Below are 115,343 nucleotides of genomic sequence, written 5' to 3'. Positions count from 1 at the left end.
TTGGATCACCGGGTTTTGGACGGTCTTGTGTGCGGCCGCTTCTTGAAGAGAGTCAAGCAAAAGATTGAAAGTTACGGCACGGACATCGGACTTTATTAAAAAGGAGCGATGAAATCATGCATTTTGATTTAACCGAAGAACAGGCCTTGATCAAAAAAATGATGCGCGATTTTTCGGAGGGTGAGGTTGCACCGGGCGCGGATGAACGGGATCGTACGAAGCAATTTCCGAAGGATGTCTTCGATAAATTAACGAAGGTAGGCGTCATGGGTCTTCCTTTTCCCGAACAGTATGGCGGCGGGGGAGCGGATACCATTAGCTTTGCTATCGCTGTAGAAGAATTAAGCCGGGTCTGCGCATCTACGGGTATTACCTATTCCGCTCATATTTCATTAGGCGGAGCACCAATCCATTTATTCGGAACGCACGAGCAAAAGAAAAAATACTTAACTCCTCTTTGTACAGGGGAATACATGGGCGCGTTTGGACTGACGGAACCGAATGCAGGCTCCGACGCAGGCGGAACCCAAACGACAGCGAAGTTGAATGGGAGCCAGTGGATCATTTCCGGTTCCAAATGCTTCATTACCAACGCAAGCTTTGCCAAAAACCTGTCGCTCACGGCCGTCACCGATCGCACCAAAGGGACGGATGGAATCAGTGCGTTTATCGTGTCTACAGATGCGCCAGGATTTACGGTCATTAACAATTACGAAAAAATGGGGCTGCACGCTTCAAATACAACGGAATTAATTTTACAAGATGTAACCGTTCCCAAAGAAAATCTTCTAGGGAAAGAAGGACATGGATACAAGCAATTTTTAGCTACGCTTGACGGAGGCCGAATTGGTATCGGAGCGATGGCGGTTGGAATTGCCCAAGGGGCTTACGAAAAATCACTCCAATATGCTAAAGAAAGAAAACAGTTTGGACAAAGCTTATCCTCCTTTCAAGCCATCCAATTCAAGCTGGCCGACATGGCCATGAATATTGAACTGGCACGCACTATGGTGTATAAAGCGGCATGGCTTAAGGATAAAGGCAGGAAGTTCAAGAAGGAAGCGGCAATGGCCAAATTATTTGCTTCGGAAATATGCATGAAGGCGTGCGATCAAGCCGTTCAGATCCATGGCGGTTATGGATATATGAAAGAATACCAGGTTGAGCGGTTCTTCCGGGACGCCAAGCTGCTTGAGATCGGGGAAGGAACTTCGGAAGTGCAACGAATGGTCATTGCACGCCAGATCGGTTGTTAAAGGGGATCGTGACTATGTTCAAAAAGATTCTAATCGCCAACCGAGGCGAAATTGCAGCTCGAGTGATCCGCACTTGCAAAACGCTGGGCATTGCCACCGTCAGCATCTACTCGAAAGTGGATAAAGAAGCCCCTCACGTCAAAATGGCGGATGAGGCCTACGAAGTCGGAAATCCCAAAGTAACAGACAGCTATTTAAAAATTGACAAAATTTTAGAAATCGCCCTTCTTTCAAAAGCGGATGCGATACACCCCGGCTACGGACTTCTTTCGGAAAATGCGGAATTTGCACGCCGTTGCGAGGAAGCCGGTATCGTATTTATCGGTCCATCAGCAGATGTCATTGCCCGTATGGGCAGTAAAATTGAAGCCCGAAACAGCATGGAACAGGCAGGCGTGCCTGTTGTCCCCGGCATTTCCTGCCCGTTAGCGGATGCGGAAGAAGCGGCACAGGCAGCCAGCCGTATCGGCTATCCGGTTATGCTGAAAGCCTCGGCCGGCGGTGGCGGCATCGGCATGCAAATCGTAAATAACGAATCGGAGATGAAGCAAGCATTTGAAGGGAACCAGAAGCGTGCTGCTAATTTCTTCGGAGATGGGGCCATGTATCTAGAGAAGGTCGTGGAAAATCCTCGGCATATCGAAATTCAGATTTTGGCTGACGCCCAGGGGAATACCGTCTACTTATGGGAGCGGGAATGTTCCATTCAACGGCGTCATCAAAAAGTCGTAGAGGAAGCTCCTTCTGCCTTTTTGGATGAACTCATGCGAGAAAAAATGGGAGAAGCGGCGGTTAGGGCGGCTAAATCGATTGGATACCGGAATGCCGGAACGATCGAATTTTTAGTCGACGAGCACAAAAATTTCTATTTCCTTGAAATGAATACTCGTCTGCAGGTGGAGCATACGATTACAGAAGAGATTACCGGCTTGGACTTGGTTGCAGAGCAGCTGCGAATTGCGGCAGGACATTCTTTGAACTTTGGTCAATCTGATGTGAAACGCGAAGGCCATGCGATTGAAGTACGGATTTATGCGGAAGATCCGAAGACGTTCTTCCCATCTCCAGGAGTAATTACAAAGTTTTCTATACCTGAAGGAGAAGGAATCCGCCATGAGCTGGCTGTACACGATGGTTCTGTGGTCACGCCCTTCTATGATCCGATGATTGCGAAGCTGATCGTCAAAGAGAAGGATCGCAATGAAGCGATTGATCGGCTTCAACAGGCGCTGGCCGAGTATCAGGTTGAAGGTATCAAGACAAACATCCCAATGCTGCAAGAAGTCCTCGCGCATCCGGCATTTCGTTCAGGCAATACAACAACAGGCTTTGTTGCGAAATATGTACTGAAGCAGACATGACTTGATTGGATAAGGCCTCGGCGAGTTACCGAAAGGCTATTCGTAAAAAAGGAGGTTATTCAGATGAGCAAAATCGTGGCGGTTATGGCGGGGAATGTATATAAGATTCTTGTCAAGCCTGGGGATCAAGTCGAGGCAGGACAAAATGTGGTTGTGTTGGAATCGATGAAAATGGAGATTTCCATTACATCTGGCACCGGAGGGACGGTAAACAAGGTCAACGTGAGCGAAGGCGACTTTGTTGATGAGGGAGAGCTGTTGATCGAGTTGGATTAAACGGATGCTGGGGGTTGGGGGAGATGAACTGGCCGGCGAGTGTGACGATCAAAGAGGTAGGTCCAAGGGACGGATTGCAAAATGAGAAGGTGTTCGTTGCAACAGAAGATAAAATCGCTTGGATCAACCAATTGTCCGGTACCGGAATGAAATCCTTAGAAATCACTTCATTTGTGAATCCGAAGTGGATTCCAGCGCTGGCAGATGCCGCTGAAGTTGCAAAAGGAATTAAGCGTATGCCTGGCATTACGTATTCGGCGCTCGTTCCGAATCGGCAGGGTCTAGAGCGAGCACTTGAAGCCAACGTGGATGAAGCGGCCGTCTTTATGTCTGCCAGCGAGACCCATAATCAAAGGAATATAAACAAGTCAATAAACGTTACTTTTCCCATTCTGCGAGAAGTTGTGCAAGCTGCTCTTTCCGCAGGAAAGTCAGTCCGCGGTTATGTATCAACGGTCTTTGGCTGTCCTTATGAAGGTCCTGTTTCTATCGACGAGGTCATCCGAGTATCGGATACGTTGTTCGAAATGGGGATAAGCGAGTTATCTCTAGGGGATACAATCGGCATTGCAAATCCAAAGCAGGTACAAGACGTATTGGATATGCTTCTAAAGCGTTTTGATGCCAAGAAACTGGCTCTGCACTTTCACGATACACGTGGAACGGCACTGGCTAATATTCTGGTGTCCATGGACATGGGGATCACAACATTCGATGCCTCTGTCGGAGGACTGGGAGGGTGCCCGTATGCCCCTGGAGCCTCCGGCAATGTCGCTTCGGATGATTTGCTTTTCATGCTGGATGCGATGGGGATTCAGACGGGGGTAAATCAGGAAAAGCTGCTCTCCGCGGCGCGCTTCATTCAGGAGAAGATCGGAAGAACGTTGCCGAGCCGGAATCTACAGGTCGACAGCTCGAACGAATAAGCAGGTGCATGATTTGGTTCAGGGAAGGAGGAGCGATCATGGAAAAAGCCGTATTAGTTTCTAACAGGGGAAATGGAATTGTGCTCATCACGTTGAACCGGCCGGAAGCCGCCAATTCGTTATCAATCAAGATGCTCGAACAATTGCGTGATGCGGCAGCGGCATGTAAATTGGATCGGACTGTTCGCTGTATCGTAATCACGGGCGCTGGCGAGAAAGCATTTTGCGCAGGGGCCGATTTAAAAGAACGCGCAGGCATGGACATGAACCAGGTACGCAAAACAGTTTCTTTGATTCGCGAGACCATCAATGAGGTAGAAGCCTTGCCCCAGCCTGTCATTGCCGCTATGAACGGAGCCGCTGTTGGCGGGGGAATGGAAGTGGCGTTGGCCTGTGACATTCGGATTGCCTCTACAACCGCCACATTCGCCCTTGCGGAGACTTCGCTCGGGATTATTCCCGGCGCTGGAGGAACGCAACGGCTGCCGAGGCTGATCGGGAAGGGGCGCGCGAAGGAACTCATTTTCACGGCAAGAAAAATCGATGCCGAAGAAGCAAGGAACATCGGGCTGGTAGAGGCTGTGACTCTGCCTGAATTCCTGCTCGATAAGGCCTTAGAAATGGCGGGCCGTATTGTTCGAAATGCTCCAATCGCTGTGACCCAGGCCAAATTTGCCATCGATAAGGGATTGGAAGTGGGGCTGAACACCGGGCTGGCGATTGAGCAGCATGCATATGAAGCGACGATTCCGACAAAGGATCGCTTGGAAGGACTGCAGGCGTTCAAAGAGAAACGTCCTCCCATATTTAAGGGCGAGTAACAAGCATGTCGCAGATAAGGAGGAATAGGGGATGTCCATCGAATTCAATCCGGAGGAGCTGCAGGAACGTGTTTCACGAATTCTCAAAGGAGGGGATCCGTCTTATCATCAAAAGAATGCAGATAAAGGAAAGCGATTTGTGCGCGACCGGTTGAAGCTATTGTTTGATCCGGGTTTCGAGCTGGAGGATGCATTGTTCGCTAACTGCGCTGCAGAAGATCTTCCGGCGGATGGCGTCGTTACGGCGATTGGAAAGATGAACGGGAGAACCGTGTGTGTAATGGCCAATGATTCTACCGTAAAAGCCGGTTCTTGGGGATCGCGTACGGTAGAGAAGATCATTCGAATCCAAGAGACGGCGGAGAAAATGAGAGTTCCGTTGATTTATCTCGTGGATTCAGCCGGTGCCCGTATTACAGATCAGGTCGAGATGTTTCCCGGCAGGCGCGGAGCTGGCCGTATTTTTTACAATCAAGTCAAATTGTCGGGCAAAATCCCTCAAATCTGCCTGCTGTTCGGCCCTTCGGCTGCGGGCGGAGCCTACATTCCGGCATTTTGCGATATCGTGATTATGGTAGATGGAAATGCATCGATGTATCTCGGATCCCCGCGAATGGCGGAGATGGTGATTGGAGAAAAGGTTACGCTAGAAGAGATGGGCGGAGCTCATATGCACTGCTCGATTTCAGGGTGCGGGGATGTACTGGCAAAAACCGAAGAAGAAGCCATTTTGATGGCGCGGCGATATCTTTCTTATTTTCCCTCCCATTTTTCTGAACAACCGCCGGTCGCAGAACCAGTGGCACCACCATTCTTTGAGAAATCATTGGAAGAGCTCATCCCGACCAATCAGAATGCCCCGTTCAATATGTATGACCTGATTGATCGGATTATCGACGAGAGATCATTCTTTGAGATAAAGAAGCTGTTTGCCGGAGAGCTCATTACAGGATTGGCCCGAATGAACGGAAAACCAGTCGGGATTATTGCCAATCAGCCGCGGGTGAAGGGAGGCGTGCTGTTCCTCGATTCAGCGGATAAGGCAGCCAGATTTATTACCCTTTGCGATGCATTTCATATCCCGCTTCTATTTCTTGCCGACGTCCCCGGTTTTATGATCGGCACGAAGGTGGAGCGAGCAGGAATTATCCGCCATGGGGCGAAAATGATATCAGCTATGTCCGAAGCAACCGTGCCTAAAATTTCGGTAATCGTTCGCAAAGCGTACGGAGCAGGCCTTTATGCGATGGCTGGTCCAGCATTTGAACCGGATTGTTGTCTTGCATTGCCTACGGCCCAAATTGCGGTGATGGGGCCAGAGGCCGCAGTTAATGCCGTATATGCCAATAAAATTGCGGGGCTTCCTGAAAACGAGCGAGCTGCCTTTATCGAACAAAAGCGTGAGGAATATAAGCAGGACATTGATATTTACCGGCTAGCCTCGGAAATGATTATTGACGGAATTATTCCTGCCAATTTGCTGCGTACCGAGTTAGTCAAGCGTTTCGATGCTTATTCATCAAAGGCTGTCGTCTTCTCAGAGCGCAAGCATCCGGTATATCCGGTTTAAACCATCGACATTTTCGAACAGCACCAAGCGTTTAGCGGCGCGAGGTGCTGTTTTTGGCGTGTCAAGCATATCATGATCTTGAGCCAAGGGATGAATGGTTTGGATACCACTTTGCCTGTAGGGGAAGGAGGAAGATCCGGATCAGATGGATATTAAACAGCTTCATTATTTTGCAGAAGTAGCCAAGCATAAAAATTTTACAAAAGCTTCGCAGGTTTTGTTTGTTTCTCAGCCATCTATCAGTAAGATGATCAAAAGTCTCGAGGATGAGTTGGGTGTTACTTTGCTTGACCGTTCCGACAGGGAGATTGTACTCACCGATACAGGAAGGCTGGTTAACGAGAAGGCTTTGAAAATTTTACAGATGCTAGAGGATCTATCTTCTTCTGTAAATGAACTGGTTCACGTGCAAAGAGGAAAAGTGACAATGGGGATCATGCCTACAATCAGCGCATTGCTTTTCCCAAAAATCATTGCCGGATTCAAGAAGAGATATCCAAAAATTGAGATTCAAATGGTAGAATACAGCGCGAAACAAGTAATGATACAGATGGAGCAAGGAAATATCGATTTTGGGGTCACGGTGCTGCCGGTGAACACACGTTTGTATCGAACGGTTTCCTTGTTAACGGAAGAACTGGTAGTCATCGTGAGCAGTCATCACTGGCTGGCCGGGAGAAAATCCGTCAGCTTGACTGAATTGCAGAATGAGCCGTTCATACTGTTCACCAAGGAATTTGCCCTTCATGACGTAGTAGAGCAAGCATGCTTGCAGGCTGGGTTCGAACCCAAGGTCGCTCATTTGACCTCTCTATGGGATTTCTGTTGCGAGATGGTAGCTTCGCAACTTGGAATATCATTGATTCCTCGGTCGATGGCGAACCGTTTGCACCATCTTGCCATTCATGCCGTTACCGTCTCTCAACCGGAAATTGCTTGGGAGTTGGCTCTCATTTATCCTCGGGATAAATATATTTCATATGCATCCCGCGCGTTTATTTCCTATCTCAAGGCCAATCCCCCGAATCATCCAGGATTATGAACATTGGCTGGTTCCATTTATGAATGGGAACTCTCGGAAAATGGAATTGGCGAACAACAGATGACTGCAGGGATTGGATGAAGCGGAGTCCAAAACCTATCATCAGGTTTTAGACTCATTATTAGAAACTTCAACCATTCGTCATTGAATTACGGAAAATATAAAAGCGAAAGGGGGCATTTATTTACCTTTGCAATTTTTTATGCCAAGAAGCGCATTCGCCGGACAATAGCGGGTTGTGCCTGTAATGATTGGAACCAATCCAATTAATCCCCACCATCTTCTGTAATAAAGTCCTGCAAAGATGATTGCAGCTCCAACCGAAATTCGAATCGCTTGTTCCGTTTTACCAACATTACAGTTCAAGTTTTTTCACCTCCGTAAGTTAAGTCAATTTGCTTAAACACATATTAGAGTTACCACATAATTATGGTTTGAAATAGGGTGCATTCTCATGCGTGGAATAGATTGGCTAAACTAGGTTCAAACACACTCTCCTAATGAGCTGTAAGGGGAGTTTTTTTATTTGATTCTTTCTTAAAGGATAAATATGGTATTTATGTGTTATATATACACTATCATGTTTGATAAGAAAACCCATATTTGGGATGTATTATGCTAAATACTCGAAATAGACTCAAAAAAATTTTATTCCTGTCATAAAAGTTATGAAATTTCGTATTCTTTCTATTTATAAATATAAAAAATCCATACCAAATTACCGATAAAAAAATTAATGTAGTACATTAGTACTACAAATTCACATAAAAAGGGGATCACTGTATGAAGAAAAAATCAAACCATTTGAAAGGAAGGAAAGTACTCGTAAGTTTGTTAGTAAGCTTACAAGTATTCGCTTTTGCGAGTATTTCCTCCGCTGCACCAACCGAACCCAATGATATTGATATGGGGATCGCAGGCCTGAACTATAATCGCAATGAGGTTTTGGCTGTACAAGGGGATCAAATCAGTAGTTTTGTTCCCAAAGAAGGCATTCAATCCAATGGCAAATTTATCGTGGTTGAACGGGACAAAAAATCACTTACAACGTCACCCGTAGATATTTCCATCGTTGATTCAATCACGAATCGCACTTATCCAGGCGCAATACAGCTTGCAAATAAGGACTTTGCGGATAATCAGCCTAGTCTGGTTATGGCTGCGAGAAAACCATTAGATATTAGCATCGATCTGCCTGGTTTGAAGAACGAGAATACAATTTCTGTTCAAAATCCAAATTACGGCACTGTATCTAGTGCCATTGATCAGCTCGTATCGACTTGGGGCGAGAAGTATTCCGGCACGCATACACTGCCTGCAAGATTGCAATACGCTGAATCCATGGTTTACAGCCAAAATCAAATTTCCAGCGCCCTGAATGTGAACGCTAAAGTGCTGAACGGTACGCTCGGAATCGACTTTAACGCGGTTGCAAACGGTGAGAAAAAAGTAATGGTTGCTGCTTACAAGCAAATCTTTTATACCGTAAGTGCAGGACTGCCCAACAATCCATCAGACTTGTTCGATGACAGTGTGACATTTGCTGAGTTAGCTCGCAAAGGGGTAAGCAATGAAGCACCACCGCTGATGGTATCTAACGTGGCTTACGGCAGAACCATTTACGTAAAATTGGAAACAACTTCTAAGAGCAATGACGTACAAACGGCATTTAAATTGTTGCTCAATAATCCTAGCATACAAGCTAGCGGACAGTACAAAGATATTTATGAAAACAGCTCGTTTACTGCCGTTGTTCTAGGCGGTGACGCACAAACCCATAACCAAGTCGTTACGAAAGACTTCAATGTTATCCAAAGTGTAATCAAGGACAATGCACAATTCAGCAGCAAGAACCCAGCTTACCCGATTTCATATACAAGTGTCTTCTTGAAAGACAATTCCATTGCTGCAGTTCACAACAATACCGAGTATATCGAGACGAAAACGACGGAATATTCGAAGGGTAAAATTAAGCTTGATCATAGTGGTGCATATGTAGCTCAGTTTGAAGTATATTGGGATGAGTTTTCATATGATGCAGATGGACAAGAAATCGTGACTCGTAAAAGTTGGGATGGAAATTGGCGCGATAGAACTGCTCATTTCTCAACAGAAATCCCACTTCCTCCTAATGCTAAGAACATAAGAATTTTTGCGAGAGAATGCACAGGTCTTGCTTGGGAATGGTGGAGAACAGTTGTTGATGAATATAACGTTCCGTTAGCAAGCGATATTAATGTTTCGATTTGGGGAACAACGTTATATCCGAAATCATCCATTACTCACTAATTATATATGAATGTATGAACATCTCCTCATTTACTTGGGGAGATGTTTTTTGCTTTTGCATGTTTTTGCTGCTTACTCATTTATGATAGGATTTGCACTAATTACATCGGTAGTGAAGAGATATTCGGGGGTTATACAAAAATTATTTGTACTATTTGTATACTATGATTAACTTGATTTCATGATTAGATTCAATTGATGGTATGGGAATGTCCTTATTTTGAACTATGGAAGTCAACCGATATATGTCATCTTTATAGAAAGAAACCATGTTTTCAAGCTTACCCTTTACAATTTGACGTAGGGAAGCGGGCTTCAATGCACGACCCTTCCCTTGAAGGCTAATTACGAAATCTGCGACCCAATCCATATTCAATGTATCTAAATCACGGAATATAGTACGTTTCGTTACTTCAAATTTATCTGCTAATTCTTGAATCGTAACTCGTTCTTTATTCGTTAACCCCCCAATAATGCCTATCAACCTGTCAATCTTCAAAGAATCACCTTCTCATGCTTGCTTTATTGTGTGGTGTATTATATCAAATTGTTCTTGCTGATGCTCAGACTTCGAATAGCTAAAAATACCGCTTCAAAATATATTGACAACAAAACAGATGGGACTATTTAACTTATTTAGTAATATTATTTCCTAGTCTAGAAATGTTGACGAAATGTGAATAATCGTGTTACTATTATCTCGAATTCAAGATATATGGATTCGAACCTTTTTACACTTTTTAAAGGTGGGATTAAGAAATGGGTTTTTTAAATAGGTTCTTTGCTTCAAATAAAAAGGAGGAAAAAGTAATGGCAGAATTAAATATCGGAATCATTATTGGATCAACACGTGAAGGGCGTGTAAGTCCACAGGTGGCACAATGGGTAAAAGAAATTGCAGATCAACGCGGAGATGCGAATTATACAATTATTGATATTGCAGATTACAAATTGCCTTTACTAGGTGAACCAGGGCAAGATGCTTCTGGTGCACAAGCTTGGTCAGAAGTGATTGCAAAGCAAGATGGGTTTGTTTTCATCGTACAAGAGTATAATCATTCCATTACAGGTGCTCTCAAAAATGCACTGGATTATTTACGAGTTGAATGGAATAACAAAGCTGCGGGTATTGTATCTTATGGCTCTGTAGGTGGTGCGCGAGCGGCTGAACATTTGCGTGGTATTATGGGTGAGCTATTAATTGCAGATGTACGTGTACATCCAGCCTTGTCACTATTCACAGATTTTGAAAATGGTACTGATTTTAAACCAAAAGCAGTGCAAACCGATTCTGTTAACCAAATGTTAGACCAATTAATTCCTTGGTCCAAAGCTTTATATACAATTCGTTAATTTTAATAATTTATTTCACTAGTAAAGGAAGTATTTGTATGCATATTGAATGGTCAAATACACAGATGTATAACACGATTATGTCTATTGCAACAGGAATAGGTCTCTTGCAGCTAGTCCGTTTTGGATGGCTTCTTAAAAGAGGAAGACAAGTAAGTTTAGAGGGATGGGCTATAGGATTTGCTGTATCCGGCTTTATTCTTACTCTTCTGGGTGGAGCCATGACGCTCACATGGCCTTTATCCAAAGTAGGATTTCCTTTTGACGATATTATATTTGGAGAACCCTCTCTTGCATTTGGAGTAATGTTGCTTGCAGGGGCAGTTATCCTTTGGCGTATGTCAAATAAAATATCGAAAAATGAACAAATGACAAAAGAGTTCAAAAAGGACTCAAAAGTAATTCTTGATCAGACTGTCGAAATGGCTCGTCCTCTTTCTTATTTTGCTTCAGCGATGGGACTTGCCCTGATTTCAATTGCAATTGCAGGTGTATATTTCCAACTGTTTGCAGCGCCGCCTGAAGAACCTATTTCAGGTCAGTTTGCAGACTACCCTATGCTTGAAGCATCGTTTATTTCAGGACTATACGCACTTACTGGAATTGGAGCTATTTTGCTGCCCTTCTCATTAGCGAATAGAGAGTCTTTTGTTGTTAAAATTATGAGTACTGTTTGGACAATTACGGGAGTGTCATTCACTTTATTCGGAGCATTGAATTATTTCACTCATATTGGATTAATTGTAAATACGATGTAATAAAGAAGCAGTCATATCTACCACCTGGTGTGCATCTTAACACCTTCAAGAGAATGTTTTTATGTCGCAAGATATGAAGACAACCTTGGAGGTGTTTTTTGCGTTGGCATTAACATGATCTCACAATAATCGGATGATGATATCATCTGACGACCATCTAATCCAATATTTCTTTCTGTTCTTCTTCGTTACTCAGTCCATTCAATTCAAAAAAGGGACATAAGATCCTAAATGTTACTTTTAGGTGCCTATATAACTTAAAAGTGCGTACTTACCTTCGCAAAAGATACTCCTTATAATACATGTTGTGGACATCTTCAAACCTAACGCGAATGATAGAACTAACTCCATTGGACTTATTCATACAGCTTTAATATGGTGCTTGGAGCTGTGAATCCTTATTCGTTGGAGTATAGCGTTAGAAGAAAACGATCAAAATAGCGGTAAAGATCGGGTACTTCAAAGTCTGGTTGAAATAAAGAATTTGAAGAGAGGAGGATAGGATACTATGCCATTCATTGAGCTAAATACTTGGCCAACGATGTCAACAGATGAAAAAAAGGAATTCATTTATAATGTAACCGAACTTACAACAAAATTATTAAAGATTGTCCCTGACAAAATTCAAGTATTGATAAAAGAACTCGAGAAAGAAAACTGGGGAAAAGCTGGGGCAGCCGCAATCGATGCTAATTTTGCAGAGAAGAGCAGGATGGTCAATTGGAATACAAAAGAGTCTTATCATGCACTGGATAATAACATAGATGGAATGGCTGTCATCACGATTGATATATGGAATACATTTGATCAAGATACAAAGGATAAATGGGTAAACCAGCTTACACAAATAACTTCTAAATTCACTCATGCACCTATGGACAAAGTACTTATCGTCATTCGTGAAATGATTCCAGGTAACTGGGGACAAAGTGGTGTAACGGGAGCAGATAAAGACTTTCTTTCCAAAAGTCGGACATTTTAAATAAAGACCACGCATTCGAAACAGATAATAATGGAGGGAATTGGAATGGCCAAAAATTTGCAGGATACAACGACGTTGCATAACGGTGTAAAAATGCCTTGGTTTGGTATTGGAGTATTTAAAGTAGAAGAGGGGCCTGAGTTAGTTAATGCGGTAAAAGCAGCTATTGCGAATGGTTATCGTAGTGTTGATACTGCAGCTATCTATGGTAATGAAGAAGGAGTCGGACAAGGCATCCGTGAAGGAATTCAAAAAGCTGGGATTTCAAGAGAAGACTTGTTTGTAACTTCCAAAGTATGGAATGCTGATTTGGGATATGAGTCCACAATTGCCGCATACGAAACAAGTTTAAAAAAGCTCGGGCTGGAATATCTTGATTTATACCTCGTTCACTGGCCTGTAGAAGGTAAGTATAAAGACGCATGGAAAGCGTTAGAGACCCTTTATAAAGAAGGAAGAGTAAAAGCAATCGGGGTAAGTAATTTTCAAATTCATCATCTTGAAGAATTGATGAAAGATGCAGAAATTAAACCGATGGTGAATCAAGTGGAGTATCATCCGCGTTTGACTCAAAAAGACCTCCAATCGTTCTGCCAAGAACATGGAATCCAGCTAGAGGCATGGTCCCCATTAATGCAAGGGCAATTATTAGACAACGAGGTTTTAACAGAAATTGCGAGAAAATATAACAAATCTGTAGCTCAAGTCATTTTACGATGGGATTTACAAAATGGTGTTGTGACGATTCCAAAGTCTACAAAAGAACATCGAATTATTGAAAACTCTACAGTGTTTGACTTTGAGTTAACGGTAGAAGATATGAAAAAAATTGACGGTTTAAATCAGAACCATCGAGTGGGTCCAGATCCGGACAATTTTGATTTCTAATGAATTCCTTCATATATAGGAACGTGTAGGAAGGAGAACTTCATGAGTGTATTTTCCAATCACCACGGCTATAATCGGATGTATAAAGAAGGGGAGTTGACACTAGGACTCCACATTCCATTAGAAAATTATCAGTTCGGAACTCCGACAATGGAGAAGCAAGTAGAGTTATCGCAATTAGCTGAGCATTATGGTTTTACCGGTTTATGGCTTCGAGATGTAATATTAGAAGATCCTTCGTTTGGCGACCCAGCAGTAGGTCAAATTTATGATATGCTTATTTATTTAACCTATTTAGCAAGCCAGACGAAAGAAATCGCCTTAGGAACGTCTGCGATTGTCCTTACATTACGTCATCCCTTACGAGTGGCTAAGGAAATCGCGACGATCGACCGTTTATTTCCAGAACGCTTAATTATGGGAGTTTCTTCTGGTGATCGGAGAGCCGATTTCCATGGACTGAACGTTAATCATGATGATCGAGGAGATCGATTCATTGAATCATTTCATTATTTAAATCAAGTGTTATATAAAGAGTATCCTTCTATTCGATCTTCTTTAGGAGTCATTCAGGGCAGTAATTTAGTTCCAAAACCGACAAAGCGAATTCCGACGATCATTACAGGATATGCGCAGCAGTCGATGGAATGGTTTGCGGAAAATGGCGACGGATGGATGTATTATCCGAGAAGTCCGCAATTTCAAGCCGAGGCGATTCGACAGTGGAGAGAACTTGTGGAGCAGTACCATCCTGGGGTCTTTAAACCATTTACACAACCCATGCATTTGGATTTATCAGAGGATCCAAATGAAATGCCTACCCCGATTCGTTTGGGATTCCGAGTAGGGCGGAATCGATTAGTAGAATTACTGAACATATATAAAGAAATTGGCGTAAATCATCTTTTCTTTGCATTATTTGATGGGAAAAGGCCGGCTGAAGAAGTTATTCATGAGCTAGGCGAAGACGTGTTGCCTCATTTTCCTGCAATCAAGCAGCAATAAGAAAATTACAGGGGAGTGGAATTGTTGGAGTTCATATCCTTATCCACTCCTTATTTTATAAAAATGAAGTGTTGATTGAGCTAAAAGCAGTTGTGGTAAATGCGAGGAAAGAGGAAACTACATTTAATGTTGGAGGGATTTCAAATGTTTATGAATTTGAAAGGGAAGACTGCGCTAGTTACGGGATCTACAGCAGGTATTGGGAAAGCAATTGCTATGTCATTAGCAATGGAAGGCGTTACGGTCATTATAAATGGACGCCATGAAGAAAAGGTTAAGCAAACCATGAAAGAAATTCAAGAACAGGCTCCTGAAGCTGTCCTTCAGTCATTAGTATCTGATTTAGGATCAGAAAAAGGGTGCCAAAAGGCTATAGAGGAATACCCAGAAGTAGATATTCTTATTAACAACTTAGGGATTTTTGAGCCAAAAGAATACTTTAATATTCCTGATGAAGATTGGTTTAAGATGTTTGAGGTCAACATTATGAGTGGTGTTCGGCTTACTCGATGGTACCTGAATCAAATGATTCAAAAAAAAGAAGGCCGGGTTATATTTATCGCTAGTGAAGCAGCCATTATGCCTTCTCAAGAAATGGCCCATTATAGCGCGACTAAGACGATGCAGCTCTCGCTGTCACGCAGTTTAGCCGAGCTGACGAAAGGCACAAACGTAACCGTCAACACGATTATGCCTGGTTCCACTCTAACGGAAGGCGTGGAAACGATGCTAAACAGCTTATATCCAAATGAGAAATTGAACATGGAGGAAGCTGAATTGCGGTTTATGAAAGAAAATCGGCCAACTTCTATCATTCAGCGGCTTATTCGACCAGAAGAAATAGCACATTTTGTTACGTTTTTAAGTAGTCCTCTTTCTTCAGCTATTAATGGTTCTGCTTTAAGAATCGATGGAGGATTAGTACGTAGTGTATTTTAATGGAATGCGGGTACTGCGCCTTCATTCAATTGCAAATTCTGAGCTTAAATTACAAAAAACCTGTACTTTTTTATCCATGTAGATAAGAAAGTACAGGTTTTTTATATATGATCTGACCCGTCAATCGTTTTTAAAGAGACTGGATAAACCTCCAAAAGTTTCTCATCCCAGCGCAAACGAAGGCTCGTGCTAGCGCATTACCATGTCGGCGATAGGATAATCCGGTTGCATGCTTAATACTTGAATATTCCGTCGCAGGCGGTTATATCGCAGCGAGCAGTAATCCAGGTAATCATCCCCTGTATAATGACGCAGCAGGGCCCACACCGTCCATAACAAATCCTGGGCCATCATATAGCATTTGACCTTCATCAGATCATCCTGCGTCAACGCATTGCCGTAATAGGCTTCAAACAGTTGGTCAATCGCCTCTGCTGTCAAACGCGATTCGATGATATACGCAGCAATATCAAAAGCCGGATCGTTCATTCCGGAATATTCCCAATCAATCAAATAGACACTGCCGTCCCCGTCTACAAGAAAATTCTCTGGAACCGTATCATTATGGCAAGGTACGGAAAGGACATTTTTGACATGGTCTTGCATGAAACGAAGCAATTGCTCTTTTAAGGGCGCGTAGTCAAAAAACAATTCACCGTTGATCTGCGTGACAATAGTTTCATATTTGGCAAGCTCACTGAGCCAATCAAACTTGTTAGGGAAGTGCTTGGGACTACCATGAATCTTCTTTAGTAAAGAAGAAACGGCCTGCAAGCTTTGCAAAGCCATGGGGCCTGCCGCGGCAAGCGTTGTGCTATCGGGAATATATTTGCTGATCTTAATGCCGCTTTCCTCATCAAAATAGATACACTCCGAATTTACGCCAAACTCCGAAGCGATGCCGTTGTTCACACGCTCTATCCTGCGGTCGATCATCTGATCCGTCAGGTTACCGGGCTTGCGAATCACATACTCCGTTCCGTGGATATTCATAATGTAGTTATAATTGGTCAACCCGCCCGCAAAACGAGATTTGTCAAAAACGATACGCTCATCTTCAAAAAACAGACGGAGTTTTCGCTGCACCAGTTCTTCCATATTCATTTGTTTGGATAAAAAGTCGGTTAGAGGTTTCATGATGGCCTTTTCTCGGCATTCCATATACATACGTTAACCATTGTATACACTCGCCGCACAGATTTTTCCACAATTATAGCAAGATAGCAGGAGAATTTCAATGAAACGAACGAGCTTGAGGGCGTTCTGGTACTTGTGATGCAAGAAAGACGTTTTTGTACCAGATTGTCGGTAAAAGGGGCATTAGAATCCTAAAATCATCTACCGAATCCTCCATAATCACGGAGCGAACCTATGTTAACCTGCAAGTAGGAGTTGCAGTATCTGATATTAATAGCGGATTCACAAATTAAAATACCCAGGTGAGGTGAGGTTCGATTGGAATACCGGGGAGAAGAAGCTCTTGGGCTCGTGGAAACATTGGGCATGGTTCCTGCCATTCAAGCGGCGGACGCTATGCTTAAAGCAGCAGATGTTGTTCTTGTATCCTATGAGAATGTGGGTTCCACGCTTGTAACGATAATGGTAAAAGGTGATGTCGCGGCAGTTCGTTCGGCAGTAGAGGCTGGCGCTGAAGCGGCAGCGAAGATCGGCAAAGTCACTGCCCATAATGTGATGCCGCGTCCGCTCAGTTCTATTGCAGGAATTGTGAAAGCGCATGCAATTAACGCTTAATTGCCGGGAAGGGAGAGAGGTTATGAGCAAGCATGATGCACTGGGTTTCATTGAAACCTTTGGAATTGTATTCGTCATGGAAGCGGCGGATGCCATGTGCAAAGCGGCCGATGTAGATTTGATCGGTTACGAAAACGTGGCGTCCGGTTATATATCTGTCCTTGTTCGCGGAGATGTAGGGGCTGTAAGGGCTGCAGTAGATGCAGGCGTTGCCGCTGTACAGGCGATGGGGACTGAGGTGTACTGTTCTAACGTTATTCCTAATCCACACCCAGACATTGAAAAGATCATTGCCCGCTATGCCCTTCCTTCTTAAGGGCAGGTTATCGATAAATTCAAGGGAGGTGACCGTGATAAACGACATCTTTGTTATGAAATCGAAGGTTTATTCAGGCGAACAGTCACTGAAGAAACTGGCGGAAATTCAAGGTAAGAAAGCCTGTATCGTTTCCGACCAGATGATGGAGAAGTTGGGTTATCTGGAGCAAGTGGTTGATCTGTTGCAAAGCGGTGGAATCTCTACTGCAGTGTTTACCGGTGTTAAGCCGGATCCCAACGTCAGTATTGTGGCCGAAGCGCTTCAAGTGTATTGGGAAAGCGGCGCTGATGTGTTACTGGCGCTGGGCGGCGGCTCGGTCATTGATACAGCAAAGGGCGTTCTGTACTTCGCCCGGCAATATGCACAGGAGAAAGGCGCGCCTTTTGTCAAACCATCATTTGTTGCCATTCCTTCTACCAGCGGCACCGGATCGGAAGTAACCGACTTTTCGGTAATTACGGTAGACGGAGACAAAATCGTGATCGTGGATGATTTTATCGCACCAGACATCGCGATTCTCGATTCCACCCTTACCAAGCAATTGCCAAACAAAGTGGTGGTGGACACCGGAATGGATGTTCTGACTCATGCGCTGGAGGCTTATGTCTCTGCCAAAGCGACCGACTTTACCGATGCATTAGCCGAAAAGGCCGTCCAACTGGTATTTGCTCATCTGGAAACGCTTTACCACAATCCGGCAGATGCAGAGGCGCGGATTCGGGTGCAGCATGCATCCTGTATGGCGGGAATGGCGTTTACTAACGCCGGTCTTGGTATCATTCATAGTATGTCCCACGCCTTTGGCGGAACGTTTCACATTGCTCACGGACGGGTAAATTCCCTGCTTCTTGAGGCGGTAATGGAGTATAACGCCAACTTGGGCGGAAAAGCCATAGACAGGGTTTGCGAACGTTATGCTAGGCTCGCTTCGCTGCTGCACTTGCCGGCCCGAACCGCCCGTGAAGGAACCGCAAGTTTGATCCAGGCAATTGGAAAGCTGAAACGCTCCATCGGTATCGAAACCGGAATCCGCGAACTTGGCGTCGATCAGGATGCTTTTGAGGAGGCGTTGTCCGGTATGGCGCGAACCGCGATGGAAGACCGCTGTACGCCAACCAATCCTCGTCAGCCAACGGAGGAAGAGTTGGAGCACATTTACCGCAAAAGCTTTTAATAGGTTGTTCAAATAGTCCGCTTTTGATCACGAAGTAAATCATGAAGTGGACTCGGCATCGAATCTTGAATTCAGCCGGGCCTTCCGGTGCTCATGTACCCAAAACGTACACTCCGCTCCTCAGGCCCTAGCTTCATCCAACTGAAGCGTTTTGAAAAAACGCACATCGGAAGCATAAGCTTCGGTGCAGAAAACCGGCCTTTTTGAACACGCATTTTATATATAAATCCTACAAGATTGCGAGGGAAATATATTGGATATTCATGAGTTTTCAAGCAAATTTGCCGAAGCTACGAAAGCCATGGCTCCTCAAGAACGAGCAGCGATCATGAAGCTGTTCCAGGGAATTTCTAAGGGGCTATCAGATAAAGGAGCTCAACCGCTGACAGCAGACGGCTCAAGTCAGCATCGCAAGGAAGAATGCGCATACCCGGAGGGAATGACCGAGCGTTTGCGGGCTTTGAAAGAACATTATTTGACCGCTACGCCAAGCATTACAACCTATCGTGCCAGAGCCTTTACTCAGGTATACAAGGAAAATCCGGGTCTGCCAGCAATTATGCTGCGTGCCAAGGCTTTCCGCAAAGCGTGTGAAGAGGCTCCGCTGCTCATCCAGGACAACGAGTTGATTGTTGGTCATCCTTGCGGCGCGCCGCGCGCAGGCGCTTTCTCGCCTGACATTGCTTGGCGCTGGACCCGGGATGAGCTCGATACCATTCACAACCGTCCTCAGGATCCGTTCTACATCTCCGAGGAAGACAAGCGGATTATGCGCGAGGAGCTGTTCCCGTTCTGGGAAGGCAAATCGGTGGATGAAATTTGTGAACAGCAATATCGGGATGCTGGTCTGTGGGAATTTTCCGGCGAAGCATTCGTCAGCGATCTTTCCTATCATCAGATCAACGGCGGCGGAGACTCCAACCCAGGCTACGATGTCATTCTTATGAAGAAAGGGATGCTGGATATCCAGCGGGAAGCCAAAGAGCACATTGCGAAGCTGTCCATGCAAAACCCGGAAGACATCGACAAAATCTATTACTATAAATCCGTGCTGGATACGACCGAAGGCGTGATGGCGTATGCCAAACGGATGTCTGAATACGCATACCAACTGGCTGCTAAAGAAACAAATCCGAAGCGCAAGGCGGAGTTGCAAAAAATCGGCGAAGTCAACGCTCGCGTGCCGGCTCACGCTCCGACTACATTCCATGAGGCCATGCAATCGGTCTGGACCGTAGAATCTTTGCTCGTAGTGGAAGAAAATCAGACAGGCATGTCTGTCGGCCGTGTGGACCAATATATGTATCCTTTCTATGAGGCGGACAGAAAAGCAGGCCGTTTGACAGAGTTTGAAGCATTTGAGATTGCAGGCTGTTTCCTAATCAAATGCTCGGAAATGATGTGGGTTTCCAGCGCGGGCGGCTCCAAGTTCTTTGCCGGCTACCAGCCGTTCGTCAATATGTGTGTCGGCGGACAAAAACGAGAGGGTGGCGACGCCACCAACGACTTGACTTACCTGCTCATGGATGCAGTACGTCATGTCGGCGTTTATCAGCCTTCACTTGCTTGCCGTATCCACAATAGTTCTCCTCAGAAATATTTGAAGAAGATTGTGGATGTCGTTCGTGCTGGTTTGGGCTTCCCAGCCTGCCATTTCGATGATTCCCACATCAAGATGATGCTGATGAAGGGCTGCAGTATCGAAGATGCTCGCGATTACTGTCTGATGGGCTGTGTGGAACCGCAAAAATCCGGGCGCTTGTATCAATGGACCTCCACCGGATACACCCAGTGGCCGATTGCCATTGAGTTTGTCCTTAACCGTGGCAAAATGCTCTGGCACGGAAGCAAGCCAGGATTAGACATGGGCGATCTGCGGAACTTCTCGACCTATGAGGAATTTGAAGCGGCGGTTAAGAAGCAGGTAGAATACATCACCGAGCTTTCCGCAGTGGGTACCGTGATCAGCCAGCGCGTTCACCGCGATTATGCGCCAAAGCCGCTTATGTCGATCATGTATGAAGGCACGATGGAGACTGGCCGCGACGTTTCCGCCGGCGGCGCCATGTATAACTGGGGACCTGGCTTGATCTGGTCCGGTCTGGCAACTTACACCGATTCGATGGCTGCCATCAAGAAGCTGGTTTACGACGACAAAAAATATTCGCTCGAGCAAATCCGTGACGCGTTGCTGGCCGATTTCGAAGGTTATGAGCAGATTCACAAGGATTGTCTGGACGCGCCAAAATTCGGCAACGACGACGATTATGCCGATCGTATCGCCGCCGATATCACCGGGTGGACTGAGAACTATCACCGCAAATTTAAAACGCTGTACTCCACCTTCAGTCACGGTACGCTTTCGATTTCGAATAATACGCCTTTCGGCGAGATGACCGGCGCTACCGCCAATGGGCGCAAAGCTTGGCTGCCGCTGTCCGACGGTATCAGTCCTACTCAGGGCCATGACAAAAAGGGGCCGACGGCTATTATCAAATCGGTGAGCAAGATAGATGTCGAAGCCATGAATATTGGTATGGTGCATAACTTCAAACTTTTACGCGGTTTGCTGGAGACACCTGAAGGAGAGAACGGACTGATTAATCTGCTCAGGACGGCCTCCATTCTTGGAAACGGCCAAATGCAATTCAGTTATGTGGATAATGAAACGCTGATTAAAGCGCAGCAAAATCCCGATCAATACCGCGATTTGATCATTCGGGTCGCCGGCTATAGCGCATACTTTGTGGAATTATGTAAAGAAGTGCAGGATGAAATCATCAGCAGAACGATGATTGAGCATTTCTAGAGTAGCCCCGTGCCTCTTCTCCGGCGCTGGCCACTGGGGAAGAGGCATTCTGGCATTTAGATATACAGCAAGGAAGGAGCTACAGCTATGGAGTCAGGTATGCCGGAAAAGCAGGCACGTATTTTCAACATTCAAAAATATTCGATATACGACGGCCCCGGTATTCGGACGCTCATTTTCTTCAAGGGATGTCCTCTGCGCTGTCAGTGGTGTGCGAACCCGGAGGGTCTGGAAAAGAAATATCAGGTGATGTACCAACGGGATCTGTGCAATGATTGCGGCGCATGTGTTGCGGCGTGCCCCCGGGAAATCCACCGTATTGCCACTTCCGGCTCGCAGGAGCCGTCCAAGTGGCAGCATGTGGTGGATCGGAAGATTGAGTGCATGGGCTGCCGGGAATGTGAGAAGGTTTGTCCTACACGGGCACTCTCTATCGTCGGGATGAATATGACGGTATCGGAAATTGTGGAAATTGTAGAGCAGGATATGTTGTTCTACACGACGTCTGGCGGCGGTGTCACATTGGGTGGCGGCGAAGTATGCGCGCAGTCCGAGTTTGCAGTCAATTTGCTCAAGGAATGCAAGCGCTCCGGAATTCATACGGCCATTGAAACCTCTGGGCATACCAAACCGGAAGCGATTTTGGCCATGGCCGAATTTACCGATCTGATCTTATACGATCTGAAACATATGGATTCGAACCGCCATTATCAACTGACTGGTGTACGCAACGAGCGCATTCTCGAAAATTTGCAGGAACTGATCATCCGCAAACATAACGTAAAGATACGGATGCCGCTAATGAAGGGGCTTAATGATGATGAGGAAACCATCCGTCATACGGTGGAGTTTCTGCTTCCGTATCAGGAATACGAGAATTTTCAAGGCATCGATTTGCTCCCTTATCACAAGTTGGGGATTAACAAATACAAGCAATTGGATATGGTTTACAGCGTTGAACGCGATTTACGTCTTAATGAAGCAGATTTGGACCGTATTGAACGTCAAATCAGCCAATACCATTTCCCAGTCCGGGTAATCAAACATTAAGAGCATGCTTGCGAAGCCAGTTTTGTTTAGTAAAGCTAGCGCTTTACAAACTCGCAAATCTTTAAGGAGGACGTTTATGGAGCAGCCTGCTGGACCTGATCTCGGGCGGATTATTCAGGAGTCGGTGCCGGGCAAACAAGTGACGCTGGCCCATATCATTGCTTTACCCGTGCCTGACATGTATGAAAGACTCGGCATCGATGAAGCGGGGGCAATTGGCATATTAACACTGTCGCCCAGCGAAACCTCCATTATTGCCGCCGATATCGCCACCAAGGTGGCAGATGTGAAAATCGGCTTTCTGGATCGCTTTACTGGTTCGGTGCTTCTCAGCGGAGATATAGCCAGTGTGGAAACGGCGTTACGGGCAATCATTGAGACGTTGAGCGGTAGTCTGGGTTTTGCGACGGCGGAAATTACACGGACATGAAAAAACGCATTATGCTGATCGGCCCTACAGACTGCGGAAAAACGACGCTGGCCCATGCGCTTGATGGTACGAATCGCCCGTTGCGGAGGACGCAGGATATTATCTATGGGCCGAAGACGATCGATACACCGGGCGCGTATGTCGAGAATACCTGGATGTACAGCCATTTGATTGCAACGGCGCAGAACGCAAGCCATATTTTGATATTGGTGGATCAGTCCCGGCATCTGGAAGTCTACTCGCCCGGCTTTGCGTCTTCTTTCACAAAGCCCGTTGTCGGGGTAATAACGAAAGCCGATCTTGCGCTGGAAAATGAGAACGATTGTGTACAAGTTTTGAAACGTGCCGGGATAACCGAACCCTTTTTCCGCATTAGTCTTCCCGTGGGAAGGGGAATCGGGGAATTGAAACGTTATTTGTTCGGGTAATATGAGTGGAGTTGAGACCATGAAATTTATTACCGAAATGGAATTGCGCAATGTGTACAGGATAGGGCCTTTTACATCATACATGGTGGAGCATGGAAGCCGATTAACGCCGGAGGCGCGCCAGTTCTTGACAGATCGCCAGATCGCCGTGTCCTATGGTACGCAAGAGAAAAACCAGGAACAAAAGCAAGAGCCAACCCCTAATCCGGAGCGACAAGCGGAAGAGCCGGATTGGCGGCGTGGGAAGCTGCGCTGTCAGATGCAGTCCGTCTCAGCCCTGTTCTTGTTAACTGGGCAGGAGCTGCTGGAGCGGGATGTGCTTCTGGCACAGAAGGTACTAGAGCTGTCAAAGCTTTTTTCAGCCCTCCAGAGAGGGGAAGGGGGCGGCACATCTGCTGCCGATTTATCTTTCCATGGTTGTACCGGCATTACTTGCGATGTTCTTTTTGAGGATGCGGGAGATTGCTTTGAGGTGACCGAGTTTCACATTCAATTGGAAAAGGGCAAAGAAATTGCTTTGCTGCACCGTCTGCGCAGCGCTTTGCGGGAGCTTGGGTTTGCGGTGTTGGAAGCCGCAGCAGGCAGTCCCCTAGAAAAGCCGGAGAAACCTGTTATTCCTGGAATCAACTATATGATTAACGCATTAAGCTCGCTTATTTGCAGAACTACAGGAGGTAGAACATGCCAGAAACAAAACCCTTCGCATACTGCGATCAACTGGTAAAGCAATTTGAAGCGGTCATCCAGAAACCGATTCCAGGGCGGTCTTCGTTCTACTATACCGGTGTGGATCTGGGAACGGCCTGTGTGGTGCTTACGGTGTTGGATGAGACCCGGAAACCGGTGGCAGGAGCTTACCGCTACGCCGATGTCGTCCGCGACGGAATGGTAGTGGACTACTTAGGAGCAATTCAGATCGTGAGGGAGCTTAAAGCGCAGTTGGAGCAGCAATTGGATGCAGAACTTGAATATGCGGCTTCGGCGATTCCTCCGGGAACCGATTTACTGGATGCTGGAGCCATCAAGCATGTGATCCAGGGTGCGGGATTTGAAGTTACGGCTTTATTGGACGAACCTACGGCGGCTAATGCCGTGCTGCAAATATCCGACGGAGCCATTGTAGACATTGGAGGCGGAACAACAGGCATTTCGATTCTGAAAAATGGAAAGGTTGTCTATGTCGCCGACGAAGCAACGGGAGGCACTCACTTTTCTTTGGTGATTGCCGGGGCATACCAGATGAGTTTTTCTGAAGCGGACTGTTTCAAGCGCGACCCTGCCCATCACCAAGAATTGCTGCCGCTGCTCCGGCCGGTCATCGATAAGGTTGCTTCCATCATCAACCGCCATGTTGTGGGCCATGAGGTCAAGGAATTGTACTTGGTCGGCGGCACCTGCTGCTTGTCCGATATGGAGACAATCATTGAGCAGAAGACCAGCATTGCTACCTATAAGCCTAGCAACCCTCTGTTTGTCACGCCGCTGGGCATTGCTCTGAATTGTACGCGGGAGGCGATGTGAGTGGAATTTCGGATTATCAAATCTCCTTCCAAGGGGACGCTTGACATTTTGCTTCGTCGCAGAGGAGCGCCCAGTAGTCGGGAAGTTCCCCAATGTGACGCGATAGGATTGGTGCAGGGAAGGCTGATTGATATGGTCTGGGCCGCTGATGTAGCTGAAAAAGTGGTGGGCGTAACCGTGGAGGATATTCGCGGCAGTTGCCCGCAAAACATGATTCTTCTCGCTATTTTTGGGGACACAGCTTCCGTGGAGGACGCCATCGCCGAGATTAAGCAGAGAAGCGGAAAAGCGGGGAGGAAGGAATGCAATGATTGCGGCTGAATTGATTCACAATATCTGGTCTACCCGTAAAGCCGATTCCCTTGTAGGAATGAAACTGATGCTGGCCGAGGTGATTGGTGGAAGTGACGACGGGCGCCGTTTGATTGTAGTCGATACGATCGGCGCTGGCATAGGTGATCGGGTGATTGTCTGCACCGGCTCTTCGGCCCGCAAGATGCTGCATACAGACGATGTTCCAGTGGATGCCGTCGTCGTCGGCATCATCGACGCGGACTGCGTGTTCGAATAAATATTCGAACAGTAATCGAATGCAGCGAGAGGGGGCGAGAACTGTGAAAAAACTAATATGTGCTGCGGATGTAGAAGGATGGGCGGCTTCCGGACAGAAGCAATGCTGCATTGACCGTAACACGATTGTGACACCGGCGGCCCGTGATAGGGCAATAGAGCTGGGGTTAGAGTTTACCAATGAGCCTTGTGGGACTACGAGCTCCGAAGCCGCAGGCTGCAAGACTCAAGATGATCTCGACATGAATGCTATTTTTAAAATTTTCAAGATGTTATCGGAAAAAGGACTGGTTGAAAAGCTGTTGGGAACGACTATCGAGCCACCTTATCAAGCGGAGACGGATCCGACTGGCTTGAAACTTGTGCGGGGCCGGACGGTAAAAATGGAAGCTTACGAAACGGGAACAGCTAGCGCCAAGGTATATCGTCAAGAGGTAATCGGGAAGCCGGATAGTTCGATGAGCGCAGGGTTTCTGACTGTCGACCGCGGTAGCTTCGAGCAGGAGACAGCCGACGCAGAAACTTATATCGTGTTGGAAGGCACGCTCGATGTCACTTTGAACGAGAGAACCTTCACCGCCCATGAGGGGGATGTACTCTTCATCCCCAAAGGGGTGAAAGCGACCAAGGGATCGTCGAACTGCGCGAGGATGTTTTATATGACTTACCCGGCGGGCGAACCTGATCGGAAGCTGCAGTAACAGGAGGTGATAGCATGCAGGCGCTTGGATTAATTGAAACGCGGGGACTTCTTCCAGCGATTGAATGTCTGGACATCATGCTCAAATCAGCTCAGGTCGAACTGATAGAAAAGTGCAATGTGGGCGGCGGGCTAGTAACGATCGCGGTAACCGGCGATGTCGGCGCTGTGCAAGCATCCGTGGAAGCAGGTGCCTCCGCGGCACAACAATTGGGCAGTGATGTGTTGGTCGGCCGACATGTAATTCCAAGACCCCACAACGACATTAAGAGCATCATTGGCCGGCGCTACGTTTCGAACATTGCCAAGAAGAATGACGAGCTGGCACTGCCAGTACAGTATACACGGGCGGCAGAACCGTTGCCGGAGCAGACTCCAGAACCGGATCCGGTGTCCGATGTTCCACTGGACGCCGCGTCTGATGTTCCACTGGACGCCGCGTCCGATGTCTCAATCAATAGCGGTGGTGAAGACTTCCTTGCACTGGCAGCCGATCCCGATCAGAATCTTGCATCTGGAAACGTAAGTCCGAAAATGGATAATCAAGATGCGGCAGATGGAGATCCGGCAGTGCTAGACAGTCCACTCAAACACCAAATTGATGTGCTGGTAAAGGAATCAGGGCTTGACAAAGCAATGGAACTGCTGGAAACAATGACTGCTGTGAAGCTGCGCGGACTGGCCAGAGAGTGCAGCCCCGCATATGGGATGAGCATGACGACAATTTCGAAGGCAAACAAGGTCAAACTGCTCAAGCGGTTCCGCCATTATTATCAGCAGTAAACAGTAAGCGAGAGGAGGATGTTTCACTTGGAAAATTATGATTATGACTTGCAATCGATTCAGGAAACGCGGGACTTGGCCCGTGCAGGAAAAGCGGCCGCCGATGTCCTTGCCGGCTACGATGCTGAACAGATTGACAGAATTGTACAAAACATGGTACGGACAGCGGAGGTCAACGCCGCTGAACTGGCTGCACTGGCAGTAGAGGAAACCGGATTTGGCAAGATTGAGGATAAGATCTTCAAAAACCGACTGGCTTCCACGGAGCTGTATGAATCCATTCGGGATACGAAAACGATTGGGGTTATCCGCGAGGACAAGACGAATCAATTAATAGAGATTGCCGAGCCAGTCGGACTGCTCATGGGTATTATTCCATCAACCAATCCGACATCCACTACGATTTTTAAATCGATCATTGCGATAAAGGCTCGCAATGGAATCATCTTTTCGCCGCATCCTTCGGCAAAGAAATCTATCATGCGGGCCGCGGAATTGATGCACGCCGCCGCTGTCGAGGCAGGGGCTCCCGAAGGAATTATTGGCTGCGTTACCAAGCCTTCGATGCCGGCGACGCAGGAACTGATGAAGTGCGATGAAATCGCCATGATTATCGCAACGGGCGGCTCGGCAATGGTGAAGTCCGCCTACAGTGCGGGTAAGCCGGCGTTGGGAGTCGGGCCGGGCAATGTACCAGCCTACATTGAGCGTACCGCTGATATTCCAAAGGCGGTAGCAAATATCATTGCCAGCAAAACCTTCGATTACGGTACAATCTGCGCCTCTGAACAGGCTGTTATCGTGGAGGAGTGTATCCGTTCTCAGGTGATCGCAGAGTTTGAGCGTCAGGGCGGTTACTTTATGAATCAGGAGGAAACTGCTAAAGTCGCAGCAAAGTTGTTTGTAAAAGGCCATGCCATGAATTCAAGACTGGTGGGACGTTCACCTCAGGTGATCGCGGAAGCGGCCGGCATTCAAATTCCTGCAGGGGTCAAGGTGCTATTAGGCGAACAGCAGGGCGTGGGAGAGAAATTCCCGCTTTCCTATGAGAAGCTTACTACCGTATTGGCGTTTTACACCGTACAGGACTGGCATGAGGCTTGCGATCTAAGTGTTGGACTGCTGCGTAATGGAGGAATAGGCCATAGCTTCTCCATCCATACGCAGAATCATGATATGGTCATGGAATTTGCGCAAAAACCTGTGTTCCGCATTTTGGTGAATACGGGTTCCACTCAGGGTGGTGTGGGCGCAAGCACCGGACTTGCCCCGGCCTTCACTTTGGGATGTGGAACCTGGGGGGGCAGCGCCACTTCAGATAATGTGGGACCACAGCACTTGATTAATATCAAGCGTGTGGCTTACGGCATTAAGGACTGTACGGCACAAAACCCCTACTCTGTTCCAACTCCGCAGTTGCCAAAGCAACAGGACGATGCGCTGCTGTTGAATCTGGTCGATGAGCTAATGTCCATTTTGCAGAAAAGCGGTGACAGCTAGTGGGGAACTATGATCAAGTACTTTCTTTGTTAATGGAGGTTGTATCCGGTGCTGGTAAGGCGGAGGAGGAGCCGCGCTCCATCCCTTTAGGGATTTCGAATCGCCATGTGCATCTTTCTCAGGCTGATGTGGAGACGCTCTTCGGATCCGGATATACGCTATCCAAAATGCGTGATTTGTCCCAACCCGGACAGTATGCATGTAATGAGACCGTTACGGTCTGCGGGCCCAAGGGGGCCATCGAAAAAGTACGGGTTCTCGGTCCAGTGCGGAAACAGACCCAGATAGAAATTATGCGGGGAGACTGTTTTAAGTTGGGCGTGAAAGCTCCAGTGCGCTTGTCCGGGGAGCTTGAAGGCACACCGGGCGTTACGTTGGTCGGGCCGAAGGGAAGCGTATATAGTTCCTGCGGCTTGATGGTTGCACAGCGCCACATTCATATGACGCCTGATGATGCCCTTTTCTTTGGCGTAATCGATGGAGAAATGGTCAGTATTCAATTTGATGGACTCCGGGGCGGAGGGTACAATCAGGTCGCAATCAGAGTTAGCAGTGACGCTGCTCTCGACTGTCATATCGACGTTGAAGAGGCCAACGCGATGGATTTAACATCGGCGTCTGTTGTTAAAATCATTAAAAATCGTTAGGAGGAAATGAACATGAGATCAGAAGCTCTTGGTTTGGTTGAAACAAAAGGTTTGGTAGGTTCTATCGAAGCAGCGGACGCTATGGTCAAAGCGGCCAATGTCACTCTAATCGGCAAAGAGATGGTAGGCGGCGGACTTGTTACCGTTATGGTACGGGGCGATGTAGGTGCGGTGAAGGCGGCGACAGACGCCGGTGCCACAGCTGCGAAAAATGTAGGGGAACTCGTGTCGGTACATGTGATTCCTCGTCCCCACAGCGAAGTGGAGAATATCCTTCCGGCTGCTAAGGCATAATTCAAAAAATTATTAACTAAGTCTATGCTTTCGAAGCAGTTTTGTTCGGAGCTAGCGCTTGATTCTCACAAAACTAGGCCTATGCTTCCGAAGTAAGTTTTGTTCGGAGCTAGCGCTTGATTCTCACAAAACTTTTAGGAGGAATGTAACATGAAATCAGAAGCATTGGGTTTAATTGAAACAAAAGGTCTGGTAGGTTCTATCGAAGCAGCGGACGCTATGGTCAAAGCGGCCAATGTCGCCTTGATCGGCAAAGAGATGGTAGGCGGCGGACTTGTCACCGTAATGGTACGTGGCGATGTAGGAGCGGTGAAAGCGGCAACGGACGCTGGTGCTGCAGCCGCACAGCGTGTAGGGGAACTGATATCCGTACATGTGATTCCTCGCCCTCACAGTGAAGTGGAAAACATTCTTCCCGGTGCTAAGCTATAATTTATATTGATATTCTGCAAAGGCCAAAACTCGGTAAAACTGGTTTTGGCCTTTTTATTTTTGTCTGCAACAATCCGCTTGTCGAAAGCTTGTCGGAGTAGTCTTTTTTCTATAAATAAGGATTTGAGAAGGAGGGATGCACTATTTCCAAACAGGTTGAAAATTGCTATAATAGAGATGATATATTGTGAAAAATTTAGCATGCAATGGTTATTTTCCCGTTCATTTTCGGTGAAAGGGTGCAACGAGATTATGCTGAAAACCAATAGCCCGATCGCAACCAAAGTATACGCACGATACAGCGGCATTCTGTCTCTTTCTAAGTTCTCGCTGCTGCTGCACGATAACAATGGAGACGTGTTGCTTGAGTTCAATCCGTCTCCTGATTTCTGCAGGCATATTTGTTGGGAGAATCCTACGCGACCTTGCGCGGATTATTTGAAGCGCTTTAATACCGGTGAACAGGGGCGATTTGTTTGCTGTTACGGTCTGGAGAATATTTTGCTGCCCATTAAGATCAAAGATGAAGTTGTTGGCTTCATCTCGGGGATGCAGGCGTATTCCCAGGAGAGGGAGTTTCAGAAGTACCTGATTAATACGGCGGAATTGGCCGAAATGAAGGGGCTGGATTTGGAGGTTGTAGCGAAGGCGATATCGGCTTTTCCAACCATTGATCAGGATAAAGCAGATATTCATGAGCAGCTTTGCCATCATATCGCAAGGAATATTGCGCTCGACATCGCCGAAAGCGCGCAGGACAACACAGGAATTATCAATCGTCTGTCTGCGGAAAAAGAAATACTGGAGAAGAAAGTAATTGACTTAGAAGCAAAAAACATGTCTCTCGTCATCAATCCACATTTTCTTTTCAATACTTTGAATTCCATTGCCCGCATCGCCTATTTCGAACACTCCCATACGACGGAGGAATTGATTTATTGCCTGTCCGACTTGCTGCGATACAATGTTAAGCAGGATGATCAGCTTCATACCATCGCATCCGAAATGGATAACATTGAGAAGTATTTGTATATACAAAAGGCACGCTTCAAAAATCGCCTGCAGTATGAAATCATTGTTCCTAATGAATTAAAGGCTTATCGCATTCCTAATTTGGTGATTCAGCCTATTGTGGAAAATGCAGTCATTCATGGAATTACCCCTAAGCGAGACGGGGGTACCGTTCGTCTGATTGCCGAAAAGTACAGAAATGATATCACCATTTCTGTTATAGACAACGGTAACGGGTTCTCGCCGGAGGTACTAAAGCTCATTCATCAGCCGGGCAGCAAGATCGGCGTGGGCTTCCGGAGCACCGATAGCCGTTTAAAGCGTTATTTCGGAGAAGAGTATGGGTTATCGATCGTGAAATCCGATTACAGCGGGAGCACGGTTAACATCCGCATCCCCACCCAACCAATTGCGAGGTGATGCAATGAGCGTAGTTATGTTTGTTGAAGATGAACCGATAGAACTGGAGTTTCTTCAATCCATCGCGCAGGAAATTCTGGGTGCTGAAGATAAGCTGCTTATTTGCGATACGGGTATGCAAGCGATTAAGCTCGCCAAACAATATCGGCCGGATATTATTTTTATGGACATCATGCTGCCTGAAATGGATGGAATATCCTCGTTGCAGGAAATTCGCCGCTTTCTCCCTGACGCATGCGTGACGATTTTGTCGGCCAGTTCGGATTTCTCTTATGCACAGGCGGCAATCAGTCTGCAGGTACATGAATATTTGCTTAAGCCGGTCAAGCCGGAAAAATTGCGGCAAATGATCCGTAAGGGGCTGGATAAGGCCGCTCAATCAGAAGAAAAGTGTTTAACAGAAACTTATCAGATACAATCGGCTCAAGAATGTCAGCGCTTTATTAAAGAAGCTGTCGATTATATTCAGCAGAATTACAAAGATAAGCTGACCTTGCAAATGGTGGCGAGTCATGTGTATATGAATGCCCAATATTTTAGCCGTATTTTCAAAAGGGAGCTCGGCGTTACTTATACGGATTATGTGAACAAGCTCAAGATTGTACATGCCTGCAAGCTGCTTGAGACTACCGGGTACCCCGCCTACCGCATCTCCACAGAATGCGGCTTTACCGATCCATCTTATTTCAACCGGGTATTCTACAAGCAAATGAATATGACGCCGAAGGAATATAAAAAAAGCGTTCTTGCCGAAAGAAAAAACACGAAATAGAGTTCCTAAAGTCTCCCCCGATTATGGTGGGAGACTTTTTTGTTGGCTTTATCGTCCTAAAAGTACGAATAGTACCAGAATGGAGAAAAAATGATTCAGGAAGTCCAACAAGAGGTACGGTTAGTAACAGGCGCAATGGCCTCTTTGCTATACAATGAAGATACATCTACGAAGATAAATCTACTTAACAGAGGTGTATGGATGATGAAGGAAACAGTGGCAGCTCCCGCGGCTACGGCCGGCATGCTGAAACAAAAGATGAACAGTCGTTTCCGAAGAAATGGAATCGTTTACGGACTGATTTCCGGGTTAACGTTCGGCCTTTACAGTACCGTTGTAGCCCTGGCCATGATGAAGGAACCTTTTCTGGGGATTATAGGAGCGTTTGCGGCACCCATAGTGGCATCGGCGATTAATGATGCTTTGGCGGCGATCTGGCTTCTGATCTGGAACATAAAGAAAGGAAAGATCAAAGAAATCGGCCGCAGTCTGGTAACGATACCCGGATTGATGGTCGCGATTGCCGCGGTGTTTGGCGGCCCGATCGCCAACGGGGCCTATCTGGTTGGGATTGATATGGCTGGAGCGGCGGCTATCCCTATTTCAGCGCTTTGTCCGATGTTTGGTGCTATTTTCGCGCGAATGTTTCTGAAGCAGAAGATTGATAAACGGGTGGCCGTCGGCATGTTCATCTGTGTTATCGGAGCGGCGCTCATCTCCTATGTCAAGCCTGAAGGCGGCGTGGAGAATTTCACATTGGGCATTGTTTTTGCTCTGGTAGCCGCGCTTGGCTGGGGACTGGAAGGTGTATTTGCCACTTTCGGGATGTCCATGCTGGATTCTAATATCGCCATTACCATTCGCGAAGGTGTTTCTGGAATCGTTTACATTGCCGTGCTAGTGCCTATTTTCGGGGCAACGGATCTCTTTGCTTCCGCGCTTGGATCCGTATCACCAATGCTCATTATCGCGGCTGCAGCCTTGTTTACGGCTATTTCTTTCCTGACTTGGTATATGGCCAACAATATGGTTGGCGTTGCTGTCGGAATGTCGCTCAACATTACCTATGTGCTGTGGGGGGTTGTCTTTGCTGCTATCTTCCTCGGTGATGCGCTAACTCCTACAGTAATTGCCGGTGCAATTATCATTACAATTGGAGCGCTTTTAGTTTCGATGAATCCAATGGATCTGTTCAAAAAGAAGGAGGCGTAAGCAAATGCCATTGTTGCCGATTCGCTCCCGGGTGCTGCTTTTCATGTCCACTGTGCAGCAGGCAAATATTGATGATGCGATGGACGCTTTGAAAAGCGAATACGGTGGAGAACGTCAATTTACAAGAGCAAACTTTCTGGATCATATGCTGTCGTTGCAGGCAAACGGACTGATTAACGAGATCCAGTACGAGCTGGATGCTAACGGGGAATTATGTATGTACTATGCAATCAACGATGAGGGTATTCATACGATCAATAAATACTTGCCTAAAAAGTGGACGCAAAAATAAGAACAATCTCATACAACCCAGCCTTAGGCCGGGTTCAGATTAAAGACGAACTCCCGTGAACTACTTTACTGCGGGAGTTCTTTATGTTTTGTAGTCCTTGACTCGCTCTATTGTCTCTTATTGCTATAAAGGTGCTTATTTAATATGTTTCGACAAAGGGTTGCAGTGGAACATTTATACAGTTTTTACTGTAACGTGCATTATGAGTGAGATCATATCGTGAGGTGAACAATCATTGTTCGATAGAGAATAAAATAAACGTATTGAGAAAGAAATTAACGGAGATCGTTGAAAATAAGGGGGAATTTACGGACCAAGAAGTGGTTCTGATCAGTCAGCAACTGGATAGATATATCGGTATTTTACTGGACTGAGGTTGTTTCATTTCTTCTGGAATCGCTTGAAATTGTAAAAATGGATGTAGTGGTGGAATCTCGCCCATGAGCTGCTCATGGGAAGATACTTGATGTAATGTATCAAATATAGTTAAATAATGTATTATAATCGAATTTTTTGGAATGACATAAATAACATCTTAGCTCCTTGAATTTTGAATCATGGTCGATTTTTTTCTACTTATCTGCTATATCGATTAGCCTGATCCAATTAAACAGAAGTTTTGAAGGGGCGAAGTACGTGCGAAAAATACTTACTAGATTTATACCCCAAATGAGTGTTACCTACAAACTTCTTTTCCTGTTTTTAATTATTATAAGCCCTGTTTTTATTCTTTCCTATTATGGAAACTTGGCAGCAGAGCACATATTGAAGAAAACCGTCACGAACGCCTATCTGGAATTAAACAAACAGAACTTATACCTTGTAAATCGGGATATGGACTCCATTGATCTAATGACCAAGACCATTATTCAAAATCCCCTTACACAGCAAATGATTCCGAGCGGCACCGAATCCATTCTTGAACGGGTAAGTAAATATGAAGCGTTGGACAAACTGCTCAAAAGCTACTCGATTGGCGTAAATGGGGGAGAAGCGGTTTACTTTTCCCTTTATGTTTATGATCCTGCCGACTACTATTCGTTTGCTCCAAAAGTTCGGATCGCTCCACAATCCGGTGTATATTTTTTGACGGAGCAAGATAAGCCCGATTGGTTTCTGGAAGCAGTTCAGATGCAAGGGAAGGGTCGTCTGAAAGTCATTGATAGTATGAACTCTCCTTCCCAATCAAAAACATTAAGCTATGTCCGAGCTGTCAATAATGTGTCCCAGGCAAATGGTATGATTGGCGTACTCGTAGTCACTAAACTTGAAAAAATGATTCAAAACGATTTCAGCACGGTTTCTTTGCCGCAAGGAGAAATCTTCTTGACAGACTGGTTCAATCAGATTTTCGCCTCAACAGCGGAAGGAATCGGAACCATATTGAGACTACCGGACGAAGCGAAAGAAGTAGAGCAAAAAGATGGCTTTATGGATATCGTCCATTCGGGTCACATCTATGTCATTAATTATAGCTATCATCTTCAGCAAAAACTCGTCTATCGAATACCGCTTCATTCCTTACTCCAGCAGCAGAGCCAACTCAAACAGATTATTCAGCTTATTTCGATCGTTTACGCTTTACTCGTTTTTGCGGCCTTCATCTATTTTTGGAGATCGTTGATGAAGCCGATGCAGAAATTGTCCCGTTTCATCCGAAGTTACATACCGGGAAAACAAGTAGTCAGATCGAGCGATGAGAACAGAAATGATGAATTGGGTGTGCTGATTACGTCCGTATACGATATGGCTAACCGTTTAAATCATCTTATGAACGATAAATATCAATATGAAATTAAGAAAAGGGAAACGCAGTTGCAAATTTTGTACCAACAAATTAATCCGCATTTATTGTACAACACGCTGGAGAGCATCCACTGGAAAAGCATGTTGGAAGGCAGCACGCAATCTGCCGAGATGATTAAAGACTTGGCCAAATTAATGAAAATCGGATTAAGCAGAGGGAGAGAATTAATAACCATTGAAGAGGAGTTGCAGCATGCTGCTGCGTACATTAACTTGCAGCAGCGCAGATACGAGCTTCGATTTCGGGTTATGTGGAATATAGCCGATGAGGTACGCCAATTGCAGATTCCGAAGATTATCCTTCAGCCGTTAATTGAAAACGCCATTATTCATGGAGTGAAAAATATGGAGGATGACGGTGAAATCGTTATTTCAGCCGACATACATGACGATATTGTGATTATCCGTATAGAGGATAATGGATATAAAGTTGTCGACTATGAAGAAATTCACCGGTTGTTGAACATGGAGATGGAAGTGCCTTCTTTCGGTTATGGGATACGCAACATTCAGCAAAGGATTAAACTGCACTTTGGCTGCTCCTATGGGATTAGCTATAGCAAAAAAAAGCAACAGGGGACGATTGTCACCGTTACGCTGCCTAAAAGCGAAACTGCTTCTCGGACACAATTACTTACGGGGTGATTCGTTACATGTATAACATTTTGCTCGTAGATGATGAACCATGGATTTGCAAGGGACTAAGCAATCTTCTTACTATTTCGGGATTGCATATCCATAACATTTTCATCGCTCAAAGCGGATATGAGGCAATGGATTTCATTCGAATGGAGGATATTGACTTATTGATTACAGATATTCAAATGAGTGGAATGAGCGGTATCGAATTGATGCATCAAGCCAAAATGGAAAAGCCGTCCGTTCAATCCATTGTTGTCTCCGCTCATGAGACTTTTCAATATGCGCAGTTGGCTATGCGGCTGGGTGCAAAAGATTATTTAATCAAACCCATTAACAGCACCCAGTTCCTAGATTCCGTGCGAAGCGTGCTGCTGAGGTTAACTAAAACATGGACGGCTAAAGATGAAATTGCCGCTCCATTAAATGAACGATTCAGTATGAGCGAGCCTGCTCCGGCGACAACAGCGTTATTAAACAGCCTGCTTGCTAATCCTGTGCATGTATGTGAAAACGCTTTTTCTGCTCAGCAGTTGAGAGATCTTTCGTTAGTAGGGCCCTATTTTGCGGTGCTCAAAATCAATCTTCATCTACAATCCCCGTCAAACAGAGAGCGATTCTTTGGGGAAAATGTCCATTTATTGCAATATGCCGTGTTGAACATGGCGAATGAGCTGCTTGAAGGGCAGTTCAGTCATATTGCTTTTTGTTCACCAGATTATGAAATTACGATCATTCTCCAATGGGATAGCGAAACATATGGTGATCCAGGCATAAACAAAATCAATCAATTGGATATCATTGGTAGGTTGCTCTGCATGAACATTCAGGTCTACTTATCGCTGCAATGTGTGATTGGCATTAGCCATATCTTACAGGGGATTGAGTATATCAGCGTATTGGATCAACAGGCGAAACGAGCAGTACGCCTTAACCACGTACACCCGGATCATTATGTGTTTTACTATGGAGATTTTTGCTGGAATCAAGATGAGGAAGAGCCCAAGAAGGACGAGTTGAACATGCAGTCTAATCAAATCGTAGATAAGGTCAAAAAATATATTCATGAGCATTTCGCCCAAAAGGGATTAACACTCTTGGAAATTGCTCACAAAAGTCATGTGAGCCCGAATTATTTAAGTTATTTGTTTAAAAAAATAACGGGCTACAACCTGTGGGACTATGTCGTTAAACTGAGGATGGAAGAAAGTAGGCTGCTTCTAACAACCACTGATCTACGACGGTATGAAATTGCTGAAAAGGTCGGATACGAATCACCTGAGCATTTCAGTAAAATATTCAAGAAATATTATGGAGTAAGTCTGAGCGAGTTCAAGAAGTAGAATCGCCAATAATCTAAATAGAATTACACATGTTCATCGTCAACCTGCCTTCTTACAATAGGAATTGTAAATTAGCTAATTTTGTAAAAGGTCACGAGTTTGTATGAACGAATGATTTAGATTATCTCAAAGGAGCATCCATCCTCATGGCTAAACGTAGGTTTATGCTTGTGCCCGCGATAATCATTTGTATCATTGCATTGATGTTAAGCGCATGCAGCCGTTCTTCAAGCAGCACCACAAACGATACCCAAAAAAATTCATCGGAATCTACCAAAGTAACGATCAGCATCTACTATCCTCCACCTGATCAAATCGAGAAGAGGACGCTGGAAGATGATAAGATCAAACGTTTTGTAAAGCAGTACCCGAATGTGAAAGTTGTAAAAAGCGATTGGCAGTATGATCCGAATCAAATCGGAATTAAGATGGGGGCCAATGAGGCGCCAACTCTATTCAACACATATGCAACGGAAGGCAGATTTTTGGCAGAGAAGGGATGGGCTGCGGACATCACGGGCTTATTTCACGATTATGCGTTTCATGATCAAATGAACCCTATATTGCAGGATCAGTTCATTATTGGCGGCAAGGTTTACGGGATTGCCCAGCAAGGATATGTTACCAGCACAATTATAAATAAAAGACTCTTAGATCAAAAAGAAATTGCGTTACCTAGTTTTGATTGGACTTGGGATGACATGCTTGCTACAGCTCAAGCAGCGGCTGATCCCTCCAAAGGCATCTCCGGCATTGCACCGATGGGTAAGGGGAATGCAGCCGGCTGGAACTGGACGAATTTTCTATTTGGAGCAGGTGGGGATATTCAGAAGGTAGAAGATGGAAAAGTTACGGCCGTATTTCATTTAGAAGCTGGTATTAAAGCTCTTGCATTTTATCAACGTCTAGCTTGGGAAGCGAAGGTGCTCCCTCAAGACTGGGCGCTTGGATGGGGGGATGCTGTTGGCGCCTTGGTTCAAGGGAGAACGGCGATAGTCATCTCGGGACCTGATGGCCCGGTCGATCAGGCACTCAACCAAGCGGGAATGAAGCCTGAGGAAATTGTTGTATATCCGATGCCAGCGACTGAAAAGGGAGGCAAGCACATAGGCATACTTGGCGGAGATTTCTTGGTCATCAATCCAAAAGCGACGAAAGAAGAGAAAGAGATGGCCTTTCGTTACGCTACGTTTGATTATTTCACCGATACAGGACTGTTATCGATAGAAGCGAGTATCCAGCAACGTCGTAAAGATCAAAAATATTTTGTTCCGCCTGTTATTGAGTATTTCACACCCGATTCTACCTATGCAGAAAAAGTTAAGGCGATCTATGAAAAATACGACAATGTATATCAATACCCCTCTGCGACGATGGAACTGATGGAAGGAAAACTAGAGACGCAGTTCAATACGCAAGAGTACTACGCGACGATGACCAGTGTTGTTCAGGATATTTTTTCACGCAAAGACGCGGATCCAAAGACGGTGTTGGAAGAGGCAGCACAGCTTGTACAGGAGAGGTTTTACAATCAGATGAAAGTCGAATAAGCGAGTGAACATGAATGTTAACCAAAAATGAAAGGAAGGCCATAAAGATGCAAGCACGACTCCAGAAAAACTCTACGGGTCTCATTTTACTCCTCATTGTAAGCTTGTTGCTTACACAGTTGTCCTTGGGCTCAAGCCCCGTACACGCCTCCTCCAATTTGGCGGCAGGCAAGCCTGTTTCGGCAAGCAGTCACAACGATAATTACTCGGCTGCAAACACGGTGGACAGCGAATCATCGACGTATTGGGAAAGTGCGAATAACGCATACCCGCAATGGCTTCGTGTCGATCTTGGCAATGTGAGCAAGATTGGTCAAGTTGTTCTGCGGCTCCCGGAATCGTGGGGTCAAAGAGCACAAACCTTGTCCGTGTTGGGTAGTGTCGATGATGCCAGCTACACAACCCTGGTTGCATCGGCCAGCTATTCGTTTGATCCAGCGAGCGGAAATATGGTGACTATCAATTTCCCAACTGCATCAGCTAGATACGTGAAACTGAACTTCACTGCTAATACCGGCTGGATCGCCGCCCAGTTATCCGAACTAGAAGTGTTCGCAGCGTCTTCTGGCGCTTATGAAGCGGAAAATGCCCAATTAACCGGAGGGGCAAAAGTAAATACGGATCATACCGGATATACAGGCACTGGCTTTGTTGACGGCTATTGGAATCAAGGAGCAGCCACTCAATTTATGGTTAACGTGGATCGTGCCGGGGTCTACTCAGCCAATTTAATATACGGAAACGCTTCAGGCGGGGATCAGACAGTAAGCCTATACGTCAATGGAACAAAAATTAAGCAGACGACTTTATCGAATCTAGCCAACTGGGACACTTGGTCGACCAAGTCAGAAATCGTAAATTTGAATGCAGGAGCTAATACAATCGCTTACAAGTATGATCCAACCGATTCGGGAAACATCAACTTGGATGCCCTCCAAATCGCAAGTGCCAGCTCACCACCAAGATCCGCGTTATCGACCATCGAAGCTGAAAGCTTTGATCAACAATCGGGTATTCAAACGGAATCTTCCAGCGAAGGCGGATTAAATATCGGCTTTATCGAAAATGACGACTACACAGCCTATTACAATATCGATTTTGGCTCCGGCGTATCGAAGTTTGAGGCACGAGTGGCCAGCAATGGCGATGGAGGCCATATCGAAATCAGATTGGGCAGCTTGACAGGAACGCTTGCAGCTGCTTGCGCAGTAGAGCCTACAGGCGGATGGCAAACATGGACGACTAAATCTTGCAGCATAAACCCTATCAGCGGCGTACACGATGTCTATCTCATATTTAAAGGCAGCGGGGCTGGATTGTTCAATCTCAACTGGTTCAAATTTTCCAACAATTCTGTTGTGCCGTCAAAAGGAGCCACAATGCCTTACGATATGTATGAAGCGGAGGAGGGCGAAGTTGGTGGCGGCGCGGTTATCGTCGGTCCGAACCGAAAAATTGGCGATTTGGCTGGAGAAGCTTCCGGGAGAAAAGCAGTCACGTTAAATTCTACAGGCAGCTTCGTTCAATTTAAGACAAGAACAAGCACCAACACACTTGTTGCACGCTTCTCCATACCCGATGCACCTAACGGGGGTGGATTAAACAATACGCTGAACATATATGTCAATGGCACGTTTGCCAAGTCAATCGATCTCACGTCCAAGTATTCGTGGCTCTACGGCGACGAAGCATCGCCGGGCAATTCGCCTTCAGCGGGTGCTCCTCGGTTCATTTACGATGAAGCGAACGTCATGTTCGATCACACTATTCCTGCAGGAAGTACAATTAAGCTGCAAAAGGATCCGTCAAATACAACGACTTATGCGATCGACTTCATCAGCCTCGAGCAAGTATCGCCGCTGGCCAATCCCGATCCTTCCAAATATGTTACGCCTGCAAACACCACGCATCAAGCGGTTCAACACGCATTGGATCAAGTTCGTATGGATCCAACTGGCAATCTTATCGGTGTCTATCTACCTGCAGGAACTTATAAAACAGGGGGCAAGTTTCAGGTGCACGGCAAGCCAGTGAAAGTAATCGGCGCCGGTCCATGGTACACCCGGTTTGTAGCTCCTTCCAATCAGTCCAACACAGATATCGGTTTTAATGTAGTAGCAAGCGCTAACGGTTCTACCTTTGCCAACTTTTCTTATTTCGGCAACTACAACATCCGTGAAGACGGTCCGGGCAAAGTATTTGCATTTAATGATGTAGCCAACATGACAATCGACAACATCTGGGTCGAGCATCAGATGTGCATGTTCTGGGGGCAGAACGTCGATAACACCGTCATTAAAAATTCCCGAATTCGCAACGTTTTTGCAGATGCCGTCAATTTTACAAACGGCAGCACGAACAACTTGGTGACGAACAACGAAGCTCGCAGCACCGGCGACGATAGCTTTGCCTTGTTTAACGCTGTGGACACCGGTACTTCCGAAGATAATCAAGGCAACGTCTATGAAAAATTAACCTCGCTGCTCACATGGCGGGCTTCAGGACTAGCCGTATACGGCGGATACAACAATACGTTTCGCAATATTTACATAGCGGACACACTGGCTTATTCGGGTATAACGGTTAGCTCGCTGGACTTTGGCTTCGCGTTCCGCGGTTTTGGTACGTCCCCAACTAATATCGAGCATGTCTCGCTTATTCGTACAGGTGGCCATTTCTGGGGCAATCAGACGTTTCCGGCACTATGGTTGTTCTCAGCCTCGAAAGAGTTCCGTGGTATTCGTATTAACGATGTAGAAATAATAGATCCAACTTATCATGGGATTATGTTTCAAACGAACTATGTTGGAGCAACGCCACAATTTCCGATTACGGATACGATTTTATCCAACATAAAAATATCAGGCGTTCGCAAGAGTGGAGATTCTTTTGATGCTAAATCAGGCTTTGGAGTTTGGGCGAACCAACCGATCGGCTCTGCTACGTTTAATAACTTGCAATTTGCGAATATGGACCCAGGGACCACTCCAATAAACAATCCAACCTCTACGTTTACGATTCAAGTCAATCCGTAACAACGTATCAGCCATATGAAGCATGAATCTGTCAGCTACACGATAGATTCATGCTTTTTTTAATGACGTAATATCGCTAATAATGCTCATAAGATTGCACATGTTCATTTTAAGCAGCGCTTTTTACAATGAAGTTAAGTTGTTTGATGAACTAGGAAAGGGGAGTGCGCCACTAATGGAACTACGCCAGCTTCAATATTTTATTCAAATATGCAAATCGGGAAGTCTCACCAAAGCCAAAGCAGAATTGGGGGTAACGCAGCCTACATTAAGTCAGCAGCTTCGGGTATTAGAGAATGAATTTAATACGCTGTTGTTTGATCGGGGTGCAAAGGGAGTTGAAATAACGGAAGCGGGCAAAATTCTGTTATATAAGGGCAATGCGATCATGAAGCTGCTTGAGGAAGCTCGAAATGAAATGAAAGAGGAGGTAACAATAGTGAAAGATACGCTTGCAATTGGTTGTTGTCCTGCTGAGCTTGAATTTCTTGCACCTTGCTTGATGAAATTTCATGAAAAGCATTCTCATGCCCAATTAAAAATTATCGAGTCAGAAAATATGGAACGAATGATTCTAGAGCGAAAGGCTGATATCGGCATCACTTCTAATGCGATGTCAAGTCAATCCATCATATCGACTTACTTGTATCGCCAAGAAATGGCGCTTTTCGTTCATTCGGAGCACCCTATGGCTGCTTATCCCTCCATTCCTTTTCAATCATTGAAGCAGATCAATTCCATTCTATTTCTGCAGCAATACAAATCGGTCATCGAAATGTATGGTAGGGTCTGTGGGTTTACGTTGGAGTCCATGATTGAAACGACCTCGTTCTCTTTTTTAATACATTCGGTTCGCCAAGGAATTGGGGCAGCGCTTCTCCCTGTATGTTTAGCTGCAACGTTAAAGAAAGAGGCGCTTCGGATGGTGAGATTAGAAGACTACGTACCCTATTGGGACGTATCGCTTGTTCATCTGGATTCCTTTGCATGGAGTACGACGTCGCGTGCATGTATTCAAGAAATCAATCGTTTTATTTTAGCGAACAATGAGGAAGCAAGGAGAGAGGTTGAGGTGTAAGTTATGTTTAGGCAATTAGAATGTTTTATTAAAATTTGCGAAGAAGGCAGCTTTGCTAAAGCATCGGAATCGCTCATGATTTCTCAACCTGCATTAAGCCAGCAGATTCGATACATAGAAGCGGAGTTTAACACTCCTGTGTTTAAGCGGGCCGGTAGAGGGATAAAGCTTACGGCTGCAGGTCAAATCCTGTATGAGAAATCTATTTCTGTGATGAGGCTGATTGGGGAGTCGAAAAAAGAAACAGCTGAGCTAAGCAATACCCAGATCAATCAACTTCCGCTCTCCATCGGCATCTCACCATTAGATTGTCCGAATTTTATGCCGTTTTTTTTGAAGTTTCACGAACAGCATCCAGCTATTACGCTGCATTTCGAAAACATCGAAAATGGTTTTAGGGATTTACTGCATAATCATAATCATATTGATATAGTCATAAGCGATTGTCCGGAACTAAATAAGGAACTATATGCTGTACATGTATGCAAAGAGGAACAAGCGCTATTCGTTTATATGGATCATCCGTGGGCAGATCGAACATCCATTTCAGTTCGGGAATTGAAAAATCTAGAATCTGATTTATTTGTTAGAGATTCAAATATAGTAAAGCTGCTCAAAGCATATGATTTCAAAGTGATCCAACCTCTGCAATCAAAATTTCATTCTACCTCCGCTGCCATTATTCTTTCTATGGTTATACAGCAAATGGGGGTGGCTATTTTACCCATTTCTTACTTGAATAGCTCTTCTTATTCGAAATTAAAAGTAATTCAATTCTTAGATCCGATTCCTGCACGTGAAGTTAAGCTTATTGTTCGAAAAGATCAGTTCATCGATGCGGCGATTCAAACTTTTATGAACTATTTTTTAAAAGCAACAAAGTCACTTGCCGTATAACAGACAACTTATATAAAAGGTACAGCCGTTCTGAGGAGGCTGTACCTTTCCCAATAGAAATGAGAGGATTTTCGAATTTAACCTCCATACCCACCGAACATTGCTTTGGCATACACAATACCTGTTCCATAAGCACCAGCATGCTCTTTAGCAACATTTACGACGGCATCATACGTTTCTTCACGCGCCCAATCGCGTTGATACTCAAGGAGGACAGAAAGCCAGGTAACAGGGATCGCCCCAGCCTGTATCATGCGTTGAATGGCTGTATTATGTGCCTCTGTTGTCGTTCCGCCTGAAGCATCTGTAACAATATACACTTCGTAACCTTCTTTAATCGCAGAGATCGTTGGAAATGCAAGGCAAACTTCTGTCCATAGCGCAGCGATAATCAATTTTTTGCGCCCCGTCTTTTTCACGGCTTCAATGAAATTTTTGTCTTCCCAAGAGTTCATCGATGTGCGGTCAATTGGCTTTTGATCTGGAAATAATTCCTGAATGTGCGGATGAAGCGGGCCTGAAAATGATTCCGCAGCAACAGTTGTTAAAATGATTGGGGCATTAAATATTTTTGCCGTTTTGGCCAGCCCAACCGTATTGTTAATGATCGTTTGTCGGTCTGCACTTTGTGTACCAAATATCATCTGTGGCTGATGATCGATAAGAATAATGGCAGAGTTCTCAGGTGTAAGTAAATCGGTTTTGTCGTTAAACATACAATAATCCCTTCCTTCAATAGTATCACCGCAACAGTATCAGAATTGCGTTTGAACTTCTGCTGCATGTCATTAGTGTAGAGAGTAATGAACTTGCAAACCATCTTCATTTTTCTATAGGATCCATCATCAAAAACTATATCGTTAAAAATGATACGTACTTGAAATAGTTCATTTGTTAGGCATAATAAACGCTTATGTGTGGTATAGAAATCCCCATATTGATCGAATGAATTGGGATTTATAGACTTACAGTTGAAGCACTGAAAACGTTAAGGCTAGAGATTTTACTGTTAGGGTAGGTAGGAGCGAGCATGTGGGATTTAACCATCAACAAATGAGGGAGGACAAAAGATGATCGAGTATATAAATGGAATGGAAACTGACCTTATTATTTATAACGCTTTTATCGCTACGATGAACGAAGATAACCCTACAGCTACTGCGCTCGCAGTAAAGGATGGACAATTTTGTGCTGTGGGGGACGATACTGAAATGATGAAGCTTGTAGGGCCCTTGACAAAAGTTATAAATGCTAACAAACGCATGTTAATACCAGGTTTAAATGATTCGCACATGCATCTTATTCGAGGTGGGCTTAACTTTAATCTTGAATTGCGCTGGGATGGCGTACCTTCTGTGGCTGATGCGTTACGGATGTTGAAAAAGCAGGTCGATCGGACACCTCCTCCTCACTGGGTTCGCGTTGTTGGCGGATGGACCGAATTTCAATTCAAAGAACGACGAATGCCTACATTAGAAGAAATCAATCGAATTGCCCCTCATACCCCTGTATTTATTCTAAACCTCTATCGTCAAGCCTTTTTGAATAAAGCTGCTTTGCGTGTGATCGGCTATACAAAAGATACACCGAACCCGCCAGGAGGAGAAATCCAAAGGGACAGTCAGGGCAATCCTACGGGGATGTTAATCGCCCGCCCGAACGCGACAATTTTATATGCCACGTTAGCTAAAGGCCCGAAGCTTTCCTATGAAGATCAGATGAATTCGACTCGGCTGTTTATGAGAGAATTGAACCGATTTGGTGTAACAAGCGTGATTGATGCCGGGGGCGGTTTTCAGAACTACCCAGATGATTATAAAGTGTTTGCAGAGCTGGATAAGCGAGGGGAAATTACGGTTCGGACAGCATACCATTTGTTCACACAGAACCTAGGGCATGAACTAAACGACTTCAAAAATTGGACGGAATCAACAAAGCCGTATACCGGGAGCTCATTCTATCGTCATAACGGTGCCGGAGAAATGCTTGTTTATAGCGCGGCAGACTTCGAAGATTTTGTTGAGCCACGTCCAGAACTGCCTGCCGTACTGGAAGACGAGCTATTCGAAGTAACTGAGCATCTAGCCAAGCATCGCTGGCCGTTTCGTCTTCATGCTACCTATGGAGAATCGATCACACGATTTCTTGATGTAATTGAGCGGGTAAATAAAGAAGCTCCTTTTAAAGACATACGTTGGATTATTGATCATGCGGAGACGATTCAAGAAAAAGATCTAGAACGAGTCATTTCGTTAGGCGGCTCGATTTCCGTTCAAAACCGAATGGCTTTTCAAGGGGAGTATTTCGTCGATCGCTATGGAGCGAAGGCAGCAGAACATGCACCACCGATAACGAAGATGCTTACCGCTGGATTGCGTGTCGGAGTAGGGACAGATGCAACAAGAGTTGCAAGTTATAACCCGTGGCTGGCCTTATACTGGTTAGTAACGGGAAAAACACTTGGAGGGCTTAGCTTGTATCCTGCTTCTAATCGTGTAGACAGACATCAGGCGCTCCGTATGTATACAACCGGGAATGCATGGTTTTCGAAAGAAGAGGATGTTAAAGGACAAATTAAAGCCGGACATTATGCTGATTTCACGATTCTTTCGGACAATTTCTTTCAAGTATCTGAAGAAGATATCAAAAAAATTGAGTCCGTCTTTACCGTTGTAGGCGGCAAAATCGTTTACGGCACACACGAGTTCCAAGCTTTATCACCGCCTGCTCCAAAAGCAAGTCCAGACTGGTCTCCACAGAATTTCTTTGGAGGATACTATAACGGATTGTATGACGGAGGCGATGGATCTGGAGTTCAACCATATAGGCAACAGCGCTTGCATCACAGTTGCAATCATCACCATGGCAGCGGATTTTGTGACTTGGATTGCTTCGTCTTCTAATGCAGGCAGATTAAAAAACAGATTAATAATCGTTACAAAGTTGAAATATCGATTCCTACCTTCGTGGCCTGAGATTCGTTCGCTCCGACTTACACAACAGTTCTATTGACTGCGCGCATGGGTGGCAAAAGCTTGACACAAACAATAATCCTCTGTATGAAAATGGATCCTCCAACTTAAACTAAGACAGCCAGCTTTATTTCAGACATACAGAGGAGCAGATGAATATGAAAAACAAATGGTTGCTGGCGCTGCTCGTAACCTTGGTACTCTTTGTTAGCATGACGCAGGTTGCAGCACCCGTGCAAGCAAATGCAATTGTGAGCGAGAAGAAGGATCCGAATTGCTTGAGTCCCAAAATGGTAAAGCTGAAAACCGATATGCAAAAGGTTTGGATCGACCATACGATATGGACAAGAAGCTATATTGTCAGTGCTATTTCGAATCGTCCAGATCAGAAGGATGTAATGGAGCGGCTATTGCAGAACCAGCAGGATATTGGAAATGTAATCAAACCTTATTACGGGGAAGTCGCAGGCAATAAGCTGGCCGAAATTCTAAGAGAACATATTCTAATTGCAGCGAAAATCGTAGAGGCGGCCAAAGCGGGCAATCAGGCAGATGTGAAAAAGTTAGAGGCAGACTGGCATAAAAACGCTGACGAGATCGCCAAATTTTTAAGCGATGCGAATCCGAACTGGCAGTTTAAAGAGCTTCAGGATATGCTATATACCCACCTTCAGTTGATTACGGAGATCGTGCTAAGCTGTCTCAAGGGAGATTGGAAAGCGGATATAGCAGCAACCGACAAAAACGAGATCCATATGATTCATTTAGCTGACATCCTGACAGAAGGCATTGTCAAACAATTTCCTGAAAAATTTTAAACAAAATGCATTATCGAATGCAAAGTAAAGCTTTTTATGTTTGCCCGCAAGGGTAACTATAAAAGGCTTTTTTTCGTTTCACGGAGATAAATAGCTTACACACTTCGATCCAATCACATGGGTCGTTTTTTTGTAAACAAGTCAAATTCGTTTGATAATGCACGAATATATGTCCTGTACCGCAAATTTCGGCTGTGTATAGTTAAGATAATCGTATTTGGAGGCAGGGCACCCGAATATATCAATGGACATATTCGATGCGTGGATGGCAGCGGATGTTTCGATAACATCACTATCATAAAAATGGAGACTGTTATGGACAGACCATGACAGTCTTTTAATTAGCTAAGGGGGGGAACCGATGAAGGATAGAAGTGTGTCCCAGATGCAAGCAAGCCCTGAGGTGGTTACCTTTGGGGAATCGATGGCACTCATGCTGCCGACCGGAAATAAAGGAATCGAATACAGCCATACGTTGGAATGCACCTTCGGTGGGGCCGAAACAAACGTAGCCATCGGTTTGGCTAGGCTTGGCATTCATGTCGGATGGTTCTCTCAATTAGGTGAAGATCCGCTGGCAACGATGATGATCAAAGCATTGCGGGGCGAAGGCGTTGATGTCTCACGCGTGAAGAGCACAGATGTTGCTTCAACGGGTCTAATGATGCGTGAGGCAATAGCCGGACAATCCTCCGTTTATTATTTTCGGCGGAATTCGGCTGCTAGTCTGATGTCGCCCGATATGCTGGATGAGGCGTACATAGCAGGTGCTCGCATTTTGCATGTAACCGGGATTACGATGGCTATCAGCGAGACTGCATGTCAAGCTGTTATTGAGGCTGTACGTCTTGCACGCAAGCATGGCGTTAAAGTCAGCTTTGATCCAAATCTGCGCCTGAAGCTCTGGAGCGTGGAGAAAGCTCGTCAATTCATTCTGCCTCTAGCGGCGGAAGCAGACTACTTCCTGCCTGGGCTTGATGAATTGAAGCTGCTCTATGAAACTGACGACAAAAGTGCTTTGTTTGCGAAGCTGCATGAGCTTGGCAACGTATGCGTCGTAAAAGGCGGAGATCATGAAACCTATTTATTACAGGGTGGAAAGGTAGCTGGAATTCCTTATTTCACTGCTGAACACGTAGTAGACACCGTTGGTGCTGGCGATGCCTTCTGTGCTGGCTTCCTTAGCGGTTTACTAAGAAATAAATCCCTTGAGGAATCCGTTCGCATCGGGAATTTGCTTGGATCTATGGTGATCCAGACGGAAGGCGATTGGCAGGGTCTCCCGACAATGGCACAGGCAGAAGCGAAGCTTAGTAGAAAAGCGCATGTTGAACGTTAAGTCCAATGAATCTAGTACATACAATGAAAGGCAGGGAAGCAAATTGAAGAAAATGAGCATTATTCATCGGATTCATGAAGAAGGGGTTGTCGCGGTATTACGGGGAGAGAATTGGCAGCAGGTGGTTCGACTATCCGAGGAAGCCATTGCTGGCGGCATTAAGGTGATTGAGATTACAATGACGGTTCCGCATGCGCTTAAGGCGATCGAAGAGCTTGCCAGCCGTTATTCATGGAATCATCCTGATTCAGCTCAACAAGCGATAATTGGCGTCGGCACGGTGCTTGATCCTGAAACGGCACGCCAAGCAATGCTAAGCGGCGCCGAATTTGTCGTGGGCCCTTCACTGAATCCAGATACGATTAAGCTGTGCAATCGTTATCGTGTTCCAATCATGCCTGGAGTCATGACCATTCATGATATCCAAAGCGCTCTCGATTTAGGAGTGGATGTCGTTAAGCTGTTCCCGGGAAGTCAATTCGGGCCAGGGATGATCAAGGATATCAAAGGCCCATTGCCTCACGCGAATGTAATGCCAACCGGGGGAGTGAATGTAGAAAACTTGGGCGACTGGATCAAAGCAGGTGCATTTGCGGTAGGAATTGGTTCGGATCTTACGAAGGAAGCCATTGAAACAGGCAATTATACACTCGTTCGTGCCAAGGCTGATCAGTATGTGAAGGCATTTAAGCAAGCGCGCCAATAATAAGAACGATAACAAGCGTTCTCTTGATAGAGGGGAGACGCTTGTTTTTTATATCTAGTGAATAAGGCTTAGAAAAGTAAAATTCGTTTCAAAATGAACGATTTTAGTCCTTATTTGCGATTTTCATTCTGATTACAATGACACTATAGAACAAGACGTATTTTTCAGAGGGGGATAAAAAATGAAAGGTAAGAAATCACTAGGAATTAGCGCTAGAGAGACACTAGCCGGCTATATGTTTGTAGCCCCATTAATGATCGGATTAATTGTCCTAACCCTTATTCCTGTTGTGTGTTCCCTATTGCTGAGCTTTACGGAGTGGAATTTCGTAGCGGGATATGGTGCTATCAAATTCGTAGGCTTTGATAATTTTATTCGTTTGTTCCAAGACGATGTGTTTATACAGAGCCTATTGAACAACTTAGTCTTTATTATAACGGTTCCGATAACCTTGATCTTATCGCTGTTGCTGTCTATTCTCATTGACAAACATGTTTATTTCAAGGATGGATTTAAGGTTGTTTATTTCTTGCCTTATATTTCCAGCGTCGTTGCCGTCGCCATGGTATGGCAGGTTCTTTTCCATCCATCATTAGGTCCGGTAAATCAGATGCTGATGTCATTTGGCATTGAGAATCCACCTAAATGGTTGGCAGATATCGATTATGCATTGCCTTCTCTCATGATGATTCAAGTTTGGATTATGCTCGGCTATAACATTATCATTTACATTGCTGCGCTGCAGTCCATTCCGAAGGATTTGTATGAAGCGGCAGATATCGATGGCGCAGGAACGTGGGTGAAATTCCGACAGATCACAGTGCCAAGTGTTTCGCCAACGACCTTCTTCTTGCTAGTAACAGGAATCATTGGTTCCTTCAAGGTGTTTGATCTCATTCAAGTATTAACGCAAGGCGGACCTGCTAATTCAACAAATGTAATCGTTTACGACTTGTATGACACTGCATTCAATCAGTTGAAAACAGGGTATGCCTCTTCAATGGCGCTCCTATTATTCCTCATTTGTTTAGCCATAACGGCTGGACAATGGATTGCCCAGAAGAAGTGGGTTAACTACTAGAAGAGATCTAGAATGGAGGAACAATCTATATGAAAAAAATATCGGTTTCAAAGATCATATTCACAGTGATTATGGCAGCTATAGGGCTTCTCTTCCTGCTTCCATTCATCTGGATGTTGTCAACATCATTCAAGCCTGAGGCGGATGTCTTCAAATTCCCAATCGAATGGATTCCGAGAAACTGGAATGCGATGGAGAACTATGCAGAAGTGTGGTCAGGAAACTTTGTCAAATATTATGCAAACTCGATTTATGTAACAGTGGCAACGACTGTGCTCAATGTATCCGTGTGTGCACTTGCGGCTTATGGATTTTCCAAAGTCCATTTCAAAGGAAGAGATACGATGTTTCTTCTCGTTCTCGCACTATACATGGTTCCACCTCAAGCTTCATTAGTTCCGCAGTTCCTGCTTTTCCGTTCCCTACATTTATTTGATTCTCATATTGGTCTTATCTTGCTGAACGGATTTAGCGTAATTGGAGCTTTCATGCTTAGACAATTCTTTATGAGTGTCAGCAACGAATATATCGAATCAGCCAAAATAGACGGAGCCGGACATGCACGAAGCTTCTTCCAAATCGCGCTGCCGCTTATTCGTCCAGCCATCGCAACCTATGCGATCCTCAGATTTATTTGGACATGGAACGATTATCAGTATCCGCTGATTTTCTTAAAAAGCAAAGAGTTGTTCACCATTCAGCTTGGGATCAGATTGTTCGGCGACCAATATGGAGATACGTATTCCTTGATGATGGCTGGAGCTGTGTCAGCAATCTTGCCGCTGGTCATTATCTTTATTATCGGGCAGAAGCAAGTTATTGAAGGGATTGCGCTCGGAGGCGTTAAGGGATAGAAATGCTCGAAGGAATAGGAGCAATACAAATAGATAGTTAACGAAAAGAAATGAACCATTGCGTTCATTTCTTTTGTCATATGGGGAAGTATCTAGTCAAAATCGTCTGAGATCGGTCAAAATATGAAATTGGTCGGTCATCTGAAAATAGATATATTTATAAATAAAAGCGTTTTCAATGACAGTTTTATTCATAAAGCTACCTATAAGTATATAAATCTGCAAAGATAGATTGAATAGTAGAAAGGTGGGTTGATATGGGTTTTACAAGACGAAAACCAACAGTGCGTATATGGTTTACAGCCGTAATACTAATTGTACTCGCTGTATTAATGATGATATTAACTAACAAAAAAGTTGCATTGCCTGATAATTGGTTGTTTACGGTGGATGGATACGCTGTGACAGATGAAGAATATCTATTTTATATCAATGAGCAGAGAGCTGTAACCGTAAATTATTTCTACAGAACCTATGGTGCGCAAGTAGATGAGGGGTTCTGGACACGCCAATACGGCGAAAATCAGGAAACACCATCTGAATATGCCAAAAAAGCCGCGATGACGGCATTGCTAAGGGCCAAACAGGAGCAAATTATTGCAGACGAGCGGGATATTGCTCCATACAAAAGTTTTGATGAGCTAAAATCCGACATGGAAGATGAAAACGCTAAGCGGGCTGAGATGGAAAATACGGGGGATACTTACTACGGATTGCCTGAGTTAGATCTATACCAATACATGCAATATGTAAGTGGCGCTCGTTGGCCGGATTTGGTAGAAACCCAGATCGAACAAACGAAAATGAGCGACGCCGAGTTACAAGTTGAATATGCTTCAAGGAGCGCAGAATATGTGCGCACTGCTGATGAATTAACGGCTATGTTCGCATCAACTGGACAAGCAATGGAAGAGAAAGTGTTAAATCGATTAGATATATCCAAAGAAGATACTGTATCACGAAATTTCTGGGAGTCATTGGCGGCCGCTTCTGTAGGGGAGACGGTAATCGGCAAATATATGGGCGAGGATGTCATTGCCACCTTAATGACAAAGCCGGAAATCACCAAGCTTACCCTGAAAGAAGTGAAGGATTCCATTATATACGGGCGGGCTGAGTCTGACTTGCGAACGTTAATTGCAACTAGAGCGGATAAGGCGAAGATTACGTATAACGGCAATCAATTCGATGAATTAACAGTGAACTAGATGAAATCCTGTTCTTACGTTTATATAGATCTGAATCTATTTTGGTGTTCATAGATTCAGATTTATATAAATATGAATTCATAGAAAAGGAGATTGCCAGATGAGACGAACAAAATGGATGCAAAAAGCTTTATCGATTGTTACGGTAGCAACTTTGACATTCTCTGGTCTGCCCGGCTTGGCGCCTGTATCTGAAGTTTCGGCTGCAGAGGGATTGGTTGAATCTTTTGACTCGGTTGTACTAGAACTGACACAAGCGACGGATCATGCAGGCAGAGTAAACCTTACTTACAAAGGTGCACCATTAAGCAATCTTGTTAAAGGACCGGTGATTGATGCGTTCAGTTATGATTCAAGCAATTCGAATTTAGTAACGGTTGATGATAACGGAAACGTTACATTAGCTAGCGGTTATACCTTTGCGGCCCCCGGTGATACTGGCATCCCAGTGACGATAACCGCCACGACGAGTTATTACCATGACTTAGATGTGTTATTCATGGAGGACTTCGAGAACAACAATGGTCCGTTGACAACAACAAGTAAACTTGGTTCATCATTTTCACTGTCGGATGCCCAGTCTCGTTCTGGTTTGAAAGCGATTACACCATCAAGCGCAACGAATACGGAGAATGTTAACCAAGACGTAGCTCTGCCCGCCGGAAGCAACTATAAAATGACGGCATGGTATTACGATCCGTATCCGGAGGAGGAGAAGACAGCGGCTGCAAGAACCCAATTTGCAATTTTGGATGGCAAAAACGCCACCTTCGCCGGGACATTCTATCAAAGTTCACAGGCCGACGTTATTCATAACCCGACAAAATATACTTGGGCATTTGCACCATCATCAGCCGGTTCCGCGGCGAAACGTTGGCAAGACAGCGGGGTTGAACGCTCCACAGGCTGGCACAAATTTGAGTGGTTCATTACACCGAATGGCGCGACCTTGCAAATTGACGGAATTTCAATACCCGATTCAGCACAGTATGATATTTACAAATCGATGAAGAGCGGTACAACCATTCAACCCAAAATTGCTGGAGGGTGGAATAACCTAGCAGGCAACATTTCTTATGTTCATAACAAACATCTTATCGACGATTTTTATGTTGTCAAAGACGTTGCTCCCGTAACTGGTACGAGAACATTAACATTGAATGTAGCACCACCAGATGGAGCGTCAGATTTGGAAATTATCACTCATCCAATAGCGGCAAAAGTGAACCAAGGCGAGACAGCAACATTTAGCGTTACGGCATCAGCCGCTGCTGCATCATACCAATGGTATGTATCTAACGACGAAACAGGTTTGAACGGGGCGGAAGTCGTCGGAGGAAATGATGCGGTATTAACGTTGCCAAGTGTTGATTCAACTGTACAGCAAGGCAAGTTTTATTATTGCCTAGTGTCTTCGGCAGAGGGAGTTGTTGTGAAATCCAACGCAGCACCGTTGTTGATTCAGACAAATACGCAGGTGAATGCGCCAATTAACCCGACGCTTGACCCGAACACGGGTATTTATACAGGCGGTTCTAATTACGGGGATACCCTTGTAACCCTGTTCAAAGATGGTGAACCCGTTGGCTATTATTTATCGAAAAATGGAGGGCCCGACCAGCTAAACAATCATGAAAGACATCATGTTCTGCCATATGCAAGAGCATTGGGGGCGGGTAATTACACCGTTACAGCAATCGTCATGAATACAGAAGGAAATAGAAGTGAAGAAGTTACGGCAACAGGAACATTAACGATCGAGAACTTGTCTGCACCGGAAAATGTTAGATGGAACGGTACCTATGCTACTTGGAATAACGTTGCTAACGCATCTGCGTATTCGGTTCAGCTCTTCAGTCACGGAGTTGCTAATGGGAGCCCTGTCGCAGTAACAGGTAATGATGCAGCTCTGTCCCCGAGCTTGGATGATACATTTACAGTTAGAGCGATGGGCAGCGCAACAACACGCTTCTTGGATTCTGATGAATCAGGGGAGAGTGCAGCATATTCAGCTCATATTGCGCTAGTACGTCAGAACGAGACTTTACGGGCAGGCGAGAGCCAGCGGCTAATCGTGGACACTGCCGATGAGTTCGTAGCTGATAACATCAGCTTCAGCCCAGCAGTGAGAGACAAAGATAAGATCGAAGTTGATCATGCTGGATTCGTTACGGTTAAGAAAGGTTATGTCCCAACAGAGAATGAAGAGGTAACCGTAAATGTCAGCGTTGATTATTTCAATAAGAAGGATACGATGTTCTACGATGGATTTGAAGGGAATAAGAAGTTTACGACGGGTGAGAACGGGTACGTCCAAAGTGACGTGATGTCCCGTACCGGAGCAAAAGCCGCGACAACGAGTGGTGCTGGCCAGGTGGCTACTGTCCCAGGCGCCTATAATTACGCTCCAAAAGCCGGCAAGACAACAATCGTCACTGCCTGGTACTACGACGATGGCGGGGTGGCATCCGGTGATCACGCGGTATTTGGCTTAACTCCGTCAACCAATGAACATATTACAATAAATTATGGGAATGCGGATGGCAACTGGGCGGCGAACCGGACTAACTACGCAGTTAGGCTCGGATCAACTGGAAGGTTCTATCCCGTCGACGTAAAGCGCAGCAAAGGCTGGCATAAATTCCAATGGGTCGTTACCTCAACGGGAACAACCTACAAAATTGATGGAAAAGCAATTAAGAGACAAACGACAGACGGGGGCGCGTTCAATACGAATGTATCGAACAATATTTCGAAAATTGATGCATTGCAACTTGCTACGAATTGGGGCAATAAATCCGGAACGATTAAAGATATGCAGAACAAGCACTTTATCGATGACGTATATGTGATGGATAGTGAAGTAACAGCCCAAACGGCAACAGCATCGGTTACATTAAAGCTCTTACCTAAAGTGTACACTCACTCCGAAGACAGCACTTATGTTCTTGGTTTGGATGATTATAAAATTACCGTGAATCCTGATTTAGCGGAGCTAGCTGGTGTGGAAATCGGCGATGCAACCCTAACACAAGCTTTGGATTATACAGTTAGCGGCAATGTATTAACGATTAACAAAAAAGCATTTGTAAGAAACAATATTGTGCCAGGAAAATATACCGTTAGACTCGACCTGAACCCTGCTGAAATTACGTTTGAGTTGAACATTGCATCTCGTGAAGTCCGTGATTATTATTTCTCCAATAACGGTGATGATCATGCCGATGGACGCACACCGGAGACAGCATGGAAATCAATATCCAAAATAAATGAATATGTGTTCCTCCCAGGTTCAACGATTTATTTGGATGCAAACAGCGTGTGGAATGAACAAATCAGATTGCGCGGCAACGGCGAAGAAGGATATCCGATTACGCTTACTAAATATAATACGACCGATCCTAACCAACGGCCGATTATTAATGGCGGAGGAACAGCGTCAAGCCCATCAGGCATTACCCTAAACGGTACAATTGAGTTGTACGACGTCAATTATTGGGTAGTCAGCGAAATTGAAGTGACGAACATCGGCACTACAGCAGGTGACGGCCGCTCCGGTATTGCTGTGATGTCCCGTATATCCAAGCTGGGACAAAGTCAATTTAACATTCAAGATTATGCGGATGCTCGTATGCAAGGAATTGTCATTCGAGACAACTATGTTCATGATGTGAATGGATTGCACCAAGCGAATGGAGCCAGTAAAATATCTGGCGGCATCATTATTAATGGTTATGTAGATGTACTGGTCGAAGGCAATAAGACCCTTCGCTGTGATAACGAAGGCATTCGCAACAATGCTTATGGGCCAAGCAACCCGGGGACGAACAATACGGGCCTCTCTTGGAGCAACTCAAGCTATCCTTGGGCATCTAACGCTGTATTTAGAAACAACTGGGTTTCTGGTTCGGTTGGTGATGGAATCGTCCTGTCCGGCGGGAACAATTCCCTTGTGGAACGAAATGTGGTCACAGACAGCGGGTACAGCTATTTAAGCGATAAGAGCGGCAAACTGGTACCGAACTGGGGTCCAAATAATACAACGCCAGCATATCTTGGTTCGCAAAATTATGCGGCAGCGTGGATTATGGCAAGTAAAGGCACGATCTTCCGCTACAATGAAGCTGTAGATAACCCTTATCATGCAAGTAATGACGGTATGGCTTGGGATATTGATAATTATTGTCAGGATAATGTGTATGAATATAACTACAGCCGAAACAACTATGGCGGTTGGTATTTGCAGATGAATGCCGCCAAGGGCAACATCGTTCGCTATAACATCAGCGTGAACGACGGTCGCAGTCCGGATTTTAATAAGAGTTACAATAGCCTTGTATTACTTGCGGGCGGTTCTTCAACAAGCGAGGAATTAAGCGGACTATACTATAACAATGTAATCATCTCTCCATTGAAGAATAGCGGTTCGTTAGTGTTTGACCCAACGGCTTCCAACTTGCATATTTACTTCCAAAACAACATATTTGCTTATACTGGTGCTAACAACAGCGTTAGTCTAAAAGGCGGCGGAACATCAGCGCCATTTATAGCCGGACGGTTTACGAACAACATTGTATATCCAGCTAATCTTTTTGGCAGTATGAATGCTGGCGGGGGCGGATATTTAGGCAGAGGTGTAACAACAGCTGACAATCGCTACGTATCGGAAAAAGAACTATATTCCATATTGAAAGATTATAAGATTGCACCGGAACATTGGATTGCCAATAGTGGAACCGTTGATGCCGAGCTTGATTACAGCGTAATGGACGGGTTCCGCCTTGCTGATGGCGACAACAACATGGCCTATGGTTCAGGTGTCAAAGTAATTAGCCCATATGTAGATCGTGCGAACGCTCTGCCTCATATGACAGAGAGAACGGACTTTTTTGGAAATCCACTAGGCGATAGAACGCCTTCGATCGGCGTACACAACCCTTATGCGGTAACTTTTGATTCCAATGGCGGCAGTGAAGTTGCGATGAAGTTCGCTGATATGGGGGGGACAATTACCGAGCCGCCAGTACCAACCAAAGCTGAAATGAAATTCGGTGGTTGGTACCGAGATGCAGAATTAAACGATGCGTGGAATTTCGCTACTGATACGGTTACAAGCGATATCGTATTATATGCGAAGTGGCTTAGAGATGAAGATTTATCTTTAGAGAAAGATCAATTGAGTGTGGAAGCCCCTAAAGGCGCAATGATAAATCAAACAACGGTTACGGCAAGTGTCTACTATGAGGTAACTGAGCAATTCATTGACGTTACCGTCAGCAAGGACGCTAGTTGGGAGCTCTTTAGCGACAAAGAGTGCAAGCAGATGATTACAGACAAAACGATGTCCTTAGATCTAGGAACGAACACAGCTTACTTGAAAGTAACTGCACGAGACAACTCGGAGAAGGTATATTCAGTTATTATTACGAGATTAGAAGATAGAATGGATAACCTCTAGAATTTATATCGGCATTCCTAATTCATAGGGAAGCAGGATTTGCCTCCTGCTTCCCTTAGCTTGTGGAGATATCCTTGATAATTGGACAATCCGCGAATTGCTTGGGAGTCGAGGCATAGAGCCTATAACCAAGCCGATCAACATGAGCAACACCATGTCTCATTTTTTTATAAGCTAAAAGAAGTAAAAATAATCTTACCTCAGTAAAAATTGTCTGCTTTGAATGGATTTTAATCATGTTACGATTATACCGACATGAAGGAAGTTTACTTACGACATCATCATATGAGGAGGGTCTACATGAAAAAGATAATTCAAACTGTATTAGCAGCATCACTAGCTTTATCGCTAACTGCTTGCGGCAGCAACAATTCCTCTGATTCTACATCAACTCCGGCAACAGATGGCACTACTACAGGGCAAGTAACATTGAAGCTGAGCACTTGGCAAACAGATGCGAAGGCGCAATGGAGCAAAATCATACCGGAATTCGAGAAGGCGAACCCAGACATCAAAGTAGAGCTTGATCTGCTAAACGAAAAAGGAGACTCGGTTGCAGCTATGCAAAAGCTTGATTTGATGGCTGCATCAGATGATCAATTGGATATTATCGAAATGCCGTATACAAACTACTCGCAGCGTGCTTCGATTGGTCTGTTGGAACCGCTTGACAGCTACATTGAAAAGGAAGGCTATAAGTACGGTGACGAATACCTGGTAGATACTCAAGTGGATGGGAAAATTTTTGCGCTCCCTTCCTCCCTGCAGCGCTGGTTTATTTTATTAAACAAAGACTTGTTGGACGCAGCACAATTGCCGGTTCCACAAGATTGGACTTGGGCTGATTTCGAAGATTATGCTAAAAAGCTCACGAAAGGTGAAGGCGCTTCCAAAGTATATGGTGCCTACTTCCATAACTGGCCAGACCTTTACAACTTGCAGCTCAAGAGTAAAGAAATCGATAACAATTTCTTGAAAGCGGACGGAACCTCCAATGCGACGGAGCCACTCCTTACATCCAGCTTGAAAATGCTGAAAACGATGATGTACACAGATAAAACAGCAAATCCATACGAAGACATTATTTCTCAAAAGCTGCATTATCGAACACAGTTTTTTAACGGTGCAGCAGCGATGGTACCAATCGGGGACTGGATGGTTGCTGAATCGGGCGGTACGGATGCAATCCCTGCAACCTTCCATGCAGCGTTTGCTCCTATTCCTAAGCTGGAAGGTGCAACTGAGCATTATTCCCCAGTACAGCCTACTTACATGGGGGTTGCTGCTAAGTCCAAAAACAAAGAAGCAGCATACAAATTCGTTAGATGGTATACAACGGAGGGCTTGGAGATTGGCGGTCGCGTATTCTCCGGTTGGGCAAAATCGGATTCCGACAAGTTGACAGAGAAAATCGTCAGCACTTCGAAGGACCCTTCCAAGGTGGATATGGAATCCTTGAAATATACCATGAAAAACACGAAGCCTGGTCAAGCGCCAGTTCCGGTTCCTTACGTTGGTGAGGTCGAGAAAGCTGCCATTGCTGAGGTTGAATTGTACTTGTTAGATAAACAAGATATCGATAAGACAATTGAAAATATGGACAAGAAAATCACAGATGTAATCAATAGTAACAAAAAATAGAAATTGTGATATTGTTGCTTGACCAAATTTAGATAGGATCATTATATATAGGTAACAGTGGAAATGAGAAATCATTTCCCTGTTCCTATTCTACGTGATAAACATTTGAGGGCTCCATTTATGAAAATAGATCGATATTCACTTCGTACAAAACTAGTTATTGCGGCTTTGATGTGTTTTATGATTCCCCTTATTGTGAATTACTTCTTAACTACGTATGTAACCAAAGATATTGTGCTGCATAAAGCGGTTTCTAGCACGCAGGATACGTTAATATTAGTTGATTCCAATGTATCCGGTATTGTTGAACAGATGCTATCTTTGTCGAATATAATTTTGATGAATAATGAAATCAATAAACATGTAACAAGCAGCAAAGAGCAGTTTGCAAGAAGTAATAACTCAGGTCAGCAGTTAGAATACATGCGTTTGATTTCTAATCTGGATGATCTGTTTGCCCAGAATTCAGATATGTATATCACCGTGTTGGGTGTAAATGGGTTTACGTATACAAATTATTCTTTTAGTGATTTTAACCCAAATTTCTTTAATGGAAAAATTGTATTCAAGGAACTGGATAAGCTTGCTGCTTTTTCAACGGCATGGATTGGTTTACAGGATAATTATTACGGCAATTTCGAAGCGAAGCAGAAGTCACCGAAGGTGCTTACCATCGCTCGCACCATGAAAAACTCAAGTGGCCATTCGCTTGGCTATGTGATTGTCAGTGTGAACGAAAGTAAGATACAACGTCAGCTAAACAGCTATTCAGAACAGAAAATTATGCTGCTGGATGATCAGGGAGCGATCTTATCTCAGTCGGACTCCATAAACATCGGACAACAATTCCGATACCATGATTATGCGATTAACGAGAATACGCTCGTCTACAACAATGAAAAGTATATCTATGTTTCAGAGCCCGTAGCTGGAACCAAATGGTCCTTGCTCAGTCTAGTTCCATATTCTTCGGCAGTAGGCCCTAACAATCAGATATTAGTAACCAGCTTCATTATGCAGTTTCTTTTCTTTACAGGGTTTTGCATTCTGCTGATGATTCTGATCTCGGCGATCACTAATCCGATCACAAAGTTAAGTAAATTTGTCGCCAAGGTCAATATGGGGCAATTAAGTATTCGTTCGGGGATTAGAGGACAGCATGAGGTAGGCCAACTTGGCAAATCAATCGACCAAATGTTGGATCGAATTGAGATGATGATCGAACAGATTACGCTTGAGCAAACTAAGAAGCGCAAAGCAGAGCTTGAGATGCTTCAAGCACAAATTAATCCGCATTTCATGTTCAATTTGTTAAATTCGATTCGCTTAAACATCCTGATTCGCGGCGATGAAGAGAATGCGAAGTTAATCGGTTCGTTATCATCATTGCTGCGGATGACCATTAATCGAGATAATGAATGGATATCGCTTCGCGACGAAGTCGAGACCATTCAGCATTATATACGTTTGATGAACTTCAGGCATGCGAATCAGGTTCAGTTAATCGAGAAAATTGTCGTGGGTAGTGAGCACGTCTTCGTTCCTCGCTTTATGATTCAACCGATTATAGAAAACGCTATCATTCATGGATTTCATCAGTATGGCGGCCAAATTGAAATCGAATCGTATACGGTAAAGGTGAATGAAGAAAGCAGCCTCTTGATTAAGATTCATGATAATGGCGTCGGAATGACGCCAGAACGATTGCAAGAATTGATAACCAAACTTGAGAAGGGCCAGAGAGAGGCTGCTCCCAACAAATCTGGCTTCTCTGGCATTGGCGTGACGAATGTTTATCAGCGGTTGAAATTAATATATGGCGAAAAGTTTCTAATGAGGATTAACAGTGAAGTTGATGTAGGAACAACAATTACGCTTCAATTGCCCCAAGTAAACCGTGAAGTGGAGTGAAGCTAAATGTTTACAGCGATTGTAGTAGATGATGATTACCCTGTTCTTCAATATTTGTCTCAAGCCGTCAAATGGAAACAGCTTCACATCGAATTGCTCGGTACGTATTCCAATGGGTTAGAAGCGTTGGAAGCGATTCGTATGTGCGAGCGATTGCCAGATATCGTGATTACGGATATTGGCATGCCGAAAATGAACGGACTCGAACTGATTGCGGAGTATAGCTCAATTAACCCTGACTTTGCGGCGATCATTATATCCTGCCATGATGAATTTCATTACGCTCAAAAAGCACTTAAGTTGAATGTTCAGGACTATATTTTGAAAGAAAGCTTGGAAGTGGAGCAACTAGAGCAGATTTTAAAGAAGATAACCCATCGATTATGCTCCAAACAGGATCAATTAGCTGAATTTCAACATTACAAGCAATTAGGCAAAATGAATCAGACTGCTGTCAGAAACAAATTTTTGAAGGATACCCTGTATCAAAATGCCTGGTCGAAGCATGCTTGGATTGAGAAGGCAGGATTAAATGGTATTAATCTTCAATCAAAACAGTACGTCACCATGATCCTCTCTGTAGATCGGTTGAATGAGATGACTCGTGTGCACAGATTGAATGATCATACGATTATTTTTGCGGTGGAGAATGTGCTTCAGGAGATTCTGAGCGACAAAGGGAATTTCGTTATTTTTAACTATAATAGTCGCGATTTGGTTGTTCTCTATTTAACGGATGATCCGAGTGTTGAGCAGTCCTATGTTTATCACATGATGCAGACCTGCATTACCAACATCAAACAATACATAAAAATCCATGTATCCGGCTTCATTGGTCGAACGGTAAGCAAACCCAAAGAAATTCAAGATGCTCTGCTTCCTATGCTGCAGGAGTTGGAGCATAGATTTTATAGTGCGGAATCCAGCGTGAGCACATGGTCAAAACAGGAATTCAGCAAAGTTGATATGTATCAAGAGTATGCAAAGTATTATTCCATGTTTAGCGAGCATATCGCAGCTAAGAATCAGTCTGGACTCATGATGACAATACAAGATTGGTCGAATTGGGTGAGATCCTCTCGTTTTCATCCTGATTATGTAAAAGAATGGGTGTTGCAATTACTTTTGGATTTACATATGAAAATAAAAGTTACACTTCATTTTCAAAGCGAGTTTTCCGATGAAAAGCTCTATTTAACCATAAGCCAAATCGTAACCTTGTCGCATTTATCGGAGTGGTTCCTAGACTACTTATCACGTATGGCTGCTAAATTAAGCGAGATTACAATATCTTCGCGTCCGGAAGTGATTAAGGCGCAGCAATATGTCATTCAGCATGTTTCGGAGCGGATAACGCTAGAGGAGATGGCCAGCTATTTAAATCTCAACTCGAGTTATTTCAGTCGGCTGTTTAAGCGAGAGTTGAATATCAATTTTATAGAGTATGTGAATCGAGTCAAACTTCAGAAGGCAAAGGAGCTTCTGCTGCAATCGAACAAAACGGTAGAGGAAATCTCAGATTTGCTCGGTTATTCGAACAAAAGCTATTTCATTAAACTATTTAAGCGTGATGTAGGAACAACACCAAGAGAGTTTGTCTCCTGGGACAAATCACAGAGGATGATGGAAGAGTCAATAAACTTTAAACTGGCAGGGGAGTAGAACTCATGTGGCGTAAAGCAATTGAAGATGCACAGGCGAAAATAGCAAATAATCTGCGCAATCACCCAGGATTGCTTCCTCATATTACGGGAGACAAGTGCTATGAATGGGGAGAGAACAACGATTGGATCGAGGGCTTCTATATCGGGATGATATGGCTGGCGTATGAATATAATCAAGATTCCTATTATAAAGAAGCAGCGGAAAAGTTCTTGGAGAACTTTAAGTATCGTTTAGATCATCATGTGGATTTGGATCATCATGACATCGGCTTTCTCTATTCACTATCTGCCGTTGCCCAGTATCGCATAACAAAGAGTGAAGAAGCAAAGCAGGTAGCCTTGCAGGCAGCACGTGTGCTTGCGAATCGGTGGCGCCCGAAGATGGGCATTATTCAAGCATGGGGCAAAGAAGGAGATCCTGAGAACGGCGGCAGAATCATTATTGATTGCATGCTGAATCTTCCGTTATTGTTCTTTGCATATGAGCAGACAGGTGAACAGGAATACTATGATATTGCGTATAAGCATGCACGCAAGAGCTTGCGTTTTCTAGTTAGAGGCGATTCCTCTTCCTACCATACCTTCTATTTCGATCAGGAGAATGGCAATGCTCTGCGCGGAGGCACACATCAGGGCTATCAGGATGGCTCAACCTGGACACGAGGTCAAGCTTGGGGTGTCTATGGCTTTGCGCTTGCTTATCGATATACGCAAGATCCTGACTTCCTTGTTGCCTCTAAGCGTATGGCAAAATATTTTATCGATCATCTGCCAGAGGATCATGTTGCTTATTGGGATTTTGACGTTCCAGTTGAAGCGTCAACGCCTCGTGACAGCTCTGCTTCTGCAATCGTTGCCTGCGGTTTGATTGAGCTGAACGGTCTGCTTGATGTGGAAGATCCAGATCGTGAGTATTTCACCCAATCGCTGCATGAACAGATGGAGTCACTTGTTGCAAACTATTCCACAATGAATATGCCAGATGCAGAAGGTTTACTGCAGCATGGCTCTTATCACGTTAGAGGAGATCGTGGGCCGGATGATTACATGATTTGGGGAGATTATTATTATTTTGAGGCTTTGATTCGTCTGCAATGTGGAATTAGAAGCTATTGGTAATGTAAATGAACCTAAGCGGAATTTCGGAGTTCTTGAGCTTGCTGTAATCAGGCCATAGCAACTCCTGATTATTTAATGGGTTATGGTTCCATGATGATTAGAAAAAATCATCATTTGTTACCATGCATCTTTACGGATCGCTTTGAAGGGGGCGCTTTTTATGAAATGCGCATTGACATAGCACATTCAATAAACCAGTGGCAGTCTAAGACTCAATAATTCAGTCAAAGACTACCGCTGGTTTTTTATTGAACTGGGTGAGTCTTTGGAGAATATTATAGATGTGTTCGAGGTAATGCCAAACAACGGCGAAGAACCGGAGTATGATGAGGAGCTGTCGTATCGTATAAAATGCATCGTTTTTCATCTTATTTAGAATACAGAATCTTATTCCGCCCGATTGAATCCTTTCACGATTAGCCATATAGCCAGAACCAATTGCTGAATGGCAATTGGAATGTTCAGCATCATGTAGGCAGCATCCAGACCGATGACTCGAATCATAAATAATAGGCTTGCCAATAGGGATAATATTGACCCAATAACACCTGAAATTGACAACCAACACGGAACTAATTTTGTTTGGTAAAATAGGCAGTTGAATAAGAACATGGCTAAGACAAAGGCCAGTGTTGTCGCTACATGATTCACCAAATCACGACCGTCCCGCAACAATTCGCCCAGGGTGTGGAAATAGGATACGTTCAGAGCATCAACTGTTGCAAATTCTTGACTTACTGTCAGTAACAGCAGCAGAATGATAACTCCAATCATAATGAACACACCCGCGATTATGCCGCAAGCAACAGAACCAAGAGCTAAACCTTTATGACGCTTGCTTAATATCGGATACAGCAAAATCGGAATCCCAACATAGGCAACAACCATTAACAACTGTGAAAACGCTCCTATCAGTACTTGACTTTCATTTGAAGAAGCGTTGACCAGGTAGTCTGCTCCATCAATAACAGGCACAACACTACATATCCCTGCCACCAACCCGACTATGAATAACAACCCAACCATTACAGTAGACTTTCTACTTGAATGGATACTCTTCCTCAGCATAATGAACCTCCTTTTCATATCTATCGTGGGGTCTACTATCAAAATACTCCGAGTCGCTTACTGACATGACAGGGTCGGGAAGAATTTCTAAGTAAAGTTGTATCAATCAAGTTGGAGTGTAAACGCAATGAAGGGAAGGCGTCACAAGGGTTTCAAACAGATCAATGAAAACATGAACGAGTGGCTAGATGAAAAACGCAGCAGATATGCTTTCTCAATCTGTACCTAACAATGATTACTTCGGAAATGGGTCTGGCGCTGTTGGATGTCGCAGATGTAATCCGCCCTTATCGGGAAGTCACCAATAGTTTACATAATGTGATTATGATTAACTTTTGTGATGGACTGATTCAGTTGAAGGGTGGACAGGAGACCCAAGACGCGTACTCTGCTTTTCTGTTTATCTATACAATGGCCACGTCACCGAAGTTGGCGGATTGATGACCCATGGGGCCGTTATCGCACGGGCATATGGCTTGCCAACAGTTGTTGGTGTAGAGAATTGCTACCAGGCTGAGCAGAGATGGACCATTAATTCGCGTGCATGGAACAGAAGGGGATATCGAAATATTGTAAAACAGCAGCGTATAAACAAAAAGGATGAGCAAGATCCACATTTGTTGATGGATTTAAACTCATCCTTTTTACAATTATAAATAATCGCATTCTATTTCTGAAAGCCTTAATTATATGCAATGTTGCTGCTCGTTACAGCAGACTCATCAGCTTCTAATCGATTCGGATCAAATTCATTCTCCATCTTGGCGATAACTACTGTTGCTACACCATTTCCGATCAAATTCGTTATTGCGCGAGCTTCGGACATGAAACGGTCAACACCCAGCAGTAGGGCCATGCCTGCGATCGGAATTGATGGGAAAGCAGCTAAAGTTGCAGCTAGTGTAATGAATCCTGATCCTGTAACCCCAGCAGCACCTTTGGAAGTTAGCATCAATACGAACAGAAGGGTAATTTGCTGCCAAATGCTTAGATCAACACCAGATACCTGAGCGACAAATAGCGCAGCCATTGACAGATAAATCGATGTACCGTCTAGGTTGAATGAGTATCCTGTTGGAATAACGAGTCCCACGACGGATTTGGAAGCACCGTATTTCTCGAGCTTTGACATCATTCGCGGCAGAGCAGATTCGGATGAAGAGGTACCAAGCACTAGTAAGATTTCTTCTTTAATGTAAGAGATAAACTTGAAGATGTTGAATCCGAATGCTTTGGCGATGAATCCGAGTACGACGATTATAAATAGGAACATGGTCAAATAAACAGAACCCATCAGCTTGCCAAGTGTGAACAACGAGCCAAGACCAAATTTGCCAACCGTATATGACATTGCACCAAAGGCGGCAATTGGTGAAACCTTCATAATGATATTTACGATACCAAAAAATACGTGTGAGAGCTTATCGAATAATGAAATGATGGCTTGCCCTTTTTCACCAATAGCTGTTAGAGCAAAACCAAACAGGACTGCAAATAACAATACCGGAAGAAGCTCACCGCTAGCAAAAGCCCCGATAACATTATCAGGCACGATGTTCATGATGAAGCCCATTACACTATTCTCATGCGCTTTCTCCGCATATTGTGCAACGTCACCTGTAGCCTTTGAAATATCGATTCCAGAGCCTGGCTTAACTATATTTACTACAAGTAGACCAATTGCAAGTGCTATGGTTGTTACAATCTCAAAGTACAGTAATGCCTTACCACCGATGCGACCGACCTTTTTCATATCGCCCATACTTGCGATTCCATGTACGACGGTGAAGAAGATGATTGGTGCAATTACCATCTTAATAAGCTTGATAAAGATGTCTCCAAGCACCTTCAGTTCAACGGCATATTTAGGGAAAAATTGTCCGAAGAGAACCCCAAGAAGAATCGCGAATAATACTTGAACGGTCATGTTTTTCATGATTTTTTTTATCTTCATGTTCTTACCCCTCGCTTTCACCATTGTAAGCGCTTTATTCGATGTGCTTAAGTGTAAGAGAGAGGGGAGAAGGTGACAAGCATATGGTCATATTGTTCTTTTTGGTCTTTAAGGCCCAGAGATTTCGCTCATTACATCAGCCCCGATTTTCATTGCGAAATCTTTATAAAGCTCCTTTGAGGCTATCCTCCATTCCGCTGTTTGTTCTTTCGTTAATATGGAAATCTGCAAATTCTGGTTCGTATTAATCTCGTTCATATGCGTCTCATTTCTAGCTGCTTTCTTATTTGCCTGCTCTGTTGTTTCATCCAGTGCTTCCATGAGCAGCTGTTGCACATCAGAAGGCAGGCTATCCCAGAAGGATTTGTTGAAAATAACGGCATAGCCCAAATAACCATGATTGCTAATCGTCATATATTTCTGCACTTGGTAGAGGCGTTTGCTTACGATATTCGATATCGTGTTTTCCTGACCATCTACTGAGCCGTCGGCTAGATTGCGATAAGCGTCGTTAAAAGGAATAACACTTGTCTTCCCTCCCCAGTTCTTCATGTGCCGTTCAATTAATGGACTTGGTTGTATGCGAAACTTTAGTCCTTTGAAATCTCGAGGCCCCAGAATAGGCCGTACATTGTTCGTCACTTGTTTAAAGCCATTGGACCAGAAGGCGACTCCCTTCATGCCATGCGGTTTAAGCGTTTGGAATAGCTTGTCTCCAAGCGAACCATTCAGCTTGCTTTCAACCTCATTCTGATCTTTGAAAGCAAATGGCAGATCCATTACTAGCCATGCTGGATCGATCTCGCTCATAGTTGAGAAGGATGGGGCTATCATTTGAATATCACCACGCTGAAGTGCAGCAACTTCATTATTCTCACCATATAGCATGCCATTTGGGAACACTTGTATCTCGACGCGATCCTTTGATTTCTTCTTTACTAGATCAGCGAATTCAGCTGCAGCGAGGCCCTTTGGTGTGTTCTCAGCAACTACATGACTGAATTTGATGACGATCCGTTGCTTAAGTCCAGTTTGTTCATCATCCTGATAGAGCTGTTCATTCCAGTTTGGTTGATATCCGACGAGATATGCAGCTAACAATCCAACAATAATGAACATTCCAATACTTGCAATCGCTTTCAAATTTGTCTCCTCCCAGTTGCTAAATTAGACTTATTATTGCACAATAGCAGATAAAGGTAAATATTTCGAAAAGGAGGGCGCTAGACTTGAACCGAATAGGAATCTACTGGAAAATTATTTTGCTTTCATTCGGTTTGGTTCTGTTCTCCCTCCTTATTGCTGTAGAGGTCTTGCTTGGAAGCTTGACTAGCGTCAAAGAAGAGAGCTTACGTCAACGGCTGATTACGACTGCCCAAACCGTTGCTAATCTACCGGGAGTGGCAGAATATATCAATCAGCAGAATGGAGCTGAGCATATTGCTCCCGTTGCTGACAAAATTCGCATGCTGAATGAGGCTGATTATATTGTCGTGCTGGATATGAATCGCAAGCGCTTATCGCATCCTCTATCGGACCGAATAGGAACTTATTTTAGTGGCGACGATGCGGATGCAGCTTTTGCTGAGCATATGTACGTTTCCAAAGTAAAAGGTGAAGCAGGTGTTGGCTTGCGGGCATTCGTGCCGATCATGAACGCGAAGCATGAGCAGGTTGGCGTTGTAATGGCAGGAGGACTTCTGCCTACCATGAAGGATATTTTTCCCGAGCAGCTCAGATCGGTTATGGTAATGATTATATTGGCGCTTTCGTTTGGAATGATGGGCTCAGCGATGCTTGCTAAACATATCAAGAAAGAGATGTATAATTTAGAGCCGCATGAAATTGCCTCGATGTTTCGTGAGCACACGGCTGCATTCCAAGCTATGCATGAAGGAGTAATCGCCATCGACAGCAAGGAGCGAATCACGATTTTCAATGAACGGGCCAAGCACATTTTTGGCGTGTCCAAGGATGTGATTGGACTGAACATTTGGGATGTGATTCCCGATTCTCGCTTGCCCGAGGTACTTAAGGTAAAAACACCGCTCTTGAACCACGAATTGCTGGTTGGCGATACGCTCATCTGGAGCAATCGAATACCCATAATCGAGCAGGGTATTACACAGGGAGCCATAGCGATTTTCCAAGACCGAACGGAGGTTACGCATATGGCAGAAGAACTGACAGGTGTGCGAGAATTTGTGAATGCCTTGCGAGCCCAAAATCATGAGCATATGAATAAAATGCATACCGTTGCTGGGCTTCTCCAGCTTGGAAAACATGAAGAAGCATTAAGATATTTGTTTGAGGTATCTGATCAACATGAAGAGACAACAAGATTTATGCAGGAGCATTTTGAGGATGATGGAGTTGCAGGCTTACTGCTTGGTAAGATCAGTCGAGGAAATGAGCTTGATATAGATGTGATCATCGATCCGAATTGCGGTTTGCGTCAATTTCCAGATTCGCTTGATCGACGAGATATCGTGCTGCTGGTAGGCAATTTGATTGAAAATGCATTTGATGCACTTTCCAATATCAAGGTTGATCAGAAGGCAGTGTATCTGTACATTGGGCAAGATGAAGATTATTTATCGATCTTAGTTGAGGATAATGGCTGTGGTATGACAGAAGACACGAAAGCAAGAATGCTGGAACGCAGCTTCTCGACCAAAAGTGGAGAGCATCGTGGAATAGGCCTATTTCTGATAAGTGGGATTATCGCAAAAGGTAAAGGGCTACTTCGGTGTGAATCCTCCCCAGGACTCGGAACATCAATGGAAATCGTTTTTCCGATGAAGGAGGCGGCAAGAGATGCAGGAGCAATGTAAACATATCGTGCAAGTATTGCTGATTGAAGATGATCCAATGGTTCAGGAAGTGAACCGCATGTTCATCGAAGGGGTGAATGGTTATAAAGTTATTGGGACGGCAGGCAACGGTCAGGATGGCTTGCGGATGATCGAAGAACTGAAGCCGGATCTAATCTTTCTGGATGTGTTTATGCCTTCATTTGATGGAATTAGTACGCTGCAGGAAATTAGGGCGCGTGATCTACCAGTGGATGTGATCGTAGTTACGGCTGCTAAAGAGACGGAAACATTACGAGCGATGATGCGAAACGGTGCAGTAGATTATATTATCAAGCCTTTTAAACTAGAGCGGGTTAGACGGACATTGGAACGTTATCGTGATCGATACGAGACGTTAACCGACGATCATACAGTTACCCAAGAGCAGCTTGATCGCATTCTGCAAATGGGAGATGAGATCCGAACGGATAGCACTGTGAACGATGGATCTTCTCTATTAGGGCAGAGTGTAATACAAGAGATGAACGTTATCGAATCATCACCACCTGCTGAATTGTTTATACCTACGGAAGAACTGCCAAAGGGATTAAATCCAGTAACACTTAAACAAGTGCTTGCAGTAATGGCTGATAAAGGTGGGAAGCTATCCGCAGAAGAAACAGCCGAAGGGGTTGGGATTGCAAGAGTGACAGCAAGAAGATACCTTGAATATTTGTCAAAGATAGGATATGTCTATCTAGAGGTGAATTATGGAGGCGTAGGGCGACCAATTAATCGGTATACGCTTCATTCAAGACCAAAAAGACTAAAATAATCCGAAACACGCCTTATCGTGAATCTTACAATTACAAATGAAAATGTAACACCAAAGTGGGTAGGCTAATGACTCATGAAGCAGATGAAGGTTGCCATTGCTTATTGCAATGAAATATCTGGTATGTTAATATTGCGCTAACACTTACGATAGGAGTTGAAGAGGATAATGTAAAATTTCTTGCTAACGTTTAAAGAATAAAACAAGTTCTATTTGTGCTGTTTTGTTCTTTATTGGCAAGAAAGTTACCTTATTCTTTTCACTCAAAGAATATATTCTTATCTGACTCTGCGTAGGGTTGGATTTGTTTTATTTTTTTGAGCTGTAAGAAAGATCAACTTTCTTGCAGCTCTTTTTTATTTGTGACCAAGGAGGTTTCTGGAATGTCATTGATCAAGGTAACAAACTTGACGTTTGCCTATGACGGCAGCTACGACAACATTTTTGAGCATGTAAGTTTACAAATCGATACCAACTGGAAATTGGGCTTTACGGGGCGGAACGGCCGGGGCAAGACTACGTTTCTCAACCTGCTGCTTGGCAAGTATGAATACAGCGGAACGATTTCCTCTAATGTCAGTTTCGAGTATTTCCCGTTCCACGTCGAACACAAGGAACATTATACATTCGACGTGGTAGCAGACATCTATCCGGACTATGAGCACTGGCAGCTTATGCGCGAGTTTTCGCTGCTGAAAATGTCAGAGGATGTGTTGTACCGACCATTCAACTCGTTATCCAACGGAGAACAGACGAAGGTAATGCTCGCAGTCCTGTTTTTGAAGGAAAACAGCTTTTTGCTTATCGACGAGCCGACCAATCATCTTGATCTGCATGCTCGGAAGCTGGTAAGTGATTATTTGAACGGCAAGAGCGGGTTTATATTGGTGTCACATGATCGGGCGTTTCTCGACAATTGTGTGGATCACATTATTTCGATCAATAAGACCAATATCGAAATCCAGAACGGAACTTTTTCAGACTGGTGGGAGAATAAACAAAGACAGGACAATTTCGAATTGGCTGAGAACGAGAAGCTGAGGAAGGACATTAAGAGGCTGTCCGAAGCGGCCAAGCGAACGAGCAACTGGTCTCACGAGGTAGAAAAAACGAAAAACGGCACCCGCAACTCCGGCTCCAAGGTCGACAAAGGATACATCGGCCACAAGGCCGCCAAAATGATGAAGCGATCCAAATCGATCGAGCAGAGACAGAACTCCGCTATCGAGGATAGATCCCAGCTTCTGAGAAATGTCGACAGCTCGGAAAGTTTGAAAATATCGCAGATGACTTATCATAAACATCAATTGGTTGAGCTTGACCGCGTTTCGATTCATTATGGTGAAAAGAACGTGTGCAACGACATTAGCTTTACTATCGAGCAAGGGGATCGCATCGTGCTCTCCGGTCCGAACGGCTCAGGCAAATCCAGCTTGCTCAAACTGATTTGCGGCGAGGAGATTCCTTATACCGGCGCGGTTCGAAAAGGGAGTCAGTTGAAAATTTCCTACGTTTCACAAGATACCTCGCAGTTGCAGGGCAATTTGTCGGAATTCGCCAGATCCAGCGAGATTGACGAAAGCTTGTTCAAAGCGATTTTGAGAAAACTCGATTTTTCACGCTTGCAATTTGAAAAGGACATCGCTTCTTATAGCGGCGGTCAGAAGAAGAAAGTTCTGATTGCGAAAAGCCTCTGCGAACACGCTCATTTGCATATTTGGGACGAACCGCTTAATTTTATTGACGTCATTTCCAGGATGCAAATCGAAGAACTGCTGCTGGAACATTCGCCAACGATCCTTTTTGTGGAGCACGACAGCGAGTTTTGCAAACATATCGCAACTAAAACTGTGGAATTGAACGTTTAACAGGTTTAATAAACTATAGGAGGATGAAAACGATGATCATTGAGGTTGAGGTTGTAGATGATACTGTGAACCGGTTCCTACCGGCTGACCCGGTTCACAAAAAAATAGATCTGTTGCCGGAGGTTTACCAATCTATCGACAGATGCACATAGCGATTCTATCAGCGAACGCATCGTGTTTAGTTGGTTAAAGACGCATGAAAGCGCCGGATGACGGTTGCTTTTCATGTATTTCTCCGGCGGTAAGGAGAACACATGAAACCAACCTCGAAATATGAAACGATTAGGCAGATCTTGTCCGACTTCAAGCAGCCTACGTACCGGTATAGGCAAATTATAGATGCTATTTTCGAACAAAAAGTTGCTGAATACGAACGGATCACTATACTGCCTGCATTTTTGCGAGAAGAGTTGGCCCGGACGCTTGGTCCGAACGTCTCCAGCGTTATTCCGGTAAAGGAACTCACATCACAGCAGGTCAGCAAGGTGCTGTTTGCCATCGGTGGCGGCGAACGCGTAGAGGCTGTAAGACTCTCCTATAAACGGGGATGGAAATCGTATTGTATTTCCACGCAGTGCGGCTGCGGGTTCGGGTGCCGTTTTTGCGCCACGGGTACCATCGGCCTGAAACGAAATCTGACTGCCGACGAAATTACCGATCAATTGCTTCACTTTCACTTGAACGGCCATGCCTTGGACAGCGTGTCCTTCATGGGCATGGGGGAGGCGCTCGCCAACCCGCACCTTTTCGAAGCGCTGGCGATTTTGACTAACCCGCATCTCTTCGGTTTAGGACATCGAAGGATTACGATTTCAACCATCGGCCTGTTGCCAGGAATCGATAGGTTGACGCGGGAGTTTCCTCAGGTCAATCTAACCTTCTCGCTGCATTCGCCGTTCGACGAACAACGGAACGAACTGATGCCGATTAATAAGCGTTTTCCGCTTCGCGACGTGCTGAATGCATTAGATCGCCATATCCAACATACGGGAAGAAAGGTGTATATCGCGTATATTCTTCTTCAAGGGTTCAACGACTCGACGGAGCATGCGAAAGCACTTGCCGCTCATTTGAGGGGAAGAGGATGTTGGGAACACCTCTACCATGTGAACCTCATTCCCTACAATTCTACAGATGTGACGCCTCAGAGCTACTTGCCATCTGATCCAGAGAGGATCGAAACGTTCGTGCGGACGTTGAAAATGTACGGCGTGAATGTAACGATCCGAACTCAATTCGGAGCAGATATTAATGCGGCATGTGGTCAGTTATACCGAGCTGATTCTAATATGAATGGATAGGAGAGATATGGAATGAATACTTTCGTTCTCGATTTTCAGGAAATGAAAAATACACAGCTATTGCTCGTTGGCGGAAAAGGGTTGAATGTAGGGGAGTTATCAAAAATGGAGGGAATACAAGTACCGGAAGGATTTTGTGTGACAACAGCAGGATATCAAAAAGCAATCGAGCAAAACGAAACGTACCATGCTTTGCTCAATCGACTAACGATGCTACACGTAGAAGATCGAGATCAAATTGGTGAAATCAGTAGGGAGATTCGACAAATCCTTTTGGAAGTAGAAATTCCTTCTGATGTAGTGAAAGAAGTAACTCAATATCTCTCCCGGTTTGGCGAGGAACATGCATATGCCGTGCGTTCTAGTGCGACTGCTGAAGATTTGCCGCATGCCTCTTTTGCTGGTCAACAAGACACCTATTTACATCTTATCGGCAAAGAAGCCATCCTGCAGCATATCAGCAAATGTTGGGCCTCCCTATTTACGGATCGCGCAGTCATTTACCGGATGCAAAATGGATTCGACCACAGTCACGTTTATTTAGCTGTTATTGTTCAAAGAATGGTGTTCCCACAAGCATCAGGGATATTATTTACCGCTGATCCGATTACTTCTAACCGTAAGGTGATATCCATTGATGCCAGTTATGGACTTGGAGAAGCACTGGTCTCTGGCCTGGTCTCTGCCGATTGTTATATAGTAAAGGAAGGAGAGATCATCGAGAAGAGGATCGCGGCCAAAAAATTAGCGATCTATGGACGTAAAGAAGGCGGAATAGAGACACAACAGATCGATCCTGAGCAGCAAAAGACTCAAACTCTTACGGAGCAACAAATCTTGCAACTAGCACGCATCGGAAGGCATATCGAAGCCTATTTTGGTTGCCCGCAAGATATCGAGTGGTGCCTGGTTGATGATACCTTTTACATTGTCCAGAGTCGGCCAATCACGACATTATACCCGATTCCAGAAGCGAATGATCAGGAAAATCGCGTTTATGTCTCTGTCGGTCACCAACAAATGATGACCGATCCCATGAAACCGCTGGGATTGTCTTTTTTCCAGTTAACCAATCCAGCACCCATGCGTAAAGCCGGTGGCAGATTGTTTGTTGATGTGACACCCATGCTGGCTAGCAGAGACAATACATTACATTACCTGGGTCAATCCGATCCGCTTATCAAAGACGCACTGATGACCATAATAGAGCGAGACTTTATAAAAACGTTACCAGATGAGAATATAACACCAAGTCCAATCAAAAGCATTACAGATACGATTCGTGAAATTGAAAACAATCCGTCAATCGTTCCTGATTTGATTCAGCGTAGCCAAGCATCGATCGAAGCGTTGAAACAAAATATCCAAACGAAATCAGGATCGGATTTGTTTGATTTTATTCTTGAAGATCTCGAGCAATTAAAGATGTTTGTATTTGATCCGCAGAGTTTACGTGTGATTCTGGCTGCAATGGATGCTGCAACATGGATCAATGCAAATATGAACGAGTGGTTAGGTGAAAAACACGCAGCAGATACACTTTCTCAATCTGTACCGGACAATATTACTTCGGAAATGGGTCTGGCGCTATTGGATGTCGCAGATGTGATCCGTCCTTATCCGGAGATCATTGAATATTTGCAACATGTCAAAGATGAGCACTTTTTGGATGAACTGCTTACGTTGGATGGCGGGCAGAAAGCCCGAGACGCGATCTATGCTTATCTCGACAAATACGGAATGCGATGTGCCGGAGAAATCGATCTTACCAGAACGCGCTGGATCGAAAAACCAATTACGATTGTCCCGTTGATTCTTGGCAACATCAAAAACTTTGAGCCTAATGCGAGCCAGCGGAAATTTGAGCAAGGGCAGCAAGAAGCTTTGAAAAAAGAACAAGAGTTGTTGGAACGATTAAAGCAATTGCCGGATGGCGAACAAAAAGCGAAAGAAACAAAACAAACGATCGACTTCATCCGGAATTACAGTGGGTATAGGGAATATCCGAAATACGTCATGGTTAATCGTTACTTCGTGTATAAACAGGCTTTGCTGAAAGAAGCCGAACAACTCATACAAGCGGGCATCATTCATGAAAAAGAAGATATCTTCTATCTCACTTTGGAGGAACTTCACGAGGTTGTACGCACAAATAAACTGGATTACCACATCATCAGCAAACGGAAAGATGATTACAACTATTATGAAAAATTAACTCCGCCACGTGTTATCACGTCTGATGGTGAAATCATTGCAGGGGAGTACAAACGAGAAAATCTCCCGTCTGGAGCATTAGTAGGTCTGCCTGTGTCTGCCGGGGTAATAGAGGGACGCGCACGTGTCATCTTGAAATTGGAAGATGCTGATCTAGAAGATGGAGATATATTAGTCACCGCTTTTACGGATCCTAGCTGGACCCCCTTGTTTGTATCTATCAAGGGTCTCGTCACCGAAGTTGGCGGACTGATGACCCATGGAGCCGTTATCGCACGGGAATATGGCTTGCCAGCAGTTGTTGGTGTAGAGAACGCTACCAAGCTGATCCAAGATGGACAACGAATTCGCGTGCATGGAACAGAAGGGTATATCGAAATATTGTAATGGCTGAGTACGTCAAGTAATAACCTTGTCATATGGGTGCTTTTCTTATATGAAAAACCATCTAACAACGGGTAGCTAGTGTTCAATAAGTGCGAGCCATATACAGCAGCCACTGATCTTTAACAATCGGGCGCGTATGTAGAACAAGATGTAAATGGGTGATACATATAATCATGTCTAATAAGTATCACCCTCTATTTTTTATGACTTTTTACGATTTAGGTCTTGATAATTCGATGCCCTTTAAAAACCACCTTCTTTTTACTTTAACCCTTAAAGTTGTTTAATTTCAAACCTACAAACCCGCAAAACAGGATCCATTAATTCTCAGAGGTCTGGATATCGGTAATTGTAGCCATCTTAATCCGCTGCACATACTGCTTGATGTTTACCAAGCGAATTTTTTGTTTAAATTGATCCTAATAATGGATTTACCTAATGGAATGAAAAAACGCTCCTGATGGTAATAGGTAATGTCTACAGATAAGTTATATTCATGTACATAGCACAAAAGCCGATGACTCATTATAATTTGTAATGAATCGTCGACTTTTGATTTTGAAGAGTAGTTAGTTAACAAGCCCTTGAATTGGCAGATTACTGCATTAGAAGCCTGCTCTAGGGCGAACTATCAAGCCGGTATCACCATCATACAACCCCAAATCCATACTGACGATATCTCCAGAAGGCTCTTGAACTCTTACCAACAAACGATGGATCGACCTTAGTTTTCTTACATCAAATGTACTTCCCATGCCCACGATTTTTTTACCATCCATCAACCATGTAATGTTTTCACCTTGAATAGGACCATGTTGTCTAGAAAACCCCTGTGCAAACAAGAGAGGACCCGAAGTATCTCCCAGCAGAATTTCGGCCGGTTTATAAGGAAGTTCAAAAGGTCGCGTCTCGACGTATGCTGTTTGATAACCATTGGTCGCAATCACCTGAGCCACACAATGTTTACCACCTGGCATTTGGCGTAAATCTAAGTCAAATTCTGTTTTTCTTAGATTGACCCCAGGCCGTACCCAGTGTTCATGGTCATGAGAGAATCTAACATAGTAGGTGTAGGGAGTTTTCTTATTATGTCCCGATTTTTCTTCCCATCGAAGATGCAAGATACCCAGAGGATCGATATCACTCGTCTTAATCGGATGATAGAGCACGAAATCCGGCAGCCTCTGTGTTACATTCAACACCCCGATTTCTTTGCTCCCTTTGCGTAAAACAACGCGTGCTGTCTGACGGTGATAGGGAAGTCGTTGGACAAAAGTGCCCCATTCCTGATCTTCTGCAAAAAAATCAGGTTGTGCCAGAGCACGGGCGAGGACATTTCCTTGGCCATCCTCAAACAGAATCCAATAGTCATGCGTCCAATTAGTGGTCTTTATGGTATCAACATGCTCTACTGGATCCGGAAACTGGAGTCCTTGGGGTTGCCGGTACGTTCGAATACATGGACTCCAGCGAACGTCATCGTTGCGAGACAAACGGCCGCGAACTCGAACGAAGGGGGCTTCAAATTCACGACTAGCGATAAGATGTTCATTTGTCATGGCGATAATTCCTCCTTTTTAAGGCTCTATGTGCATCATCACTATTCCCGAAAATTTTGAAAGAGCTTGTTCCAATGATAGGCGCTGATCCACTGATTCTCATAAGGTAATCCAAGACTTCCACAATAACTCATAAAGTCGCTGACGGTTGGTGAGAATGCAACTTTACCGACTACGTCCACACCTACCTCACCGATTAAACCATTTACTGGCACAAAATCGTCATCAGTATCTTTCGGATAATTCCCTGATGTTCCGCATGGAGCATGATCCAGACCATATAGGTGCCCAAGTTCATGGCCCACCGATTCCATGATGTAAGAACAGCCCAATGCTACATTGTCCCATTTACGCGATGTTCCAAAACGGCGCATAGACACGTTATTTGGGATGAGAGCATATGCTTTTTTTTCTTCGGAAGTTTCTTCTTGAATATCTTCCAGGTCATCTAATAGATCATGCATGCCATCGTCAGTGTTTAAGTCGTGTGTATTCATCACCACCTCAGATCCTGGGATGATCCAATATCGTATTGCCTGTCCGGGATCAGTCGGAATAGGATAGATTAATGGAAGTTGATTCACTGCCGCAAAGTAACTAGCTTGACTCGGAGCAGGAACACCATTACTTGCAATACGAATCATGAGGATATCCAGTTGTTTCACTGCTGTAAACGAGACCGATGTTTGTATCGGTGCACTGAAATTTCCACCTACGGTGGCTTGAACAGTAAGATTCAAAGTACCGTTTGCAATCTCAGCGGGGATGATAAAATTCAGGGTGTCCGAGAAGTTTGCTCTATTGATGGCCGACGCCGGTTTTGCGGTCATTGGAACGATAGATTGAATTGTTCGGTAAGTTGCCCCAGAGATTGTGAGAGTTCCTGTTACATTATCAATCGTACCGCCAGCGGCGAGCCCGGAGTCCAAATACGCCCTGACGAGCGTGACTTTGTTCGCTACCAATGGTACAGAATTGTCAGGGCCGAGCGCGCTAGCAAAGTGTTGAATGGCTTGAGTAACCTCAAGTCCAATAACGGAAAGGCTGGGACCATCACCGGCAGGTGGAAGCACATCTACCATCAAGTTAATTACGTAACCTGTATTGTCGTTGTCCGTGCTAGTAGGTCCTAGTTGACGCCGTCCTAATGTGCTTAGATCACTAGGGTCGATCGTAATCAGCGCTTGTCCAAGGGAATTTTCATGCCCCTCTCTTGAGGGCCAGTTCCGATCATCATCGGCGTAACCCTCTACCCAGATGACGGTAGGTCCGTTCAAGGTTAACCGGATAGTAGTTGAATCCAAACCGTTGTTCAAAGGGTAAGAATTAACTTCGTCCACTTCCTTATCGGCATTGTTCCAACGGAAGATCTCTTGGTGGAAGGCAGGACGTCCGTTTTGTTCCGGAGCTTGTGCGTGCATGTAAATAGCCATATGTGTACTTCCCCATTCCTCATCCTCATACAGAATGAGATTATCCAATTGGATTCTAACCTCAGCCGGAGATGGTTCCGCAATAAGTGAAGCTTCGAGCGTGACAAGGTAGCCCGTATTGCCGTTGTCCGTTCGTGTTGGACCAAGCGTCAGGGTACCTAGTGAACTCAGAACGCGAGAATCGATTGTTTTTGAGGCCGAACCAAGTTGATTCTCGTTGTCGTCTGAATTTGGCCAAGCGTTGTCATCATGCGTAAAAGCCGAAACTTGAATTGTGGCCCACGAGGATAGATCAACGTCAATCACATTGTTATTTGCCGGATCGATAGCTAAACTATATGTAGTCGTTTCGTCAACTTCTCTTCCAAGATTGTTCCATTGAAAAGCTGCCAACGGCGTACCGGAGCTATCACGAACAGTAGCGTACATTGCCATGTGCGTGTCTCCCCATTCCTCGTCTTCAAATAACGTAAGGCTACGAAAATTTAAACGAATACGTGCCATAAATGAACGACTCCTTTTCTGTTCACTGGGCTGCAGGCTAACGTGGTTTGCATTAATAAATAATAATATTTACCATATTACACTATATTATACAAAATAATAATGTTGCGAGTTCACACAAAAAACGCCGAATTCAAATGAATTCAACGTGTATACCTCTGTGACTTTTTTGGCGTCATTACTTTAGAATTAAATAACGTTTGTCACTACTTTATATTTAAAATAAAGTTTGATCATTTATAACAAACTCTGATCCTTTGTAAAAAAGTTTGAACGAGAATAAAAAATAAAGAAGATAATTTCCGTCTGAGAAGAATCGTATCCATAAAATTCTTGAAATATGGATAAAAGGGCGGATAGCCTAGTTAGCAATTGCAATGTATGGCGTCGCGGATGTGGATAAATACTTACACACGACCAGCGTTGGAATAACTAGAATTAATTGGTCTAATAGGAGGTTTTGTTATTCAAAGCCCATATGTTTCTGTCGCAAGGCAACGACAAAAAACATATGGGCTTAATCGCTTTACGACACGGATATATGCACATAATTGAAGAAATGAGATGGAAGGGTAGAAAAGGGGGACGAGGGTTGCTAAAATCACCGTTATCGCAACCTTAATCTAAAAACTTCTATGCAACAAACTCCAACACCTTCCAGGCACATCGGATTGAAACATTTCAATGCTTCCTGTATCAGACATTGTCACATAGCAGGTTCTTCCATCAGGCCCCCCAAATGTAAGGTTGGTGCAGTTTTTACCAATAAGATAAATTTCACCCAGCAATTGACCATCAGGGGAAATCTTCGCTACCACACCTTTTTCAGGGCGAGTAACAAACAAATTGCCTGCCACATCACAACGCATTCCATCAAGTCCAAAATCCCGAAACTCTATCAATAAGCGTTTATTACTCAATTCATTCGTACTAGATAGATCATATACCCATATTTTTCTTTCCAATGATTCATTCACATATAATTTTTTTCCGTCAGGACTCACCTCAATTCCATTTGGCGTTCCCATATTCCTTTCTAATAAATGCGTGTTTCCATTTGTAAGAATTCTCCACAATTGTCCCTTATTTTGTTGGAACCAGTTAGGGTCACTAGCGAATAAAACACCTTGTTCGGTTATCGCTAAATCATTAGGCTGATTCATTGAAGGGTTATTAGCATGTATACTGATCTCTTTCGTTTCAAGGTTAACGGCGAATATATTATGTTTTTTATAATCTGCAATGTACAAAGTTCCATTAGGGTCAATACGTGTCCCGCATCCGATACTATCCGGGGGCAATGCAATAAAGACACTGCTTTTTCCATTTGGAGTTACTTTGCCAACCGTGCCATCTCTTTGATAATTTACGGCGTAAATATTCCCGTCTTTATCGCATGAAGGACCTTCTATTTTGTTTGTAAATCCATCCGTTAGAATTTTGCTCTTAAATAACTCAAACCGCATGGTTAAAATCTCCTTTCCTTAATACCTGGATTCACTTAGAATGTTATTTACCGCTAAGTCAAAAAAGTACGCTTAATGCAAAAATTCTCTTATCGAAAGACGGTCGGTGCAATAATTGCAAGTTAATGACATGACCAACAATCGACCATGCAAAGTAGGTAACTTTTGCGTTTTGAGTGTGAATTACGGCGGGCTCAGGCACCTAAGTGTAATCCGAAGCTATTTGTCGATATAGACATTGTGACTTTTGTTTACAGTTTGAGCGATTTCAAAAGCCGAGGCAGCTTGGCCAAATGCTAAAACAGACACCAGCGCTGTTAATGTTCACATTGCATCTTCTCATCAAGGCGCGAGCATGAAAGCTTTAAGCAGTTCTTCCTGTCTTTCTTTCGTTAATTTATTATCGTCAAAGTAGGCAGTATAAAGAGGTGGTAGTCTTAAATGTACGGAATAGTCAATTACGAAGTATTTTTGCTTACTGGAATTTTACTGAATTTAATTCCCGGAGCAGACACAATGTATATTGTAGGCAGAAGTATTTCACAAGGAAGAAAAGCAGGTGTATATTCTGTTTTTGGAATCATTAGCGGTTCATTAATCCATACCTTGTTAGTTGCATTTGGGTTATCCATTATTCTTACAAAGTCAATATTGGTTTTCAACATAATTAAGATGGTTGGAGTCATTTATTTAATATATTTAGGAATTAAAATGCTACTTGATAAAACGAATGCAAGCTTCAGTACATCTGAATCCCAAAAAGAAAATCTAAGAAAAATATATATACAAGGGATGCTGACGAGTCTTACGAACCCAAAAGTATCATTATTCTTCATTGCCTTTCTCCCGCAATTTATTGATACAAAGAGCTCTAGTCCAATCCCATTTATCATTTTAGGGCTTACTTTTTCAATCACTGGGTTGTTATGGTGCCTATTTATTGCCTATTTCTCTTCTTATGTTACCCGAAAAATAAAAGCAAACCAAAGGCTGAGTGCGTATTTAAACAAAATTACCGGCATACTCTTTATTGGATTAGGTTTACATCTTCTTCGAACCAAAGCTCCTCAATAAAGCTCAAAAAAACATTTTAAGTAGACGATTCTTTACAGACAGAACAAATCGTAACGTTACAGTCCGGCCCGTATTAGTTTTGCGGGTCTTTTTATTTTTAGCTTAGGTGTAAAGGAATAACTATGGTGCCTACTTCTCCAATCTTACAAAACAGTAAGAGAGCCCTAGAAACAGGTTTGCGATCACGATTCGCACATTGTTGCTTGTCCTTTATTTCTCTGTTGCGATCGTATTGCCCGCACTCATGCCTGTATCTTTATTTACCAAACCAACCGGACTATTTATGGTCGGTACGACGCTGTATCATTGGGTTGATATCGGCAGGAGGAACCTTCTACATCAGATCCGAATGATCGGCGCGAGCTAATGGTACAGATGTATTATCCTACAAGTAATAAAGGCGAGGGAAATCGTGAGCCTTATATCCGAAACGCGCATGAGTTTGCAAAGGGATTGGAAGAAGATTTGTCCATCCCGGCATTCGTATTGAGTCATCTGAATTTGGTGAAATCGAATGCGTTCACGGAAGCCCTGCTATCAGACGCAGAGAGCCGTTATCCCGTATTGATCTTTTCCCATGTTTAAACGGTTTTCGCAATCAAAATACGTTTCAGGTCGAAGAGTTAGCAAGTCAAGGTTATATTGTGTTATGTATCGATCATGCCTATGACGCTGCGGCTACCGTCTTTCCAGACGGTCGAACCGCATACTTTCAGTCCGGTAATCTAATTAATCTTGCTGAAAGAGATCGCCATATCCAATTATGGAAGGAAGATGCCGCTTTTGTGCTAAATCAAGTGGAGAAGCTTAATCAAGGGGATGTAGACAACCGCTTTACGGGAAGGATCGACACCACTCGAATCGGGATGTTCGGCCATTCTTACGGTGGAGCTACCGCTGCACAAATGCTTTTCGAAGACAACCGTATCAAAGCAGCAATTAACATGGGCGGTCTGTTATATGGGACAACGGTTACAGAAGCAGGAATCGGCAAACCGTTTCTGCTCATGAGTGCAGAGATCAACGAAGATCCAGATGAGGATCACACAGCATTCAAGGTTCGCAATGAGCGTGCTCTTGCCGGTGGAGACATGTCGATAGTCATTCCTCACACGGATCATACGAGCTACTCTGATTTTCATTTGATTTCACCTTCTTGCGAAGTCCAGGCGAAGATCCGCGACGTGTCATCGTATTATTAACGAGTTTAGCCTCGCTTTTTTTTGACCTTTATGTGAAACAGACAATCGACAGCTCGGCATTGGACAGACTGGCAGCCATTTACCCGGAAGTCAATTTTAAAATGAATTAGCGATGTATCTCAACATCAGGTCTCAAGTCCATTTTCATGACGGAATATTTCCATTTCAATAAACTTGACGATGATTGGAGAATGGATTAGAATGACTCCAACAAAACGTTTACGTATTTAAACCTTTCGTTACAACGTCATGAAGAAAGGATAGAATATGGGAAAACAGGCATTCGAACAATTTCGCACATGTATCCCTTTTTTCCAATTGTTAGTTGATCCGCATCGCCAAGATATCATCCTGTGGCTTAGTGAACAGGGGCCAATGTCAGTTGGTGAAATTACAGCCCAATCTACATTATCGCGTCCTGCGATTTCTCATCATTTAAAACTGCTGCGGGATCAAGGATTAGTTACGATGGAGAAGATCGGTACAGAGCGTTATTATTCCGTAACCTTGGATACTGCTGTTGATTCGTTAAAAAAACTATTATTGTTACTTGAAGATGAGTGCCTTTAGAACAAATCTAAAGGCATTTATAATCATATATATGTCGAAGAGTTTGAACGTTTAGATATTTAGGTGTTCGGAATTGTTGAATGGATAAGAGCATAAGGTGTTTATGCGGTGAGAATAGATAAGGAGTGATTCGGAATGAATCAAATAGAGAAGGTGGACACTGAATGCATTCTTGCGGAACATAAGAAATTTTTTCAAAAAGGGGCAACACGTACTCTAGAATTTCGCCTTGAACAGCTGAAAAAATTAAAAGAGGGTATTAAGCGTAATGAAGATAAAATTACACAAGCACTGTATCAGGATTTAGGGAAAAGCGAATATGAGGCGTATTCAACGGAGATCGGCTTTGTATTGGATAGTATTAAGAACACGATGAAGCATGTGAAGAAATGGATGAAGCCCCAGAAGGCAAAAACCCCCATAGCCTTATGGCCGTCAAGAAGCCGCATAATCAAAGAGCCATATGGGACAGTACTCATTATAGGACCTTATAATTATCCGTTCCAATTGCTGATTGAACCTCTTATTGGAGTAATTGCTGCAGGAAATTGTGCGGTACTTAAACCTTCGGAACATACACCTCACACAACGCGAGTCGTTCATGAAATGTTAAACGAGATCTTTGACAAGAGTTACATCCGCGTCGTAGAAGGGGAGAAGGAAGCAACGTCAGCACTTATTCATGCCCCTTTTGACTATATCTTTTTCACAGGAAGTGTACAAGTGGGAAAGATCGTGATGGAGGCTGCTGCCAAGAATCTGGTTCCCGTAACCTTAGAACTTGGAGGGAAGAGCCCTGTCATTGTGGACAAGACTGCGAACTTAGAATTATCAGCGAAAAGAATTGTATGGGGCAAGTTTATGAATACAGGCCAAACCTGTATTGCGCCTGATTACATGTTGGTACATTCGGAAATCAAAGACGCTCTTATTTCAAAAATGAAAGAGGTCATCGTGAGTTACTATGGAGAAAATCCGATGGAAAGTAAGGACTATGGCCGTATTGTGAATGAGCGCCAATTCGATAGATTGACTTCAATTCTGGAAAAAGATCAAGATAACGTAATAGTTGGCGGTAAATCAATAAGAGAGAAATTGTATATCGAACCAACATTGCTAGAAGCAAAATCTTGGACTGATGCGGTTATGGTAGACGAGATTTTCGGACCGATTCTACCGATTATGGAATACGAGCAGTTAGATCGTGCAATTTATGCGATTAATGAACGTCCAAAACCGTTGGCCTTGTACTTGTTTACCGAGGATAAGAAATGTGAGGAAGAGGTGTTGCGAAGAATCTCATTTGGGGGAGGATGTGTAAACGATACGATTCTTCACATTGCGAATCGTTATTTGCCATTCGGTGGCGTTGGAAATTCGGGGATAGGCGCCTATCACGGGAAATACAGTTTCGACCTTTTTTCACATCATAAGAGCATTGTGAAGAAGACCACAAAAATCGATACCCGTTTTATTTTACCTCCTTACAACGATAAGAAGCTGAGATTGGTTAGAAAGTTTTTAAATTAGAATACTATCTCTTACAGATATCATTAGGACAATAACATGGATGGGAACGAGTTGAATATGGAAACGGTAGCATTAGTGGTGGGAGCAACTGGTTTGCCTTTTTAACGAGTTAGGGATCTATTGAAGCAAGGAGCAGTTTGCCGAGCAGCTGCTCCTATTGGTGTGCGACTGGTTTATTTAAAACATGGAATATATAGGTTGACAAAAGGTTGAATTACTCTTATTATACAATTAACACATTGGTAATTGTTAAAAGAGAGAAAGGGTTGTGCTTACCATGTCAAACAAAGAAGCCTTAGCACAATATGATGTCAAACAATATCGAACGCCGGATGGATATACATCGGACATTGCTGTATTTACGATATTGCCTGTTACAATCCAAGAATTCAAACCGCCCGAGATGGATCTCAAGATTATGCTCATCCAGCGGAGTGAACTTAACAGTGAAGGAAAGCCAAATATCGAAGCAGGCAAGTGGGCATTGCCTGGTGGCTTCGTCAATCCAGATGAGACTGCCTATGAATGTGCACAACGCGAGCTGCAAGAAGAAACAGGCGTTGAGAACATTCACCTTGAACATTACGGCGTTTACGATAAACCAGGACGCGATCCGCGGGGCTGGATGATTACAAATGCCCACTTTGCAATAGTTCCAGAACACAAGTTGTCCCAAAGACAGGCAAACGATGATGCTTCGGATGTTCAATTGTTCTCCGTAAAAGAGGTCATGAATCTCGAGCTTGCTTTTGATCACGCACAAATCATTGCAGATGCGATTCATGTGATTCGCCAGAAGCTGCTCGAAACGACTGTCGCCAAGGAATTTCTGCCCGAAGAATTCACATATTCGGAGCTGCAAGCCGTTCTCCTTACGGTCACAGATGATTCCGCAATTGCGTTGGAATCGGCATTTGCAAGAAAGATCAAATCTTTGCCCTTTATCCAAGAGGTTGAAGGGAAGAAGACAACCCGAACATCGAAACGACCGACACAGTTGTACCGATTCGTCGAAATGGATCTGAACAAATCCATTTACCATACCAGAATGTGATTGATGATAGATGATTACAATAAGATGGTGACTAAAGTAAATAGCATTTCGAAATCGATGTGTGATGGGTAAGGTGCTATTCTAACTTTATTGTCACTACTCTTTTTACCCTATTCAATTAACAATTATACAATAGTTAAATTAGAGGAGGAGTCTAGAATGAACAAGAAAAAAGCGCTCATTCATATTGACTATACAAAGGACTTCGTTGCTGCGGATGGGGCATTGACTTGTGGAGAACCAGGGCAAGCGATTGAAGGGCGAATGACTGAAATTACGAAAGAGTTTATTCTAAGCGGTGATTTCGTTGTTTTCGCTATCGACATGCATAAGGAGAATGACGCATTCCATCCGGAAACGAAGCTGTTCCCGCCGCACAACATTGAGGGAACCGATGGTCGGAAGCTTTTCGGTCAATTGGAGGATCTGTATCAAGCAAATAAAGACGCAAATAATGTCTATTGGATGGACAAAACAAGATACAGTGCATTTGCTGGAACGGACTTAGAACTTCAACTTCGATCAAGAGGAATCATTGAACTTCATCTTGTAGGCGTTTGTACAGACATTTGCGTACTCCACACCGCAGTAGATGCTTACAATAAAAGCTTCGATATTGTCGTTCATGAGGATGCCGTTGCAAGCTTTGATGCAGAAGGTCATGTATGGGCGCTTAGACATTTCAAAGGATCGCTCGGAGCTGCAGTAGTCAAAAAGGAGGAAAACAAAGATGAATAAAATTGAGCTTCCGGTTTTCAATCATGGTGATGACAGTCTCGCGCTGCATACCGATAAATATCAAATTAATATGGCGCAGGTCTACTGGCAACATGGCATGCATAACCGTAAGGCAGTATTTGAAGTATACTTCCGCAAGCTTCCATTCCAGAACGGATATGCGATCTTTGCAGGCTTGGAGCGGGTCATTCGTTATTTGAATGACTTTTGCTTTACCGAGAGTGATTTGAGTTATCTTCAGGAAGAAGGATACAACGAAGAATATCTGGACTACCTTCGGACGATTCGCTTCACAGGAACCGTTCATTCGATGAAAGAAGGGGAACTGGTTTTTGCGAATGAACCGATTATGCGAATTGAAGCAGCACTAACCGAAGCACAGCTCATTGAAACTGCGATCCTAAATATCGTTAATTATCAAACCCTTATTGCAACAAAGGCATCTCGTGTGAAGCAAGTTGCGGTTGATGATCATTGCATGGAGTTCGGAACACGAAGAGCGCAAGAACTGGATGCCGCGATTTGGGGGACGAGAGCTGCTTACCTTGCGGGGTTCGAAGCAACATCGAATGTAAGGGCAGGGAAGTTATTTGGCATCCCTATCTCGGGCACACACGCTCATGCAATGGTTCAAGCCTATCGTGATGAATATAGGGCATTTAAAGCCTATGCTGACACGCATAAAGACTGCGTATTCCTTGTTGATACCTATGACACACTGAGATCCGGTGTCCCTACGGCAATTAAAGTGGCGAAAGAGTTCGGTGATCGAATCCACTTTAAAGGCATCCGACTTGATAGCGGAGACTTGGCGTACTTATCGAAAGAAGCTCGCAAAATGCTGGATGAAGCAGGCTTTCCCAATGCCAAAATCTATGCATCAAACGATCTTGATGAACAAACCATCATGAACCTGAAAACACAGGGGGCTAAAATTGACGTGTGGGGCATTGGCACCAAGCTGATTACAGCGTATGATCAACCCGCTTTGGGTGCCGTATACAAGCTGATCTCGATAGAAGACGAACACGGAGATATGGTCGATACGATCAAAATCAGCTCGAATCCTGAAAAGATTACGACCCCTGGACGCAAACGTGTATTCCGCATCGTCAACAAGGCGAATGGGAAATCGGAAGGCGACTACATTGCATTGGAACATGAAGAACCGCAGTCGGAACAGCGCTTGCACATGTTTCATCCCATTCACACGTATATCGCAAAATTCGTAACGGGATTTGAAGCGAGAGAACTTCATCATGCCATCTTTGAAAATGGCGACTTGGTGTACGATGTACCTACGCTTGATGAAATTAGGGAGTTTGTAAAAGAAAATCTCAATGTGTTGTGGGATGAATATAAACGTACTCTCAATCCAGCAGAATACCCGGTTAACCTCAGTCAAGCATGCTGGAATAATAAGATGCGATTGATTGAAGAAGTACGAAATAAAGTTCAAGCGGCTCTCAAAGCTTAGAAGGAGGCTGGATGCGGTGGCGAAAATCGGTATTTACGGATCATCCTTTGACCCGGTCACGAATGTCCATCTTTGGACAGCAAGCACCGTAGCGCATCGCTGCAAGCTGGACAAGGTGATTTTCCTGCCTTGTTCCAGTAAGCGGCAAGATAAACAGTTGAACGTTTCGGATGAACATCGGATGAACATGGTTCGTACTGCGATAGAGGGCAACGACAAATTTGAAGTTGACGATTTTGAAATGAATCAACCTGCTTGGGAAATCGCGACGTACCAAACTATGAAGCATTTTCGAGCGAAATATCCGAATGACGAAGTGTATTTCATCATGGGGGCTGATCTGCTCGTCGATATCGGTGAAGGGAAATGGAAGCGGGCAGAAGAGCTAATTCGTGAAAATAAGTTCATTGTCATGGCAAGAGACGGCATCAATATGCTGTCGGCCATTAGCAAATCTCCAATTCTTCGGAATGCAGATGATGGCCATACGTTTCATTTGATCGACAAGGGGCTGGCCATGGAGATCAGCTCTAGTTATATTAGAGAAGAATTCAAAATGGGCGGAGAACCTCGCTACTTGGTTCCTGATCAGGTTTACGAATACATTAGAATCAATCGCCTATACAAATAGTGAAAGGGGAAGCGGGATATGAATAAGCAAACAGATATTATCAACGCACTGCATGTAAAACATACGATTGTACCTGCGGAAGAAATCCGTATTCGGGTGGATTTCCTTAAAGATTATTGCCGTACAGCTAGAGCGAAAGGATTTGTCTTAGGAATCAGCGGGGGGCAGGATTCGACACTTGCAGGACGATTATCCCAATTGGCGGTTGAAGAGCTTCGTGCAGAAGGCTATGAAGCCAAGTTTATTGCGATCCGTCTGCCTTATGGGAGACAACAAGATGAGGATGATGCCCAGCTTGCTTTGCAATTCATTACTCCTGATGATACGCTTACGTTCAATATTGAGGCTCCTGTAAATGTATTTGCAGAAGCATATAAGAGTGCTGACGGAAAAGCCCTTACGGATTACCACAAAGGGAACGTGAAGGCAAGAATGCGAATGATTGCACAGTATGCTGTCGCAGGCGAGCATCAATGCCTTGTAGTGGGAACCGATCATGCCGCAGAAGCAATCACTGGCTTCTTTACCAAGTTTGGTGATGGGGGAGCTGATATTCTCCCGCTAGCTGGACTTACAAAAAGTCAAGGGCGTGAACTCTTGATCGAGCTGCACGCACAAGAACGTCTATATCTGAAGACGCCAACAGCCGATCTACTCGACAACAAACCGCAGCAATCCGATGAAACTGAGCTTGGTTTGGAATATGCCGTACTTGATGAATACCTAATCGGCAACGAAGTTGCTCCAGACGCGAAATTGAGTATTGAGAACCGCTACGCGGTGACACAACATAAACGGGAACTGCCTGTAACACCATTCGACCAATGGTGGAAGTAAGGAAAACAGACTAGATTCTCGTAAGCTACTAAGCTAAGAGCCTCTTTTTCGAAAGGGGCTCGTTGGTGTAGATGGCTGATTGACTAGCATCATGATAGTAGGAGCTGCGAACACCACGGTTTTTCTAAAGTGATGTAAAAAATAGAAGTACTAGCCTAAAAATTAAGCGTTAGACTGAAGTATATCAAGTAGGGAACTAACGAGGCGGTGCTGGTTGTTCCTAGAGGATTAGCATATTTCATATAACAGGAAGGCTGGCACTTAGTTCAAGCAATTCCACCATATTATGGGGCGTTTCTATCTCCTTAACAATTGTCCTCTAAATGTCTAGGCTGGATGTCTGCTCTCGAAGCTTTCATGGATGAACTGTCGTACTTAGCTTGACAATCCGTCTTATATAAAAGAAAATTGCTGAATGTAAAAGCCGGGGCTTGCTGCCTATGAGCTTGATCCGGGCTTTCTGAAACACGGGAGCAGACCCGCTCGGGGATCTGCATGAGCACTTCCTTTTTCCAATGATGGTCACTCTCTGAATCGGGGTCGCGCCAAAAACATGTAATTTAGAATTTAGCATCCGTTTGTAGCATCAATAAATAACGCTGTACCTGCTGCTTGCTGTAGGCGACGTGCTTATTATCTCTTTCTAGTTTGCTAGCCATAATACTTCCTTCAAAAATTGCAACAATGAAGGAAGCCACCGCTTTTGTATCGATATTAGGCTTTAGCTCTCCGAGTTGAATACCTTCTTCGATAATCTCTTCAATCATGGTGAGAAAGGTGCGGAGAACTCGAAGCGCCTTTTCCCTTAGAAGCGAGTTGGTATCATCACTGTCTACGGCGGTATTCAGCAACGGACATCCCCCTTTTATTGGGGGATTATTTATTACATCTTCATATACATCAAAAAGGGAGCCTATTTTCCCCTGAACGGTAGTAGCATTGGATATCGCTTCAGTAAAATGTTGAGCGACCGTTTCAATCGCGAAATCAAACGCCTCTGAAGCAATCTCATCTTTACTTTTGAAATGCCGGTAAATTGCCCCCTTTTGCAGTCCTGTAGCCTCCATAATGTCATGCAATGAACAGCCAGCATACCCTTTCTGATTAAATAATTCTGCCGATTTTAGGACGATGTGCCTTCGTGTCTGTTCACCTTTACGCATAATATCCTCCATCATTTATTCTGTTAAAAAAGTGTAACATATTTCAGTTGTACATGAACATACAGTAAGTTACCATAAAAGGGACTGATCGGTCTCTTTTAAATGGAGATGAGAAGAGTAAATTGACACCCGAAATTTAGTTAACGAAGGAGGAATCATTATGAAAATCGCAATCATGCTTTTCGATGGAGTCACAGCATTAGATGCAATTGGTCCATACGAGGTATTTGCTGCAACGATGAAATGTGAAGTAAAGTTTGTCGCTAAGAAAAAAGGGTTAATAAAATTGGACTCAAGTATGGGATATTTGCACGCCGATTACGATTTTTCTGAAGTTGATTCGGCTGATATTCTGGTTGTTCCAGGCTGCAGTCCGCCAAATTATAAAACTCCAATGAATGATCAAGTTACGTTAAATTGGATTCGTCAAATCCATAAAACAACGAAATGGACAACGTCAGTTTGTAACGGATCTTTGATTTTAAGCGCCGCAGACATATTAAACGGAACCATAGCCACTTGTCATTGGGGATCCTTTGACCTGCTCAGATCGCTTGGCACCATTCCAACTGATGAGAGGGTGGTTCGACAGGGTAAAATCGTTACAGCAGCCGGTGTATCCTCGGGTATCGATATGGCACTCCATATAGTAGCATGGGAGTTCGGAGAAGATATCAGTAAAGGGGTCCAATTGATTTTGGAATATGATCCTCAACCTCCATTCGATGCTGGTTCACCCAAGAAAGCGCCCGCATTACTGGTTGAACAAATAAGAGGGATGTTGCAAGAGTTTGATAAACGGTAGCCCAATGTATGACTTAGGGCCAGAACGGTTGGACGAATAATAACGATAGCCCAAGAAAGACAGTTAAAGGCAGCCGACTTCCTTTGATCAGCTGCCTTTTATGATCTTGTACGGTGAACCGTTAATTAATAGGGATCGGCTTCGTGGCTTTTCTTTACAGCATCTTTTGTTGCTTCGTTCGCAGATAATGTACCTTGACCATATTTCGATTTGCCCGATTCCTGGCCAGGCACTTTATTTTCCGCCTTTATTTCCTGAAGTTCTTTCATTTTCTTTTCAATACCTTCCTTCACACGTTGGCCATATTGTTCATCGGCTTGTGTGAAGTGATCTATCATAGCTTCTTGGATTCGTTTATCGCAAATTGCAAGTGCTTCAGAAAGGTTTTTGATCAATTCATCGCGTTCCCAATCTTCAAAGCTACGGTACGTGTGTCCAGCCTGACCGTAGTTGTTAGGACGGTCAATTGGCGCACTCATTGCTGCCGCATGATACATAGGTTGGTGTGGTACACGATCTTCCTTGCTTGCTTCCTGAAAGCCGCCGAGCATGGATGGCTCATAGTTAATATGTGGATTTCCTCCAGATTCTTTCGGATCACGGATATCCATTTGGCCACGCTGCTGATTCGTGCGAACAGGCGCTTTTGGCGCATTCACAGGCAATTTCAAATAATTCGCACCTATTCGATAACGCTGCGTATCAGAGTAAGAAAAAGTACGGCCTTGCAGCATTTTATCGTCTGAAAAATCCATTCCATCAACGAGAACCCCTGTGCCAAAGGCTGCTTGCTCAATCTCTGAATGGAAATCTACTGGATTTCGATCAAGAACCATCCGACCCACCGGCAACCATGGGAACCTATCCTCTGGCCAAAGTTTCGTATCATCAAGCGGATCAAAATCGAGCTCCGGATGATAATCATCCTCCATGATCTGTACAAAGAGCTCCCACTCCGGATAATCGCCACGCTCAATCGCTTCATATAAATCTTGTGTCGCATGGCCGACGTTCTTCGCTTGAATCTCGTTTGCCTCTTCTTGTGTTAAGTTACGGATCCCTTGCTTCGGCTCCCAATGATACTTCACCAACACAGCTTCTCCCTTGTCATTTACCCATTTATAGGTGTTTACACCGGAACCTTGCATGTGACGGTATGTTGCCGGTATACCCCATGGAGAAAATAGGAAGGTAATCATATGCGTTGCCTCAGGTGTACGGGAAACGAAATCAAACATCCTCTGAGGGTTCGGCACATTCGAGGCTGGATCTGCTTTAAACGCGTGAATCATATCAGGAAACTTCATCGCATCACGAATAAAGAAAATTTTAAGATTATTTCCGACTAGATCCCAGTTTCCATCTTCTGTATACATTTTTACCGCAAACCCGCGTGGGTCACGAGCCGTTTCTGGCGAATCCTTCGCCCCTGCAACTGTAGAGTAGCGAACCATAAGTGGCGTTCTCTTCCCAGCACCCGAAAATACTTTTGCACGAGTATACTTCTCTGCGGGTTCGTTTCCAACTTTTCCGTATGTTTCAAAATATCCAAATGCTCCTGTTCCTCGTGCGTGAACGACGCGTTCCGGTATCTCTTCACGGTCAAAATGGGAAATCTTTTCGATAAAATGGTAATTTTCAAGTGTAGCCGGACCGCGATTACCAATTGTACGGATGTTTTGGTTATCCTTCACAGGATGGCCCTGGCGTGTTGTCAATGTCTCACGCTTTACATCTTGTTCGTTTGAAGCATTCATATCTTTTGGTTCCGCCAAAATAAAAACCTCCTTATCATAGATAGCTTTATCTTTCACATCTAATTGGGTAATTTATACAGCGACTAGGGAGTTGTATAACAATCTTATAACGTTAATTTATCTATATTTCATAACCATCTGGATTATTTATAAATCCCCATACTCTTTAAAGTTATCGCGCCACCAGACCTCTCATGCTTGGCACGTTCGTTGCGAAGGGAGACATCTTATATTTTGGCAGTTCGACAATATAACAGGGCTTTCTACACTAATTTTTATTTCATAGTTTACAAAATAGTGCATTAGAACCTAATTTGGTTAATTATGGAATGATATAATCATTATCGGTGATGGGTATTTATTCCATCACACATTATCATTCCAGGAGGGTTTCCCAATTGTTCAAGAAATCATTAATACTCACTACAATGGCCGCTGTACTTTCTTGTAGTGCAATTCTCCCGGTAACGCAAGCATTTGCTGCTGCAAAGACTATCCCTGTAACATCTGTAGCTGTTAATGTTACGGACGGACAAGTGGAAGCTTCCGGAAAGTTGGGTGTGCTGGTTAGAGGTGCTCTCGGTGTAATTAAGGGAGCCGTTAAAACCGGTGGCGATGTACTCTACAATGTTGTAAAATGGCTTGATAAAGATACGGCAAAATATTTTGCCAACAACTCCAGCAAAATCATGAAAGGTATCGATAATGCAATAGCCAAAATCGATACGGCAAGGGATTATGCGACTGGAACGATCAGAACCATCGTTCTTGATGGCCTTCGCATGGCAGGTGTTCCTGATTCATACGGTGTGGCAATTGCTGAAGCAATTGCTACGACAGTTGACTGGCTTCTGCTGTAATTAAATTCGATATAGAGGGGGAGGGATCTTCAATGTTCCTCCCTTTCTATTTATGCACTTGAGGTGAATGGAACAATGGAACAACGACTTGCGGAGTTAATAGAACTAGTTAGAAATCAAAGCAATCAAATTCTTGAGATGCAAGAAAAAATAAATGTATTGGAAGATAAAGTGTTACGTTTATCGATCTGTAAGATCTCCAATGGAAACTATCCTTACTACGATTTTATTTTGTCCTACGGCATGACACCTGACCAACAAACTCGGATCAATAGGTTGTTTATGGCTTTATCCGAAAAGCTCGTTGGCAATAGATTACCTTCTGGTCTCAAGAAAGAGGGTTATTCCACTGCGTTTTTATTCAGTGATGAATCCATTCAATTGGATGACGTAAAAAAGGCAATCACAGATATATGGCCTGTTACAGATGATGACCTGCTATTGTCTTTAATAAAAGCGATGAAAGACCAAGGAATGCAGATTGAGGTTTGTGATTATCTGCTTTCCCAAGCGTAAATAACCATACATTTCGATTAGATTGGTTGTGACCTATTATGAGAAAGTTCTGTTTTCTCTTTTTAATATGTTTGTTGGCTGCATCTTTTACTTTTGCAGAGGAATACATATCAGCTCAAGAAGCTAAAACAAGGTATTTAATTTCATTTCAGACCTCGATTGATTACAACCTAATTCATACGCTGGAAGGCAAGATAGTAAGAGAATATCAAGAAATGCCTGTTGTACTGGTGGAAATTTCAGAGGGCAAGGCTTCGAAACTAAACGACTACTCCCAAATTCAATTTTATGAGCCAGATCTCAAAATCAAAGGTACACCAGAAATCGAAGCTCTTTCCGAGAGCGGCATAAACCCTGAAGGGACAGTCCCCTTATCACAATCAACTCAGGAAATCCCTTGGGGAATTGAAAAAGTAAATGCGTTGAAAGTTCAAGAGAAAGGTTTTACTGGACAATCTATAAAGATTGGAATCATAGATTCTGGAATTGACTATAAACATGACGATCTATTGGTATTCGGTGGTATAAGTTTCGTCGACGGAAACCCAGATTATTTAGATGATCACGGACATGGCACTTCAGTGGCAGGAATTATCGGTGCCCGAAATAATGATATAGGTATCCTAGGTATTGCCCCGGAATCTGAACTGTATGCAATTAAAGTCTTAGATTCAAATGCTAATGGAAATATTAGTGATGTAGTGTCGGGGATAGAATGGTCCATTCAAAATAAAATGAACATCGTTAATCTGAGCTTGGAGACGACTACAGACAGCAAAATACTGAAGAAAGCTGTGAAAGAAGCTTACAAAAAGGGGCTGTTACTGGTATCAGCCGCCGGAAATTATGGATTCAACGAAGGCGATACAATCGCTTACCCTGCTGCATATAAAGAGGTTATCGCTGTAGGGGCAATAAATAGCAGAAATGAACGAACATTTTATTCGGCCTCGGGTAAAGACCTAGAATTGATGGCTCCTGGAGCAAGTATATTTACTACGTCACTGAATAACCAATATGCGATGAACCTAGGCACCTCAATGGCCTCTTCGCATGTGGCAGGCGTAGCTGCCCTGATTTGGCAGGCTAACCCCCAACTTGATAACAAAGACATCCGTAAGATTTTGGATAGGACAGCTACCGAAATGGGTGAAAAAAGACTGTATGGACATGGCCTTGTTGATGCATGGAAGGCCTTAGATGATATGGTGAAATAGAATAGCAGAAACAAACAAAGGGATCGATAGTTATCGATCCCTTTAATCTTCAAATAAATGCCTAAGTACGATCTGCCGATTCTCTAAAAACCTCCGGGTAATCTGATAATGATCGGTATCTTCATAAGCGATCTGTGATATAGGGTTGCTATCGAAATTGATGATTTGGGCGTCTGGGTAACCTAATAGAATAGGTGAGTGAGTTGCTATAATGAATTGTGATGAATCAGACAGATCCTTTATTATTCGAAGCAGCGACAGTTGTCTTGCTGGTGATAGTGCTGCCTCTGGCTCATCTAACAAGTATATTCCTCTTTCTTTGAATCTATGTTTGAACAAGCTCAGAAAAGATTCACCGTGAGACTGGCTGTGAAGGGAACGACCACCATACGAATGATATCCCCCTATGAGGTCGATGTGTGAAGCAAATTCATAAAAAGACTCTGCTCTCAAAAAAAAGCCCGTAGTTATTTTAGGGAACCAGGATAATCTTACGAAATTCCCAAGCGCAGCTTCAGAAGACTCTACAAAATAGGCATTGTTTCTTCCTCCGCCTGCTGTATTGAACCCGCATTGATAGGCCATCGCTTCTAATAGTGTCGATTTGCCCGAGCCATTTTCACCTACAAAAAAAGTAACTTTATTTGAAAAATCTATGGATTCCATCCTCTTTATTAACGGCAGGGAAAATGGATACGCATGAAAGTTATTCATTCTTTCCTTTAAGATCGTTACACTTCTTAGAAACATTGTTTTCCTCCTTCTAGGGAAGAAATTTTTTTCTTAATTATTCGCTGCATATTAATTTTATCAGTTAAGGTAAAAATACCATGTCCTCAAATGTAAATCAAGATTTGAGGTAAGCCGTGAGGGAAGAACCGGGATTTTGGAATAGGGAGAACGGACGCTCGAGGATTTCATTCACGTTCTTAACTAGAAGAAAACTAATAGAAATGAATCAATCGCGTTGTTACCGATAAATTTCATCAAAGTGGATCTAAAAAAGGGGCTGAATGGATGACAGGCTTTTTATCGTTAACCGAAAATGGACAAGAACATTGTGTGACATCAATAAATAATCAGTTGATTATATAAGTAATTGCTTATATAATAAGCAGGAAATCAAGGAGGTGAATCGGCACATGATAATCTCAATAGAAGAAATGGCAGAACAGTTTAAGTTGTTAGGTGATAAAACTCGACTTAGAATTGTCTCACTTTTATCTCAACAACCGATGTGCGTCTGTCATTTAGTTGCGCTATTGCAAACGACTCAACCAAATATTAGCCAGCATCTTCGTAAATTAAAGGACGCGGGTTTAGTGGTCGAGGAGCGAAGAGGACAGTGGATTTTTTATTCTCTTTCCATTGAGGGTAAACCTCATTTAAAAGAAGCAATTGAATATTTGCCGAAGGTAGGGGAAAAAGAGCAGGAAAAATTAAACGCGTTGGTGTGTGAATAAGGAGGTGGATGTTATGAGTCAAGGTAACACCAAGAGACTCTCTTTTCTGGATCGCTATCTCACCTTTTGGATCTTTGGGGCAATGGCCATTGGATTAGGGTTAGGGTATCAGGTTCCTAATTTCTCCGAAGTACTTTCCAGCATGCAAATGGGAACAACTTCGGTACCGCTAGCTATAGGTCTGATTGTGATGATGTATCCGCCGCTTGCAAAAGTGAAGTATGAAAAGCTTGGACGGGTGTTTAAGGATTGGAAGGTACTCCTTCTCTCCTTAGTGCAGAACTGGATTATCGGTCCGATTCTAATGTTCTTATTAGCTATTTTGTTTCTAAATGATATGCCTGAATACATGATCGGACTAATTATGATTGGGCTTGCAAGATGTATTGCGATGGTCTTGGTATGGAGTGATCTGGCTAAGGGAGATCCTGATTACACAGCAGGTCTTGTTGCATTCAACTCGATCTTTCAGATCCTGTTTTATTCCGTTTTTACGTATGTATTTATTACAGTGCTGCCAGGCTGGTTTGGGGTTGAAGGCGCTGTTGTTGATGTCTCCATGAGACAGATTGCAGAGAGCGTGCTAATCTACTTAGGAATTCCGTTTGCAGCAGGGCTGCTGACACGTGTGATTGGAATCAAGCTGAAGGGTCAACAGTGGTATGAACAAGTGTTAATTCCGAAGATTAGTCCACTGGCCCTGATTGCACTACTATTTACGATTATCTTGATGTTCACGCTTAAAGCAGAATTAATTGTTGAGCTGCCACTTGATGTAGTTCGTATTGCGATTCCAATGATCATCTACTTTGTGGTGATGTTCTTAGTATCCTTCTTCTTATCGAAAAAGTCAGGAACCTCCTACCCAGTGGCTTCATCCTTATCATTTACGGCTGCAAGCAATAACTTCGAACTGGCGATAGCTGTAGCGATTGGCGTATTTGGTCTGGATTCAGGAGTTGCATTCGCCGCGGTAATTGGGCCGCTCGTTGAAGTGCCCGTATTGATCGGGCTTGTAAATGTATCGCTGTGGATAAAGCGGAAGTATTTCGAGTCTGCACGAAATAAGTAAGAGCTAGGAGAGATTAAGGATGAGTAAGCCATTGATTTATTTTCTATGTACAGGAAACTCTTGTCGGAGCCAGATAGCAGATGGATGGCTAAAAGCGTTAGGCAGCGATCAATACGAGGTCAAGAGTGCAGGGTTAGAGGCGCATGGTTTGAATCCAAGAGCGGTTCAAGTGATGAAGGAAGCTGGAATTGATATATCGAACCACACCTCTGATGTGATCGATTCTGAGACTCTCAATCGTGCAGATTATGTCGTAACCCTCTGTGGGCATGCGGATGAGCACTGTCCTGCGATCTCAAATCCCCGAGTGGTGAAATGGCATTGGGGATTTGATGACCCGGCGAAAGCCGTTGGAACCGAAGAGGAAATCATGACTCAATTCCGTGAGGTGCGAGATGCAATCAAAGCCAGAATCGAAAGTTTCCTAGTAGAAGGAAAATAATCAACGCTTTGAACCGACCCTTGTGGTCGGTTTTTACTTAGGGCATGAAGGAGTACGTAACATGAAAGGCACAACTGATTTAACCCAAGGTAAGATAATGCCGACTTTGATGAAGCTATCACTTCCAATCATAGCAACCAACTTCATCTCTACAACTTATGGACTTGTCGATATGATGTGGGTCGGCAGGCTCGGAAGTGGCCCTGTTGCAGCTATTGGGACGGCGAGCTTCTTTATTAATCTAGCGATCGCTTTGGCCACAATGATAACGATCGGAACGGGGATAAAGGTGTCCCATTGTATGGGAGCAGGCGAGGGCGATAAAGCAAAGACCTATATCAAAAATGGATTCATTATGTCTGTCTTGCTAAGCCTTCTTTATATGGCATTCGTCTTTTTGACAAAGGATCAGCTTGTCGGGTTCTTTGATTTAGGTAGTGGTGAAGTTGAATTGATGGCAAAGCAGTTCTTATTAATCTCCATCTTGGGTACTGTCTTTTCCGTCGTAAATATGTTGTTCGCGACCATATTGAATGCGATGGGAAACAGCAAGCAGCCGTTTCATATCTTCACGGTTGGCCTTATTCTTAATATCATTCTCGATCCTTTACTGATTTTTGGCGTAGGATCATTTGAAGGATTGGGCGTTGTAGGGGCAGCTATTGCGACTTTGATGGCAAACCTTCTTGTGACGGTATTATTTATTATTCAAACAAGACATTCCGAGTTGATTACCAAATCATCCGCATGGAATAGCAGCCTTATGAAAGAAGTCATTCGACTGGGACTACCGATCACCATTCAACGGGTGACCTTCACATTGATTTCCATCATCATCGCAAAGATCATTGTGCGCTTTGGTTCGGATGCAATTGCGGTTCAAAAAGTCGGTATTCAGATTGAGTCAATCTCCTACATGACCATAGGTGGGCTGCAAGGCGCTATTGCAGCTTTCTTTGGACAAAATTATGGAGCGCGTCGATTAGATCGTATCCAGCAGGGATACCAACAAGCTTTGTTGCTGACGTCGGGATTCGGTATCTTTATATCGATCATCTTTATTCTCTTCCCTGGGCAGCTCTTCTCTGTATTTTTATCTGATGAGGCGAGTTTAGCGCTAGGGACGGATTATATGCGGATCATTGGTTATTCCCAACTGTTTATGTGCATGGAGCTTATGACGGTAGGTGCCTTTAACGGAATCGGGAAAACCCATATCCCACCGATTTTCAGCATTACCTTTACAGCATTACGAATACCACTAGCTCTGATTCTATCCGAACCATTCGGCTTGAATGGGGTGTGGATGTCTATTGCATTAAGCAGTGTGTTCAAGGGAATCGTTTTGATCTTCTGGTTTAGGAGAACACTGCGCAAAATGAAAGTTCCACAAATTTCGGCTTAACATATGAATGAAGGAAGGTTCAACATGTGAATTTGCTACATCGTGATATCATACAACAAATCGTCGATAAATCATTAAATATGGACTTGTTTCGAGGTCAATTTGGCTTAGAGAAAGAGAATGTTAGGGTAGATCATGAAGGTAAATTGGCGCTAACCCCACATCCTAAGACGTTTGGAAGTAAAACGGAGAATCCCTATATCCAAACCGACTTTTCAGAGAGTCAGATCGAGATGATTACCCCATCTTTTGACTCGATTGAAGAGACCTATCGATTCATGGAAGCTATCCATGATATTGTGTCATTAGAGCTTGATGGGGAGTACTTGTGGCCAAGCAGTAATCCTCCAATCTTACCTGATGAAAAAGAGATTCCTATTGCTAAGGTAAATGATCCTGTTGCGGATGAATACCGACATGAATTAGCAGATAAGTATGGTCGCAAAAGACAACTGCTAAGTGGAATCCATTATAATTTCTCGTTTGATGAACGGCTCTTACGAAAGTTGCATGAAACGCTAGGGCAAGGTGAAGCCTACAAGGACTTCAAGGATGCAATTTATTTTAAGATCGCACGCAACCTGCTTCGGTACCGTTGGTTGCTCATCTATTTAACAGGGGCAAGTCCAGTCTTTGATAAGACCTATATCGACAAGTGTGTGTCATTAGGCCATTCAGATGATAACAAGAGCTACTACTTCCCGAATATGAATTCGCTGCGAAATAGTGTATGTGGCTATCGGAATGAAAAACCGTTCTATGTATCCTTTGATTCAACACATGACTACGTTCGGGATTTGAACAGGTTAATTCGGCAGGGCGAATTGCTAAATGCAAAGGAATTCTACAGCCCCGTTCGCTTGAAAACAGCCAAAGGGTTGAATCCTTTGCAAGAACTTGTAGAAGACGGAGTAGCTTATTTAGAGCTGCGCTTGATTGATCTCAATCCACTACATAAGATTGGGATTAGTAAAGATACGATGTATGTTATCCACCTATTCATTCTCTTTATGCTGCTCAAAGAAGATGAGCCTTTCGGTACGGAAGACCAGAAGATGGCGGATCTCAATCATGATCAGGTGATCACGGGAGGCATGGAAGGGAACTTATATGATTCTAGGGGCTCCCGCAGCACGATGAAGGAGATGGCACTTGCTTGTATCCGTGAGATGCAAGAAATGGTGCGGCTTTTGAATCCTGACGGGGAAGAGTTGATCCAAATCCTAGATGGGGAGATGCAAAAAATCCTTTATCCCGAGTTGTGCTTTGCCTACAGGATTAAGTCGGACATTCAGAAATCCACTTATATGAAATATCATCTGGCTAAAGCCAAAGTGTATGCCGAAGAGAGCGAGAAGAGTGGGTACCGTTTTGTTGGATATGAAGATTTAGAATTATCGACTCAATTGCTTCTAAAGGCAGCTATGAAACGTGGGATTACGTTCAAATTAATCGACCGAGACGAGAATTTCGTTCTGCTTACTAAGGGAGATCACAAGGAATATGTAAAGCAGGCTACCAAGACATCGCTTGATTCCTACAGTACGGTATTGATCATGGAGAATAAAATTGTGACGAAAGAAGTTCTAAAAGAGCGTGGCATTCGAGTACCGAATGGGGATGCCTTCCGTAGTCAGGAAGAGGCATTGGCTGCCTATGAAACGTACCGTGACAAAGCTATCGTCATTAAACCGAAGTCCACCAACTTTGGGTTAGGTATCACCATATTTAATCGTTCGTTCACGAAAGAGGACTACCAAAAAGCATTCGAGATGGCGTTTAAACACGATCAGACGGTTCTGCTTGAAGAATTCATGACAGGTAAGGAGTATCGATTCCTAGTCATGGGCGATGAAGTTGTAGGGATACTGCATCGCGTACCGGCGAATGTCGTGGGTGATGGAGTTCACACGATTGAGCAGCTCGTCCATGAAAAGAATAAAGATCCGCTACGGGGTCGCGGTTATAAGACGCCTTTAGAGAAAATACAGCTAGGCGAAGCAGAAACCATGTACTTAAAGAATCATAACCATCAATGGAGTGAGATCCCTTCCTTAGGTCAAGTTGTCTATTTACGGGAAAACTCCAATATCAGTACAGGTGGAGATAGTCTTGACTATACCGATGAAATTCCAGAAAGTTATAAGAGATTAGCCATTGAATCAGCAAAGGCCGCAGGGGCTACTTTATGTGGAGTAGACATGATGATTGATGATATTATAATTGAAGCATCCGATTCCAATTACAGTATTATTGAGATCAACTTTAACCCAGCCATTCATATCCACTGCTATCCATACAAGGGGAAAAACCGTAAGGCGGATGGGAAAATTCTCGACTTGCTGTTTGGAGAAGTGGCAAACTAATTATGAATAGCCGATCTGCTTATAGCGATCGGTTTTTTTCTTTGTAAGTAAAAATAAAAAACTATGGGTAGTGGGTACCTAGTGGTTAATGGATTCAAACCAATCTTCTGCCCGGTTATTACAAACCGTATGGAAGATTGGTTTTGATGATATAAGAAGCTGCTTATACTTTACGCTTTGCGACTTCTTGATATAATGTCTCCAGATGTTGTTGAACGCTTCGAAGTTCATCTTTTCCTCTTAATGTAATATCGTATAGGGAGCCTGTAATCGTTAGATAACCTTCGCTCGTCAGATGATCCAGCTCTTGTTTTACTTGCTGTGGACTACATTGATAGCCGTGGCTGTTCATTTCAGGTTGGATCTCCTCAGGTGCAAGTGCATGTTGATTCGCATGATACAACAGGTGAATGCGTGCAAATGCGTTTTCGAAATCTGAATGCATGGTGAAAAATCCCCTTCTCATAAATGGTATTCAATCACAGTTATCATTGTTTTTCTGTCCCTGCATTATGCATTCCCCTGACTAAGCAGTTGAAAAATATACTTGATCCTGGTTAAACTTCTTGTATGATCAGCTAGCATTCACTTTACAACAATCAACGAGGTATAAAACATGACAAAAACCATTCTAATCGTCGAAGACGAGCATATATTGCGGGAAATTATGAAAGACTATTTTAGCAACGAAGGATATAACGTTCTAGAAGCAGGGGATGGCAAAGCAGCATTACAAATATTTCAGGAAAATAACGTGGATCTGCTTATTCTTGATATTATGCTGCCAGAATTAGATGGTTGGTCTGTATGTCGTCGGATTCGAAAAATTTCAAATGTCCCTATTATTATGCTGACCGCTCGCGTAGATGAGGACGATACACTGCTCGGGTTTGAACTGGGGACAGACGACTACGTTACCAAGCCTTACAGCCCTCCAATCTTACTCGCACGAGCGAAGCGATTGCTAGAAAACCGACAAATGCAAGAAATGGACAACGAAATGATCACTAGCAGCGGCATTTCAGTCTATGTGCAGTCTCGTACGGTTACAGTAGATGGAGTTAGCTGCAGCTTGACTCATACTGAATTTGAAATACTTGCGTACTTAATGAAGCACAAAGGGATTATTATCACGCGCGAACAATTGATAACGAAAATATGGGGTTATGACTATGAAGGCGATGAACGGACGATCAACAGTCATATACGGAATTTGCGTCAAAAACTAGGGGACAAATCTGATTGCATCGTTACGGTTGTTCGGTCTGGCTATAAATTTGAGGAGATAACATGAAAAAAGGGATCGTATTCAAATTATTTGTGTTAACAACAGCGCTATGTTTGCTTATCCTCGCCATCATTTATTTTGGCCAAACCGTATTTTTCAAGAAATATTATGTCCATCAAAAGGTAGAGAATGTGAAAGCAAGCCTTGAAGCATTCGCTCAAAACTATGCTAACCCAGACAATCACACGGTAGAGATACAGCGGCTGGAACAGGAATTTTATCGAGAGCATAATACATGGGTAACTGTACTGGATCAACTCGGCAATATAAAAGAAAGCAATGATGACTCGATCGAAGTGAAAATAAATGGCGTTAGTGGTGGGGATTTCGCTGCCAAAACCATCACAATCCCTTTATATAGCTTTAATGATTTTCAGGGAATCCGACAAGGACATGAATTTCTACGAAAAGGGACCGACGCCGTAATTCAAGTCCTTAGAAAAGGGATAGAAGTTATTCCTTATCGAATGAGCATATATAACTTCGCACTTACGTGGGAGAATAATCAAATTGCAAACAAAGAACATGAGCTCTTTCCAAATGGAAATGAAGAAGATTGGAATAATGAGAAATTCCCCAGTCTTTACTTAACCGGTACCATAACGAAAACGACACTTCCTGCAAAAAATGAACCTATACGATTCATTTATTCGAACCATCTGTTCTTAGACCGAATCAGAGCATTTCAAGCAGAATTGCTATTGAAGAATGTAGAAGCGGCAACCGCTGCATTAGAGGGTGCGTACGAAGAGAATGAGATCAAATATAAACAGTTTGTTATGCCTATAAAAGACAAAGAGGGGAAGGACGCATATCTATTTGCAATGACCTCCCTGCAGCCAGTTGATGAAGCCGTGCAGATGATCCAGGATTATTATGTTTATCTCATTGTATTCGTTCTGGTGCTTATATTGCTGGCCTCATTCTATTATTCCAAAGGTATCGCCAGACCTTTATTGCGAATCAATCAAATGACCAAGAAAATAACGGAGCTGGATTTCTCTGAAAAGCTTCCGATTACGTCAAAGGATGAGATCGGGGCTCTCTCCCGCAATATTAATGAGCTATCGGACAAGTTGCATTCCTACATCCAAAAGCTTCAGCATGACATTGAAAAGGAAAAGCAGTTGGAGCATACACGCAAGGAATTCATTTCCGGTGTGTCACATGAATTGAAAACCCCTCTGAGTGTCATCCAGAGCTGTCTGTCGATATTGAAAGATGGGGTAGCGAATCACAAGAAGGATTACTACTTTGCTGCGATGGAGAGTGAAGTGAAGAGAATGGATCTTCTCATCGTGGACATGTTGAAATTAGCGAAATATGAATCAGGTACCTATAAAATACAACTGGACACATTCCGTATCGATACAGTCATTGATGAATCGTGTAAGAAGCTCTCTGCAGAAATCGCAAAAAAGCAATTGAACTTACATGTATCCCTTGCTCCGATCGAAGTCGTGGCCAATCAGCTCCTCATCGGTCAAGTCATCGTCAACTTTATCAATAATGCGATACGCTACACTCCAGAGGGGCATTCCATTCATATTTCCATGAATGAGGAACAGGAATCGGTGAAGGTATGTATTGAAAATACAGGTGTCCATATACCGTCAGAGAAAATCGAGAAAATATGGGATCGCTTTTATCGGGGAGAAGCTTCCCGCCATCGTTCTACTGGAGGAACTGGCCTTGGGCTAGCCATTTCCAAAAAAATATTGGAACTACATGAGGTTAATTACGGTGCACGCAATACAACAGATGGTGTTCTGTTCTTTTTCTACCTCAAGAAAAGCAACTTCTAAAAAAGCCATAAGCCAAACCAATTCAGATTCGGTATCCAGGAGCAGTTCTTGTCAACATCAAGAACTGCTCTTATTTTATTTCAAATCAATCTCTTCTGCACTTTATCTGCATCTCTCCACATTAAACTATCCATTGTTATGAGGTAAGACAACACATACATCAATGGATAAAAAAGTGAGTCACAGGAGAGGAAGATGATAATGTTGAACACATGGAAAACGATACTGCTGGCAGGGATGCTTGTTATTTCCCTAACTGCTTGTGCAAATCAAAATGGCGGAACATCTTCGATGGCAGTTGATACAGAAACCTCAACGAACAAAGACGCAACAACGCTAAAAGAAGCCGCAACATCAATGAATGAAAATGATGAATTGAAATCGTTGTTCAAAAAAAGTGTATTCTTTGGCGATTCCATTACAGAAGGGTTTATGTTTCATGATGTTTTAGACATCAGGAATGTATTTGGAGAGGCCGGCAAAACAGCCTTCTTCGCGGTAAAAGACAATGACGTGGCCAAGCTGGTCGAGAGAAATCCTGAGCATTTATTTATCGCTCTCGGCTCAGATGACATCCTCTGGCCAACGGATAATCCGTTGCAGTTCGCGATTCAACAATATGGCTTGCTGCTCGACCAGATCAAAGAGAAGCTCCCTTCAACCAAAATAACGATATTGTCGGTAACCCCGGTAACAGAGAAAGCATTAAAAGAAGAGCCGCGGTACTCCAATATTGCCGCTTACAATCAAATGTTGAAAGAACTGGCTGGCAAAAAACAAGTGAAGTTTGTAGATGTATCCTCTATTGCTGAGCAGAATCCAGCTCTCTATGAGGAGGACGGCATTCATTTCAAAGCTGAATTTTATCCGCTTCTGCTCGACTTTCTGAAAGGCGAACTGTAATACGCTTCGCATGAAGGAGGTCGACGAGTGTTGGTATTTAGCAGTCTGATTTTTTTGTACCTGTTTTTGCCGATGACCCTTCTCATCTATTTTATAGCACCGAATCAACTGCGAAATGTAATTTTGATTGTAGCAAGCTTAGTGTTCTATGCATGGGGAGAACCTGTTTACATCTTTCTCATGATCTTTTCAACTGTAATCGATTATGGGTATGGGTTGCTTATTGATAAATATCGGTATCGAAAAAGTACAGCTAGAGCATTGTTGGTCTGTTCCCTTGTCGGAAATCTTGGGATTCTCGGTTTCTTTAAATATTACGGATTTCTGGTTGAGAATCTCAATTCGCTGTTTGGCTTGCATGTAGAAGTAACGACACTCCCGCTCCCTGTAGGCATTTCCTTTTACACATTCCAAACCATGTCTTATATTATCGACGTGTATCGAGATAAGGTTACCGTTCAGAAAAATCTGATCGCTTTCGGCACCTATGTGACGATGTTCCCGCAGCTTGTTGCAGGGCCTATCGTTGCATACGGTGATGTTGCGAAACAACTTATACTGCGAAAGATTCCATTATCGCGATTTGGGGAAGGCACACAATTGTTCGTTAGAGGCCTTGCAAAAAAGGTGCTGCTTGCGAATCATATCGGCATGCTCTGGTCAAGCATCAAAGCATCACCTGCGTCTGACTTAACCGTAGCATCTTCTTGGATCGGCATTCTTGCCTTTAGCCTGCAAATCTATTTCGACTTCAGTGGATATTCAGATATGGCGCGCGGCCTTGGCAAAATGTTCGGTTTTGAGCTCACAAAGAATTTCAATTATCCGTATATTTCAACCAGTGTCTCAGAGTTTTGGCGTAGATGGCACATATCACTAGGTTCTTGGTTCCGGGAGTACGTATACATTCCTCTAGGCGGGAACAGGGTAAGGGGCGTGAAGCAGTTCCGCAATTTATTTGTTGTATGGTTCCTGACCGGATTGTGGCATGGTGCAAGCTGGAATTTCATCATATGGGGTCTTTATTTCGGATGCTTTATTGCGATTGAGAAGCTGTTCCTGCATAAATGGTTGATGCATCTCCCTCGCGTAATGGGGAATTTATATACACTTCTCATAGTCATGGTGGGATGGGTATTCTTTGATCTAGATGGTTTATCGGCAGCCATCTCATTTCTAGAAGCTATGTTTGGCTTCAGCACATACCATTATGCTGATAACAACACTTATTATTATTTGTCGACGAATCTAGTTGTATTGCTGCTTGCAATGCTAGCAGCTACGCCGTTGCCGAGGAAGATGTTGTCAGCACTGAAAAAAAGATACCCATTAGGGAGCGCAATTTTATCGCCAATCGTTTATGTTCTATTCCTGTTACTCTCTACAGCCTATTTGGTCAATGACACGTATAATCCCTTCTTGTACTTTAGATTTTAAGAAAATGGTACATCACATCTTACTAAGGAGGTGATTTCACTTGAATCGTTATGACAAGTTGTCTCAGTCTGTTATCGCTGTATTGTTTCTTTCACTAATCGGCCTTATTTTCATACTCAACCTGATCCTGCCGAAGCGGGAATTCTCAGAGGAAGAAAATCGGAAGCTTGAGCAGTTACCGACGTTTTCATTTCACAGCTTTATTTCGGGGAAGTTCACATCCAACTTTGAGAAGTTTATGACGGATCAATTCGTAGTTAGAGATGTATGGGTCGGTGTAAAGTCAAATGCGGATCAAGCGATAGGTAAAAAAGAAAGTAACGGTGTGTATCTTGGTAAAGACGGCTATTTAATTCAGAAATTCGCTGAAATAAATAAAAAAGAGCTCGAAGAGAAAATTCAATCGATCAATGCTTTCCATTCTTCGACGCCTGACCTTAATAAGTATGTAATCCTTGCTCCGACCGCTGTTAGTGTGCTGCAAAGCAAGCTCCCTACATACGTATCTGAGAATCGAGAGCTGGACGCTCTTCATACCGTAAAAACTTCTTTGAATCCAGGGATTCGCTATGTTGATGTATACCCAGTGCTCTCTTTGCATCAGAATGAACCGATCTATTATAAAACCGATCATCATTGGACAAGTAAGGGTGCTTACTATGCGTACCAGCAGCTAAGCAATTGGATGGGGTTCAAGCCGGTGAAGGAAGAGGAATTCGATATACAGACGGTAACATCCGATTTCTATGGTTCCTTATATTCAAAGAGCGGATTTAGGAATTTGCACCCGGACAGCATAGATTTGTATGTACCGAAGCACGAAGGGAAGGTAACCGTCGATTATGTCGAAGAGGAACAGTCCACGAATTCGATGTATGCGATGGACAATGTGAAGAAGAAGGACAAGTACACCGTATTTTTTAACGGCAATCATTCTATGATTCAGATTAAAACAAGTAATCACGAAGGAAAGAAGCTGCTGGTGGTCAAGGATTCCTATGCGAACAGCTTCGTACCTTTTTTAACATCGCATTTCAGTGAAATTTATATGGTTGACCTTCGATATGATGAAGGAGATGTTGCTGCGCTTGCGAAACAGCATCAAATCCATGACATGTTGATTCTGTATAACATGAATACATTCATTGAAGATCCATCGATCAATTATATAGCGAACGAAGAAGGGTAAGGAAGGAGCGGGATCATGCCCATGAACTTTTATCATCATATTGCTAGAAATAAACGTTTCTTTGCATTACTCCTATTCATCTTTGCAATTAGCGCATTAGTAGGATGTGCTTCGGAGCAGTCAGACATTAATGTGTCTGCTGCCAAGATAGAGGATCAGATGAAACAATCGGTCAAGTTCGATAAGCTGAAAAAAGGGGACGCGCATAAGCTGAAGAAGCTGTACGACCTTGGTACAGAACAAGTTGAGGACTTCTTGGTATATACTGCTTCTTCTAACGTCAGAGCGGATGAAATTGTTGTCATTAAAGTGAAGGATGAAAGTCAGATAGATAGTGTCAAGGCAAGTATTGCACGAAGAATCGACGCTCAAGCAGTTAAATTTAAGGATTATCGCCCTGATGAATATGCTCTTCTTGAAAAACACGTACTAAAGGTGAAATCTCACTATGTTCTGTTTGCGGTCTCAGCTGATGCTGAGCAGATCGAAAAGGCATTTGACGAAGCATTAAAGTAAAAATAGGTTACTGAACGATTCGGCCTATCCCGGGAAAGCATCAAACATGTCATATGTACAAGATTTATATGGTTATCGGCTGCATCAGAACATTTTTCTGGTGCAGCTTTTTGTATAGAAGGCTTTTTCTTTTTGTATAGAAGGACTGATTATATCGGAAGGGTAATAAAACATATCGTACATCGCCGCTATGGTTTTCTTGTACACTTAGCAGCAAACTTATGTTACCATCAAATAGGTATTATATTCCATAAGAACTCATAACGTCAAAAATAGATTGTTGAGCTAACCATAAATAAATTAGTGGAGATGTCCATGATCAAAGTACTTGTGGTCGATGACGAGAGCAGCATCCAGGCGGCCTTAGTGTACGCGCTGAGCAGGGAAGGTTATGAGGTGGAGACAGCAGCCGACGGTCAGGAGGCGCTGGAAAAGGTGGAGACGTTCTCGCCCGAAGTTATGGTGCTCGATGTCATGATGCCTCGTGTAAGCGGTTATGACGTATGCCGCAAGCTGGATGGACAGCCGCGGCCTGCGATTCTGCTGCTGACTGTCAAGAATGATATTGTCGATAAAGTGCTGGGGCTGGAGCTGGGTGCTGACGATTACATGACCAAGCCTTTTGATATGCGGGAGCTGTTGGCCAGAGTCAAGGCTCTATCACGCCGGGGAGGTTATGTACAACAAATGCAGCAGGAGCAGCAACAGGATGTGCTGAGATTGGGGGATTTAACCGCAGAGATGTTCAGCCGCACGGTATCTATCGAAGGAGAACTGCTGGATTTAACGCCTAAGGAATTTGATCTGCTGGTCTTGCTGATGCGCAATCCGGGTCGAGTCTATTCACGGGAAATGCTGCTGGAGAAGGTATGGGATATGGATTTTGCGGGCGGCACCCGCACCGTAGACATCCATGTACAGCGGCTGCGCAAAAAGCTGGGCACTCACCATGGACTTATTCAGACCGTGTACGGAATCGGCTATAAAAGCACGGGTCACCCTAGATGACCGGAAAATTTCGACTGGGCCTAAAGGGGAAAATGTCTTTGCTGCTCGCCCTGCTGCTGGTTTTTGTCGTGACCTGCCTGAGCGTGCTGGTGCTGAGCGGCATCCGGGAGAACCAGCGAACCATGCTTGAGCAGTCTTTTACCCGCCAGGTAGAAGCTGCTAATCTGCGCGTGCGGGAAGAATATCTGACCGAAGACAGGATGCCGCCGAATCAGTTTATGCAGCAGATGGGTCAACGGCTGGCCGTTGATTTGGGCGCACAAAGCGGCATGGCGGTGACTCTGTATACGGTGGATGGCTCCATTGCCGGCACCTCGCTGCCGTTTCATCCACAGGCCGATGTGCAGGATGCGCTGCAAATTACAACACAGGGGCAGTCGGCGTACATTACCGAAGGGGATCAGCTATTGTTTCTGGCTCCCCTGTACAATGCCGAGCAGCATCTTGGCACGGTGCAGTTTCATGCTTTGCTCACCGAGCAAAATACGTTTTACGCTCAAATTCGCCAGTTGTTTCTAGTTGCCGGAGGCGTCGTGCTGGGTGTCGGTTTTCTCATTGGTTACGTGTATGTCCGGCGGCAGGTCAATGTCATTGACAAAATGAACAAGGCGGCATCGCAAATTGGGCAAGGCGATTATCTATCGGGTCCTTCGGTAGTCAGAAAGGATGAGCTGGGGGAGCTTGCACAAGGAATCTATGAGATGAGCAGGAGCATCTCCACGTCAGTCGGTGCTCTGCATGAAGAAAAGCAGAAGCTGCTAGAAACGGTGGGGAGACTGCGAGAACTGGAGCAGCAGCAGAAGCAGTTCATCGGCAATATCAGCCATGAGCTGAAGACACCGTTAACCTCGATTATCGCGTACGCCGACCTATTGAATATGTACAGCGATGATCCTGCCCTGTTGGATGATGCCGGAAGGCGCATCCATAAGGAGGCACAGAGGCTGTACAGTCTTGTAGAGAAGGCGCTGCAGCTGTCAGCGATGGATGTTTACGAGTTTGAGACACATGCGATGGCGGTGTCGCTGCAGCCATTGCTGGAGGAAGCTGTGGCCCAGCTGCAAGGAAAGGCGGACATCTGCAGGGTTACGATCCATACTTCGCTTGCTGCAGGTGAGGTGTGGGCCGATCCGGAGAACGTAATGCATATCATGCTAAATTTGCTGGACAATGCGGTGAAATATAACCGACCAGGCGGACAAATTCACCTGCTAAACTACCCTGTAGCGTCAGCAGACGGAGCACATCGGATGATCATCGAGGTTGCCGATACAGGAATCGGCATTCCAGAGGAAGCTGTATCCCGCATTTTCGATCCTTTCTATACAGTCAGTAGAGACCGATCAAGAACCAGTGGCGGAACAGGACTTGGGTTAGCGCTGGTTCGCAATCTGGCTGAGAAGCAAGGGGGAACGGTGCAGCTTGCCGAGACGGGATCGGGCGGTTCGCGGTTCAGGGTTGAGCTTCCACTACATGCTCCTGGTTTAAAAGTTCAATCTATACACCCATACAAAGGCGAAGCCCGGAATGAATGAAATCATCCGGGCTCTTCACAATGGTTAAGCGTTCAGCTTTCTGAATTGTTTACAAGTTCGTTACAAGCCAGATATGTTTGCGCAATATTGTCTCGCTATTCTAAGGGCATGGGGGAGCTTGCAGCCGGTTGGTTCGGAAGGAGACAACAACTGGATCAAGCGACCTGGGTCTGAATAACATTATTGAGCAGGAGGACCCCGATGAAGATCAACAAAGGAATATACAGCGCCGGACTGCTTGCCGCGACTTTCCTGTCATCCGGCATCTTATTCGGCTGTAACGCAGAGCAGAAGATCAGCACGCCGGTTACAATAGGCCAAACCAGCGCCGGAGAGGGAGGAGGAAAACGTGAACTGACAGTCGTCAAGGAGAGCAAACCGCCCGCTGAGCAGGGAATTGCCGTTCAGCGCATACACCGGATTGATGGCGCTAATATAGAGAAATGGCTGTCAGACCATGAACTGGATATCCAGGTAACCACGTTGGAGAAGCAGGTCACCGCTGCGAAAGAAGCGCAATATAGCTACCACCGGTTCCGATATGATCTAGAGACAGGAGAGCGGCAGAGCATCAAGGAACAGACAGGAGCGGGTCAGGATGAGGTCATCAAATCATTTCGATCACCTGATGGGAAATATAGCTTCATTCAGACTTGGAAGAATAAATATGAGGCCGTGAATGCGATCAAAAATATGGATACAGGGGAGCAGCGTGAAGTCGCGGTCGACAATTATATGGAAGTAGGCGGCTGGCTCAATAATGACTCCTATATTCTTGCCGCCGGCTCGATGGAGGGCCGAGGCGAGATATGGAACATATCCGTGGATGGTACCCGGAAAAAGATCGATCTGCAGGATCCCGAAATCGAGATTTTCACCGAATTTGCTGTGGGTAACGGGAAGATTTATTACACAGATGCCAAAAGCCGTCTGAAAAGCTTCGCCCCTACACAATCTAAGCCAACCCTGCTTGCGGCGGATGTCTCCACGTTGAGCCTGTCTCCCGACAGTCAGCGGATTGCCGTCTCCACGGCAGGAAGCAGTGGGAAGGAAGAATCTCGTCTGCTCATCTACGATACGGGTGGTCATGTACAAGGTTTGCTAATTGGGAAAGGTGATGTGCTGACCTACCCATCCTGGTCTCCCGATTCCTCCAAGCTGGCCTTCGCGGTTTATACCGAAGATAAGGGCGGCATGAATGGTGTCTATATTTTTGATACAGTCTCCGGCAAGGTATCGCCGCTAGGGTTGACGTACTACCCGGCATATCCGTTAAGCTGGAACCCTTCCGGCTCCAGACTGGGTATCACCGTGAATGACAAAGAAAAGCTTACCGTAACCCATATTGTCGATTTCAAAATGTGAATTTGTTCAATAAAGGAGAGATTCATTGTGAAA

Annotated in this window: 101 protein-coding genes and 3 pseudogenes (2 of these 104 cut by a window edge); 90 read left to right on the top strand and 14 right to left on the bottom strand. The window is 44.1% G+C overall.

Annotated features, from left to right (window positions below; all coding sequences use genetic code 11):
* The 8 genes from NO352_RS11025 to NO352_RS10990 form a co-directional block, all read left to right on the top strand.
* On the top strand, positions 1–99 hold the 3' end of the coding sequence (locus tag NO352_RS11025; RefSeq protein WP_289355649.1) for a dihydrolipoamide acetyltransferase family protein. Its footprint begins 1,191 nt before the window's first position; 99 of the gene's 1,290 nt are visible here — the last part of the coding sequence; its start codon lies off the left edge, out of view; it ends in the stop codon at positions 97–99.
* A gap of 17 nt (positions 100–116) precedes the next feature.
* Entirely contained in the window at positions 117–1,256 is a 1,140-nt protein-coding gene (locus NO352_RS11020) for an acyl-CoA dehydrogenase (RefSeq protein WP_005550123.1), read from the top strand.
* Positions 1,257–1,270: 14 nt separating this feature from the next.
* Positions 1,271–2,617, top strand: coding sequence for an acetyl-CoA carboxylase biotin carboxylase subunit (locus NO352_RS11015; RefSeq protein WP_289355648.1), 1,347 nt, complete (start codon positions 1,271–1,273; stop codon positions 2,615–2,617).
* Positions 2,618–2,680: 63 nt separating this feature from the next.
* Positions 2,681–2,893 carry an acetyl-CoA carboxylase biotin carboxyl carrier protein subunit gene (locus tag NO352_RS11010; protein ID WP_005550125.1) on the top strand — a complete coding sequence of 71 codons (213 nt, stop codon included), beginning with the start codon at positions 2,681–2,683 and terminating at the stop codon, positions 2,891–2,893.
* A 23-nt stretch (positions 2,894–2,916) separates the two neighbouring features.
* Positions 2,917–3,819: a hydroxymethylglutaryl-CoA lyase gene (locus NO352_RS11005; RefSeq protein WP_268622979.1), complete on the top strand. Its 903-nt coding sequence runs from the start codon at positions 2,917–2,919 to the stop codon at positions 3,817–3,819.
* 38 nt (positions 3,820–3,857) lie between these two features.
* A complete protein-coding gene (locus NO352_RS11000; protein ID WP_289355647.1) occupies positions 3,858–4,640 on the top strand; it encodes an enoyl-CoA hydratase in 783 nt (260 codons plus the stop codon).
* Positions 4,641–4,671: 31 nt separating this feature from the next.
* Positions 4,672–6,210 carry an acyl-CoA carboxylase subunit beta gene (locus tag NO352_RS10995; protein ID WP_289355646.1) on the top strand — a complete coding sequence of 513 codons (1,539 nt, stop codon included), beginning with the start codon at positions 4,672–4,674 and terminating at the stop codon, positions 6,208–6,210.
* A 145-nt stretch (positions 6,211–6,355) separates the two neighbouring features.
* A complete protein-coding gene (locus NO352_RS10990) occupies positions 6,356–7,252 on the top strand; it encodes a LysR family transcriptional regulator (RefSeq protein ID WP_289355645.1) in 897 nt (298 codons plus the stop codon).
* Between the two features lie 180 nt (positions 7,253–7,432).
* On the opposite strand, the gene NO352_RS10985 is transcribed toward NO352_RS10990, so the two are convergent.
* The gene (locus NO352_RS10985; RefSeq protein WP_289355644.1) at positions 7,433–7,618 is read right to left on the bottom strand and encodes a YgaP family membrane protein; all 186 of its coding nucleotides are present in this window, start codon (positions 7,616–7,618) and stop codon (positions 7,433–7,435) included.
* 417 nt (positions 7,619–8,035) lie between these two features.
* Between NO352_RS10985 and alv the strand changes: the two genes are divergently transcribed.
* Positions 8,036–9,541: a cholesterol-dependent cytolysin alveolysin gene (gene alv / locus NO352_RS10980; protein ID WP_289355643.1), complete on the top strand. Its 1,506-nt coding sequence runs from the start codon at positions 8,036–8,038 to the stop codon at positions 9,539–9,541.
* Positions 9,542–9,692: 151 nt separating this feature from the next.
* Here alv and NO352_RS10975 read toward each other — a convergent pair whose 3' ends face one another.
* Positions 9,693–10,040, bottom strand: a complete 348-nt coding sequence (locus NO352_RS10975) for an HTH domain-containing protein (RefSeq protein WP_289355642.1) — start codon at positions 10,038–10,040, stop codon at positions 9,693–9,695.
* Positions 10,041–10,351: 311 nt separating this feature from the next.
* Here NO352_RS10975 and NO352_RS10970 point away from each other — a divergent pair, with 311 nt between their 5' ends.
* From NO352_RS10970 to NO352_RS10945, 6 genes are all read left to right on the top strand, one after another.
* Positions 10,352–10,894: an NADPH-dependent FMN reductase gene (locus tag NO352_RS10970; RefSeq protein ID WP_005550142.1), complete on the top strand. Its 543-nt coding sequence runs from the start codon at positions 10,352–10,354 to the stop codon at positions 10,892–10,894.
* A 38-nt stretch (positions 10,895–10,932) separates the two neighbouring features.
* Positions 10,933–11,652 carry a DUF981 family protein gene (locus NO352_RS10965; RefSeq protein WP_005550143.1) on the top strand — a complete coding sequence of 240 codons (720 nt, stop codon included), beginning with the start codon at positions 10,933–10,935 and terminating at the stop codon, positions 11,650–11,652.
* A 508-nt stretch (positions 11,653–12,160) separates the two neighbouring features.
* Positions 12,161–12,634, top strand: coding sequence for a tautomerase family protein (locus NO352_RS10960; protein WP_262866706.1), 474 nt, complete (start codon positions 12,161–12,163; stop codon positions 12,632–12,634).
* Between the two features lie 45 nt (positions 12,635–12,679).
* Positions 12,680–13,522 (top strand): aldo/keto reductase, encoded by an 843-nt coding sequence (locus NO352_RS10955; RefSeq protein ID WP_163978030.1) that lies wholly within the window; start codon positions 12,680–12,682, stop codon positions 13,520–13,522.
* A 42-nt stretch (positions 13,523–13,564) separates the two neighbouring features.
* Positions 13,565–14,527: an LLM class oxidoreductase gene (locus NO352_RS10950; RefSeq protein WP_005550146.1), complete on the top strand. Its 963-nt coding sequence runs from the start codon at positions 13,565–13,567 to the stop codon at positions 14,525–14,527.
* A 144-nt stretch (positions 14,528–14,671) separates the two neighbouring features.
* On the top strand, positions 14,672–15,466 hold the full coding sequence (locus NO352_RS10945) for an SDR family NAD(P)-dependent oxidoreductase (protein WP_289355640.1): 795 nt from the start codon (positions 14,672–14,674) through the stop codon (positions 15,464–15,466).
* Positions 15,467–15,655: 189 nt separating this feature from the next.
* On the opposite strand, the gene NO352_RS10940 is transcribed toward NO352_RS10945, so the two are convergent.
* On the bottom strand, positions 15,656–16,603 hold the full coding sequence (locus tag NO352_RS10940; RefSeq protein ID WP_005550147.1) for a choline kinase family protein: 948 nt from the start codon (positions 16,601–16,603) through the stop codon (positions 15,656–15,658).
* A 318-nt stretch (positions 16,604–16,921) separates the two neighbouring features.
* Between NO352_RS10940 and NO352_RS10935 the strand changes: the two genes are divergently transcribed.
* The 28 genes from NO352_RS10935 (at position 16,922) to NO352_RS10800 (ending at position 43,930) form a co-directional block, all read left to right on the top strand.
* On the top strand, positions 16,922–17,218 hold the full coding sequence (locus NO352_RS10935) for a BMC domain-containing protein (protein ID WP_005550149.1): 297 nt from the start codon (positions 16,922–16,924) through the stop codon (positions 17,216–17,218).
* A gap of 22 nt (positions 17,219–17,240) precedes the next feature.
* Positions 17,241–17,534 carry a BMC domain-containing protein gene (locus tag NO352_RS10930; protein WP_005550150.1) on the top strand — a complete coding sequence of 98 codons (294 nt, stop codon included), beginning with the start codon at positions 17,241–17,243 and terminating at the stop codon, positions 17,532–17,534.
* 34 nt (positions 17,535–17,568) lie between these two features.
* Positions 17,569–18,711 carry a 1-propanol dehydrogenase PduQ gene (locus NO352_RS10925; protein ID WP_289355639.1) on the top strand — a complete coding sequence of 381 codons (1,143 nt, stop codon included), beginning with the start codon at positions 17,569–17,571 and terminating at the stop codon, positions 18,709–18,711.
* A gap of 253 nt (positions 18,712–18,964) precedes the next feature.
* Positions 18,965–21,520: a choline trimethylamine-lyase gene (cutC, locus tag NO352_RS10920; RefSeq protein ID WP_289355638.1), complete on the top strand. Its 2,556-nt coding sequence runs from the start codon at positions 18,965–18,967 to the stop codon at positions 21,518–21,520.
* A gap of 87 nt (positions 21,521–21,607) precedes the next feature.
* Positions 21,608–22,570: a choline TMA-lyase-activating enzyme gene (cutD, locus tag NO352_RS10915; RefSeq protein WP_289355637.1), complete on the top strand. Its 963-nt coding sequence runs from the start codon at positions 21,608–21,610 to the stop codon at positions 22,568–22,570.
* Positions 22,571–22,646: 76 nt separating this feature from the next.
* A complete protein-coding gene (locus tag NO352_RS10910) occupies positions 22,647–23,000 on the top strand; it encodes a BMC domain-containing protein (RefSeq protein ID WP_289355636.1) in 354 nt (117 codons plus the stop codon).
* Complete coding sequence (locus tag NO352_RS10905; RefSeq protein ID WP_171417259.1) at positions 22,997–23,428, top strand: EutP/PduV family microcompartment system protein; 432 nt, start codon at positions 22,997–22,999, stop codon at positions 23,426–23,428. Before NO352_RS10910 ends, NO352_RS10905 begins: the two co-directional genes overlap by 4 nt.
* Positions 23,429–23,447: 19 nt before the next feature.
* Entirely contained in the window at positions 23,448–24,152 is a 705-nt protein-coding gene (locus NO352_RS10900; protein WP_289355635.1) for a cobalamin adenosyltransferase, read from the top strand.
* Positions 24,110–24,949, top strand: coding sequence for an ethanolamine utilization protein EutJ (eutJ, locus tag NO352_RS10895; RefSeq protein WP_289355634.1), 840 nt, complete (start codon positions 24,110–24,112; stop codon positions 24,947–24,949). The genes NO352_RS10900 and eutJ overlap by 43 nt, the downstream gene beginning before the upstream one ends.
* Positions 24,950–25,270 (top strand): microcompartments protein, encoded by a 321-nt coding sequence (locus NO352_RS10890; RefSeq protein ID WP_005550163.1) that lies wholly within the window; start codon positions 24,950–24,952, stop codon positions 25,268–25,270.
* Entirely contained in the window at positions 25,257–25,520 is a 264-nt protein-coding gene (locus NO352_RS10885) for a EutN/CcmL family microcompartment protein (protein ID WP_021259266.1), read from the top strand. The genes NO352_RS10890 and NO352_RS10885 overlap by 14 nt, the downstream gene beginning before the upstream one ends.
* Positions 25,521–25,563: 43 nt before the next feature.
* Positions 25,564–26,220 (top strand): cupin domain-containing protein, encoded by a 657-nt coding sequence (locus tag NO352_RS10880; protein WP_289355632.1) that lies wholly within the window; start codon positions 25,564–25,566, stop codon positions 26,218–26,220.
* Positions 26,221–26,234: 14 nt separating this feature from the next.
* Positions 26,235–27,002, top strand: a complete 768-nt coding sequence (locus NO352_RS10875) for a BMC domain-containing protein (protein WP_289355631.1) — start codon at positions 26,235–26,237, stop codon at positions 27,000–27,002.
* A gap of 27 nt (positions 27,003–27,029) precedes the next feature.
* Positions 27,030–28,502, top strand: coding sequence for an acetaldehyde dehydrogenase (acetylating) (locus tag NO352_RS10870; RefSeq protein WP_289355630.1), 1,473 nt, complete (start codon positions 27,030–27,032; stop codon positions 28,500–28,502).
* On the top strand, positions 28,502–29,149 hold the full coding sequence (locus NO352_RS10865; RefSeq protein WP_289355629.1) for a phosphate propanoyltransferase: 648 nt from the start codon (positions 28,502–28,504) through the stop codon (positions 29,147–29,149). The genes NO352_RS10870 and NO352_RS10865 overlap by 1 nt, the downstream gene beginning before the upstream one ends.
* A 12-nt stretch (positions 29,150–29,161) precedes the next feature.
* A complete protein-coding gene (locus NO352_RS10860; protein ID WP_289355628.1) occupies positions 29,162–29,443 on the top strand; it encodes a BMC domain-containing protein in 282 nt (93 codons plus the stop codon).
* Between the two features lie 150 nt (positions 29,444–29,593).
* Positions 29,594–29,875: an ethanolamine utilization microcompartment protein EutM gene (eutM, locus tag NO352_RS10855; RefSeq protein WP_005550171.1), complete on the top strand. Its 282-nt coding sequence runs from the start codon at positions 29,594–29,596 to the stop codon at positions 29,873–29,875.
* A 252-nt stretch (positions 29,876–30,127) separates the two neighbouring features.
* A complete protein-coding gene (locus NO352_RS10850; RefSeq protein ID WP_163978046.1) occupies positions 30,128–31,306 on the top strand; it encodes a histidine kinase in 1,179 nt (392 codons plus the stop codon).
* 4 nt (positions 31,307–31,310) lie between these two features.
* Positions 31,311–32,078, top strand: a complete 768-nt coding sequence (locus NO352_RS10845) for a response regulator transcription factor (RefSeq protein WP_171417270.1) — start codon at positions 31,311–31,313, stop codon at positions 32,076–32,078.
* A gap of 90 nt (positions 32,079–32,168) precedes the next feature.
* Entirely contained in the window at positions 32,169–33,290 is a 1,122-nt protein-coding gene (locus NO352_RS10840) for a DMT family transporter (RefSeq protein ID WP_268622965.1), read from the top strand.
* A gap of 4 nt (positions 33,291–33,294) precedes the next feature.
* Positions 33,295–33,582 carry a hypothetical protein gene (locus tag NO352_RS10835; RefSeq protein WP_289355627.1) on the top strand — a complete coding sequence of 96 codons (288 nt, stop codon included), beginning with the start codon at positions 33,295–33,297 and terminating at the stop codon, positions 33,580–33,582.
* 206 nt (positions 33,583–33,788) lie between these two features.
* Positions 33,789–33,956: an aspartyl-phosphate phosphatase Spo0E family protein gene (locus NO352_RS10830; RefSeq protein ID WP_353961249.1), complete on the top strand. Its 168-nt coding sequence runs from the start codon at positions 33,789–33,791 to the stop codon at positions 33,954–33,956.
* A 391-nt stretch (positions 33,957–34,347) separates the two neighbouring features.
* Complete coding sequence (locus NO352_RS10825; RefSeq protein ID WP_353961248.1) at positions 34,348–36,033, top strand: sensor histidine kinase; 1,686 nt, start codon at positions 34,348–34,350, stop codon at positions 36,031–36,033.
* 8 nt (positions 36,034–36,041) lie between these two features.
* Positions 36,042–37,370, top strand: a complete 1,329-nt coding sequence (locus NO352_RS10820) for a response regulator (RefSeq protein WP_289355626.1) — start codon at positions 36,042–36,044, stop codon at positions 37,368–37,370.
* 146 nt (positions 37,371–37,516) lie between these two features.
* A complete protein-coding gene (locus NO352_RS10815; protein WP_289355625.1) occupies positions 37,517–38,920 on the top strand; it encodes an ABC transporter substrate-binding protein in 1,404 nt (467 codons plus the stop codon).
* A gap of 47 nt (positions 38,921–38,967) precedes the next feature.
* Positions 38,968–41,955: a carbohydrate-binding protein gene (locus tag NO352_RS10810; RefSeq protein WP_197268870.1), complete on the top strand. Its 2,988-nt coding sequence runs from the start codon at positions 38,968–38,970 to the stop codon at positions 41,953–41,955.
* 175 nt (positions 41,956–42,130) lie between these two features.
* Positions 42,131–43,033 (top strand): LysR family transcriptional regulator, encoded by a 903-nt coding sequence (locus NO352_RS10805; RefSeq protein ID WP_289355624.1) that lies wholly within the window; start codon positions 42,131–42,133, stop codon positions 43,031–43,033.
* Positions 43,034–43,036: 3 nt separating this feature from the next.
* On the top strand, positions 43,037–43,930 hold the full coding sequence (locus tag NO352_RS10800) for a LysR family transcriptional regulator (protein ID WP_289355623.1): 894 nt from the start codon (positions 43,037–43,039) through the stop codon (positions 43,928–43,930).
* A 77-nt stretch (positions 43,931–44,007) separates the two neighbouring features.
* On the opposite strand, the gene NO352_RS10795 is transcribed toward NO352_RS10800, so the two are convergent.
* Positions 44,008–44,646 carry a hydrolase gene (locus NO352_RS10795; protein ID WP_289355622.1) on the bottom strand — a complete coding sequence of 213 codons (639 nt, stop codon included), beginning with the start codon at positions 44,644–44,646 and terminating at the stop codon, positions 44,008–44,010.
* Positions 44,647–45,000: 354 nt separating this feature from the next.
* On the opposite strand from NO352_RS10795, the gene NO352_RS10790 reads away from it, so the two are divergent.
* From NO352_RS10790 to NO352_RS10735, 12 genes are all read left to right on the top strand, one after another.
* A complete protein-coding gene (locus NO352_RS10790) occupies positions 45,001–46,833 on the top strand; it encodes an amidohydrolase (RefSeq protein WP_289355621.1) in 1,833 nt (610 codons plus the stop codon).
* 227 nt (positions 46,834–47,060) lie between these two features.
* Entirely contained in the window at positions 47,061–47,720 is a 660-nt protein-coding gene (locus NO352_RS10785) for a glycosyltransferase (RefSeq protein ID WP_289355620.1), read from the top strand.
* A gap of 361 nt (positions 47,721–48,081) precedes the next feature.
* A complete protein-coding gene (locus tag NO352_RS10780; protein WP_289355619.1) occupies positions 48,082–49,059 on the top strand; it encodes a sugar kinase in 978 nt (325 codons plus the stop codon).
* A gap of 52 nt (positions 49,060–49,111) precedes the next feature.
* On the top strand, positions 49,112–49,765 hold the full coding sequence (locus NO352_RS10775; protein ID WP_430109421.1) for a bifunctional 2-keto-4-hydroxyglutarate aldolase/2-keto-3-deoxy-6-phosphogluconate aldolase: 654 nt from the start codon (positions 49,112–49,114) through the stop codon (positions 49,763–49,765).
* A gap of 181 nt (positions 49,766–49,946) precedes the next feature.
* On the top strand, positions 49,947–50,846 hold the full coding sequence (locus NO352_RS10770) for a carbohydrate ABC transporter permease (RefSeq protein ID WP_005550199.1): 900 nt from the start codon (positions 49,947–49,949) through the stop codon (positions 50,844–50,846).
* A gap of 29 nt (positions 50,847–50,875) precedes the next feature.
* Complete coding sequence (locus NO352_RS10765; RefSeq protein ID WP_005550200.1) at positions 50,876–51,700, top strand: carbohydrate ABC transporter permease; 825 nt, start codon at positions 50,876–50,878, stop codon at positions 51,698–51,700.
* Between the two features lie 257 nt (positions 51,701–51,957).
* Entirely contained in the window at positions 51,958–52,908 is a 951-nt protein-coding gene (locus NO352_RS10760) for a hypothetical protein (protein WP_289355617.1), read from the top strand.
* A gap of 100 nt (positions 52,909–53,008) precedes the next feature.
* Positions 53,009–58,366 (top strand): InlB B-repeat-containing protein, encoded by a 5,358-nt coding sequence (locus NO352_RS10755; protein WP_289355616.1) that lies wholly within the window; start codon positions 53,009–53,011, stop codon positions 58,364–58,366.
* A 300-nt stretch (positions 58,367–58,666) separates the two neighbouring features.
* Positions 58,667–60,007 carry an ABC transporter substrate-binding protein gene (locus tag NO352_RS10750; RefSeq protein ID WP_005550215.1) on the top strand — a complete coding sequence of 447 codons (1,341 nt, stop codon included), beginning with the start codon at positions 58,667–58,669 and terminating at the stop codon, positions 60,005–60,007.
* Between the two features lie 120 nt (positions 60,008–60,127).
* Positions 60,128–61,918 carry a sensor histidine kinase gene (locus NO352_RS10745; RefSeq protein WP_268599905.1) on the top strand — a complete coding sequence of 597 codons (1,791 nt, stop codon included), beginning with the start codon at positions 60,128–60,130 and terminating at the stop codon, positions 61,916–61,918.
* A 6-nt stretch (positions 61,919–61,924) separates the two neighbouring features.
* Positions 61,925–63,580, top strand: coding sequence for a response regulator transcription factor (locus NO352_RS10740; protein WP_289355615.1), 1,656 nt, complete (start codon positions 61,925–61,927; stop codon positions 63,578–63,580).
* A 5-nt stretch (positions 63,581–63,585) separates the two neighbouring features.
* Entirely contained in the window at positions 63,586–64,701 is a 1,116-nt protein-coding gene (locus tag NO352_RS10735) for a glycoside hydrolase family 88 protein (protein WP_005550218.1), read from the top strand.
* A gap of 387 nt (positions 64,702–65,088) precedes the next feature.
* Here the strand turns inward: NO352_RS10735 and NO352_RS10730 are convergent, their stop codons facing one another.
* Complete coding sequence (locus NO352_RS10730; RefSeq protein ID WP_289355614.1) at positions 65,089–65,769, bottom strand: DUF4386 domain-containing protein; 681 nt, start codon at positions 65,767–65,769, stop codon at positions 65,089–65,091.
* A 160-nt stretch (positions 65,770–65,929) separates the two neighbouring features.
* Between NO352_RS10730 and NO352_RS10725 the strand changes: the two are divergent.
* Together NO352_RS10725 and NO352_RS10720 are read left to right on the top strand one after the other, a co-directional pair.
* Positions 65,930–66,183 (top strand): annotated as a pseudogene (locus tag NO352_RS10725) (hypothetical protein); the annotation flags it as partial.
* Positions 66,183–66,345 (top strand): annotated as a pseudogene (locus NO352_RS10720) (PEP-utilizing enzyme); the annotation flags it as partial. The pseudogenes NO352_RS10725 and NO352_RS10720, both read left to right, overlap by 1 nt.
* A gap of 106 nt (positions 66,346–66,451) precedes the next feature.
* On the opposite strand, the gene NO352_RS10715 reads toward NO352_RS10720, so the two are convergent.
* A complete protein-coding gene (locus NO352_RS10715; protein WP_289355613.1) occupies positions 66,452–67,723 on the bottom strand; it encodes a dicarboxylate/amino acid:cation symporter in 1,272 nt (423 codons plus the stop codon).
* Positions 67,724–67,831: 108 nt separating this feature from the next.
* Positions 67,832–68,866 (bottom strand): DctP family TRAP transporter solute-binding subunit, encoded by a 1,035-nt coding sequence (locus tag NO352_RS10710; protein WP_005550636.1) that lies wholly within the window; start codon positions 68,864–68,866, stop codon positions 67,832–67,834.
* Between the two features lie 86 nt (positions 68,867–68,952).
* On the opposite strand from NO352_RS10710, the gene NO352_RS10705 reads away from it, so the two are divergent.
* From NO352_RS10705 to ppsA, 5 genes are all read left to right on the top strand, one after another.
* A complete protein-coding gene (locus tag NO352_RS10705; RefSeq protein WP_268599902.1) occupies positions 68,953–70,557 on the top strand; it encodes an ATP-binding protein in 1,605 nt (534 codons plus the stop codon).
* Positions 70,541–71,353: a response regulator gene (locus NO352_RS10700; protein WP_268599901.1), complete on the top strand. Its 813-nt coding sequence runs from the start codon at positions 70,541–70,543 to the stop codon at positions 71,351–71,353. The genes NO352_RS10705 and NO352_RS10700 overlap by 17 nt, the downstream gene beginning before the upstream one ends.
* A gap of 383 nt (positions 71,354–71,736) precedes the next feature.
* The gene (locus NO352_RS10695; RefSeq protein ID WP_289355611.1) at positions 71,737–73,221 is read left to right on the top strand and encodes an Lsa family ABC-F type ribosomal protection protein; all 1,485 of its coding nucleotides are present in this window, start codon (positions 71,737–71,739) and stop codon (positions 73,219–73,221) included.
* Positions 73,222–73,475: 254 nt separating this feature from the next.
* A complete protein-coding gene (locus NO352_RS10690; RefSeq protein WP_289355610.1) occupies positions 73,476–74,522 on the top strand; it encodes a Cfr family 23S rRNA (adenine(2503)-C(8))-methyltransferase in 1,047 nt (348 codons plus the stop codon).
* A gap of 12 nt (positions 74,523–74,534) precedes the next feature.
* Complete coding sequence (gene ppsA / locus NO352_RS10685; protein ID WP_289355609.1) at positions 74,535–77,123, top strand: phosphoenolpyruvate synthase; 2,589 nt, start codon at positions 74,535–74,537, stop codon at positions 77,121–77,123.
* A gap of 605 nt (positions 77,124–77,728) precedes the next feature.
* Here the strand turns inward: ppsA and NO352_RS10680 are convergent.
* The 3 genes from NO352_RS10680 to NO352_RS10670 form a co-directional block, all read right to left on the bottom strand.
* Positions 77,729–78,682 carry a hypothetical protein gene (locus NO352_RS10680; RefSeq protein ID WP_289355608.1) on the bottom strand — a complete coding sequence of 318 codons (954 nt, stop codon included), beginning with the start codon at positions 78,680–78,682 and terminating at the stop codon, positions 77,729–77,731.
* 41 nt (positions 78,683–78,723) lie between these two features.
* Positions 78,724–80,619: a hypothetical protein gene (locus NO352_RS10675; protein WP_289355607.1), complete on the bottom strand. Its 1,896-nt coding sequence runs from the start codon at positions 80,617–80,619 to the stop codon at positions 78,724–78,726.
* Between the two features lie 623 nt (positions 80,620–81,242).
* Positions 81,243–82,085 (bottom strand): SMP-30/gluconolactonase/LRE family protein, encoded by an 843-nt coding sequence (locus tag NO352_RS10670; protein WP_289355606.1) that lies wholly within the window; start codon positions 82,083–82,085, stop codon positions 81,243–81,245.
* 441 nt (positions 82,086–82,526) lie between these two features.
* Here NO352_RS10670 and NO352_RS10665 point away from each other — a divergent pair, with 441 nt between their 5' ends.
* From NO352_RS10665 to nadE, 9 genes and pseudogenes are all read left to right on the top strand, one after another.
* A complete protein-coding gene (locus NO352_RS10665; protein WP_289355605.1) occupies positions 82,527–83,159 on the top strand; it encodes a LysE family translocator in 633 nt (210 codons plus the stop codon).
* 187 nt (positions 83,160–83,346) lie between these two features.
* A pseudogene (locus tag NO352_RS10660) lies at positions 83,347–84,471 on the top strand (alpha/beta hydrolase family protein); the annotation flags it as partial.
* 157 nt (positions 84,472–84,628) lie between these two features.
* A complete protein-coding gene (locus NO352_RS10655; RefSeq protein WP_005550649.1) occupies positions 84,629–84,931 on the top strand; it encodes an ArsR/SmtB family transcription factor in 303 nt (100 codons plus the stop codon).
* 135 nt (positions 84,932–85,066) lie between these two features.
* The gene (locus tag NO352_RS10650) at positions 85,067–86,461 is read left to right on the top strand and encodes an aldehyde dehydrogenase (protein ID WP_289355604.1); all 1,395 of its coding nucleotides are present in this window, start codon (positions 85,067–85,069) and stop codon (positions 86,459–86,461) included.
* A gap of 277 nt (positions 86,462–86,738) precedes the next feature.
* On the top strand, positions 86,739–87,515 hold the full coding sequence (locus tag NO352_RS10645) for an NUDIX hydrolase (RefSeq protein WP_005550651.1): 777 nt from the start codon (positions 86,739–86,741) through the stop codon (positions 87,513–87,515).
* Positions 87,516–87,674: 159 nt separating this feature from the next.
* On the top strand, positions 87,675–88,253 hold the full coding sequence (locus NO352_RS10640) for a cysteine hydrolase family protein (protein ID WP_005550652.1): 579 nt from the start codon (positions 87,675–87,677) through the stop codon (positions 88,251–88,253).
* A complete protein-coding gene (locus tag NO352_RS10635; RefSeq protein WP_289355603.1) occupies positions 88,246–89,730 on the top strand; it encodes a nicotinate phosphoribosyltransferase in 1,485 nt (494 codons plus the stop codon). Before NO352_RS10640 ends, NO352_RS10635 begins: the two co-directional genes overlap by 8 nt.
* A gap of 16 nt (positions 89,731–89,746) precedes the next feature.
* Positions 89,747–90,361: a nicotinate (nicotinamide) nucleotide adenylyltransferase gene (nadD, locus tag NO352_RS10630; protein WP_005550654.1), complete on the top strand. Its 615-nt coding sequence runs from the start codon at positions 89,747–89,749 to the stop codon at positions 90,359–90,361.
* Between the two features lie 18 nt (positions 90,362–90,379).
* Positions 90,380–91,198 carry an ammonia-dependent NAD(+) synthetase gene (nadE, locus tag NO352_RS10625; RefSeq protein WP_289355602.1) on the top strand — a complete coding sequence of 273 codons (819 nt, stop codon included), beginning with the start codon at positions 90,380–90,382 and terminating at the stop codon, positions 91,196–91,198.
* A 560-nt stretch (positions 91,199–91,758) separates the two neighbouring features.
* On the opposite strand, the gene NO352_RS10620 is transcribed toward nadE, so the two are convergent.
* Positions 91,759–92,361: a TetR/AcrR family transcriptional regulator gene (locus NO352_RS10620; protein WP_289355601.1), complete on the bottom strand. Its 603-nt coding sequence runs from the start codon at positions 92,359–92,361 to the stop codon at positions 91,759–91,761.
* Positions 92,362–92,521: 160 nt separating this feature from the next.
* Here NO352_RS10620 and NO352_RS10615 point away from each other — a divergent pair, with 160 nt between their 5' ends.
* Positions 92,522–93,166, top strand: a complete 645-nt coding sequence (locus NO352_RS10615) for a DJ-1/PfpI family protein (RefSeq protein ID WP_262866718.1) — start codon at positions 92,522–92,524, stop codon at positions 93,164–93,166.
* 125 nt (positions 93,167–93,291) lie between these two features.
* Here NO352_RS10615 and NO352_RS10610 read toward each other — a convergent pair whose 3' ends face one another.
* On the bottom strand, positions 93,292–94,923 hold the full coding sequence (locus NO352_RS10610; RefSeq protein ID WP_483311831.1) for a catalase: 1,632 nt from the start codon (positions 94,921–94,923) through the stop codon (positions 93,292–93,294).
* Positions 94,924–95,321: 398 nt separating this feature from the next.
* On the opposite strand from NO352_RS10610, the gene NO352_RS10605 reads away from it, so the two are divergent.
* From NO352_RS10605 to NO352_RS10595, 3 genes are all read left to right on the top strand, one after another.
* A complete protein-coding gene (locus tag NO352_RS10605; protein ID WP_268620684.1) occupies positions 95,322–95,783 on the top strand; it encodes a hypothetical protein in 462 nt (153 codons plus the stop codon).
* A 75-nt stretch (positions 95,784–95,858) separates the two neighbouring features.
* Positions 95,859–96,299, top strand: coding sequence for a hypothetical protein (locus tag NO352_RS10600; RefSeq protein ID WP_005550667.1), 441 nt, complete (start codon positions 95,859–95,861; stop codon positions 96,297–96,299).
* A 38-nt stretch (positions 96,300–96,337) separates the two neighbouring features.
* Positions 96,338–97,516, top strand: coding sequence for a S8 family peptidase (locus tag NO352_RS10595; protein ID WP_289355599.1), 1,179 nt, complete (start codon positions 96,338–96,340; stop codon positions 97,514–97,516).
* Between the two features lie 42 nt (positions 97,517–97,558).
* Here the strand turns inward: NO352_RS10595 and NO352_RS10590 are convergent, their stop codons facing one another.
* Positions 97,559–98,266 carry an AAA family ATPase gene (locus tag NO352_RS10590; protein ID WP_262866719.1) on the bottom strand — a complete coding sequence of 236 codons (708 nt, stop codon included), beginning with the start codon at positions 98,264–98,266 and terminating at the stop codon, positions 97,559–97,561.
* 392 nt (positions 98,267–98,658) lie between these two features.
* On the opposite strand from NO352_RS10590, the gene NO352_RS10585 reads away from it, so the two are divergent.
* From NO352_RS10585 to gshAB, 5 genes are all read left to right on the top strand, one after another.
* Positions 98,659–98,979 (top strand): ArsR/SmtB family transcription factor, encoded by a 321-nt coding sequence (locus NO352_RS10585; protein ID WP_005550673.1) that lies wholly within the window; start codon positions 98,659–98,661, stop codon positions 98,977–98,979.
* A 13-nt stretch (positions 98,980–98,992) separates the two neighbouring features.
* Complete coding sequence (arsB, locus tag NO352_RS10580) at positions 98,993–100,051, top strand: ACR3 family arsenite efflux transporter (protein ID WP_289355598.1); 1,059 nt, start codon at positions 98,993–98,995, stop codon at positions 100,049–100,051.
* A 19-nt stretch (positions 100,052–100,070) separates the two neighbouring features.
* Positions 100,071–100,493, top strand: coding sequence for an arsenate reductase (thioredoxin) (arsC, locus tag NO352_RS10575; protein ID WP_289355597.1), 423 nt, complete (start codon positions 100,071–100,073; stop codon positions 100,491–100,493).
* 61 nt (positions 100,494–100,554) lie between these two features.
* Positions 100,555–101,898, top strand: a complete 1,344-nt coding sequence (locus tag NO352_RS10570) for an MATE family efflux transporter (protein ID WP_289355596.1) — start codon at positions 100,555–100,557, stop codon at positions 101,896–101,898.
* A gap of 26 nt (positions 101,899–101,924) precedes the next feature.
* On the top strand, positions 101,925–104,264 hold the full coding sequence (gene gshAB, locus NO352_RS10565; protein ID WP_289355595.1) for a bifunctional glutamate--cysteine ligase GshA/glutathione synthetase GshB: 2,340 nt from the start codon (positions 101,925–101,927) through the stop codon (positions 104,262–104,264).
* Between the two features lie 163 nt (positions 104,265–104,427).
* Here the strand turns inward: gshAB and NO352_RS10560 are convergent, their stop codons facing one another.
* Entirely contained in the window at positions 104,428–104,709 is a 282-nt protein-coding gene (locus NO352_RS10560) for a hypothetical protein (RefSeq protein WP_289355594.1), read from the bottom strand.
* 171 nt (positions 104,710–104,880) lie between these two features.
* Here NO352_RS10560 and NO352_RS10555 point away from each other — a divergent pair, with 171 nt between their 5' ends.
* From NO352_RS10555 to NO352_RS10510, 10 genes are all read left to right on the top strand, one after another.
* On the top strand, positions 104,881–105,558 hold the full coding sequence (locus NO352_RS10555; RefSeq protein ID WP_289355593.1) for a response regulator transcription factor: 678 nt from the start codon (positions 104,881–104,883) through the stop codon (positions 105,556–105,558).
* Positions 105,555–107,357, top strand: a complete 1,803-nt coding sequence (locus tag NO352_RS10550) for a sensor histidine kinase (protein ID WP_268620671.1) — start codon at positions 105,555–105,557, stop codon at positions 107,355–107,357. The genes NO352_RS10555 and NO352_RS10550 overlap by 4 nt, the downstream gene beginning before the upstream one ends.
* Positions 107,358–107,552: 195 nt before the next feature.
* Positions 107,553–108,260, top strand: coding sequence for a GDSL-type esterase/lipase family protein (locus tag NO352_RS10545; protein ID WP_268620670.1), 708 nt, complete (start codon positions 107,553–107,555; stop codon positions 108,258–108,260).
* A 30-nt stretch (positions 108,261–108,290) separates the two neighbouring features.
* Positions 108,291–109,697 carry an MBOAT family O-acyltransferase gene (locus NO352_RS10540; RefSeq protein WP_289355699.1) on the top strand — a complete coding sequence of 469 codons (1,407 nt, stop codon included), beginning with the start codon at positions 108,291–108,293 and terminating at the stop codon, positions 109,695–109,697.
* 40 nt (positions 109,698–109,737) lie between these two features.
* On the top strand, positions 109,738–110,886 hold the full coding sequence (locus NO352_RS10535; RefSeq protein WP_289355592.1) for a DHHW family protein: 1,149 nt from the start codon (positions 109,738–109,740) through the stop codon (positions 110,884–110,886).
* A 15-nt stretch (positions 110,887–110,901) separates the two neighbouring features.
* Positions 110,902–111,402: a DUF4358 domain-containing protein gene (locus tag NO352_RS10530; RefSeq protein ID WP_262866720.1), complete on the top strand. Its 501-nt coding sequence runs from the start codon at positions 110,902–110,904 to the stop codon at positions 111,400–111,402.
* Positions 111,403–111,717: 315 nt separating this feature from the next.
* The gene (locus tag NO352_RS10525) at positions 111,718–112,410 is read left to right on the top strand and encodes a response regulator transcription factor (protein WP_005550689.1); all 693 of its coding nucleotides are present in this window, start codon (positions 111,718–111,720) and stop codon (positions 112,408–112,410) included.
* On the top strand, positions 112,407–113,945 hold the full coding sequence (locus NO352_RS10520) for a sensor histidine kinase (RefSeq protein WP_289355591.1): 1,539 nt from the start codon (positions 112,407–112,409) through the stop codon (positions 113,943–113,945). The genes NO352_RS10525 and NO352_RS10520 overlap by 4 nt, the downstream gene beginning before the upstream one ends.
* A 201-nt stretch (positions 113,946–114,146) precedes the next feature.
* The gene (locus NO352_RS10515) at positions 114,147–115,310 is read left to right on the top strand and encodes an LpqB family beta-propeller domain-containing protein (protein WP_289355590.1); all 1,164 of its coding nucleotides are present in this window, start codon (positions 114,147–114,149) and stop codon (positions 115,308–115,310) included.
* A gap of 27 nt (positions 115,311–115,337) precedes the next feature.
* Positions 115,338–115,343: the start of a stalk domain-containing protein gene (locus NO352_RS10510; protein WP_268599888.1), read on the top strand. 699 nt of this gene lie beyond the right edge of the window; only the first 6 of its 705 coding nucleotides appear in the window; the start codon lies at positions 115,338–115,340; its stop codon lies off the right edge, out of view.

Source organism: Paenibacillus sp. S-12, assembly GCF_030363895.1.
GTDB classification, from domain to species: Bacteria; Bacillota; Bacilli; order Paenibacillales; family Paenibacillaceae; genus Paenibacillus_B; species Paenibacillus_B alvei.
This window is presented reverse-complemented; position numbering and strand designations above follow the sequence as displayed.

Excerpts from the sequence above, each read along its gene's own strand:
- NO352_RS11020 (WP_005550123.1), top strand. The coding sequence starts at position 117 with ATGCATTTTGATTTAACCGAAGAACAGGCCTTGATCAAAAAAATGATG.
- NO352_RS11015 (WP_289355648.1), top strand. The coding sequence starts at position 1,271 with ATGTTCAAAAAGATTCTAATCGCCAACCGAGGCGAAATTGCAGCTCGA.
- NO352_RS11010 (WP_005550125.1), top strand. The coding sequence starts at position 2,681 with ATGAGCAAAATCGTGGCGGTTATGGCGGGGAATGTATATAAGATTCTT.
- NO352_RS11005 (WP_268622979.1), top strand. The coding sequence starts at position 2,917 with ATGAACTGGCCGGCGAGTGTGACGATCAAAGAGGTAGGTCCAAGGGAC.
- NO352_RS11000 (WP_289355647.1), top strand. The coding sequence starts at position 3,858 with ATGGAAAAAGCCGTATTAGTTTCTAACAGGGGAAATGGAATTGTGCTC.
- NO352_RS10995 (WP_289355646.1), top strand. The coding sequence starts at position 4,672 with ATGTCCATCGAATTCAATCCGGAGGAGCTGCAGGAACGTGTTTCACGA.
- NO352_RS10990 (WP_289355645.1), top strand. The coding sequence starts at position 6,356 with ATGGATATTAAACAGCTTCATTATTTTGCAGAAGTAGCCAAGCATAAA.
- alv (WP_289355643.1), top strand. The coding sequence starts at position 8,036 with ATGAAGAAAAAATCAAACCATTTGAAAGGAAGGAAAGTACTCGTAAGT.
- NO352_RS10970 (WP_005550142.1), top strand. The coding sequence starts at position 10,352 with ATGGCAGAATTAAATATCGGAATCATTATTGGATCAACACGTGAAGGG.
- NO352_RS10965 (WP_005550143.1), top strand. The coding sequence starts at position 10,933 with ATGCATATTGAATGGTCAAATACACAGATGTATAACACGATTATGTCT.
- NO352_RS10960 (WP_262866706.1), top strand. The coding sequence starts at position 12,161 with ATGCCATTCATTGAGCTAAATACTTGGCCAACGATGTCAACAGATGAA.
- NO352_RS10955 (WP_163978030.1), top strand. The coding sequence starts at position 12,680 with ATGGCCAAAAATTTGCAGGATACAACGACGTTGCATAACGGTGTAAAA.
- NO352_RS10950 (WP_005550146.1), top strand. The coding sequence starts at position 13,565 with ATGAGTGTATTTTCCAATCACCACGGCTATAATCGGATGTATAAAGAA.
- NO352_RS10945 (WP_289355640.1), top strand. The coding sequence starts at position 14,672 with ATGTTTATGAATTTGAAAGGGAAGACTGCGCTAGTTACGGGATCTACA.
- NO352_RS10940 (WP_005550147.1), bottom strand. The coding sequence starts at position 16,603 with ATGAAACCTCTAACCGACTTTTTATCCAAACAAATGAATATGGAAGAA.
- NO352_RS10930 (WP_005550150.1), top strand. The coding sequence starts at position 17,241 with ATGAGCAAGCATGATGCACTGGGTTTCATTGAAACCTTTGGAATTGTA.
- cutD (WP_289355637.1), top strand. The coding sequence starts at position 21,608 with ATGGAGTCAGGTATGCCGGAAAAGCAGGCACGTATTTTCAACATTCAA.
- NO352_RS10910 (WP_289355636.1), top strand. The coding sequence starts at position 22,647 with ATGGAGCAGCCTGCTGGACCTGATCTCGGGCGGATTATTCAGGAGTCG.
- NO352_RS10905 (WP_171417259.1), top strand. The coding sequence starts at position 22,997 with ATGAAAAAACGCATTATGCTGATCGGCCCTACAGACTGCGGAAAAACG.
- NO352_RS10900 (WP_289355635.1), top strand. The coding sequence starts at position 23,448 with ATGAAATTTATTACCGAAATGGAATTGCGCAATGTGTACAGGATAGGG.
- eutJ (WP_289355634.1), top strand. The coding sequence starts at position 24,110 with ATGCCAGAAACAAAACCCTTCGCATACTGCGATCAACTGGTAAAGCAA.
- NO352_RS10885 (WP_021259266.1), top strand. The coding sequence starts at position 25,257 with ATGATTGCGGCTGAATTGATTCACAATATCTGGTCTACCCGTAAAGCC.
- NO352_RS10875 (WP_289355631.1), top strand. The coding sequence starts at position 26,235 with ATGCAGGCGCTTGGATTAATTGAAACGCGGGGACTTCTTCCAGCGATT.
- NO352_RS10860 (WP_289355628.1), top strand. The coding sequence starts at position 29,162 with ATGAGATCAGAAGCTCTTGGTTTGGTTGAAACAAAAGGTTTGGTAGGT.
- eutM (WP_005550171.1), top strand. The coding sequence starts at position 29,594 with ATGAAATCAGAAGCATTGGGTTTAATTGAAACAAAAGGTCTGGTAGGT.
- NO352_RS10850 (WP_163978046.1), top strand. The coding sequence starts at position 30,128 with ATGCTGAAAACCAATAGCCCGATCGCAACCAAAGTATACGCACGATAC.
- NO352_RS10845 (WP_171417270.1), top strand. The coding sequence starts at position 31,311 with ATGAGCGTAGTTATGTTTGTTGAAGATGAACCGATAGAACTGGAGTTT.
- NO352_RS10840 (WP_268622965.1), top strand. The coding sequence starts at position 32,169 with ATGATTCAGGAAGTCCAACAAGAGGTACGGTTAGTAACAGGCGCAATG.
- NO352_RS10835 (WP_289355627.1), top strand. The coding sequence starts at position 33,295 with ATGCCATTGTTGCCGATTCGCTCCCGGGTGCTGCTTTTCATGTCCACT.
- NO352_RS10820 (WP_289355626.1), top strand. The coding sequence starts at position 36,042 with ATGTATAACATTTTGCTCGTAGATGATGAACCATGGATTTGCAAGGGA.
- NO352_RS10815 (WP_289355625.1), top strand. The coding sequence starts at position 37,517 with ATGGCTAAACGTAGGTTTATGCTTGTGCCCGCGATAATCATTTGTATC.
- NO352_RS10810 (WP_197268870.1), top strand. The coding sequence starts at position 38,968 with ATGCAAGCACGACTCCAGAAAAACTCTACGGGTCTCATTTTACTCCTC.
- NO352_RS10805 (WP_289355624.1), top strand. The coding sequence starts at position 42,131 with ATGGAACTACGCCAGCTTCAATATTTTATTCAAATATGCAAATCGGGA.
- NO352_RS10800 (WP_289355623.1), top strand. The coding sequence starts at position 43,037 with ATGTTTAGGCAATTAGAATGTTTTATTAAAATTTGCGAAGAAGGCAGC.
- NO352_RS10795 (WP_289355622.1), bottom strand. The coding sequence starts at position 44,646 with ATGTTTAACGACAAAACCGATTTACTTACACCTGAGAACTCTGCCATT.
- NO352_RS10790 (WP_289355621.1), top strand. The coding sequence starts at position 45,001 with ATGATCGAGTATATAAATGGAATGGAAACTGACCTTATTATTTATAAC.
- NO352_RS10785 (WP_289355620.1), top strand. The coding sequence starts at position 47,061 with ATGAAAAACAAATGGTTGCTGGCGCTGCTCGTAACCTTGGTACTCTTT.
- NO352_RS10780 (WP_289355619.1), top strand. The coding sequence starts at position 48,082 with ATGAAGGATAGAAGTGTGTCCCAGATGCAAGCAAGCCCTGAGGTGGTT.
- NO352_RS10775 (WP_430109421.1), top strand. The coding sequence starts at position 49,112 with ATGAGCATTATTCATCGGATTCATGAAGAAGGGGTTGTCGCGGTATTA.
- NO352_RS10770 (WP_005550199.1), top strand. The coding sequence starts at position 49,947 with ATGAAAGGTAAGAAATCACTAGGAATTAGCGCTAGAGAGACACTAGCC.
- NO352_RS10765 (WP_005550200.1), top strand. The coding sequence starts at position 50,876 with ATGAAAAAAATATCGGTTTCAAAGATCATATTCACAGTGATTATGGCA.
- NO352_RS10760 (WP_289355617.1), top strand. The coding sequence starts at position 51,958 with ATGGGTTTTACAAGACGAAAACCAACAGTGCGTATATGGTTTACAGCC.
- NO352_RS10755 (WP_289355616.1), top strand. The coding sequence starts at position 53,009 with ATGAGACGAACAAAATGGATGCAAAAAGCTTTATCGATTGTTACGGTA.
- NO352_RS10750 (WP_005550215.1), top strand. The coding sequence starts at position 58,667 with ATGAAAAAGATAATTCAAACTGTATTAGCAGCATCACTAGCTTTATCG.
- NO352_RS10745 (WP_268599905.1), top strand. The coding sequence starts at position 60,128 with ATGAAAATAGATCGATATTCACTTCGTACAAAACTAGTTATTGCGGCT.
- NO352_RS10740 (WP_289355615.1), top strand. The coding sequence starts at position 61,925 with ATGTTTACAGCGATTGTAGTAGATGATGATTACCCTGTTCTTCAATAT.
- NO352_RS10735 (WP_005550218.1), top strand. The coding sequence starts at position 63,586 with ATGTGGCGTAAAGCAATTGAAGATGCACAGGCGAAAATAGCAAATAAT.
- NO352_RS10730 (WP_289355614.1), bottom strand. The coding sequence starts at position 65,769 with ATGCTGAGGAAGAGTATCCATTCAAGTAGAAAGTCTACTGTAATGGTT.
- NO352_RS10715 (WP_289355613.1), bottom strand. The coding sequence starts at position 67,723 with ATGAAGATAAAAAAAATCATGAAAAACATGACCGTTCAAGTATTATTC.
- NO352_RS10700 (WP_268599901.1), top strand. The coding sequence starts at position 70,541 with ATGCAGGAGCAATGTAAACATATCGTGCAAGTATTGCTGATTGAAGAT.
- NO352_RS10695 (WP_289355611.1), top strand. The coding sequence starts at position 71,737 with ATGTCATTGATCAAGGTAACAAACTTGACGTTTGCCTATGACGGCAGC.
- NO352_RS10690 (WP_289355610.1), top strand. The coding sequence starts at position 73,476 with ATGAAACCAACCTCGAAATATGAAACGATTAGGCAGATCTTGTCCGAC.
- ppsA (WP_289355609.1), top strand. The coding sequence starts at position 74,535 with ATGAATACTTTCGTTCTCGATTTTCAGGAAATGAAAAATACACAGCTA.
- NO352_RS10680 (WP_289355608.1), bottom strand. The coding sequence starts at position 78,682 with ATGACAAATGAACATCTTATCGCTAGTCGTGAATTTGAAGCCCCCTTC.
- NO352_RS10675 (WP_289355607.1), bottom strand. The coding sequence starts at position 80,619 with ATGGCACGTATTCGTTTAAATTTTCGTAGCCTTACGTTATTTGAAGAC.
- NO352_RS10670 (WP_289355606.1), bottom strand. The coding sequence starts at position 82,085 with ATGCGGTTTGAGTTATTTAAGAGCAAAATTCTAACGGATGGATTTACA.
- NO352_RS10665 (WP_289355605.1), top strand. The coding sequence starts at position 82,527 with ATGTACGGAATAGTCAATTACGAAGTATTTTTGCTTACTGGAATTTTA.
- NO352_RS10655 (WP_005550649.1), top strand. The coding sequence starts at position 84,629 with ATGGGAAAACAGGCATTCGAACAATTTCGCACATGTATCCCTTTTTTC.
- NO352_RS10650 (WP_289355604.1), top strand. The coding sequence starts at position 85,067 with ATGAATCAAATAGAGAAGGTGGACACTGAATGCATTCTTGCGGAACAT.
- NO352_RS10645 (WP_005550651.1), top strand. The coding sequence starts at position 86,739 with ATGTCAAACAAAGAAGCCTTAGCACAATATGATGTCAAACAATATCGA.
- NO352_RS10640 (WP_005550652.1), top strand. The coding sequence starts at position 87,675 with ATGAACAAGAAAAAAGCGCTCATTCATATTGACTATACAAAGGACTTC.
- NO352_RS10635 (WP_289355603.1), top strand. The coding sequence starts at position 88,246 with ATGAATAAAATTGAGCTTCCGGTTTTCAATCATGGTGATGACAGTCTC.
- nadE (WP_289355602.1), top strand. The coding sequence starts at position 90,380 with ATGAATAAGCAAACAGATATTATCAACGCACTGCATGTAAAACATACG.
- NO352_RS10620 (WP_289355601.1), bottom strand. The coding sequence starts at position 92,361 with ATGCGTAAAGGTGAACAGACACGAAGGCACATCGTCCTAAAATCGGCA.
- NO352_RS10615 (WP_262866718.1), top strand. The coding sequence starts at position 92,522 with ATGAAAATCGCAATCATGCTTTTCGATGGAGTCACAGCATTAGATGCA.
- NO352_RS10610 (WP_483311831.1), bottom strand. The coding sequence starts at position 94,923 with ATGAATGCTTCAAACGAACAAGATGTAAAGCGTGAGACATTGACAACA.
- NO352_RS10600 (WP_005550667.1), top strand. The coding sequence starts at position 95,859 with ATGGAACAACGACTTGCGGAGTTAATAGAACTAGTTAGAAATCAAAGC.
- NO352_RS10595 (WP_289355599.1), top strand. The coding sequence starts at position 96,338 with ATGAGAAAGTTCTGTTTTCTCTTTTTAATATGTTTGTTGGCTGCATCT.
- NO352_RS10590 (WP_262866719.1), bottom strand. The coding sequence starts at position 98,266 with ATGTTTCTAAGAAGTGTAACGATCTTAAAGGAAAGAATGAATAACTTT.
- NO352_RS10585 (WP_005550673.1), top strand. The coding sequence starts at position 98,659 with ATGATAATCTCAATAGAAGAAATGGCAGAACAGTTTAAGTTGTTAGGT.
- arsB (WP_289355598.1), top strand. The coding sequence starts at position 98,993 with ATGAGTCAAGGTAACACCAAGAGACTCTCTTTTCTGGATCGCTATCTC.
- arsC (WP_289355597.1), top strand. The coding sequence starts at position 100,071 with ATGAGTAAGCCATTGATTTATTTTCTATGTACAGGAAACTCTTGTCGG.
- NO352_RS10570 (WP_289355596.1), top strand. The coding sequence starts at position 100,555 with ATGAAAGGCACAACTGATTTAACCCAAGGTAAGATAATGCCGACTTTG.
- NO352_RS10560 (WP_289355594.1), bottom strand. The coding sequence starts at position 104,709 with ATGCATTCAGATTTCGAAAACGCATTTGCACGCATTCACCTGTTGTAT.
- NO352_RS10555 (WP_289355593.1), top strand. The coding sequence starts at position 104,881 with ATGACAAAAACCATTCTAATCGTCGAAGACGAGCATATATTGCGGGAA.
- NO352_RS10550 (WP_268620671.1), top strand. The coding sequence starts at position 105,555 with ATGAAAAAAGGGATCGTATTCAAATTATTTGTGTTAACAACAGCGCTA.
- NO352_RS10545 (WP_268620670.1), top strand. The coding sequence starts at position 107,553 with ATGATAATGTTGAACACATGGAAAACGATACTGCTGGCAGGGATGCTT.
- NO352_RS10530 (WP_262866720.1), top strand. The coding sequence starts at position 110,902 with ATGCCCATGAACTTTTATCATCATATTGCTAGAAATAAACGTTTCTTT.
- NO352_RS10525 (WP_005550689.1), top strand. The coding sequence starts at position 111,718 with ATGATCAAAGTACTTGTGGTCGATGACGAGAGCAGCATCCAGGCGGCC.
- NO352_RS10520 (WP_289355591.1), top strand. The coding sequence starts at position 112,407 with ATGACCGGAAAATTTCGACTGGGCCTAAAGGGGAAAATGTCTTTGCTG.
- NO352_RS10515 (WP_289355590.1), top strand. The coding sequence starts at position 114,147 with ATGAAGATCAACAAAGGAATATACAGCGCCGGACTGCTTGCCGCGACT.